Below are 112,525 nucleotides of genomic sequence, written 5' to 3'. Positions count from 1 at the left end.
CGTGCACGAAGGCCGCCTCGTCGCCGGCCAGCCAGACCGCGGCATGGGCGATGGCGTCCGGCGTGCCGACGCCGCCGGCCGGGGTGCCCTTCATCATGACCTCGCCCGGATGCGGCTCGCCGCCCTCCGGCGCCGGGGGCAGGATCACGCCCGGTGAGACGGCGTTCACTCGCACGCCCAGCGGGCCGAACTCCGCGGCCCACGCCCGCGTGAGCGTCTCCATGGCCCCCTTGGTGGAGCTGTAGAGCGCACCGCTCGGCACGCCCAGGCGGGCGATCCACGAGCCGAGGTTGACGATCACCCCGGCGCCGGCCTCCGCCATGCCCGGGACGACGGCCGCCGTGAGGAAGAACGGCGCCTTGACGTTCACCGCGTAGACCCGGTCGAAGGTCTCCTCGTCGGTGGCGGCGGTGCCGGGGGCCGGGTAGACGCCCGCGTTGTTGACCAGGACGTCGATCCGCCCGCCCAGGGTCTCGCGGGCGCGGGCGGCCAGGTCGCGGGAGGCCGCGGCGCTGCCGTCGAGGTCCGCCGCCAGGAAGTCGGCCCGGCCGCCGGACGCGCGGATCCCCGCGACGACCTGGGTGCCCCGTTCCCGGTTCCGCCCGGACACGATGACGTGGGCCCCCTCCGCGGCGAACGCCTCCGCGATCGCCTGTCCGATGTTGCTGGTCGATCCGGTGACCAGTGCCGTCTTGTCCCGCAGCCGTCCGCCCATGGCGCGCTCTTCTCCTCGTCTCGCGGTGTGCGGGCCACTGTGCGCCGCAAAAAATGGACCGGCAAGTCCAGTCCGTGACGGCGCGGCCGACGGTACGGGCGGGGCGGGGCGGGCGGATCAGACGGTCCACCCGCCCCGGAGGGTCAGCGGTCCGGCCGTCCGGGCCCCGGGCCGGCTTCCGCGAACAGCGGCCCGAACTCCTCCGGAAGGGCACCGCGCAGGTCGGCCTCCAGGCCGGTGTCCTCGGCCGTGAGCCGGGAGACCACCGTCCGCGCCAGGAACAGCGCCTGCTCGGGGGTGGCGTCCACGGGCCGGCCGACATCGGCCAGCAACGCGTCGAGCGGATCGGCCGGCCCGGCCGGTGCCTCGCCGCCGTGCCGCCGCGCGCCGATCTCCAGGGCGCCCCGCTCGTGGGGCGGCACGGCCTGCCGCAGATGCTCCCGGTGCGGTGGGTCGAGGCGGCTGCTCAGCGCCGCGAGGACGAGGTGAACGGCGGCGTCGGCGGCCTCCTCGTCACCGAGACGGGCCCGTGACGCCACCTCTTCCACCAGATGCCGATGGCTGATCATGCTTCCTCCCGCTGGTGCGGTCAGGGGGTTGTCCTAAGGGTGGAGTAGCTGACGGGTGCCCGTGCGGACAGATGCGTACACCGCCCTACATATCGCACTGAAGCGGACATGGATCGCCGGAAGCGTGGCAGTCCGGCTGACGAAGTTGTTCGGCCGGCGCGGTGGTTACGGCCGGCGCGGTGGTGGGCCACCCGCGTGGCCTGGTGACGGACCGCGACCTCACCGTGCGCATCCTGGCGGAGGGCGGTGACGTCAGCGGTGTGCGCGTCGAGGACGCGTGCAGCACCGACCTGACCACGGTCACCCCCGACGACCCCGTCGACCGCGCGGTCGGCCTCATGCGGGAGAAGGCCGTGCGCCGGCTGCCGGTGGTCGGTCCCGAACGGGACCGCGTGGTCGGCATCGCCTCCCTGGGCGACCTGGCCGTCGAGCGCGACACCGACTCCGCGCCGAGCGAGATCAGCGCGGCCTAGCCCACCACGTAGGCCGGCCGGCGTTCCCGTCCACCGACACGCGTACTCCGTCCACCGACGGGTGGACGGCAGTACGCGCATCGGTTGCCGCGAGAGGAAGTCTGTCACGTCGAGGACAGATCTCTTGGGCCACCGGAGTCAGAGTCGGGGCTCCTCGCCGCGTCCCGGGACGAGGGTCGGCTCCCGCCTTCCCGCGGGCCATCGGCGAGGCCGAGCGGATCACCCCGCTGCGTTCGGAGGGCGGCCACCGCCGGTACTCACGCCGTCAGCTGCGCATCGCCGCCCGCGCCCGGGAGCTGGTGGACCGGGGCACGCCCGCCGAGGCCGCGTGCCGCACCATCCCCCTGGAGGGCCGGCTCGACGACGCCCTCCGCGTGCACCCGGACATGCGCCGACGGCCCGGCGAACGCGGTGCGGATATCTAGAGCCGCCACTGCAGAAATTCCGGCCACGACGGCGTCAGAATACCTGGACGATCACGAAAACACGTGGGGCTTCCGGCCTGCCTGTGTTAGCGTGATACCAGTTGCAGTTTTGGTTGCCAGAGATTTTTTCTTTGCAGAGCTTTCCGGATTCTTCCGGAGGGGTGATCATCGCGGCGACTCGGCTCCGTAAAGTGCGGAGTCCGGCATGGCCCCCAAGGGAGATTCAATATGGCATCTGGCACCGTGAAGTGGTTCAACGCGGAAAAGGGCTTCGGCTTCATCGAGCAGGACGGCGGCGGCGCCGACGTGTTCGCCCACTACTCGAACATCGCCACCTCCGGCTTCCGCGAGCTTCAGGAAGGCCAGAAGGTTACCTTCGACGTCACGCAGGGCCAGAAGGGCCCGCAGGCCGAGAACATCGTTCCTGCCTGACGCTGACGCGCTGCATGGTGCTGGGGCCCGCGCTCTCGAGGTGCGGGCCCCAGCCCGTTGTTTTCCCGGCCCAGGCCGGATTTTCGCATTTCCGTCGGCTCATTCTTGTGAATCCACGCGCGGCTCGTTCACCGCTGGGCGGAATTCCTCGATACGCCGCATCGAGGAAGGTTCCCTCATGAACCGCACCCGTCGCACCGGCGGCGACCCAGGCCGCTTCCGCGCGGACCGGACCTCCACCCGGACGGCCGGCGGCACGCGCGGCGGCCGTTCCCGTGCACAGGAGCAGGGCCGGCAGGGCGCCCGTCCGGGCACCGGACGCAGGAGCGGCGCGGGCGCGCGCTCCGGCACCCGCCGGCAGGAGTTCGCCCTGCCGGTCACCCTCACCGAACCGCTGCCCGCGGTCGAGACGTTCGCCGAACTGGACATGCCCGCGCGCCTGCTGGCCGCGCTCGGCGCCGAGGGCGTCACCGCGCCCTTCCCGATCCAGGCGGCCACGCTGCCGAACGCGCTGGCCGGCCGGGACGTCCTGGGCCGCGGGCGCACGGGCTCGGGCAAGACGCTCGCCTTCGGCCTGCCGCTGCTGGCCCGTCTGGACGGGCAGCGGGCCCAGCCCCGGCAGCCGCTCGCGCTCGTCCTCGTGCCCACCCGGGAACTGGCCCAGCAGGTCACCGACGCCCTCACCCCCTACGCCCGCGCCCTGCGGCTGCGGCTCGCCACGGTGGTGGGCGGCATGTCGATCGGCCGTCAGGCGAGCGCGCTGCGCGGCGGCGCCGAGGTCGTCGTGGCCACACCCGGCCGTCTGAAGGACCTCATCGAGCGGGGCGACTGCCGGCTGGACCAGGTCGCCGTCACCGTTCTGGACGAGGCCGACCAGATGGCCGACATGGGCTTCATGCCGCAGGTGACGGCCCTGCTCGACCAGGTCGCCGACGGCGGCCAGCGGCTGCTGTTCTCGGCCACCCTGGACCGCAACATCGACCTGCTGGTACGGCGCTACCTCCACGATCCCGTCGTGCACTCGGTCGACCCGTCCGCGGGAGCCGTCAGCACCATGGAGCACCATCTGCTGCACGTGCACGACGACGACAAGCACACCGCAGCGACCGAGATCGCCGCCCGGGACGGGCGGGTGATCATGTTCCTGGACACCAAGCACGCGGTCGACCGGATGGCCAGGCACCTGCTGTCCGTCGGGGTGCGCGCCTCGGCCCTGCACGGCGGCAAGTCGCAGCCGCAGCGCAACCGCACGCTCGCCCAGTTCAAGGACGGCCACGTCACGGTCCTCGTGGCGACCAACGTCGCCGCCCGCGGCATCCACGTCGACGGCCTCGACCTCGTCGTCAACGTCGACCCGCCCGGGGACCACAAGGACTACCTGCACCGGGGCGGCCGTACCGCCCGGGCCGGCGAGTCCGGCACGGTCGTCACCCTCGTCCTGCCGCACCAGCGGCGTGCGATGGACCGTCTGATGGCCGACGCCGGCATCACCGCGAGCAGCGTCCGGGTCCGCCCCGGCGAGGCCGAACTGCACCGCATCACCGGCGCCCGCACCCCCTCCGGCGTGCCCGTCACGGTCACCGTGCCGGCCGCCGAACGCAGCGAGCGCACCGCGTCCGCCCCGCGCAGCCGCCGGGGACGCGCCGCCGGCCGGGGGGCGGCCGCCCGCACCCGTCGCTCCGCCCCGAGGAACAACTCGTAGTCCAGGCACCGGGATTCGCTCCCCGCGTCCGGGGCGAGCCTACGGTCGATCCCTCCGCTGTCCCTCCCCCAACCCTGTGGAGTCCGCCATGCGCTGTGTCATCGCCCGTTTCCCCTTCGACCTGACCAAGAGCGAGGTCGAGCAGTCGATGAACGGGATCTCGCCCGAACCGGTCACCGGCATCTCGGTGAGCATCGGCCGCCGCGTCTACCCCGTCATGCAGGTCGGCGAAGTGATCACCAAGCAGGACCGCCGCGACTTCACGTCGGGCGAGATGCGCCGGGCGCTGACCCGGCTCGGCTTCACCTGCCACGACGCGCCCCCGGCCGCGCCGGCCGCGCCCGCCGCGGCCCCGGCCCCGCGCGCCAACGAGGACGCCTGGCGCTGGTGACCTCCCGGTGACCACGGCGTCCTGGTTCACGGGTGTGAGCCGCGTGGGATGTGGCACCCGGAGACGGAGCGGGCCGGACCTGCGCACCGCGTCCCGTGCGGCAACCGGTTCGGCCACGAGCCGGGTGCCGTGCCGGGGCGCGACGGCCCGCGCCGCCCGGTTGTCGCCGCGAACCGCCGACGACAACCGGTGTGGCCCGCGCGGCGGACCCCGGACGCCGTGCGCCCGGGACGCGGGACCCCGGGCCGACCGCCGGGTTCAGGCAGGTGCGTTCGCCCGTGCCACCGCGTCCGTCCGCTCCCGCACCACGCGCCGCCGCGGGGCCGGGACGAACAGCGGGTTGGCGACGCCCCAGGCCGCGCCCTTGCAGACCAGTTCCTTGTAGACGGCGGCGATCCGGCCGGTCAGGGCCGCCCGCACCGCGCGGTCGTCGGCGGTGACGTACTGGATCAGGCCCTCCTTGCGGCCCAGCGAGACGCACTGGTTGAAGTAGCGCAGCGGCACCTTCGGGAGCTTGCCGCCGGTCAGGCGCGCCGCGATGGCGTCGGCGGCCTGCCAGGCGGTGGGGACGCCCGAGGCGCACGACATCCGCAGCGGCTTGTCGCCGGGGCCCATCGCCAGGGCCGCGTCGCCGACGGCGTACACGTCCGGGTGCGAGACCGAGCGCATGGACCGGTCGACGACGATCTGGCCGGTGCCGGTGACCTCGAGGCCGGTGGCCCGCGCGATCGGGTGGACGGTGAAGCCGGTGGTCCAGACGGTGACCGCGGCCGGGACCGCGGTCCCGTCGGCGGTGGTGACGCGGTCGGCCGCCACAGCCGTGACGTCGGTGTGCTCGTGCACCGTGACGCCGAGCCCGGCGAAGACCTTGCGCACGTGCGCGCGGCCCTTCGCGGAGAGCCAGTCGCCGAGGCCGCCGCGGGCGACGAGGGCGACGTCGAGGTCCGGGCGGGCCTCGGCGATCTCGGCCGCCGCCTCCAGACCGGTGAGGCCGCCGCCGACCACGACCACCGGCTGCCCGGCCGTCAGCCCGGCCAGCCGCTCGCGCAGCCGCAGCGCTCCGGCACGGCCCGCGATCTCGTGGGCGTGCTCCGCCACGCCGGGCACGCCCTGGTCGTTCCAGCCGCTGCCCAGGGCGTACACGAGGGTGTCGTACTCCAGTTCCCCGGGGCCGTCCGCGTCGGTGACGGCGACCGTCCTGCGGTCGACGTCGACGGCGGTGACCCGTGCGAGCCGCAGCCGCACACCGGTGCCCGCGAACATCTCGCTGAACGGCCGGGGCTTGAGGTCCTGGCCGGTGGCGAGCTGGTGCAGCCGGACGCGCTCGACGAAGTCGGGTTCGGCGTTGACGAGGGTGAGGGAGACGTCTTCGGGGCGCAGCCGCCTGGCGAGGCGCCCGGCGGTGATGGCTCCGGTGTATCCGGCTCCGAGGACGACGATGCGGTGCTGCATTTCCTGGCTCCTGTCTTGAGCGGATTCGCCCCTTGAACCGGGCGGCCCGCCGTTTCCTGACAGGAACGGGGTGTGAAGCACGTCACACCGGGGTCGGTGGGGGTGGAAACCGGGATCAGAAGGGGTGGAGCAGGGGTTCGCCGTGGTCGGTGGCCGCCCAGTGCCGGGTCGCGCGTTCGAGCTTGTCCGGGTTGGCCTGGCCGCGGAACGCGCGGATGCCGTCGGCGGTGACCTCCAGGCAGATGACGCCGACGACCCGCCCGTCGAGGACCGCCACGACGGCCGGCTCGCCGTTGGCGGTGGTGGCGTAGATCCCGGGCGAGCCGCCGACCAGGTTGCGCTTGGCCGTGCCGGGCTTGAACAGGCCCCGCATGAACGTGGCGACCGCGAGCGCGCCCTCGAACGCCTTGGTGCGGGCCGGGACCTTGCCGCCGCCGTCGCCGATCGAGACGGCGTCCTGGGTGAGCAGCCGCACCAGCGGCTCGGTCCGGCCGCTGGTGGCGGCGGCCAGGAACTCCTCGACGATCCGCCGGGCGGCGGCCTCGTCGATCTCGATGCGGGCCTTGCCGTCCGCGACGTGCTTCTTGGCTCGGTGGAGGATCTGCTGGCTCGCGGCCTCGCTGATGTCGAGGATCTCGGCGATCTCCCGGTGCGGGTAGTCGAAGGCCTCCCGCAGCACGTACACCGCCCGCTCGTTGGGGGCCAGCCGCTCCAGCAGGGTGAGGACGGCGTACGACACCGACTCGCGCTGTTCCGCGGTGTCGGCCGGGCCCAGCATCGGGTCCCCGGCGAGCAGCGGCTCGGGCAGCCACTGGCCCACGTAGGTCTCGCGCCGCGCGCGGGCCGAGGTGAGCTGGTTGAGGCAGAGGTTGGTGAGCACCTTCGTCAGCCAGGCCTCGGGGACCTCGACGTGGCCGGCGCCGGCGGCCTGCCAGCGCAGGAACGTCTCCTGCACGGCGTCCTCGGCCTCGCTCGCCGAGCCGAGCAGGCGGTAGGCGATGGCCTCCAGCCGGGGCCGGGCCGCCTCGAACCGCTCCACGTCGCTCACTGTCAGGGCCATGCCCGGGATCCTAGCCGCCTCGGCTCCCGCCGGGCGGGGCCGCGGGTTCTTCCCGCACGAGGTCCACGAGGCCCGCCGCGACGCGAGGGAGGGCCACGAAACCCCGGCTCGTTGGGCCGGACGGGTGTATCCGTCATCCGAATGGCCGCACGTCGCACGCTCAGGGCCCCCGGCGCGGCCCCGCGTGGCGAGGATGGCGGGTGACCGACGTCCTGTCGTGGGCGGACGGCGAGCATCGGGAGACGGACGACTGGTGAGCATCCTCAACGAACCACAGGGCGGTGGCGCCCCAGCCGAGGACTCGTACGAGAACGAGTTGCCGGTCCGGCGCAAGCAGCCCGGCAATGTAGTGGTGAGGTGGCTGACGACCACCGACCACAAGACGATCGGCACCCTCTATCTGTCGACGTCGTTCGGGTTCTTCCTGGCCGGCGGGGTGATGGCGCTGATCATCCGCGCCGAACTCGCCCGTCCCGGACTCCAGATCATCTCGAAGGAGCAGTACAACCAGCTGTTCACGATGCACGGCACCGTGATGCTGCTGATGTTCGCCACCCCGCTGTTCGCCGGCTTCACCAACTGGATCATGCCGCTGCAGATCGGCGCGCCCGACGTGGCCTTCCCCCGGCTGAACATGTTCGCCTACTGGCTGTACCTGTTCGGCTCGCTCATCGCGGTGGCCGGCTTCCTCACCCCGAACGGCGCGGCCGACTTCGGCTGGTTCGCCTACACGCCCCTGTCCGACGCGATCCGCACCCCCGGGGTCGGCGCGAACATGTGGATCCTGGGTCTGGCGTTCTCCGGCTTCGGCACCATCCTCGGTGCCGTCAACTTCATCACCACGATCACCGCGATGCGCGCGCCCGGCATGACCATGTTCCGCATGCCGATCTTCACCTGGAACGTGCTGCTGACCAGTGTCCTGGTCCTGTTCGCCTTCCCGGTGCTGGCCGCCGCCCTGTTCGCGCTGGCGGCCGACCGCATTCTCGGCGCCCACGTGTACGACGCGGCCAACGGCGGCCCCCTCCTGTGGCAGCACCTCTTCTGGTTCTTCGGCCATCCGGAGGTGTACATCATCGCGCTGCCGTTCTTCGGCATCGTCACCGAGGTCATCCCGGTGTTCTCGCGCAAGCCGATCTTCGGCTACATGGGCCTGGTCGCCGCGACCATCGCCATCGCCGGACTGTCGGTCACGGTGTGGGCGCACCACATGTTCCCCACCGGCGCCGTGCTGCTGCCGTTCTTCTCCTTCACGACCTTCCTGATCGCCGTGCCGACCGGGGTGAAGTTCTTCAACTGGATCGGCACGATGTGGAAGGGCTCGCTGTCCTTCGAGACACCGATGCTCTGGGTGACCGGCTTCCTCGTGACGTTCCTCTTCGGTGGTCTGACCGGTGTCATCCTGGCCTCCCCGCCCATGGACTTCCACGTGACGGACAGCTACTTCGTGGTGGCCCACTTCCACTACGTCGTCTTCGGCACGGTGGTCTTCGCGATGTTCGCCGGCTTCCACTTCTGGTGGCCCAAGTTCACCGGCAAGATGCTCGACGAGCGCCTGGGCAAGATCTGCTTCTGGACCCTGTTCACCGGCTTCCACGGCACCTTCCTGGTCCAGCACTGGCTGGGTGCCGAGGGCATGCCGCGCCGCTACGCCGACTACCTGGCCGCCGACGGCTTCACCGCGCTGAACACGGTGTCCTCCATCAGCTCCTTCCTGCTCGGCCTGTCGATCCTGCCGTTCCTCTACAACGTCTGGAAGACGGCCAAGTACGGCACGCCGGTCGGCACGGACGACCCGTGGGGCTACGGCCGCTCGCTGGAGTGGGCGACCTCCTGCCCGCCGCCCCGGCACAACTTCGTCACCCTGCCCCGCATCCGCAGCGAATCCCCGGCGTTCGACCTGCACCACCCGGACATCGCCATGCGGGAGCAGGAGGGCCACAGCACCGCGATCACGAGCGACCGGGGCCGGGAGTGAGCGGTCTGCCCCAGCAGGGGACCGGAGTGGGCGGCGACCTCGGCAACGAGGCCGAGGGCTATCTGCTGTGGCAGGCCAGGGTCGCGGAGGCGGAGCAGCGCGCCCGGGAGTTCGCCGGCTCCCTCGACTGGCTGACGACGGCGCAGCGTGAGGAGGTCGAGCGGCGGTACACCGCCGACAGCCTGCTGCGGGCCCGGGCCGACCTCGAACGCGTCGCGGCCCGGTGCGTGTCGCTGCGGGCCGAGTACGAGCAGCGGTACGCCGAACTGCGGCGGCGCTGCGTGGGCGTGGCGCTCGCGGTGTGCGCCGGCTTCACCGCCCTGGCCGCCCTGTTGCTGGCCCTCTGACCCGCGCCGGCCGGTTTGCCGCGGCACGCGTGGGTCACTCGGGACCGGTGGTGTCCAGGGGGGCACGAGGTGACCGGGAGGAAGCCGATGAGCGCGGTGACCGTGGCCCGGGCGCAGGGCCTGTTCAATCTCGTCGGCGGTGGGTGGCCCCTGCTGCACCTGCGCAGCTTCGAGTGGGTCTTCGGGCCGAAGACCGACGTCTGGCTCCAGCGGACGACGGCGGGGCTGCTCGCCACGACCGGCTGGAGCCTGCTGCGCACCGGTCCGGCCCCGGAATCGCTCGGCCAGGCGCGCCGGGCGGGCATCGGGTCCGCCGTGACCCTGCTGGCCGTCGACCTCGTCTACGTGCCCCTCGGCCGGATCCGCCCCACGTACCTGCTCGACGCGGCGATGCAGGCGGGCTGGCTGGCGGCCTGGTGGCGGTGCGGGAGGCCGCGGTGCGCGAAGCCCGGCGGGAAGCGGCGGGGCGGTGCCCGGTCCGTGCCGCGCTTGCGGTGACGCGGTGCCGCGGTGACGGGTGACGCGATGCCCGGCCGGCGGACGCGGACGCGTTTCGAGGGGTGGATCGTCGGGACCGGGACGGCGTCCGGCACCCGGGTGGTGCTGGGCCACTGGTGCCGGTCGCCGTTCGGGCGGTTCAGCGACGTCATGGTCGAGCGGGCGGACGGGCACCGGCTGCTGCTGGCGCCCTCCCGGCGGACCGCCGACTTCATCGCCGCGACCTACACCTTCGACGACGTGGAGGTCACGCCCGTCACCGTACGGGTCGCCGGCCGGCACTGGGAGATCACGGCCGGCCCGCTGGACCTGCGCCTCACCACCGGCCCGCGCGGCCTCATGGGCCGGCTGCTGCGCGCCGTGCCCGCGCCGCTCGCCGCCCGGCCGGCCTGGACGGTGCTGACGTACCCGCCCGCGCGGCTGCTGCTCGGCGTGCGCACCCGGGGCAGCGCGGGCGGCGGGCGGCGCGAGTGGTACGGCGCCCTGGACCTGCTGCCGGTCGTGTCGGCCACCACGGTGTACGACGGCCGGGACCAGGGTCCGCTCGCGCCGGTCGCGCCGCCCGTGCGGTTCGGGTTCGGCTCCACGCCCCGCGCGCCCAGCGCCGTACGGGTGGTCACGACCGTCGGGCTCCGCCTGTCTCCCGGCCCGCGCCGCGGGCCGGCCACTCGGACCAGCTGAGATTCCGGACCGGCTCGTCGCCGAGCAGGAGAACGACCCCGAGGCGCCGTCTGGCACCTGCCCGGCGCGGTGCCTCCCGGCTACTCCTCCTCGCTGGTCTTCACGTGTGTCGCCCTGCCCGGCTCCGGCAGCTGGGCCAGCTCGGAGCGCAGGAGCAGTACGTCGCCGATGAACAGGTCGTAGACCACGATCCCGATCACGCCGCCGACCAGCGGACCGACGATCGGGATCCACCAGTACGCGCTGAAGGAGCCGGACACGCTCCCCGGGAACGCCAGGCTGCCCCAGCCCGCCGCGTAGGTGAGCAGGCGCGGCCCGAAGTCCCGGGCCGGGTTGATGGCGTAGCCGGCGTTCGCGCCGTAGGACATGCCGACCGCGGCGACGACGAAGCCCACGACCAGCGGGCCGAGATTGGCCCTGACGGCCTGGTTGCGCAGGTCGAGCACGGCCGCGATCAGCATGAGCAGGAAGGCCGTGCCGACGATCTGGTCGATGAGCGGCCCCCAGATGCCGCCGTGGAAGTACGCGGCCGGGAACGTGGCGAAGATCGAGAACGTGGTGTTGGTGTGCCCGTTCACCTTCGGTCCCGGCACGGTGCTGTCGTAGGCGTCGATCGCGTTGTGGTAGACGAGGTAGACCAGCGCGGCACCGGTGAGGGCGCCGACGACCTGCGCGAACCAGTACGGCAGCACCTTGGCCCAGGGGAAGCCGCGGCGCACGGCCATGGCCAGGGTCACCGCCGGGTTGATGTGGGCGCCGCTGACGCCGCCGGCCACGTAGACGCCGAAGACGACGGCCATCGCCCAGCCCCAGGTGATCAGCAGCCAGTCACCGGCCGCGAGGAAGATCGTGGTGGGGGTGGCGGCCCGGCCCGAACCGGGCAGCGCCGCGACCGCCATCGCGACCACACCGCAGCCGAAGGCGATGAGGACGAAGGTCCCGAGGAACTCCGCCAGGCACTCGCCGAGCAGCCCGCCCCGGCTTCTGAGCCGTGACGTCTTGACGAGCGGAGGGATGTCGACAGCCATGGAGGCCCCCTTGAAGAGAGCGAAGCGGCCAATAGCCCCATATTGGCCCACAACGTCACTCCCCGCAGGGTGACCGCTTCCAGCCGGTCATCGGCCGGGTCAGCGGCCGCTCAGCCGTCGAGGTCGTCGGCGTAGTGCCGGAACCCGTGCCGCTCCCGGTGCAGGCTCCACAGCCGCTCCGCGAGCACACCCGGGTCCTTGCGCTCGTGACCTGCCGTGATGACCCCGGGAATGACCAGCTGGGCGACATGGATGCCCTCGCCCGCCAGCCGGTCGTGCAGCAGGTGCCCGTACGCGCTCTCCGCCGCGAAGGCGATCGAGGTGCCGGCCCGCTCGGGATGCGGTACGGCGGCGCTCCCGCCGTTGACGAACAGGATCGTCCCGCGCCCCAGCCGTCGCATGCCCGGCAGCACCTGCTGCACGGCGGCCACCGGCCCGTACACGGAGAACTCGATCGGCCCCACCAGGTCCCGGTGCCGGGTCTCCAGCACGGGCCGCATGAAGTCGCGGTGCGGCACCGGGCTGTACTGGAGCACCTCGACGGTCCCGAGGGCGTCGGCCAGCTCGTCCAGCGCCGCGGCCAGCCGCTCCGGCCGGCGCACGTCGGCGGCGAACCCGCGGGCGGTGACGCCCTCGGCCGCCAGTGCGCCGGCGATCGCGTCCAGCCGCCCCCGGTCCCGGGCGACGAGCCCGACGGCGAACCCCTCGCGCCCGAACCGCCGGGCGACGGCGGTCCCGAGTCCCGGCCCGGCTCCCACGATGGCGACACTGCTCATACCGGTCATGGGTACCTCGTGCCCGGCCCCCTCACACCGTCCGCGGCCGGACGCGGGGCCGGGCGGTGTGCGGCCGTACCGGTCAGGCCATCCAGAAGAACACCGCCGTCATCCGCTTCTCCTCCAGCGTCCGGCCGGAGTAGCCGGTCGCGCTGTGCACCAGGTTGGCGTGGTAGAGCAGCAGGCGGTTGTACCGGTGCGGGACGCGGACGTCCTCCTCGAAGTGGTCCGCCGGGACGAACCGCGTCCCCAGCGCCTCGACCAGGTTGGTGTGCGGGGCCTGCACGATGTTGCCGCCGAGCCGGCCGCCCGGCAGCGACTGGCGGTAGAAGGCGGTCCCGCAGTCCTTGGGCGCCCGGGGGTTGAGGTAGAGCACGGCCGCGTACCGGCACAGCGCGCGGGAGTCGGTGTGCGGACGGGGCTCGCTCTCGCCCTCGCCGACCACCTGGACGCAGTTGTGGTTGAGGGTGCCGCCGCCCGGCGCCCGCTGCACCCACAGCTCCCGCGCCCCGGTCGCCTTCCGCACCAGCCGCTCGATCCGGGCGAGTTCCCCGGGCTCCAGGGCGGGCATGGCGCGCAGGCCGGGCCAGGTCTCGGAGGTGTACGGGTACCCCTCGGCCCAGTCGTCCTTGGCCAGACACCGCTCCCGTACGGCGTCGGCGTCCGGCAGGACGTCGTCCAGCACCCAGTAGTCGCGGCCCCGGGTGGGCTTGCGGTAGGGCAGGACGGGCAGCGCGGCGGGGGGCCGGTGAGGCGACGGCGGGGGCATGCGGCGAATCTAGGGGCGGACCCGGTCTGCCTTCTCCCGGGGAGTGGTCAACCTTGTGCCGGGCAGCGGTCAACCTTGTGCCAACCGCCCCGGAAGATTCTTTACCCGCGCGCACTGAGCCGAACGGCCTCCGCGTCCGTACTGCTGTGCGTCCGAACGACGGGCGGGACCCGCAGGCAGGAGGAACGGTGCGCTTTTCGCGGAACGCGACGGGAACTCTCTTCGTGGGCGGTGCGATGGCCCTGACCCTCGCGGCCCTCGCCTACCCGGGCATGCTCGGGCTGAGCACCGTCTCCAGCTCACAGTCGCGGATCATCGCGCAGACGCAGTGGGGACCGCTCACCGAGGCGGACCGGGACTTCGTGGTCAAGGTGCGGGCGGCCGGCCTGTGGGAGTACCCGCTCGGCCAGATCGGGCTCCAGAAGGGCTCCAGCAAGGGGGTCCGGACGGCCAGCGAGCACCTGATCGACGGGCACGCCGCGCTGGACGCGTCCTGCCGCAAGATCGGCCCCATGCTGAACATCACGCTGCCCAACGTGGCGAGTCCGCAACAGGTCGGCTTCGTCAACCAGTTGAAGGGCGAGAGCGGCAAGCAGTTCGACACCGACTTCGCCAACATCCTGCGGATGACGCACGGCTCGATCTTCAACACGATCGCGAAGATCCGCTCCACCACCAAGAACTCGCTGGTGCGGGCCCTCGCCGACCAGGCCAACGACACCGTCCTGGACCACATGACGGTGATGGAGAAGACCGGTCTGGTCGACTTCGACCAGACCATCTTCAACCAGACCACCCCGCCGAAGCTGCCGTCGTCCGACCTGACGCCGCCCGCCCCGCCGGCGGGCCAGCCGGAGGTGGTGCTCACCCCGCCGCCGACCGCCACGTCCACCCCGCTGGACCTCGGCGCCCTCGGCGGCGGCACCAGCGGTACGGGCGGCGGCGGTGCGGGCGCCGGCCTCACCCCCAGCCCGGCGCCGCCGGCCGGCTAGGGTCTTCCGGCTGATCCGGCCTCGGCCGAACGAGAGGCCCTAGGCCAGCCAGACCGTGGTGTCCGGCGGCAGGACCCTCCCCTCCGGCAGCGGGCCGCTGCTCAGCAGGACCTCGCCCGGTGGCAGCGGCACCGGCTCGCCGCCGAGGTTCGTGACGTTCCGCCAGGTCTCGGTGCGGCCGAAGTCCAGGACGTCCCGGGGCGCGTCCGGCGTCCAGGTCAGCGTCTCGCCCTGGAGGAGCTTGCGGCGCAGCCGCAGGGCCGAGCGGTACAGCTCCAGCGTGGAGCCCTCGGCGCCGGCCTGCGCCTCCACGGCGTACCCGGCGAAGGCCGCCGGCTGCGGCAGCCAGCCGGGCCCGGGCCCGAAGCCGTACGACGGTCCGGTCGTCGTCCACGGCAGCGGCACCCGGCAGCCGTCGCGGCCCTTGCGGACATGGCCGGTCTGCTCCCAGATCGGGTCCTGGAGCACCTCGGTGGGCAGGTCGGCGACCTCGGGCAGGCCGAGTTCCTCCCCCTGGTACAGGTACGCGGAGCCGGGCAGCGCCAGCATCAGCAGGGTCGCCGCCCGGGCCCGGCGCAGTCCGGCCGCCGTGTCGATCGCGGGCGCGGCGCCGCCGGACAGCAGCCAGGCGGCCGGGTCGGTGCCGGCCGGCAGCACGAGCCGGGAGGCGTGCCGCACGACGTCGTGGTTGGACAGCACCCAGGTCGCGGAGGCGCCGGCGGCCCGGGCCGTGACCAGCGAGGCGGCGATGACGTCCCGCAGCTCCTCCGCGTCCCAGCGCGCCTCCAGGTACTCGAAGTTGAAGGCCTGGCCGAGTTCGTCCGGGCGGGCGTACAGGGCGCGGCGGGCCCCGGGGACCCAGGCCTCGGCGACGGCGGTGCGCGGCGGGCGGTAGGCGTCGAAGATCTTGCGCCAGTCGCGGTAGATCTCGTGGACCTCGTCCCGGTCCCAGTAGGGGTGGCTGCCCGGCGGCACCAGCGGCAATGCCTGCTCGCCGGTCGCGCCGATGCCGCCGATGTCCCGCAGCGGCTCGGTGAGGTCCTTGGCCAGGCCGTGGGCGACGTCCACGCGGAAGCCGTCCACGCCCCGGTCCGACCAGAACCGCAGGGTGCTGCGGAAGTCGGCGCGGACCTCCTCGTCGTCCCAGTTCAGGTCGGGCTGTTCGGGGGCGAACAGGTGCAGGTACCACTCCCCGTCGGGCACCCGCCGCCAGGCGCTGCCGCCGAACACCGACTGCCAGTCGCTGGGCGGCAGTTCACCGTGCGCGCCGCGCCCCGCCCGGAAGACGTACCGCTCCCGGGCGGCGGACCCGGGTCCGGCACGCAGCGCCTCCTGGAACCAGCGGTGCAGGTGGGAGGTGTGGTTGGGGACGATGTCCACGACCACCTTGAGCCCGAGCCGGTGCGCCTCGCCCACCAGGGCGTCGAAGTCGTCCAGGGTGCCGAGGCGCTCGTCGACCCCGCGCGGGTCGATGACGTCGTAGCCGCCGTCGGCGAGTTCGGAGGGGTAGAAGGGGCTCAGCCACAGGGCGTCCACGCCGAGGGAGGCGAGATGGCCCAGGCGTTCGGTGATGCCCCGCAGGTCGCCGAGGCCGTCACCGTCGGCGTCGGCGAAGCTGCGCGGATAGATCTGGTAGACGACGGCCTGCCGCCACCAGTCGGGGTTCCTGGACGAGAGGTCCGGCGAGAGGTCTGCCATACGGGCTCCCAGGGGACGGACGACGGTACGGAATCTGTATCCGTCCACATTGCCCGGAAAGGGAACCGTGCGCGGCCGTTCAGCCCACGCAGTGCTCCAACAGCCCCCGGACGTCCGCGTCCACCACCCTGTACCGCACCACGCGCCCCTCCTTCTCCCCCGCCACGACCCCGGCCGCCCGCAGCAGCCGCAGGGCCTGGGAGACGGCGGGGTCGTTCATCCCCGTGGCGATGGCGAGGTCCGACACGGCGAGCGGCCCGGTGCGGTGCAGCGCGACCAGCAGCGCCAGCCGGTTGGCGTCGGCGAGCAGGGAGAAACGGTCGGCCCAGGTGCGCAGGCGCCCCGCCTCACCGATGGCGGCGATCGCCTCGCAGACCCGGTGTCCGTCGATGGAACGACGGTCGGCTCGGTCGGCAGGCACGAGATGCATGGGGCCAGTCTGGCAGGCCCCCTCTCTGTGATCTTCGATACCTGCGCAAGTGCGCAGCTATGCAGGAAACCGCGTGCCCCTCTACGGTGGGCGGGCCGTGGTGTTCGGGAAGTCGATGGAAAGTCGACGCGGCCCTCGCCACTGTGATCGGGGAGTTCCCGTTCCGTCCGGCACCGCCGGGCCACTGGTCGCAGACCGGGAAGGCAGGAACGGCGGACGTACGACCCGTAAGCCAGGAGACCGGCCACGGCAGCTCACGAAGTGATCCACGAGGTGCTGGAGCGTGAACCCATGGCCGATGCCGTCTCTTTCCGCTGGCGACGCGAGGACACCGTCAAGACGGTGGGGCTGCTGGCGGTGATCGTCGCCCTGCACGTCGTCGCGTTCGGAATCCTCTACGTCCTCGTCGCGCCCGAGCACTACAAGGTCGGCTCCGACGTCTTCGGGGTCGGGCTGGGCATCACCGCCTACACCCTCGGCATGCGGCACGCCTTCGACGCCGACCACATCGCGGCGATCGACAACACCACCCGCAAGCTGATGGCCGACGGCAAGCGGCCGGTGTCGGTGGGGTTCTGGTTCGCGCTGGGCCACTCCAGCGTGGTGGTACTGCTGGCGCTGCTGATCGCGGGCGGCACCTCACTGGCCGGGAAGGTCATGAACGAGGGCTCCACCACCCACCAGGTGCTCGGCTTCCTCGGTACGACGGTCTCCGGCACGTTCCTCTACCTCATCGCCGCCCTGAACCTGGTCGCCCTGGTGGGCATCCTGAAGGTCTTCCGGGCGATGCGGGCGGGCGCGTACGACGAGAAGCAGCTCGAAGCGCACCTGGACTCGCGGGGGTTCATGAACCGCGTCCTCGGCCGGCTGACGAAGTCCGTCTCCCGGCCGGGGCAGATGTACCCGCTCGGCTTCCTGTTCGGCCTCGGCTTCGACACGGCCACCGAGGTCACGCTGATGGTGATGGCGGGCTCGGGCGCGGCGGCGGGACTGCCCTGGTACGCGATCCTCTGCCTGCCGCTGCTCTTCGCCGCCGGGATGAGCCTGTTCGACACCCTCGACGGCACGTTCATGAACTTCGCCTACCAGTGGGCGTTCTCCAACCCGGTCCGCAAGGTCTTCTACAACCTCGCCATCACCGGCCTGTCCATCGCGGTCGCCTTCTTCATCGGCACCATCGAGCTGGTCGGCGTCCTGCACGAGAAGTTCGGCCTGCACGACGACATCACCGGCTGGATCGCGGGCCTCGACCTGGACAACGTCGGCTACCTCATCGTCGGCCTGTTCGTCCTGGTGTGGGCGGCGGCGCTGGCGTACTGGAAGGTCGCCCGGGTCGAGGAGCGCTGGGCGGTCTCGCCGTCCGCCGCCGACTAGCGCCTACCGCGCGACGGTCTCCAGGTACAGCTTCACGTACCGGTCGGCGTCCACCTCCAACGCCACGTCCACCAGGGCGCGTTCGCGTCCGCCCTCGTGGATCTCGGACTCGCCGGGGCGGGGGCGGCGGTCGACGATCGTCTGGCCCCGGGCGGGGCCCGGGGCGAGGGAGACCTCGACCGGGAGCCGGCGGGTGGTGATGCCCTGCGGGTCGGCGACCGCGCACACCGCGCCCGCGTCGCCGAGGCCGCCCGCCTCCTCCGCCTGGGGCGGCTCGCCCTGGTGGGCCGGCCGGTGGGCGAGCAGCTCACCGGCCAGCCGGGTGCCGGGCTCACCGCTCGCGCGCAGCCGGTGGACCTCGGCGCTGTCCACCACGACCTGCTGGAAGACGTCCAGGCCGTACATCGTGATCGGCACCCCGGCGGTCAGCAGGACCGCCGCCGCCTCCGGGTCGTGCCAGACGTTGAACTCCGCGACCGGCGTGGCGTTCCCGGTGGCCACCGCCCCGCCCATGAACACGATCCGCTCGATGTTCCGGGTCACCTCGGGGTGGGTGCGCAGCAGCAGGGCGATGTTGGTGAGCGGCGCGGTCGGGATCAGCGTCACCGGGCGCGGGGAGGCCAGGATCTCCCGGCGCAGCAGGCTGACGGCGTCGATGTCCACCGGGGTCCGGGTGGGCGCGGGCAGGCCCAGGTCGCCCATGCCGTCGGCGCCGTGCACCGGGGCCGGGCGGGCCGGCTCCAGCAGCGGGCGCTCGGCACCCCGGGCCACCGGGACGGCGGGGGCGCCCGCCTGCTCCAGCACGGTGAGGGTGTTGCGGACCACCCCGTCCACGTCGGTGTTCCCGGCGACGCAGGTCACCGCCCGCAGGTCGAGTCCGGGGTGGCGCACGGCGAACAGCAGGGCCAGGGCGTCGTCGACGCCGGTGTCGCAGTCGATGATCACGGGAATGGGCTGACCGTCCACGGCGGACTCCTTCCGTCGTGCCGACCTTAGATCAGTCCCGTCCCGGGACGGTCCCTCGGCCCGGTCCCCCGCCCCGCCTCCCGGGCGCGGGTCACCGCCACCGGTCGGGCGGCAGCGCGCCGGGACGGTCCGCGGCGCCGTCGTGCCCGACGGGCACAGGGCGCGCACTGCGGACGGCACCGCACCGGCCCCGCGGGGGCCGTGCCACGGATTCCCCGGCGCCCCCTCACCCGTACGGCCCGGAGCGTTGGTGCGCAGGTCAGGGCGGTGGTGCCGTGAGACCAGGCACCCCGGCCGCCCGCAGCCCAGGAGGCACCGATGTCCCCCGAGATACCCCACCTCCCCCGTGCCGTGACCCTCTCCCTGACCGGCGCCGGCCTGCTGACCGCCGGCGCCTGCGCGGCCTTCGGCCTCAACCACCCGGCGAGCGCGCCACACCCCCTGCCCACGCTCGACCGGCCCGCCCCGACGCCCCGGCCGTCCGCGCGGGCCGGCGGTTCCTCGCTCAGCGACGAGCAGGCGCAGGCCGCGCTGATCGGCCCGAGCGACCTCGGCGATCCCTGGACCGCCACGCGCGGCGCGGCCACCTGGCACGACGGGCTGCTGAAGGCGCGGACCTCGGCCGGGGAGTGCCAGCGGCTGCTGGACGCCCTCTACAGCGACGAGCTGCTCGGCGGACCGGCCCGCGTCACCGCCGGCCTGGACGACGCCGACACCGACGCCCAGCTCCGCTACCAGATCGGCGCCCGCCGCCCGGCCGACGTCGACGCCGTGCTGGCGTGGCTGCGGACGCTCCCGGCGCGGTGCGCGCGGTTCACGGCCACCACCGAGCTGGGGCTCGAGGAGGACGTGCAGGTCGTGGACGCCCCGCTGCCCGAGGTGGGCGACGCCCGCCAGGGGCTGCGCGTCACCGTCGCCGGTACGACGCCCGACGAGCAGGAGTTCCGGCTCACCCTGGACGTGGCCGCCGTCCGGGTCGGCGAGGACGCGTTCGCGCTGACCAACGGCGGCCTGGGTGACGTACCGAACGACGCCACCCAGGCGGCCGTGCAGGTCGGCGCCCTGCGCCTGGCCGAGATCCGCAAGCAGGGCCGGGCGCAGGTGTGAGTTCTCAGAGCGGCGGCTGGGCGGGGGCCGGGCCGAGGGTGGTGGTGCCGGGTGCGGTGCGGTGGCCCAGGCCGGTGCGGTAGGCGTCCAGGGCGGCCTCCACGCGGCCCGTACGGCGGAAGAGGTCGCCGAGGAGGCGGCACAGGTCGGCGAGGTCGCCGGCGGCGCCCGCGCGTTCCAGGAGGCTGAGGGCGCGGACGTAGTGCTCCTCGGCCGCCTCGGTGTCCCGGGCGTCCTCGGCGATGATGCCGAGGAGGCGGTGCGCGCCGGCGGCGTGGACGGCGCCGCGCTCGGAGGAGAAGTCCCCGAGGACCCCCTCCAGCAGTCCGGCGGCCTCCTGGGACTTGCCCCGGCGGTGCAGGACGTCGGCGAGTTCCACGGCGGCCTGGCTGCGGTACAGGGCGGCCCGGGTCTCCGACAGCATGGTGTGCGCCTGGCGCAACTCGTCCTCGGCGCGATCCAGTTCGCCGTTCTGGGCGCAGACGTAGCCGCGCATCCAGTGACAGTTGGCCAGCTCGGTGCGCAGGCTCAGCCGCCGGTACAGCTCGGCGGCCTTGGCCAGGGAGGCGTCGGCCTCGTCGGCGCGGCCCTCGGCGAGCAGGGTGCGGGCCACCGAGCGGTGCATCCGGGCGATCAGCGCGGGGTCGCCGGCCTGCGGGGCGAGTGCCAGGGCGAACTCGGCGGCCTGGGCGGCGCGGGCGTGGGCGCCCATGTCCATGTACGGGCCGATGATGCTGGCGTAGAGCAGCAGGAGGGCGTCGGGGTCGTGCAGTCCGCCCCGGTTCAGCTCGTCGAGCGCGGTCTCCAGCAGGTAGACGGCGTACCGGAGTTCACCGGCGAGGTAGTGGGCGACGGCCCGGCCGCGCAGGGCGGGTACCCGGACCGGCAGGGTCTCGTCGGCGAGCCGTTCCTCGGCCTGCTCGAAGCACTCGCGCGCCGTGGTCAGCTGCCCCGTCTCCAGGGCGCACTCCCCGAGCCCGAGCAGGGCGGCGGCGTGCTCGTGCGCCAGCGCGTGGGCCTCGGCCTCCGCACGCAGCAGGGCGTACTGGGCGGCCGCCTCCTCGGCGCGTCCGTCGGCGAGGACCCGCTGGGCCTCGGTGAGCCGCAGCCGCAGGTCGGTGGCGAGGTGGGCGGGGCGGCCGACGGCCAGTTCCTCGAAGGCGACCCCCAGCCGGTCGGCGATGTGCCGCAACGCCTCGTCGGAGGCGCGCACCCGGCCGGCCTCCAGGGTGGAGATGTAGGCGGGGGTGTACGCGGGCTCCGCCAGCTGTCGCTGAGTGAGCCCCCGCTGATTGCGCAGCCGCTGTACCCGCCGCCCGATGACCTCCGGGTCGTCCCGCTCCCGCATGCCGCCTGCTCCCCCCAACTGCCCTGTCACCCCTTGCCGTTGCGCTCCGGCAGCCCCTAGGTTAAACGGCGAGTTAAACATGCTTAACACGCCGCTGTTGTGTTGTGAGGTCGCCGTGCCCGGACGTACATCCGCACCCTACGCACCGCCGCACTCCCGCACCCGCCCGATCGGCCGAACCTCCACCGCACGGGGGATCATCGCGGCCGTCATCGCCGCCGCGGCCCTCCTCCTCGCGGCGAACGCCGGCCCGGCCCGCGCGGCCGACACACCCCCGGCACCCACGACGGCCCACCAGACAACCCCCTGACGCCCCCGGACGCCGGAACACTCGCCCCTCTGCCGGGAACGCCGGCCCGAAGGCCGCACCACTTCTCGGGGCCCGGACCGCCGACGCCCGCCGCTGTCGCTGCCGGACCTTTCGACGGCCACGGCCGGCGGCCCGCCGCGTCCGGACTGCCCCCAGGCGTCCCAGATGTCCGCGCGCCCGCCTCCGGGGCCGGCGCGCTTTTGTCAGTGGCATGACCTAGTCTTTCCACACTCGCCGCACGAGGCACACACGGCTCATGCACAGGGGGCGGACGCATCGCCCTGCCCACGCGGCGCCCATGTCTTTCTTTTTCATTCGTTCCGGGGGGTTCGAATCAGCGTGCGCAAGCGCTCTCTCACAGCCGCCACCACCCTGGCGGTCCTGTTCAGCTCGGCGGCCCTCGCCGTCGGCCCGGCCTTCGCCGACTCCACCCAGATCCTGCCCGTCAGGACGACCGGTGACATCGTCGTCGACGCCGTCCACCAGCAGGTCTTCATCAGCGACCCGCTGAACGGCAAGATCGTCGTCACCGACTACGCCGGCAGGGTCTTCAAGCAGCTCACCACCAACCTGTCCGGCGTCACCGGCCTGGAGCTGTCCGCCGACTCCGGCACGCTCTACGCGGCCGTGCAGGACCTCGACGCCATCGCCGTCGTCGACACCGCCACCGACACCGAGACCACCCGGTACGAGGTCGGCGACAAGCCGCTCAGCGTCGCCCTCGCGGGCGGCAAGCTGTGGTTCGGCTACGGCGGCGCCACCGCGGGCAACATCGGCTCCGTCGACCTGACCGCCGAGGACCACACGGTCACGCTCGGCCAGGACAGCGACTGGTACGCGGCCCCGCTGCTGGACGCCGCGCCCGGCTCCAGCACCCTGGTCGCCGGTGCGATCGGGCAGAGCCCGGTCGAACTCGCCTCGTACGACGTCGCGTCCGGCACCGCCACCAAGCTGGCGAGCACCCGCGAGGCGGGCAGCAACCTCGGCGACCTCCAGGTCACCCCCGACGGCAAGGACGTCGTGGTGGCCAGCGGCGCGCCGTACTACCAGCAGGTGTTCCGGACGTCCGACCTCAACGAGGACGGCAAGTACGTCACGGACGCGTACCCCAACTCCGTCGCCATCGCGCCGAACGGCACGGTCGCGGCCGGTATCGACGGCTCCTACGAGCCGGACGTCTACATCTTCAAGCCCGGCACCAGCGAGGCGGTCCGCACCTACGACTTCCCCAACACAGGCAACACCAGCGGCTCCGACCTGCTGGCCCGGGGCGGCCTGGCCTGGACCCCGGACGGCTCCCGGCTGTTCGCGGTGACCAGCAACAGCGAGGGCGTGTTCTCCCTGCGCGTCCTGAACGCGCCCACCAAGGCGGTCTCCACCGTCACCGTGGACGCGCCGGCCACCGCCACCCGCGCCAAGAAGCTCACCGTCAAGGGCAAGGTCGCCTCCAAGGCGGCCGTCCCGGCCGGCACCAAGCTGACCGTGACCCGCACCGACCTGGAGTCGCCGAAGGGCAAGGCGCTCGCGGCGGCGGTCACCAAGGCCGACGGCACGTTCTCCTTCACCGACACCCCGCCGGCCGGCGGCAAGGTGAAGTACACGGTGGCCTACGCCGGCGACGCCGCCCACACGGCGGCCTCCGGCTCGGACTCCGTCGACGTCTCCCGCGCCAAGCCGACGCTGACGATCAACAACAACGGCAAGGTGTACGCGTACGGCAAGGACGTCAAGTTCACCGCCCACCTGGGCAAGACGTACAAGAACCGCACGGTGGAGATCTGGGCCGACCCGTTCGGCGCCGACAAGCCGAACAAGCGCGTGAAGTCCGGCAAGGTCAACTCCGACGGCAACCTGTCGGTCACGCTGGACCTCAAGCGGGACACCAAGGTCACCGCGAAGTTCGCGGGCGACTCCCGCTACAAGCCGGCGTCCGCCGCCAGTACCGTCGGCGCCAAGGTCAGCGTGTCCACCTCGGTCAGCAGCCACTACAAGGCGAAGTCGGCGTGGGGCCACACGTACTACTTCTTCCACAAGACCAAGGACCCGCTGATCACGACGAAGATGTCGTACTACCCGGGCCGCGCGCAGAAGTTCGAGTTCGAGGTGTACTACCAGGGCCGCTGGTACCCGGGCGACCCCGAGTACTTCAAGCTGGGCTCCGACGGCGTCTCCAAGGTCCGCATCACCGGCAACCACGCCGAGGACGTCGGCTGGCGGTTCCGGGTGCGCTCGTCGTACATCAACAGCTCGTCCGGTGACATCGTGAACTCCACGACGCACGGCGCCTGGAAGTACTTCACGTTCACCAAGTAAGGCTCACCGGGCGGCCTGGAGCCGGCCGAGCTCCCGCTGGACGCTCTCCAGCGCGCCGCGCCGGCGTCCCGGCACCCTGAGCCGCAACTCAGCGAGCGCGGGCCCGAGTTCACGGGCCCGCGCCGTGTCGTTGATCCGGGTCCACTGGTGGTGGGCGCGGTCCACGGCCGCCTCCACGGCGGGCGCGTCCACCGCCTGCCCGGCGGCTAGCCGCGTCTCGGCCACCGTCAGCCAGGCCCGGCAGCTGCGCACCGGGTCCCCCGCGAACATCGCCAGATCGGCCCGCACCTCGCTCCAGTGCAGCGCCTGCTCGGCAGCGGCGCCGTACCCCCGCACCGCCTCCGCCTCGTACCGGGCGGCCATCCCGTCCGCCTCGGCGTGCCGGCCGGCACGCACGGCGGCACTGATGGCGGCGTGCGGGTCCTCGGTGCGGGGGGCGGGGAGCGGAGCGGCGAACGTGGTGAACGCGGTCGGTGAGGCGGGAGGGGCCCCTGGGACGGGTACGGCGTGGCCCCCCGCGTCCGCCAGCAGCAGGTCGCCCGTCGTCTCCCGCGCGATCCGGCCCACCGCCTGCTGGTGCAACTCCTCCAGCGGGGGCCGGTGGCCGCTGCGCAGCAGCGTGGCCACCGTCTTCATGTACGCCGGCTCCGCCAGGCCCCGCCGTCCCGCCGCCGGGGCGACACGGCCGTACACGGCGGTGTTCCGGCCGGAGTCGAGGCCGCGTTCGGTGATGTGCCGCCAGGCCTCGGCGTCCGCGTGCAGGTCCACGACGAGCGCGGTGTCGGCGGCGGAGCGCAGGCGCAGTTCCTCGCGGATCCAGTGCCAGGGCAGCGCGGTGTAGCGGACCGTGGCCGGGGTGGTGCGGGCCAGCGCGAGGTGGGGCCGGCGCTGTCGGCGGTCGAGCTGCAACTGGCCGGTGACGTACACGGTGAGCGGGCCGGGGGAGGCCGCGGCGGCCCGCAGCCGGGTGAGGACGGCCTGCGGTTCCAGCGGATCGGCGAGTTCGACGACGTTCGCGGTGTCCGTGCCGGACAGGACGGCGGGGGCGACCGCGGCCAGCACCGGCAGGACACCGGCCGCGTCCACCAGGCGTCCCCGGCCCAGCGGCGCGGCCGCGAGCAGCAGCACGGTTCCGGGCATCGTGCCTCCCCCAAGTCACCCTGTGGACCCCGCGACCCCCGCGTACCGGGGGCCCCGTGGATCCGTTCTCCAGCCAGCACCGTAACCGCTGCGCCTGCAAACCGAGGCGTCCCCCTGGCAAACACCCTCCTTCGCGCACTGCCCGGCCCCCGTCCGGGGCTCCCCGTCACCCGCGCGCGCCGTCACCCGCCCCGCACCCGACCGGTGCCCGGGTCGCCGGTCGCCGGGGCCTCCGGATTCGCCACGCCGCCCGCACGGGCCGCACCCCCCGCGCCGGGCCGCCCGCCGTCGTCCGGCAGCCGCCGGACCGCGAAGATCGTCGTGTCGTCCTCCAGGCAGCCGCCGCTGTGGCGCAGGACGCCGTCGCGGACCCGGCGGACCAGCCGGCGAGGGTCCGAGCGGCGGGGGTCGGCGCGGACCGCGCGGGACACCTCGCGGGCCAGGTCGTAGAACTCGCCGGGCTCGTCGCGGGCCTCGGTCACCCCGTCGGTGACCAGCAGCAGCGTCTCGTCGGCGGCGAGCGGCACCCGGTGCACGGGCGGCTGGCCGCCCCCGAGGTCGCCGAGGCCGAGCGGCAGCCCGTCGCCGGCGGGCAGCTCGCGGACTCCGCGCGGGCCGACGGCGAGCGGGGGCTCGTGACCGAAGTTCGTGACGTCGATCGTGTCCGTGGTGCCGCGGGGGAAGGCGATGAGGACGGCGGTGGCGAAGCGGTCGCCGTCGTCCCGGCCCAGCGCGGCGGTGTGGGCGCGGTGCCGCCACATCCGGGTCTCCAGGCGGGCGGCGACGGTCCTGAGATCCCTCTCGTGGTACCCGGCCTCGCGGAACGTGCCGAGCAGCGCGGCCGCGGCCTCCACCGCGCCCAGCCCCTTGCCCTGCACGTCACCGACGAGCACCCGGGTGCCGTGCGGGCTGGGCTGGATGTCGTAGAAGTCGCCGCCCACCCGGGCGTCGACGTCGGCGGCCAGGTACACGCCCGCGTGCTCCAGCCCCGCCCAGCACGGCGGCAGCGGACGCAGTACGGTGCGCCGGGTGGTCTCGGCGATGTCCCGCATGTGCCCGACCTGCCGCTCCTCGCGCACACGCACGACCGCGGCCAGGGTGGCGAGGGCGCCGCCCAGGGCGACGAGGAGGAAGTCGCCGAACCCGGCCTGGTACTGGTCGGGCCAGGCGCTGTCGACGAGGACGTACGTCACCACGGACAGCACGCCGTAGGCGGCGGTCGTCCACACCCCGCAGATCGCGGCGGCGATGCCCGGGACCAGCACGATCCAGGTGATGATCCGGAACTTCTCGCCGGTGGCGAAGTCCAGCACGATGACACCGGCGAGCAGCAGCAGGGGCGGCAGCCACGCGACGCCCGCCCCGCGGATCCGCAGCAGCGGGCGGCGCCGCCGCCCGAACTCCATCTCCGTCACGGCGCCCGGCCCTCCATGTCCTTCAGCGAACCACGGGGGAGTACGGCACGCATCCGGGCACCCGTCACCCCCCTGGCCGACTTGCCGAGCCGTGCGCCCCGGTGTGCGCTGGACACGGGGGCGAGGAGAGGAAGGAGTGCTCTCATGGCTCAAGCGGCACCCACGTCCGGCGGGATGTCCCGGCCCGGCCGCACGCCCGTGGCGGAGCGGCGGTCGTCCGACGTGGTCCGGCGCCCGCCCGACGTCTTCGACGCGCGCACCCACGCGCTCGGCCGGCTGGCCGTCCCGGTCGTGCTGGGGCTGGTCTACGGCTACTGGGTGGCGGCCAACGAGCGCGTCGGCGGCCCGGTCACCGGCGGGAACCTGCTGCTCGGCTTCCTCAGCGCGCTGGTGTTCGCGGTGCTGTGCGCGGCCCTGCTGGTACTGGGCCCCCGGATGCGGCGGGAGGTGCACGCGCTGCTGTGGACGGCGTTCGTCGGCTGCGCGTTCGGCTTCCTCTACAACCAGCGCGGCAGCTTCATCCCCACCCAGAGCGCCAGCCAGAGCGGTGACCTGCCGCGGGCGGTGCTGATCTCGCTGCTGGTGGCGGCGGCCACCTTCGCCACGTTCTTCTACCGCTACTACACCCGGGAGGACGCCTTCGGCCGCCGGGTCCGCTGAGCCGGCGGGGGTCCGCCGGAACGCCGGAACCTCCGGGGACGCCCCGGACGGGTGCCGGTCGCGTCGGCCGGGGAGCGAGCGGGGTGCCGGTCCCCGCCGGGGATCGAGGCGGAGTGCCGGTTCGGCGGGGCCGCGGTCTGCCGAGCGGCGCGGGGGCCCCGGCCGGGCGGCCGGGGTCCACGCGCTCCCCTGTGCCCCCAGTGGCCCGCATCAGCCACTTCCTTCCCCCCAGCACCAGGAAACACCCGTTCGGGGGAACCCTCCACCCGGAGAGCACCCGAACGCACTCCGCCCGCTCGCGCCCCGGCCACGATGGCCCTTGCCTGGAACCGTGCCCTCACGTCTCAGGAGCGCCCTGTCGGCCGTACTGATCGCCCTCTCCTGCCTCCTCGTGCCGTTCGGCGCGCTGGCGGCCTGGGCGGCGTACGGGCTCGCCGACACGGGCCGGTACGTCACGACGATGGCACCGCTCGCCGCCGATCCGGCCGTGCGGGAGGCCGTCGTGGACACGGTCGGCGACGGCATCCTGCGCGCGGTGGACGAGCACCTGGACGTGCGCCCGGTACGCGGCTCGGTCCGGCCGTTCGTGCACGACGCGGTGCGCTCCTTCACCCAGACCCGCGCCTTCCGGCTGGCCTGGGACACCGGCAACCGGATCACCCACGACGCCGTGCTGCGCGCCCTGCGCGGGGAGGACGAGCGCGCCGTCACCGTCGACCTGGCCCCCGTCACCGCCCAGGTCAAACGCCAGCTCATCCATGATCACGTGCCGCTCGCGGCGCACATCCCGGTGGAGCACACCGAGGTCCCCGTACTCCCGGCCGACCGGCTGACCAAGCTCCGGAAGGGTTACCACGTGCTCGAAGTCGCCGGCTTCTGGCTGCCGGTGGCGGCCCTGGTCTTCGCCGTCGGCGGGATCGCGCTCGCCGTCCACCGGCGCCGGGCCGTCGTCGCGACCGGCCTGGGCACGGCCCTGGGCGGCGCCCTGCTCGCCGCCGCCGTGGCCGTCGGCCGCGGCCTGACCCTGGCCGACCTGCCCGCCGACGTGCCCCACCCGGCGGCGGGCGCCGTCTACGACGCCCTGACCGGCACCCTGCGCATGACCGCCTGGCTGCTGCTGGGCCTCGGCCTGGCGGTCGCCCTCGCCGCCTGGCTCACCCGCCGCCTCCGCCCACCCCGCCGCCGGCGCGCGTCCCCGGCCGGCCCCAAGACACCGACCCGAGCCGAAGTCTGACCCCGCCCGGTCCGCCTCCCCCGACCACCCCGCCGCCCCGAGCCCGAGCCCGACCGCACCCGGCGCCCGCGTCGGGCCCACACCCAACCCCCAGACCACCCCCAGCCCCGGTCCCGGCGTACCTACCCCCCAGCCGCCCCGCCCCGCGCGATCCCGGCCAGTGTCTCCAGCGCCCGCCCCAGGTACGCCTCCGGCACCGACCCCAGTCCGAGTCTGACCGCGTCCGGTGTGCGGCTCGGGTCGACGCAGAAGGCCGTGCCCGGGGTGACGGCGATGCCGTGTGCCCGTGCCGCGGCCGTGAAGGTGTCCGCCCGCCAGGGCGCGGGCAGCTCCCACCAGGCGAAGTAGGCGGCCGGGTCGGACCGCACGGTGAACCCGGCGAGTCGCTCGGCGACCAGCCGCTGCCGGCGCCGCGCGTCCTGCCGTTTGGCGGCCACCAGCCGGTCCACGGTGCCGTCGCCGAGCCAGCGCACGGCCGCCTCCAGCGCGAAGGAGCCCGCGCTCCACCCGCCGGAGCGGACGGCCCGCGCCACCGCCTCCACCCGGTCCTCCGGCACGACGGCGAAGCCGACGGTGAGTCCGGGAGCGACCCGCTTGGACAGGCTGTCGACGAGGTGCACCAGGCCGGGAGCGAGCGCGGCCAGCGCAGGCGTGCCGCCGGTGTCCAGGAAGGCCCAGATCCGGTCCTCCACCACCGGTGTCCCCAGCCTGTGGACACAGTCGGCCAGCTCCCGCAGCCGCCCGGCACCGATCGTGCGGGAGGTCGGGTTGTGCAGGGCCGGCTGGAGGTAGAGCGCGGACAGCGGCGCGGCGCGGTGGGCGGCGGCCACCGCCTCCGGCAGCGGCCCCTCCGCGTCCGCGGCGAGCGGGACCAGCACCAGCCCGAGGCGCACCGCGATCTCCTTGACCAGCGGGTACGTCAGGGGTTCGACCCCGACCCGGCCGCCGGGCCGGACCAGCGCGGCGAGGGTGGCGGCGATGGCCTGGCGGGCGTTGCCGGTGAACAGGATCCGCTCCGGCCCGGCCCGCAGCCCGCTCCGGGCGAGCAGGGCGGCGACCGCCTCCCGGGCCGCCGGGGTGCCCGCCGCCGGGGCCGGCCGCAGCGCCTGCCCGAGCGCGTCCGGCCGCAGCAGCGGCGCCAGGGCCGGGGCCAGCAGTTCGGCCTGGCCGGGCACGGAGGGGTAGTTCAGCTCGAGGTTGACCAGCGGGGCGCCGGCCGCCTCGGTCAGGGCGATCCCCGGCTGGCCGTCCGGCGCGGTCGCCCGCACGAACGTGCCGCGTCCGACCTCGCCCACCACCAGTCCCCGGCGCACGAGTTCGGCGTAGACCCGGCCGGCCGTCGACGGCGCGATGCCCCGCCGGCGCGCGAACACCCGCTGCGGCGGCAGCCGTTGGCCGGGCCGCAGCCGCCCGCCGGTGATGTCGGCGGCGATCCTGTCGGCGATGCGCCGGTAGTCGTCCACAACTCCCCCTGTTCCCGGACCGGTTGGATTGCACCGAGGGCAAAGATTTTATTGCACCGAGCAGCGGCCGTCTCCTAGGGTCGTCGCCATGCCCTCCTTCCTCGCATTCCAGGACGAAGGCCCCGAAATCCCCTCCCGGGTCCCCCTCGTCCTCGTCCACGGCCACCCCTTCGACCGCACGATGTGGCAGCCGCAGCTCACCGAGTTCGCCGCGACCCGCCGGGTGATCGCCCCCGACCTGCGCGGCTACGGCGCCTCCCCCGTGACCCCCGGCACGGTCCCGCTCGCCCGCCACGCCCAGGACATCGCGGACCTCCTGGACCACCTGGGCGTGGACGCCTTCGTCCTCGCCGGCCTGTCCATGGGCGGCCAGATCGCCATGGAGTGCGCCGCCCGCTACGGCGACCGGATCCGGGGCCTGGTCCTCGCCGACACCTCCCCCGAGGCCGAGACCCCCGAGGGCCGGCGGGACCGCCAGGCCATGGCCGCCCGGCTGCTCGGCGAGGGCATGCGCGGCTACGCCGACGAGGTGCTGGAGAAGATGGTGGCCCCCTCCGCCGGCCCCGAGGTCAAGGCGCACGTGCACCGCATGATGACGGCCACCTCCCCGCAGGGCGCCGCCGCCGCGCTGCGCGGCCGGGCCGAACGCCCCGACTACCGCGCCCTGCTGGCGGCGCTGCCGGTGCCCGCCCTGGTCCTGGTCGGCGCCGACGACACCTACACCCCGGTCGCCGGCGCCGAGGCGATGCACGCGTCCCTCCCGGACTCCGTCCTGCACGTCGTCGAGGGCGCCGCCCACCTGCCCAACCTGGAGCGCCCCGAGGAGTTCAACCGCGCGCTGGCGCGGTTCCTGGCGCGGCTGGACGGCGGAAACGCAGGCTCGCCCGTGTGACCCGGCGCTCCGGACGCGGGTCCGGCGCCTGGTGCGCGGGCCTGCTGCTCGCCGGGGTGAGCGTGGTCGTCGGCTGCCGGGCCGCCGATACCGACGGCATCACCCCCGTACCCCAGCTGCTCGCCTTCCTGCCCTGGCTGCTCGCACCGGCCGGCTTCGCGCTGCTGTGCGCGCTGCTCGCCCGCTGGTGGCCGGGCCTGGTCTGGCGAGTCACCGTCCTCGGCCTGCTCGCCTGGTACGTGGAGCCGTACGGCAGGACCGCCGAGCCCGACGGGCCGCCGCTCGCCCGGCTCCGCGTGCTCACCGCGAACGCCGGGTCCGGCCGCGGCATCCCCGCCCTGGTCCCGGTCCTGCGCGACCGGCGGCCGGACGTCGTCTTCGTCCAGGAGTGCGCCTCCGGCTGCCGGGCCGCCCGGGAAGGGGACTTCGCGAGCGTCTACCCGCACCGCCGGGCCGCCGGGGAGGACGGCTCCGGCTCCAAGGGCTCCCTCGTCCTGAGCCGCTTCCCGCTCCGGCCCGCCGAGGGCGTCCGCGGCAGGCCGGGCATGCCCGGCGCCGTGGCCGACGTGCGCGGCCACGCCGTACGCCTCCAGCTCGTCCACACCGTGCCCCCGCTGCCGGACCGGGTGGGCCCGTGGCGCCGCGGCCTCGCGGGGCTCCGCGCCTTCGCCGCCGCCCACGACGACGGTCCCGTGATCCTCGCCGGCGACTTCAACGCCTCCCAGGACCACGCGGCCTTCCGGCACCTCCTCGGCACCGGCCTCACCGACGCGGCCCGCCTCGCCGGCCACGACCGCACCCCCAGCCGGCCGTCCCGCACCGCCTCCGTCCTCGGCGCCCAGCTCGACCACGTGCTGGTCTCCCGGGACTTCACCGCCACCGGCGCCCGCTTCCCGCGCGTGTCCGGCACCGGCCACCGCGCCCTCGTCGTGGACCTCACCCCGCACCGACGGGACCGGACGGTGCGCTGACAGGACCGGACCCCGCACGGACGGGCCCAACCCGGATGGATCAACGCGGCGATAATGGGCGCATGTCACGAGAGTTCCCCATCGGCCTCACCCCTCCCGACTGGCTGGTCCGGAACCTCATACCCCAGCAGGCCCCGGTCAACGGGGCGGCCGTGGCCCGCGCCGCCCTCGCCATGGCCCTGCCGCTGGCGCTCGGTCTCGCCGCCGGCCGCCCGGCCTACGGCGCCCTCGCCTCCATGGGCGCCCTGTCCGGCGTCATCGGCGACACCGCCGACGCCTACCGCATGCGCGTCCTCAACATCGCCGTACCGCAACTCTTCGGCGCGGTCGGCGTGGCCCTGGGCACCCTGGTGTACGGGCACGGCTGGTACGCGGTGGCCGCGGTCACCGGCGTCGCCCTGGTCTCCGGCATGATCTCCACGATCGGCGCGGTCGCCTCGGTCTCCGGCCTGCTCCTGCTGCTCAACTGCGTGGTGGGCGCGGGGCTCCCGCTGCCCTCCCCCTGGTGGCTCGCCCCGGCCCTGCTGACCGGCGGCGGCCTCCTCGTCCTCCTCCTCGGGCTGCTGGCCTGGCCGCTGCGCGCGGGCGTGCCCGAACGGGCCGCGGTCGCCGCCACCTACCGCACGGTCGCCACCCTCCTCGCCACCGCCGGCACCGACCGCACCGAGGAGTACGAGGAGGCCCGCCGCACCGTCACCCACTCGCTGAACCAGTCGTACGACCTGATCCTGGCCCGGCGCGCCCGCCACCACGGCCGCAGCCCGGACCTGACCCGGCTCCTCGCCCAGCTGAACGCGATCACTCCCGTGATAGAGGCGGCCCCCGCGGCCCACCTGGCGGCCCGCCCGCTCCCCCCGCAGGTCCCGGAGGCCTTCCACCACCTGGCCGACGCCGTCGCCACCGGCTCGAACACCCTCCCGCCCCTGCACCTGCCCGTCCCCACCACGGAGACGGCCCGCGCGGTGGACCACGCCCTGCGCCACACCGCCGAGGTCGTCGCCGCCCCCGACGTCGACCCCCGGGGCATCGACGACCGCCTGGGCCGGCCGGCCGCCCTCGGCATCCGCACCGCCCGCACGGCCCGCAACGTCGTCCTGTCCGCCAACTCCTGGCGCTACGGCGTACGGCTCGCCGTCTGCATCGGCATCGCGCAGGCCCTGGTCTCCCTGATCCCCGTCCCGCGCTCCTACTGGGTCGCCCTGACCATCACCTTCGTCCTCAAGCCCGACTTCGGCTCGGTCTTCTCCCGCGCGCTGCTGCGCGCGCTCGGCACGGTGGCCGGTCTGCTGATCGCGGCGGTGGTACTGGCCGAGGTCCCGCTCGGCTGGTGGGACGTCCCCGTCCTCTTCCTCCTCGCCCCCCTCATCCCGGCCCTCACCCCCCGGGGCTACGGCTACCAGACGGCCGCCATCACCCCGGTGATCCTCATCCTGTCCGACGTCCTCAACCACCAGGGCACGGCCCTCCTGCTGCCCCGGCTGGCCGACTCCCTCCTGGGCTGCGCCGTCGCCCTGACCGCCGGTTACCTCCTGTGGCCCGAGAGCTGGCACACCCGGGTCGGCGACCGCCTCGCCGACGCGGTGGCCGACACGGCGGCGTACGTCGAGGCCGCCTTCGGCCCGCACGCCGACCCGCCCGCCCGGGCCCGCATGCGCCGCCGCCTCTACCGCGACCTGTCCGTCATCCGCACCGAGTTCCAGCGGGCCCTGACCGAACCACCGCCCACCGGCAGGCGAGCCGCCGCGTGGTGGCCGCTCGTCGTCGCCGTGGAACGGATCGTGGACGCCACGACGGCCGCCCGCGTCCGTGTCCGCCACGGGGCGGCGGCGCCCTCCACGGCCGAGATCACCCAGGTCACCCTGCAACTGCGGGAACTGTCGGAGGGCGTACGGAACGCGGAGACCCTCATCGCCGTCCGCACCGACCTGACCGGCCCGGCGGGCAGCGTCCTGGAACCCCTGCGCCAGGAGGTCGCCGCGGCCCGCTCGATCGCCTCCCCGCGCTGACCGCTCCCGCAATCCGGGGCCGCTAACCTTACGTGTCCGTCCTGGCCAGGGATTGACGGCTCCACCTCACGAAGGGTTGCGCACATGGGCATTCTCACTCTCCTGCGGAACGCATTCGGCCGCTCACGCAAAGCACGAGCCACCGAGCCGGAGGGTGCGCCCGAGACCACCGCGCACTCCCCCTCGGTCCCGGAACCCCGCCGAGCCCCCACCGGGGAACAGGAACTGGTGACGGCGGCCGAAGAACACGAGCTGGTGGCAGCGGCCTTCGACAAGGTGAAAACCACCCCGCCCCAGCCGACGCCGACCCCCTCCGGCACCGAGGACACGGCCCCACCGAAGGCCGAGGAGGAGAAGACCGAAGCACCCCCCACCCCCCGCCCCGAGCCCGCGCCCGCGCCCGAGGAGAGGACCGAGGAGAAGGCCGAGGAGAAGCCTCCGGCCGCAGCCACGGCCGAGGCAGAGGACGGGAAGGCCGAGGACGAGGTCGAGGTCGACGCCGAGGCCGAGGCCGAGAAGAAGGCCGAGGAGAAGCCTCTGGCCGCAGCCAAGGCCGAGACCCACGACGAGGTCGAGGCCGAGGACCAGAAGACCGAGGACGAAGCCGAGCAGAAGGCCGAGCAGGAGCCTCCGGCCGCAGCCACGGCCGAGACCCACGACGAGGTCGAGAAGCAGGCCGAGGAAGAGCCGCCGGCGGCGGCCACTGCCGAGGCGCAGGACGAGACCGAGGCCGCACCCGAGCAGGAGCCCCCGGCCGAGACCACCGCCGAGGTCACGGACGAGGCGGAGGAGAAGCCCGCGCCGACGGCTCCGGCGGAGACCGCGCCGGAGGCCGAGTCCGGGTCGGCGGCCGGCGCGGAGGCAACCGAGCCAGAGGCGGAAGCGGAACCGGCAACCGAGCCGGAGGCGGAAGCGGAGGTGGCGGCTCAGGCAGAGGCGGACGTGGAAGCGGAGGCCGACGAAGCGGCCGTAACCGCCGAGGCGACCACCGCCCCGCAGGCCGCCGACGGCGAGGACGCCCCACAGGGGCCACCCGCGGCCGACGACGAAAGCCGCACGGGTGGTGCCGGTGGGAACACGGACGCCGAAGGCGAAGCCGAGGCGGACACGGACCCCGCGCCGCAGGCAACCAGCGAAGCCGAAGCGGACCCGGCACCGGCACCGGCACCGGCCCCGCAGGCAACCCGCGAACCCGAGACGGACGCGACCCCGCAGGCAACCCGCGAACCCGAGACGGGTGACCAGGCCGAGCCCGCCAACACCCTCGCCGAGATCACGTCCCGCACGCCCTCCCTCGCCACCGCCTACAAGGCCGCCACGACCACCCTCGACAAGACCGGCCTCACCGGCGCCCGCGCCAAGGTCTACCTCGTCCTCGACCGCTCCGCGAGCATGCGGCCGTACTACAAGGACGGCTCCGCCCAGGCCCTCGCCGACCAGACCCTCGCCCTCGCCGCCCACCTGGACCCCGAGGCCACGGTCCACGTCGTCTTCTTCTCCACGGAGGTCGACGGCACCACCGACCTCACCCTCGCCCCGGAGCACGAGACGAAGATCGACGACGTGCACGCCGGCCTCGGACGCATGGGCCGCACCAGCTACCACGCCGCCGTAGAAGCGGTCGTGGCGCACTACGAGAAGAACGCCACCCCCGGCACCCCCGCCCTGGTCGTGTTCCAGACCGACGGCGCCCCGGACGCGAAGACCCCCGCCACCCAGTCCCTCACCGAGACCGCCACCCGCCACCCCGCCCTCTTCTTCTCCTTCGTCGCCTTCGGTGACCACGACAACAAGGCCTTCGACTACCTCCGCAAGCTGAAGACCGGCAACACGTCCTTCTTCCACGCGGGCCCGACCCCGCGCGAGCTCACCGACACGGAGCTGTACGAGGGCGTACTGGCCACCTGGCGCCCGTGACCCCCTGCCGCCCGCTTCTCAGCCCGCAAAACGGGAAGCGGGCGGCTTACACACGTCGGCTACGATTTCAAGGTTCGTACACGTAGCGACCTGGGAGCAGCCCGCGATGGCTCGACACCTCATCACCAGCGCCCTTCCGTACATCAACGGGATCAAGCACCTGGGCAACATGGTGGGGTCCATGCTCCCGGCGGACGTGTACTCCCGGTACCTCCGTCAGCGCGGCCACGACGTCCTGTACATCTGCGCGACGGACGAGCACGGCACCCCCGCCGAACTGGCCGCCAAGGAGCAGGGCCTGCCGGTGGCCGAGTTCTGCGCGCAGGCGCACGACGCCCAGAAGGCGGTCTACGACGGCTTCGCGCTCGCGTTCGACTACTTCGGCCGCAGCTCCAGCGCGGAGAACCGCGAGATCACCCAGCACTTCGCCCGCAAGCTGAACGAGAACGGCTTCATCGAAGAGCGCGCGATCCGCCAGGTCTACTCGCCCGCCGACGGCCGCTTCCTGCCGGACCGCTACGTGGAGGGCACCTGCCCGCACTGCGGCTACGACAAGGCCCGCGGCGACCAGTGCGAGAACTGCACCCGCGTGCTGGACCCGACCGACCTGATCAACCCGCGCTCGGCGATCTCCGGCTCCACGGACCTGGAGGTCCGCGAGACCAAGCACCTCTTCCTGCTCCAGTCCAAGCTGCAGCACGAGGTCGAGCAGTGGGTCGCCCGGCACGAGGCGGACTGGCCGCAGCTCGCCTCCTCCATCGCCCGCAAGTGGCTGAACGAGGGCCTGCACGACCGGGCGATCACCCGTGACCTGGACTGGGGCGTCCCCGTCCCGGCGGACACCTGGCCGGAGCTGGCGGCCGAGGGCAAGGTCTTCTACGTCTGGTTCGACGCTCCGATCGAGTACATCGGTGCGACGAAGGAGTGGGCCGACCAGGACCCGGAGAACCGCGACTGGAAGTCCTGGTGGTACGAGGCGGACGACACCGTCCGCTACACCGAGTTCATGGCGAAGGACAACGTCCCCTTCCACACGGTGATGTTCCCGGCCACCGAGCTGGGCGTGCGCGAGCCGTGGAAGAAGGTCGACTACGTCAAGGCGTTCAACTGGCTGACGTACTACGGCGGCAAGTTCTCCACCTCGCAGAAGCGGGGCGTCTTCACCGACCAGGCGCTGGACATCCTGCCCGCCGACTACTGGCGCTACTTCCTGATCGCCAACGCCCCCGAGTCGGACGACTCGTCATTCACCTGGGAGCACTTCACCGCCACGGTGAACAAGGACCTGGCCGACACCCTCGGCAACTTCGTCAACCGCGTGCTGTCCTTCTCCAGGAAGCGCTTCGGCGAGGAGGTCCCCGCGGGCGGGGAGCCCGGCGAGGCGGAGCGGAAGCTGGGCGAGGAGATCGCCCGCCTCCTCGCCGAGTACGAAGAGCACATGGAGGCCCTCCAGTTCCGCAAGGCCGCGGCGGCGCTGCGCGCCCTGTGGTCGGCCGGCAACTCCTACCTGGAGGAGAAGGCCCCCTGGCTGGAGATCAAGACCGACAAGGAGGGCGCGGCCCTCACCCTGCGCACGGCGATGAACTTGATCCACCTGTACGCGGTGGTCTCCGAGCCGTTCATCCCGGCGACGGCGAAGACCATGCGGGAGGCGTTCTCCCTGCCGGACGACACCGCCGTCTGGGTGACCCAGGACGAGGCGAAGGCTCTGACCGCGGTCCCGGCCGGCACCCCGTTCACGGTCCCGCCGGTCCTCTTCGCCAAGCTCACGGACGAGGACCTGGCGACCTACAAGGACCGCTTCGGCGGCGAGTCCGCCTGACCGCCCCCGCGGGCGCCGCAGTCGGCTTCGGCAGCCCTCACCTCGGTCTGCTCGTCCTGACCAGGTGAGGGCAGGTCGGTCGAGGGGTCAGCTCCCGGACGCGTACGCGACGAAGTCCGCCCATGACTCCGGGCCGAGGGCGAGGCGGGGGCCGGCGTCCCGGTACTTGGAGTCACGGACGTGGATGGTGCGGGGGGTGGCGGCGACCTCGACGCAGGAGTCACCCTCGGGGCCATCGCTGTAGCTGCTCTTGAACCACGCCAGTTCGGAGGCGTCCCCGGCGAGGGCCTTGCGGATCATGTTTCTCCCAGCAGTTGCTCGACGAAGGCCAGCGACTCCCGTGGGGTAAGAGCCTGTGCCCGGATGGTGCCGTACCTCAGCTCAAGGATGCGGAGCTGTTTCGGATCAGAGACCGGGCGGCCGTTGAAGGCGCCGTCGGAGCGCCCCATGGCCGTACCGTCCTCGAACTTCAGCACCTCGATCTTGCCACTCAGCCCAGGGTGAGCCCCGGAGTCCGTCGGCATCACCTGAAGAGTGACGTTGCGCAACTGCGCGACTTCGAGCAGATGCGCGAGCTGCTGACGCCACACCATTGTGCCTCCCACCCGTCGACGGAGCGTCACCTCTTCCTGGACAAAGCTGAGAGCCGGGCGCGGGGACCGGTCGAAGATGGTCTTGCGTCCCATGCGGGCGGCTACCAAACGATCCAACTCCGCTTCCGTATAAGCGGACTGGGACACCTCGAACAGGGCCCGCGCGTGCTCGGGCGTCTGCAACAGGCCATGGACGCTGAGTCCGACGTAGACCCCCATCTCCACCGCCTTGGCCTCCATCTCCGCCAAGGCGCGCACCTTCTTCGGATACCGGACCTTGTTGACGTCCTCCTTCATCGCCGACAGCAGCCCACCCGCCCCCAACACCTCGTCCGCCCGGTCCAGATACTCCGGCCGGGGAATCCGCTTGCCGCTCTCGATCTTGTAGACGAGATCCTCGCCGTAGCCCACGGACTTCCCGAAGTCGCCGGCCCGCATCCCCACGGCCTCGCGCCGCAGCTTCAGCTGCCGCCCCACGGTGGCGACCACCGCCACGCCCCACTCGTCGTCCGGGTCCACCTCCCACCCCGGCTCGTCAGCCTCGGTCCTCAGCCGCCGAACCTCGCCGTCCACCGACATGCGCGCCCCTCCGTCGTACCGCCTCGTACCAGCCACGCCCTACCCGTACGCGACGCCCAGACAAGCCCGGACACCGCCGGACAACGAGCGGACAGTAATCCTGGGCGAGCACAGCGTCACCAACCACGGTAGGCGCATGCGGCCACGGCGAGTGACGTGTGCCGGAGAGACTCCTCCGCGCCGGAACATGACCGCCCAATCGCCGGTCCGACCTGCGCTCCCTAAGCACTACCCACTGGGGAGAAAGGACCCCGCCAAGCCCCACCCCTCCCTCCCGCCGGGCAAACTCACTCCCGCGAGTGAATATGCCCAAGTGGGCTGGATTCGGGACCGGTTGCCTGCCCTAGGCTCAGCACCAGCAGCACACAGACACCCCCAGACATGCGACGGCCCTCGCCGGGACTGCCATCCCAATGCGAGGGCCTGACCACCGAGGAACGGACCTTCCCCGATGGACAACGAAAACCCTAGCGCGACCACGCCCGCCCAGTCCCGTATCCCGGGCAAAAACCACTCCGAAGGGCACCGGCCCGCCGGCGTCGCCCACGACCACGTCCGCCACACCGAGAACTTCACGGTGATCGGCAACGACCTGGCCCAGCACCCGGAGCTGTCCCTGCTCGCCATCGGACTGGCCTGCTACATCCAGTCGGTGCGGCCGGGCACCGCCGTCGACATCAAGTCCCTCGCCGCCCGCTTCCCCGAGGGCCCGACCCGTATCGCCGCCGCCCTGCGGGAACTGGAAACCCACGGCTACCTGCGCCGCACCCGCGAGCGCACCCCCACCGGCCGGATCGTCACCCGCACGGTGTCCTGCAACAGGCCCGGACACCGCGCCGCCCGGGAGACGGCCTCCCGCGGGTCCGCCCGCCGCACGGCCCCCGACGAGCCCGCGCCACGCAAGCGCCTCCCGGCCGTCCCCCAGCCGTCGTACGGCGCGCCCGCCCTCCTGCGGACCGCCGTCGACGTGCTCGCCGGCCTGCGCCGCCACGACCCCCGCCTGTTCCTGTCCGCCGCCGACGCCGAGCACCTCGCCCCCGGCGTCGCGGCCTGGCTGGAACGCGACCTGACCCCCACCGCCGTGCGCCACGCCCTGACCGCGAACCTGCCGAACGAGCCCCTGATCCGCCCGGCCGCCCTCCTCGCCCACCGCCTGGCCGCCCAGCTGCCACCCCCGCCGCCGTTCAGGCCACCGGCCGCACCGGCCCCGGAGCCCCGGCATCCCCTCCAGACCTGCGACGGCTGTGACCGCGCCTTCCGGGCGCCTGAACCGGGCCGGTGCCGCGACTGCCGGTCCGATCCATCCCCCGCAGGCCGCCTAGCATGAGAGCGACGATCCTTGCCCCTGGGCACAGACGACGAGGAGCGAGCGCCATGACCATCGCCCCGGACAACGCGCGGCAGGGCGCCTCCCACCTGTACCGGGCCATGCGCGACTTCGTGGAGTCCACCGACGGGACCCTCCCCGGCAAGTTCGAGATCACCAAAGAAGGAATCGTCCTCGACATGATGTCGCCCGTGCGGCCGCACGAGCTCACCGCGCTCCGTCTCCGGAAACGCCTGGAGAAGGTCATGCCCGAGGAGATCGTGGCCCACACGGGCGAGCCCGACGTCGAGATGGAGCCGGAAGGCATCATGCGCCGCCCCGACATCATGGTGATCGCCGAGGCGGACATGGAGGGAGAGGGGGCCTTCGACCCTCGTACCGTCATCGCCGCCGTCGAGATCGTCTCCCGGTCCAACCCGGACAACGACTGGGTCACCAAGTTGCGCGATTACCCCCTGATCGGCATCCCGGTCTACGCGGTCTTCGACCCCCGCACCGGAACCGGCGCCGTCCTCACCGACATCCACGCCACCCCCGAGGGCCCCCGCTACGCCACCCGCAAGGACTTCGTCTACGGCGAGGACGTCACCATCGGCGACTGGACCATCTCCACCGAGGGCCTGCCCCGCTACGCGGCAGGAGGCGACGAGCAGCGGTAGGACCCGCCCGGAGGCGGCCCGCCGCCCCGATCTGTCCGGGAAAAGTTGCCGCTCGTCGCGCATGAGCGGCCGGAAGCCGGAAAGATCTTCGTGTGGACATCCCCGAACCCCATCGCCGGCTCCTCGCGGACGTCGTCGCCGTGGACGGCCCGTACGGCCTGGTCCTGGCCGGCGGCTACGCCCTCCAGGCGCACGGACTGCTCCGCCGCCCGCACGCCGACCTGGACTTCGCCACCGAGAGCGCCGAGGCGATGGAGCACATCGCCGGTGCTGTCGGCGCGGCCCTGGAGGCGCGGGGGCGGCGGGTGCGGGCCGGCGCGGTCACCGCGCGCACCGCACAGCTGACGGTCACGGACCCGCCGACCGGCGAGCCGTGCGCGCTCGCGCTGCACAAGGAGGCGTTCTGGCAGCCGCCGGAACTGACCGGGTACGGTCCGGCGCTCTCCCTGGCGGACGCCGTCGGCACGAAGATCCGCGCCCTGTACGACCGGGGCGCCGCCGTCGACCTCATCGACGCGCAGGCCGCGGCGGCCCGGTTCTCCCTGCCCGCCCTGGAGGAACTGGGCCGCCGGCACGCCCATGACCCGTTCGACCTGCCGACCCTCCAGTCCCGGCTGACGGGCACGGACTTCTACTCCGACCGGGACTTCCTCCGCCACGGCCTGGACGAGTCCGCCGTCGCCGCCCTGCGCGCCTGGGCCCAGCACTGGTCCGACGACATCGCCGAGCGGCTGCTGGAGGAGGGCGCGTCCCCGGACACCGAGACGGACGGGCAGGGCGAGTGAGCCGGATCAGCCGCCGTCGTGCGTCTGGTCCGGGGCCACGCCCAGGGTGAGCCGGGCCCGGACACCGCGGGCGATGTGCCTGCGGTCGTACGACAGGTACAGCAGACCGCCCGCGTGCCCGTTGCCCGGGTAGAGGGTGTCCTCGTCGAGCGTGGTGCGGGTGGTGGTGTTGGCGGAGTACGGCTCCACCTCCTGCGTCAGCAGCACCGCCTGTTCGGCGAAGAACAGCTGCCCGGTGTGGCAGGTGCGGCCGCCCTCGTACCCGGCGTCCGTCCAGGCGCCGTCGACGTGCACCTTGACGTGGATGTGCACACAGCGGCCCTGGTACCAGCCGGGGAAGACCGTCCGGAAGGTGGCGTGCCCGTGTCTGTCGGTGCGCCAGGTGCCGCGCAGGTAGCGGGTGTCGTCGGTGGGCTCCTGGTGCCCACCGCCGCCGGGGCCGCCGGGGCCCCCTGACGGAGGGGCGCCGGTGGGCGTACCGGTCGGGGTGCCGGTCGGGGCGGGGCCGCCGCCACCGCCTGTGCCGCTGCCCGACGCCTCGTACCCGGAGTAGACGCCCAGCGCGTTGCAGTGCCAGATGTCGACGGCCGCGTTCCGCAGCGGTTCGCAGGTCTGCGCGTCGATCACCTTGAGGGTGAGCGTCAGCGGGATGCCGTCCTGGTCCTCGGTGACGTCCTGCCGGATCTTGTCGGCGTCGATGTAATAGGGGCCCTCCACGGTCTCGGAGGTCAGCGTGTAGCAGAGGTCCGCGGTGGTGTCGTCGTCCGCGGACGCGTCGACGGCCAGGGCGCCGCCCAGGCCCACGGCCACGGCGGTGGCACCGCCCGCCATGATCACCGTACGACGGGACGGGCGGGACGGCTCGCGGCCGCCGGGGCCGGTCTCAGGGGTGTTGGTCATGGGCCGGGACCGTAGGGACGGAAGCTGTCACCGGGCCCGGAGACGGCTGTGCGCGCCGATCGTCAAGAGCGAGTCAGGACAGATCGGCGCGCACGGCCGGACGCTTGCCGGTTGGCTACTTGGGCTGCGGCTTCCGGATGGTCAGGTGCAGCTCGCGCAGGCGGGACTCGTCCAGCTCGGTCGGGGCGCCCATCATCAGGTCCTGGGCGTTGCCGTTGAGCGGGAAGGCGATCGTCTCGCGGATGTTGGGCTCGTCCGCGAGGAGCATGACGATCCGGTCCACGCCCGGGGCGATGCCACCGTGCGGCGGGGCGCCGAAGCGGAACGCGCGCAGCATGCCCGCGAACTTCTCCTCGACGGTCTCCCGGTCGTAGCCCGCGATCTCGAAGGCCTTGAGCATGATCTCCGGGTCGTGGTTCCGGATCGCGCCCGAGGACAGCTCGACGCCGTTGCAGACGATGTCGTACTGCCAGCCCAGGACGTCCAGCGGGTCCTGGGTCCGGAGGGCCTCCAGGCCGCCCTGCGGCATCGAGAAGGGGTTGTGGGAGAAGTCGATCCCGCCGGTCTCCTCGTCCTTCTCGTACATCGGGAAGTCGACGATCCAGCAGAAGCGGAACACGCCCTCCTCGAAGTGGCCCGCGCGCTTGGCCGCCTCCACGCGGACCGCGCCCATGATCTTCGAGACCTCGTCGTACTCACCGGCGCCGAAGAAGACGGCGTGGCCGGGGGCCAGGGAGAGGCGCTTGGTCAGCTCGGCGACGTTCGCCTCGGTGAGGAACTTCGCGATCGGGCCGGAGAGCGAGCCGTCCTCGGCCACGCGCACCCAGGCCAGGCCCTTGGCGCCCTGCTCGACGGCGTACTCACCGAGCTGGTCGAAGAACTTGCGGGGCTGCGCGGACACGTCCGGAACCGGCAGCGCACGCACGTGCTTGCCGGCGAAGGCCTTGAACTCCGAGCCCTCGAAGACGTCGGTGATGTCGACCAGCTCCAGCTTGGCGCGCAGGTCCGGCTTGTCGGAGCCGTACTTCAGCATCGCCTCGCGGAACGGGATGCGCGGGAACGGGGAGGTGACGTGGCGGCCGCCGCCGAACTCCTCGAACAGCTCCGTCATGAGCTTCTCGATCGGCTGGAAGACGTCCTCCTGCTCGACGAAGCTCATCTCGACGTCGAGCTGGTAGAACTCGCCGGGCGAGCGGTCGGCGCGGGCGTCCTCGTCGCGGAAGCAGGGCGCGATCTGGAAGTAGCGGTCGAAGCCGGAGATCATCAGCAGCTGCTTGAACTGCTGCGGGGCCTGCGGCAGCGCGTAGAACTTGCCCGGGTGCACCCGGGAGGGGACCACGTAGTCGCGGGCGCCCTCGGGAGAGGTGGCGGACAGGATCGGCGTCGCCATCTCGTTGAAGCCCATCGCCGACATCTTCTGGCGGATCGCGGAGATCACGGCCGTACGCAGCATGATGTTGCGGTGCATGCGCTCGCGGCGCAGGTCCAGGAAGCGGTACTCCAGGCGCCGCTCCTCGTTGACCCCGTCCTCGGTGTTGATGGTGAAGGGCAGGGGCTGCGCCGCGCCGAGCAGCTCGACCTCGGCGACCTCGACCTCGATCTCGCCGGTGGGCAGGTCGGGGTTCACGTTCTCGGTTCCACGTGAAACAACGCGGCCGTCGACACGGACCGAGGACTCCTTGGAGATCTTGTCCAGGGCCTCGTACGCCGGGGTGCCCGGGCGCGCGACCAGCTGCGTGATGCCGTAGTGGTCACGGAGATCGATGAAGAGGATGCCGCCCAGGTCGCGCCGATTGTGCAGCCAGCCACTCAGCCGGACGTCGGTGCCGACGTCAGAGGCGCGGAGCTGGCCGCAGGTGTGGGACCTGTACCGATGCATCGTCGTTCATCCAGTCTTTGCGGATCGGGTGTCGCCAGGCGGGTACGGCCTAGGCCATCCCAAGGGTACCGGCCACCCCAAGATCGGCTCCCACCATTACCGTCCGTACCGCGCGCCCGTCTACGGTGGCAGGCTCCGCGCACCTCTCCATAAAGTGGGGCAATGCGTACAGGTGAGCCGCTGCCGTCCGTGGAGGAGGTCCTCGCCTCCCTCGCGACCGGGCTCTGGCACTGGGACACCCACACCGGGCTGGTCACCGTGGACGCGGAGGCGGCGCGGCTGCTCGGCCTGCCGGCGGAGCCCGCCACCCTGACGGAGGCGCAGACCCGGGCCCGCCTCCATCCGGTCGACTGGAACGAGATCACCGGCGTGGTGCGGCTGGCCGTCGCCGAGGGCACCCTCGCCGAGGTGCGCATCCGGATCATGGACGGGGACGGCAACATCGTGCGGATCGTCCGCAGCCGGTCCAAGCCGTCCTTCGACCCCGAGCGGCACGCGTACGAGCTGATCGGCACCCTCCAGGAGGTGACCGATCCGGCCCCGGGCACGGCGGCCGGCCGCAGTGCCGTCACCGGGGACTGGCGGCGCTCCCGCGAGGCGTTCCTGCTGGACGCGGGCCGGGCGCTGGCGGAGGCCCGGTCCACGGCGGAGGTGCTGCGGGTCGCGGGCGCCCTGTCGATGCCGGGGTTCTCGCCGGACGGACTCGTGGTGTTCGGCGTCGAGGGCGACCGGCTGACGATCACCGGCCAGCACGGGCACACCCCCGCCGACATGGGCCCCTTCTCGGACATGCCGCTGGCCACCGACTATCCGGCGGCCGAGGTCGTGCGCACGGGCCGCGCGGTGTACCTCTCCTCGCCCGAGGCCTACCGGGAGCGCTACCCGGCGACCTGGCCGCTCGCCCGGCACTTCGGGCGCCGCTCCTGGGCGTTCCTGCCGCTCACGGCCGGCGGGCGCACGAGGGGCGCCTGGATGGCCGCCTTCACCTATCCCGTGGCGTTCACCCCGGACGAGCGCGCGGTCCTGACGACGGTCGCCCGGATGCTCGCCCAGGCGCTGTTCCGGGCCGGCGCCGCCGAGTCCGCGCGGGAGCTGACGGAGGGCCTCCAGCGCTCCATGCTGCCGTCGCTCGGCCCCGAGATCCCCGGGATGCGGGTGGCCGCCCGCTACATCCCGACCGGCGGCGGACTCCAGGTCGGCGGCGACTGGTACGACATGATCCCGCTGCCCTCCGGCCGCTTCGCCCTGGTCATCGGGGACGTCCAGGGCCATGACGTGCGCGCGGCCGGCCTGATGGGCCAGCTGCGGATCGCGCTGCGCGCCTACGCCTCCGAGGGGCACCGCCCGGACGCCGTCCTCTCCCGCGCCTCCCGCTTCCTGCACGGCCTCACCGACGACGCCGGGGAGGACGCGCTGGCCGACCTCCGCTTCGCGACCTGCCTGTACGTGGAGGCCGACCCGCCGACCGGGCGGCTGGAGATGGCCCGCGCCGGCCACCCGGACCCGGTGATCCGGATGACGGACGGCACGGTGATGGCCCGCCCGACGACGGGCGGGCTGCCGCTGGGCCTCGACCCGGACGCCGACTACCCGACGACCCGGTTCACGCTCGAACCCGGCGAGACGCTGATGCTGTGCACCGACGGCCTGATCGAGACCGGCGGGCACGACATGGAGAGCGGCTGGCGCCGGCTGCGCGCGATCCTGGAGGACCACGAGGGCGACCTGGAGTCCCTGGCCGACGCGCTGGTGCAGGGCGTGCACGGGCCGTCCTCGCACCACACGACCGGCCCGCTGGCCGACCGCCGCGAGGACGACATCGCGCTGCTGCTGCTGGGCCGGCCGGGGGAGGGCCGCGGGCGCGGCGACACCCTAACGGTACGGCCGGTGGTGCGGCGCACGCTGCTGTCGGTGGCGCAGGACGAGCCGGAGCGGATCGCCGAGGCCCGCCAGCACCTGCGCGGGCTGCTGCACGACTGGACGTCGGCCGAGCAGGTGGACGCGGCGGTGCTGCTGGTCTCGGAGATGGTCACCAACGTGCTGGTGCACACCGACGCCGACGCGGTGCTGCTCGCGGAGGTCATGGGCGAGGGTCCCGGGCGGCGGCTGCGGGTGGAGGTCTTCGACACCGGCGACGACCTCCCGCACAAGCGCCGCCCCGGTGAACTGGCCTCCTCCGGGCGGGGCCTGATGCTGATCGAGCTCCTCGCGGACGGCTGGGGGGTGGACCCTCGGGGCGAGGGCAAGAGCATCTGGTTCGAGCTCTACGAACCGGGTGGCTCGGGGGCGGGCGCGTCGCGGGACGTGGCCTGACGCCCGCGCAGTTCCCGGACGGCGCCGAAGGCCGCCGCGGTCAGCGGGACCGCGAGGAGCATGCCGAGGATGCCCGCGACCGAGGCTCCCGCGGTGATCGTGAGCAGCACGGCGGCCGGGTGCATCTGCACGGTCCGGCTCTGGATCACCGGTTGCAGCACGTGCCCCTCCAGCACCTGCACCGCGAGCACCACCCCGAGCGCCCACAGCGCGATGACGAAGCCCCGGTCGGCCAGGGTGACCAGCACGGCCACCGCGCCGGAGAGGAAGGCGCCGAGGTAGGGGATGTACGCGCCAACGAAGACGAGTGCGCCGAGCCCGATCGCGCCCGGCACCCGGAGGACCAGCAGGCCGACGGTGATGCACAGGGCGTCGATGAGCGCGATGACGGTCGTGCCGCGCATGAAGCCCTCGACCGCGGCGAAGGACCGCCGGGCGATGGCCTCCAGGAGCTCGGCGCTGCCGCCGGGCGCGAGCGAGCGCAGGCCGGCCAGGGCGCGGTCGGAGTCGCGCAGGAAGAAGAAGACGAGCAGCAGGGCGAGCACGGCCATGGCGATGGACTCGGCGACGACGCTGACGCCGCTGATGACGTTGGACGCGGCGGTGCTGCCGAACCTGCCCAGCAGTTGCCGGGCGTTGGCGGCGAGGTCGTCCAGGCTGGTCCCGGCGGCGCCGAAGTGCCGTGCGACCCCCTTGGCCGCGTTCCGCAGCGAGGCGAGAATCTCCGCGCCGGTGTCGACGAGCGCGGCGACGACGATGTACACGGCACCGCCGACGACGGCCACGACGGCGACGCAGGTGAGCCCGGCCGCCACCGACGCCTGCACCCCGGCCCGCACCAGCCGCCGGTGCAACGGCCCGAGCAGCGCCGTCCCGAGCAGGGCGAGCAGCACCGGCGTGACGGCCGTACGGAACTCCGCGCACAGCCGCACCCCGACCCAGCCGACCCCGGCGGCGAGCAGCAGCACGGCGCACCAGGCGGCGAACCGGCGGGCGGCGACAGGGAGGAACTGCACGCGTCCAGCGGATCACGCGGCGCGCCGGCTGTCCTGTGCCGCGGGTCCGGGCGGGTGAGGACACGCCGGCCCCGGCCGACGTACGGCCGGGGTCATGCGGGGGAGCCGGCGGGCGCCCGGCGGGTCGTCCGCGGGGGCGTCCCGCCGGGGAGCGGTCAGATGCCGCCTTCGGTCATCCCGTGGACCGCCGGGATGCTGCCGAGCCGGCCCTTCTGGAAGTCCTCGAAGGCCTGCATCAGTTCTTCCTTGGAGTTCATGACGAACGGGCCGTAGTGGGCCATCGGCTCCCGGATGGGCTGTCCGCCGAGGAGGACGACCTCCAGGTCCGGGGTGTGCGAGTCCTGCTTCTCGTCCGCGCGGACGGTGAGCGAGGAGCCGGCGCCGAAGACGGCCGTCTGGCCCAGGTGGATCGGGCGGCGCTCCGCGCCGACGCTGCCGCGGCCCGCGAGGACGTACGCCAGACCGTTGAAGTCCTCCCGCCACGGCAGGGTGAGTTCCGCTCCCGGGGCGAGGGTCGCGTGGATCATCGTGATCGGGGTGTGGGTGATGCCCGGGCCCTGATGGCCGTCCAGCTCGCCGGCGATGACCCGCAGCAGCGCGCCGCCGTCGGGGGTGGTGAGGAGCTGGACGTTGCCGCCGCGGATGTCCTGGTAGCGCGGGGCCATCATCTTGTCCTTGGCGGGGAGGTTCACCCACAGCTGGAGCCCGTGGAAGAGGCCGCCGGACACGACGAGGGACTCCGGCGGGGCCTCGATGTGCAGCAGGCCCGAGCCCGCGGTCATCCACTGCGTGTCGCCGTTGGTGATGGTGCCGCCGCCGCCGTTGCTGTCCTGGTGGTCGAAGACGCCGTCGATGATGTACGTGACGGTCTCGAAGCCGCGGTGCGGGTGCCAGGGGGTGCCCTTGGGCTCGCCCGGCGCGTACTCCACCTCGCCCATCTGGTCCATCATGATGAACGGGTCGAGGTGGCGGTAGTTGATCCCCGCGAACGCCCGGCGCACCGGGAAGCCCTCGCCCTCGTAACCGCTCGGGGCGGTCGTGACGGTGAGCACGCGGCGTGCCACGGCGTCGGCGGGAGCGGTCACACGGGGCAGCGTCAGCGGGTTCTCGACGGTCACTGCAGGCATGGTGGGTACCTCCTTGGTACGCCCACTTTAGTTGAGCGTTGAACTTCTTGCCACCCAGAACAGAGAAAGCCCGGAGGGCATTCCCCTCCGGGCTCCCCGCGCGCGACGCCTAGCCGTACATGCGGCGCATCGCGAAGTCGACCATCTGCTCGACCGCCTTCGCGTCGAAGACCATCCGGTGCTCGCCCTCCATGTCCAGGACGAAGCCGTAGCCGGTCGGCAGCAGGTCGATCACCTCGGCGCCGGTGATGACGAAGTACTTGGACTCCTTGCCGGCGTACCGGCGCAGCTCCTTCAGCGAGGTGAACATCGGGATCACCGGCTGCTGGGTGTTGTGCAGCGCCAGGAAGCCGGGGGTGTCGCCGCGCGGGCAGTACACCTTCGACGTGGCGAAGATCTGCTGGAAGTCCTCGGCGGACATCTGCCCGGTCGTGAAGGCGCGCACCGCGTCCGCGAGCGAGGGCGGCGACGGCTCGGGGTACAGCGGCGGCTGCTGCCCGTATCCGCCGACACCACCCGGCATCTGCTGCTGCGACGAGGCGTACTGCTGCTGGGCAGCGCCCCCGTCCATGGGCTGGCCGTATCCGTACATGCGCGTAAGGGTACTGAGAACCGGGCGAGGGGTGGGTCACAGATACCGGGATCGGGGTTGCTTGTTATTACCGACGGGTAGCATCATCGTAGCTACTTGTTGGTACGTGAACTAGGTGCGAGGAGCAAGTGCCTCGCCGATCCCTCTACGGAGCCGTCGCCATGGGGCACTACAAGCCGAATCTCCGCGACATCGAGTTCAACCTCTTCGAAGTACTGGGGCGCGACAAGGTGTACGGCACCGGCCCGTTCGAGGAGATGGACGTCGAGACCGCCAAGAGCGTCCTGGAGGAGCTGACCCGCCTCTCCGAGAACGAGCTGGCCGAGTCCTTCGCCGACGCCGACCGCAACCCGCCGGTCTTCGACCCGGAGACCAACACCGCGCCCGTCCCGGCGTCCTTCAAGAAGAGCTACCAGGCCTTCATGGACTCCGAGTACTGGCGGCTCGGCCTGCCCGAGGAGATCGGCGGCACCACCGCTCCGCGCTCCCTGATCTGGGCCTACGCCGAGCTGATCCTGGGCGCCAACCCGGCCGTGTGGATGTACTCCTCCGGCCCCGCGTTCGCCGGCATCCTCTTCGAGGAGGGCAACGAGGTCCAGAAGCACATCGCCGAGATCGCCGTCGAGAAGCAGTGGGGCTCCACCATGGTCCTCACCGAGCCCGACGCGGGCTCGGACGTCGGCGCCGGCCGCACCAAGGCCGTGCAGCAGGAGGACGGCTCCTGGCACATCGAGGGCGTGAAGCGCTTCATCACCTCCGGTGAGCACGACATGTCGGAGAACATCCTCCACTACGTGCTCGCGCGTCCCGAGGGCGCCGGCCCCGGCACCAAGGGCCTGTCCCTCTTCCTCGTCCCGAAGTACCTCTTCGACTTCGAGACCGGCGAGCTGGGCGAGCGCAACGGCGTCTACGCCACCAACGTCGAGCACAAGATGGGCCTGAAGGCCTCCAACACGTGCGAGATGACCTTCGGCGACAAGCACCCCGCCAAGGGCTGGCTGATCGGCGACAAGCACGACGGCATCCGCCAGATGTTCCGCATCATCGAGTTCGCCCGCATGATGGTCGGCACGAAGGCGATCTCCACGCTCTCCACCGGCTACCTCAACGCGCTGGAGTACGCCAAGGAGCGCGTCCAGGGCCCGGACCTGGCCAACTTCATGGACAAGACCGCGCCCAAGGTCACCATCACCCACCACCCCGACGTGCGCCGCTCGCTGATCACGCAGAAGGCGTACGCGGAGGGCATGCGCGCCCTCGTCCTCTACACCGCCTCGATCCAGGACGCCATCCAGGTCAAGGAGGCGAACGGCGAGGACGCCTCCGCCGAGCACGCGCTGAACGACCTGCTGCTGCCCATCGTCAAGGGCTACGGCTCCGAGAAGGGCTACGAGCAGCTCGCCCAGTCGCTGCAGACCTTCGGCGGCTCCGGCTTCCTCCAGGAGTACCCGATCGAGCAGTACATCCGGGACTCCAAGATCGACACCCTCTACGAGGGCACCACGGCGATCCAGGGCCAGGACTTCTTCTTCCGCAAGATCGTCCGCAACCAGGGCGCCGCGCTGAACTCCCTCGCCGAGGACATCAAGAAGTTCCTGGCGCTCGGCACCGGCGGCGAGGAGCTGTCCGGCGCCCGCGAGCACCTGGCCAAGGCGGCCGTGGAGCTGGAGGCGATCGTCGGCCTGATGCTGACCGACCTCGCCGCCACCGAGCAGGACACCAAGAACATCTACAAGGTCGGCCTGAACACCACCCGCCTGCTCATGGCCTCCGGTGACGTCGTCGTCGGCTACCTGCTCCTGAAGGGCGCCGCGATCGCCGCCGAGAAGCTGGCCACGGCCTCGGCGAAGGACAAGGCGTTCTACACGGGCAAGATCGCCGCGGCGAAGTTCTTCGCGGCGAACGTCCTGCCGGGCGTCACCCTCGCCCGCAAGGTCGCCGCGGGCGTCGAGCTGGACCTGATGGAGCTGGACGAGGCGGCGTTCTGACCGGTCGTCCGGACCTTCCGGACGACCCCGTCGATTCCACGCACGGGCCCGCTCCTTACCGGGAGCGGGCCCGTGCACGTCGTTAAGGTGAATCCCATGAGCGCACCATCCCGCCCGTCACCCGCCGCCGCCCCTCCGGGGAGCGCCTCGCGCGCTCCCCTCACCTTCGACCGCGGCCACACCGACGACCTGATGTCCTTCCTGGCGGCGAGCCCGACGCCGTACCACGCCGTGGCGAACACCGCCGAACGGCTGGAGAAGGCGGGCTTCCGGCAGGTGGCGGAGACGGACGCCTGGGACGGGACGCACGGCGGCAGGTACGTGCTGCGCGGCGGCGCGATCGTGGCCTGGTACGTGCCCGAGGGCGCCGAGCCGCACACCCCCTTCCACATCATCGGGGCGCACACCGACTCCCCGAACCTGCGGGTCAAGCCGCGACCGGACAGCGGGGCGCACGGCTGGCGCCAGGTCGCCGTCGAGATCTACGGCGGCCCGCTGCTGAACTCCTGGCTGGACCGGGACCTCGGCCTGGCCGGCCGGCTGACCCTGCGCGACGGCTCCTCCGTCCTGGTCGACGTGGACCGGCCGCTGCTGCGGGTGCCGCAGCTCGCCATCCACCTGGACCGTTCGGTCGGCTCGGAGGGGCTCAAGCTGGACAAGCAGCGGCACCTCCAGCCGGTGTGGGGCCTCGGCAACGACGTGCTGGACGGCGAACTCATCGCCTTCCTGGAGCAGGAGGCCGCCCTGGAGGCGGGCTCGGTGACCGGCTGGGACCTGATGACGTACCCGGTGGAGCCGCCCGCCTACCTCGGCCGGGACCGCGAGCTGGTCGCCGGTCCGCGGATGGACAACCTGCTGTCCGTGCACGCCGGTGCCGCCGCCCTCGCCGCCGCGGCGGCCTCCGGCGCGGCGCTCACCCGCATCCCGGTGCTGGCCGCCTTCGACCACGAGGAGAACGGCTCACAGTCGGACACCGGCGCGGACGGCCCGCTGCTCGGCACCGTCCTGGAGCGCTCGGTCCTCGCGCGCGGCGGGTCGTTCGAGGACCGGGCCCGCGCCTTCGCCGGCACGGTCTGCCTGTCCTCCGACACGGGCCACGCCGTGCACCCCAACTACGCCGAGCGGCACGACCCGACGCACCACCCGCGCGTCAACGGCGGCCCGATCCTCAAGGTCAACGTCAACAACCGCTACGCCACGGACGGTTCGGGCCGCGCGGTGTTCGCCGCGGCCTGCGAGAAGGCGAACGTCCCCTTCCAGACCTTCGTCTCCAACAACTCCATGCCGTGCGGCACCACGATCGGCCCGATCACCGCGGCCCGGCACGGCATCCGCACGGTCGACATCGGCGTGGCGATCCTTTCCATGCACAGCGTCCGTGAACTCTGCGGCGCCGACGACCCGTTCCTGCTCGCGAACGCCCTGACCGCCTTCCTGGAGGGCTAGTCGGGGCCTGAGGGGGTACCCGGACGGCACCGGAGATTCCGGAACCGGAAGGGGAGGCGAGGTCTCATGGGTCTCGGCGGATGCATCATCCTCATCGCCGTGGGGGCCATTCTGACGTTCGCGACCGACTGGCACATGCACGGCGTCAACCTGACCGTGGTCGGCCTGATCCTGATGGCCGTGGGCCTGATCGGCGTCGCCACGTTCAGCGGAATAGCCCGCCGCCGCCGCGTGGTGGTCCCGCCGACGACCCCGGTGGTGGAGGAGGAACCCCGCCACCACCGCGTCGACGGCTACTCCGACGGCTACGGCGTCTGACGGCTGAACCCACCTGCGCCTGAGGGTGGGTTCAGTCGTTTTCCGGCGACGTGCCCGCCGGCCGCGCCGCTCGGTCCTGCCCGGGGGCCGTCTCGTCCATCCCCGCCAGTACCAGCGGCAACCGGTCCGCGCCGCCCTCGGTGAGGCGGACCGGGACGCCCCAGTCCTGCTGGTGGACGTGGCAGGCCGGGTACGCGTTGGCGGGGTCGTCGTCGCAGGAGGCCGCCATCGCGGAGACGTGCAGCACGCCCTCGGTGACGGCCGGGTTCAGTGCCAGGTCACGCGACAGCTCGGTGTCCGCTCCCTCGCCCTTGAGCAGCAGCTCGGGCGGGGTGGCGGAGACGAGCAGCCGGGTCGAGGGGCCGTACCGGGTGTCGAGCTTCTGGCCGGCCGGGGCCTGGAAGATCACGTCCAGGCGCAGCGCGCCGGGGGCGACCTCGGTCGCGGCGCGCTGGGTGCGGTGGGCGACCGACTCCACGCGCACCGCCTCCTCCGGCAGCCGCAGCCGGGTCAGCCGGTGCCGGGCCGACTCCACGACCACGATGTCCTCGCCGGCCAGGACCGCGTCGCTGGGCTCGCGCAGGTCGGTGGCGAGCGTGGTGACCTCGCCGGTCGCCGGGTCGTAGCGGCGCAGGGCGTGGTTGTAGGTGTCGGCGACGGCGACCGAGCCGTCCGGCAGGGCCGTGACGCCCAGCGGGTGCTGGAGCAGGGCCTGGCCGGCGGCGCCGTCCCGGTGGCCGAAGTCGAACAGGCCGGTGCCGACGGCGGTGTGCACCTGCCCGTCGGGGTCGACCCAGCGCAGGGCGCTCGTCTCGGAGTCGGCGAGCCACAGCCGGTCGGCGGTGGCCGCGAGGCCGGAGGGCTGGGCGAACCAGGCCTCGGCCGCGGGCCCGTCCACCAGGCCCTCGTTGGTGGTGCCCGCCGCCACGGCGACCGTACGGCCGGCCGGGTCGTAGGTCCACAGCTGGTGCACGCCGGCCATCGCGATCCACACCTTGCCGCCGAAGACCGCCACGTCCCACGGCGAGGAGAGGTCCACCTCGCGGGCCGGGCCGGAGGTCGCCGAGCCCTGCCACCACTGCTTCCCGGTGCCCGCCAGGGTGGTCACCTCGCCCGTGGCCGGGTCCAGGCGCCGCAGGGCGTGGTTGACGGTGTCGGCGACCACCACCGAGCCGTCGTCGAGCAGGGCGAGACCCTGGGGCTCGTTGAAGGACGCCGCCCCGGGGCCGCCGTCGGTGAATCCGCGCGTGCCGGAGCCGATGCGCCGTACGACGGTCTCGGCGTCCCCGGCCAGCTCCACCAGCTGGTGCCGGGTGGTGTCGCTGACCAGGAAGGTGCCGGACGGCAGCAGCAGGGCCTTGCCCGGGAAACGCAGCGTCGTCGGTTCGGGCTCCGGCGGCACATAGGGGCCGTCGCCGCGGCGCAGGGTGCCCTTGGCCTCGTGCTCGGCCTCCAGCTCGGTCACCAGCCGCTCGATGGCGTGCACGTGGCCCTCGCCCGCGTGCTGTGCGACGACGTACCCCTCGGGGTCGATCACCACGAGCGTCGGCCAGGCGCGCACCGCGTACTGCTTCCAGGTGGCCAGCTCGGGGTCGTCCAGGACCGGGTGCGCCACGCCGTAGCGCTCCACGGCGTCCACGACCGCCTGGTGCTCGGCCTCGTGCACGAACTTCGGCGAGTGCACCCCGATCACCACGAGCGTGTCCCGGTGCTTCTCCTCCAGCTCGCGCAGCTCGTCCAGGACGTGCAGGCAGTTGATGCAGCAGAAGGTCCAGAAGTCCAGGACGACGATGCGTCCGCGCAGGTCGGCGAGGGTGTACTGCGTCTCTCCCGTGTTCAGCCAGCCGCCCTTGCCGATCAGGTCGGGGGCGCGGACTCGGGCGCGTCGGGGTGCGGAGTCGGTCATGACCCCAAGGGTGCCACCTGACGCCGACAGCCGTTCCCGCGCCTGTGGACAACCCGGGCGCGGTACGACTCCGCCCGTGACCGGCGCGGCGGTCAGTCCTGGTGCAGCACGTTCCGTCCGGGGCCGCCGGAGAGCGTGTCCCGGCCCGGACCGCCGTAGAGCCTGTCGTTGCCGCTGTTGCCGTACAGCTTGTCGTTGCCGCTGTTGCCGTACAGGACGTCGTCGCCCTTGCCGCCGTACAGGGTGTCGTCGCCGGTGCCGCCGGTGAGCGTGTCCTTGCCGTCGTCACCGGCCAGGTACTGCGCTCCGCTGCCGCCGTGCAGCACGTCGTCGCCCTTGCCGCCCTGCACGATGTTGTCGCCGCCGCTCGCGTCGATGGTGTCGTTCCCGTCGCCGCCCCAGGCCAGGCCCTCCTTGCCGACCGTGATCCTGTCGTTGCCCGCGTCGCCCGAGACGTAGGCGCCGTCGAGGCGGCCGGAGTCGGTCGCCTTGTCGTTGCCGGAGCCCAGGGAGATCTGGGCGTAGTAGTAGATCTGGTCGGTGGCGTTCTTGTAGGCGAGGGTGTCGTCGCGGTCACCGAGGTTCACGACGAGGGCGGCGTACGGGTCCTGGCTGTCGAGGCTGGTGACCGTGCAGGAGACCTTCGTGGGGTCCGCGCCGTCCGGGTGGGCGCAGCCGTGACCGGCCTTGATCGTGACGGTGTCATCGATCAGGTAGGTGATGCCCGAGCGGTCGGCGGTGAGGGACGCCGTGACGGTGGCCTTGTTGGCCTGGCCGGGGGCGGCCTGGTACGTGAGCTGCCAGTCGTACTGGTTGACCGCGGCGGTGGCGGGCGAGGTGGCCGCCGACGCGGTGCCGGCCAGGGCGGACGGCACGGCCAGCGCGGCGGCCGTGCCGACGGCCAGGACGAGCGCGCGGGCGGGCCGGCGGTGGTGGGTACGAGCGGACACGGTGACCTCCGGGGGGAACGGGCGGACTCTTCGGCCGGCCGGCGCCGGCTTCCGCACCGTTCGACTCGGGGGTGGTGCCGTTGGTTGGCCAACACCCCGGGAGCACCGGAAGTTCATTCGCGGAACACCTGGTGTCCCGGTGGATTCCGGCCTCCCGTCAGGGGCGCGCCGCGAGACGCTCGCCGTGGAGCGCGCGCGGTCCCCGGGCCGGCCCGGCGAACCGGCACGGCCTGTGACGATCGGCTCGCGCCGGGGAAGCATGACCCGTATGAGATTCCTCGTGCGCGACCGGATCCTCGGCATCGGTGACGACTGGTGGATCGAGGACGAACAGGGCCGGAAGGTGTTCCTCGTCGACGGCAAGGCGATGCGCCTGCGGGACACCTTCGAGCTGAAGGACACCCAGGGGCGGGTCCTGATCGACATCCACCAGAAGATGTTCGCCCTGCGCGACACCATGCTGATCGAACGCGACGGCGAGCCCCTGGCCAGGATCCGGCGCAAGCGGCTGTCCCTGCTGCGCAACCACTACCGGGTCTCCCTGGTGGACGGCACCGAACTTGACGTCAGCGGGAAGATCCTGGACCGCGAGTTCGCCGTCGAGTACGACGGCGAACTCCTCGCGGTGATCTCCCGCCGCTGGCTGAGCATCCGCGACACCTACGGCGTGGACGTCGTACGGGAGGACGCCGACCCGGCGCTGCTGATCGCGGTGGCGGTGTGCGTGATCCACCTCGCCGAGAAGGAGGGGGAGGAGGACTGACGCCGCCTAGGGCTGGCGCCGGGGCGGTTCGAGACCCAGTACCCGGTCCTTGAGCGCCGGGAACTGTTCGCGGGTCGCGCCGGCCCTCGCCGGGTCCAGGTCGACCGTGAGGACCTCTTCCCCGGGGCCGGCCTCGGCGAGCACCTCGCCCCACGGATCCACCACGATCGAGTGACCCGCCTGCGGAACTCCGGCGTGGGTCCCGGCCGTTCCACAGGCGAGCACGAACGCCTGGTTCTCCACCGCCCGCGCCCGGGCCAGCAGCGTCCAGTGCGCGCGCCGCCGCTCGGGCCAGCCCGCCGGGATCACCAGCGTCTCGGCGCCGGCGTCGACCAGACCGCGGAAGAGCTCGGGGAAACGCAGGTCGTAGCAGGTGGCCAGGCCGAGCGTGGTCTGCGGCAGCCGGACTGTCACCAGGTCCCGGCCCGCGCCCATCAGCACCGCCTCGCCCTTGTCGAAGCCGAAGCGGTGGATCTTGCGGTAGGCCGCGGCCCGCTCACCGGAGGGGGAGAAGAGGAGGGACGTGTTGTAGAGGGTGCCGTCCGGGTCCCTCTCGGGCAGGGAGCCCGCGTGCAGCCACACGCCCGCGTCGCTCGCCGCCTTGGCCATCGCCTCGTGCGTCGGCCCTTCGAGCGGCTCGGCCGCGCGGCCGAACTCCTCGAAGGCGAAGGCGCCGGTGGTCCACAGTTCGGGCAGGACGACGAGGTCGGCCCCGCTCTGCTCCCGCACCAGCGCGGCCGCGCGCAGGCGCCGGGAGTCGACCGGTTCGTCCTCGTCCACAGCGATCTGGATCAGCGAGGCGCGCACACTACCACCGTCCTGGCATTCGAGTCGTCCACACGGGCCTACGATCGTCACACGAAAGCACTGCCGGGGTGCCTTTCAGCAGCGTAACTTGGGGGTGCCCCCAGTTCGAGCGAAGCCGAGAACCTGGGAGCCTTCCGAAGACACCCGCCGAAGTGCAGCCGCCCACTGGCCATGCCGCCACAACCTGCCCGTGTACCGACCGCCGAGGGGTCCCGTTCCGTGAGTCTGCATCCCACCCTCCAGCCCTACGCCGACGCCTGGACCCACTCCGTCGAAGCGATATCCGAGATGGTGCAGCCGCTCGTCGAGGGCGAGTGGAACCGGCGGACACCCTGCCCCGGCTGGTCGGTGCGGGACATCGTGTCCCATGTCATCGGCCTGGACTGCGAGATGCTCGGCGACCCGCGCCCCATCCACTCCCTGCCGCGCGACCTCTTCCACGTCACCACCGAGCACCAGCGCTACATGGAGATGCAGGTCGACGTCCGCCGCCACCACACGGCGCCGGAGATGACGGCCGAGCTGGAGTACACGGTCATCCGCCGCAACCGCCAGCTGCGCAACGAGGCCCGGGACCCCGGCACGAAGGTGCGCGGCCCGCTGGGCAAGGACATCACCCTGGAACAGGCCTACCGCGCCCGCGCGTTCGACGTGTGGGTGCACGAGCAGGACCTGCGCACGGCCCTCGGCCGCCCCGGCAACCTGGACTCGCCGGGCGCCTACGTCACCCGGGACGTCCTGCTGGAGGCGCTGCCCAAGGTCGTGGCGCACGACGCGGACGCCCCGCGCAGCTCGGCGATCGTGTTCGACGTGCACGGCCCGGTCGAGTTCCTGCGCACGGTCCGCGTCGACATCCAGGGCCGGGGCACGGTGGAGACCGCCCCCGCCCTCGGCCCGGCGGCCACCCTCAGCCTCGACTGGGAGACCTACGTCCGTCTGGCCTGCGGCCGGGTGAGCCCCGAGGCGGTGGCGGACCGGGTGAAGACGGAGGGCGACCAGGACCTCGCGGCGGCCATCCTGCGGCACTTCGCGGTGACGCCGTGACGGCACCCGGCCGCCCCCTGGGGCCGAGGACGGGCGGGCGCGCGGGGGCACCCGTGGCTCACGCCGCGGGCACGTGCACCGTCTCCACCCGGCTGGCGACCAGCCGCTCCCGCTCCCGCCGCGCCGCCCGCCCGCGCAGCCGCAGGATCTGACCGACCCCGAGCGCCTGGAGCACGAACACCGCGCTGAACGCCACGGTGTAGTCGTCCCCCGTCGCGTCCAGCAGCACGCCGATCGCGAAGAGCGTCGTCATGGAGGCGACGAAGCCACCCATGTTGGTGATGCCGGACGCCGTGCCCTGTCGCTCGGGCGGGTTGGCCGGCCGGGCGAAGTCGAAGCCGAGCATCGACGCCGGTCCGCACGCGCCGAGCACCGCGCACAGCACCAGCAGCAGCCACATCGGGGCGTGCTCCCCGGGGTAGGCCAGGGTCGCCGCCCACAGCAGCGCGGTGGCGGCCACCGTGCCCAGTGCCAGCGGCAGCCGCGCCGCGTGGTGCCGGGCGACGATCTGGCCGTAGACCAGGCCGATCACCATGTTGGACAGCACGACGAGGGTGAGCAGTTCGCCGGCCGTGGCGCGGCTGAGGCCCTGCGCCTCGACCAGGAACGGCAGGCCCCACAGCAGCAGGAACACCATCGCCGGGAACTGGGTGGTGAAGTGCACCCACAGGCCCAGGCGGGTGCCCGGCTCCCGCCAGGACGCGGCGATCTGCCCGCGGACGTAGGCCCCGCCGCGGTGCGGGGACGGCGCCGGCTCCTGCCCTTCCGCGTGGTCCTTCAGGAACAGCAGGGTGAGCACGAGGACGACCGCGCCCGCCAGCGCGCTGCCCGCGAACGCCGGGGTCCAGCCGATGCCGTGCAGCAGCCGGGACAGGACCAGCGTGGAGACCAGGTTGCCCGCCATCCCGACCAGGCCCGCGAGCTGCGCGACCAGCGGCCCGCGCCGGACCGGGAACCAGCGGGTGCCGAGCCGCAGCACGCTGATGAAGGTCATCGCGTCGCCGCAGCCCAGCAGCGCCCGGGAGGCGAGCGCGGTGCCGTACGAGGGCGAGAAGGCGAAGCCCAGCTGCCCGGCGGTGAAGAGCACCGCGCCGATGCTCAGCACCTTCTTGGTGCCGAGGTGGTCCACGAGCAGGCCGACGGGTATCTGCATGCCCGCGTAGACCAGCAGCTGGAGGATGGAGAACGTGGAGAGGGCGGAGGCGCCCACGTGGAAGCGGTCGGCCGCGTCGAGGCCGGCCACCCCCAGCGACGTACGGAAGATGACGGCGACGAAGTAGACGGCCACGCCTATGGACCACACGGCGACGGCCCGGCGCCCGCCCGGCGGATCGCCCGGAAGGGTGGCGCCGCGTTCCGGCAGGCTCATCGGACCTCACCCCGGGCCAGGTGCGAGAACCAGCCCACGTGCCGGTGCACGATCCCGACGGCCGCCTCCGCGTCGCCGGCGCGCAGCGCGTCCAGGATCTCCTCGTGCTCGGCGAGCGTCTTGGCGATCCGGTCGGGGTGGGAGTGCATGACGGCGACTCCCATCCGCAGCTGTCGGTCGCGCAGCTGGTCGTAGAGCCGGGAGAGGATCTCGTTGCCGCCGCTGCGCACGATCTCGGCGTGGAAGCAGCGGTCGGTGACCGCGGCGGCGGCCAGGTCGCCGGCCGCGGCCTGCGCCTTCTGCTGCTCCAGCAGCTCCGCCAGCCGCTCCAGCAGGCCCGGCGGAGCGGGTACGGCCTTGCGGGCCGCGTGCTCCTCGACCAGCAGCCGGGTCTCCACCACGTCGGCGATCTCCTGTGCGGAGACCGGCAGGACCAGGGCGCCCTTCTTCGGGTAGAGCCGGATGAGGCCCTCGGCCTCCAGCCGCAGCAGGGCCTCCCGGACGGGGGTGCGCGAGACGCCGACGGCCTCGGCCAGCTCACCCTCGGTGAGGAGGGTGCCGCCCTCGTAGCGGCGGCCGAGCACACCCTGCTTGACGTGGGTGTACACGCGGTCGGCGGCGGGTGGCGGCTTGAGGGACTGCGGGGCGGACTGCTCGACGGCCGTGTTCATGCCGACAGCATAGATACAACACGTACGCAAGAGCGGGACCGTCCACCATGCGGACGTGACGCACGTCTCTCGCAGCGACCGCACAACCTTCTGTGCTACTTACGTGTCACACCTATGCGGCCCCCTTTCGCTTGCCACCTCAACTCGGCCGCATTCCAAGGGCATTCAAGACATTCGAGGTCATCACTTTGAATACCGGCATCAAGGGCATCCGCCTCCGCAGAGCAACCGCCGTCGCCATCACGTCCGGCGCGCTGCTCGCGACCGGTGCCCTCACCGCAGCGCCCGCGCAGGCCGTCACCACGCCGTCGATCGTGGCCAAGGGCGGGTTCGTGATGAACAACGCCAACGCCAAGACGCTGTACACGAAGGCGGCGGACACCAAGCGCTCCACCGGCTCCACCACCAAGATCATGACCGCCAAGGTCGTGCTCGCCCAGCCGAACCTGAACCTCGACGCCAAGGTCACGATCCAGAAGGCGTACAGCGACTACGTCGTCAAGAACAACGCCTCCCAGGCCCACCTGATCGTCGGCGACAAGGTGACCGTGCGTCAGCTGCTGTACGGCCTGATGCTGCCGTCCGGCTGCGACGCCGCCTACGCCCTCGCCGACAAGTTCGGCTCCGGCTCCACGCGGGCCGCGCGGGTGAAGTCCTTCATCGGCAAGATGAACACCGCCGCCAAGAACCTGGGCCTGAAGAACACCCACTTCGACTCGTTCGACGGCATCGGCAACGGCTCCAACTACTCGACGCCGCGCGACCTGACGCAGATCGCCAGCAGCGCGATGAAGAGCTCCACGTTCCGCACGATCGTCAAGACCAAGTCGTACACCGCGAAGACGGTCACCAAGACCGGCAGCACCCGCACGATGAACCCGTGGAAGAACACCAACGGGCTCCTCAGCAGCTACAGCGGCACCATCGGCGTGAAGACCGGCTCCGGCCCGGAGGCCAAGTACTGCCTGGTCTTCGCCGCGACCCGGAACGGCAAGACCGTCATCGGCACCGTCCTCGCCTCCTCCTCCATCACCCAGCGCGAGACGGACGCCAAGAAGCTGCTCAACTACGGCTTCGCCAAGGTCGGCTGACACTCCTTCCGGCCGCAGGGCCCGACGCGCACGGCGTCGGGCCCTTTCTGCTGCGCGCAGTGCCAGGATGACATGCATGGTGCTAGCCTCATTAGCACCATGTTGCTGCGTCTGGACACGACCGACACCCGTCCCCTGCACGAGCAGGTCGCCGCGGCGATCCGGCGGGCCATCGCCGAGGGCGAGTGCGGAGCCGGTGACCGGCTGCCCTCGGCCCGCGATCTGTCCACGGCCCTCGACATCAACGTCAACACCGTCCTGCGCGGCCTGCGCGAGCTGCGGGACGAGGGCCTGCTGGAATTCCGCCGGGGCCGGGGCATCACGGTCGCCGAGGGCGCGGACCGGCGCTCCGGGCTCCAGATCCGGGTGCGGGAACTGTGGGCGGAGGCGTCCCGGCTGGGCTACAGCCGGAGCGATCTCATCGACATGATCCGGGGGCTGACGTGACGGGTGCGACCGGCATGGCGGGAAAGGGCAAGGGGCGCGCGTCCCGGGGCCGTACGGCGCGCTGGTGGCCCATCGGCTCGGCAGCGGCCGTCACGGCCGTGCTCGCCGGCCTGCCCTGGGCCGTGCGTGGCCGGCTCCCCGGCCGCCTGGCGACCCACTGGGGCGGCGGCGCCCCCGACGGCTCGATGCCCCTGTGGGAGGCGTCCCTCTTCCCGGCGGGCGTCTGGCTCGTGATCACGCTCGCGGTGAGCGTGCGATGGCGCCGCTCCTGGCCGGCTGTACGGCCCTGGCGGGCGCTGACACTGGCGCCCACGGCGACGCTGCTCGTCGGCGCGCAGGTCTGCGTGGTCCGCGCCAACCTGGACCGCGCGGACTGGCACGAGGCCCGTCTGCCGGCCCTCTCCGTGGTGGTGTGCCTGGCCACGGCAGCGGTCGTCGGCGCGCTGACCTGGCGGTTCACCACCCGGCCGACCGCACCGCCGGCCACCGCGGCCCCCGGCCTGAAGCTGTCCGAGAGCGAGCGGCTGGTGTGGTTCTCCCGCGTGGCCAACCCCTGGCTGCAACTGCTGGCGGCGGTGGCGGGCCTGATCGCCGCCGGCTCGCTGGTGGCGCTGGCCGTCGGCCCGGCGGACCCCGCCGGACTGTGGCCGGCGTGCGCGGGCTGCGCCGTGGTCTCCCTCGCCGGCGCGGCGTTCTCCTCGGTCCAGGCGAAGGTGTCGGAAGCGGGCCTGGAGGTGTCGTTCGGCCCGCTCGGCTGGCCCGCCCGCCGGTGGGCCCCGGCGGCCATCGAGTCCGCCCGCGCCGAGCGACGGCTCCCGTCCCAGGTCGGTGGCTGGGGCTACCGCCTCAGCGGCCTCGGTACGACGGTCATGCTCCGCGCCGGCGACTGCCTGGTCGTACGCCCCCGGGGCCGCCGTACGGACTTCGCGGTGAGCGTGGACGACGCCGAACGGGGCGCGGCCTTGCTCAACGCCCTGCGGCCCGCGTCCGGGCCGGGTACCCCGTGAGGGAAGGGCGGTCGCAAGCGGATGCTGCGGCCGCCCCCTCCAGGTCTCCGGCGTCACCGTCCCAAAGGGCGCTCAGGCCCAGGTGATCAGCCGCTTCGGCTGCTCCAGGATCGCCGCGACGTCCGCGAGCACCTTGGATCCCAGCTCGCCGTCCACCAGGCGGTGGTCGAAGCTCAGGGCCAGGGTGGTGACCTGACGCGGCTTCACCTTGCCCTTGTGGACCCACGGCTGGAGCTTGATCGCACCGACCGCGAGGATCGCCGACTCGCCCGGGTTGAGGATCGGGGTGCCCGTGTCGACGCCGAAGACGCCGACGTTGGTGATGGTCACCGTGCCGCCCTGCATCGCCGCGGGGGAGGTCTTGCCCTCGCGGGCCGTGGAGACCAGCTCGCCCAGCGCCTGCGCCAGCTGCGGGAGCGTCTTGTCCTGCGCGTCCTTGATGTTCGGGACGATCAGGCCGCGCGGGGTGGCCGCCGCGATGCCCAGGTTGACGTAGTGCTTGCGCACGATCTCCTGGTTCGCCTCGTCCCAGGACGCGTTGATGTCCGGGTTGCGCTTGATGGCCACCAGCAGGGCCTTGGCGATCAGCAGGAGCGGGTTGACCCGCAGGCCCTGCATCTCCTTGTCCTGCTTCAGCTCCTCGACCAGCTTCATCGTGCGGGTCACGTCCACCGTCACGAACTCGGTGACGTGCGGCGCGGTGAACGCCGAGCCGACCATCGCCTGCGCGGTGGCCTTGCGGACGCCCTTGACCGGGATGCGGGTCTCGCGCGCGGTGTCGTACGACGCCACGGGCGCCGGGGCCGCGGGAGCGGCGGGCGCCGCCGTGACCGGGGCGGCCGGCTCGGCCGTCCGGGGCGCGGCCGCCGCGTGGACGTCGTCACGCGTGATGATGCCGTCCGGGCCGGACGGGGTGATCGCGGCCAGGTCGACGCCCAGGTCCTTGGCCAGCTTGCGCACCGGCGGCTTGGCCAGCGGGCGGGACTTCTCGGAGAGCGCGCCGCCGTGGCCGTTCAGCTCCGCCTGGACCGCCTGGGCCGGCGCCGGAACGGTGACCTCGGGGCCCTTGCGCGGGCGGCGCCTGGTGGAGGAGGTCGCCACGCCGTACCCGACGAGGACCGGCTGGCGGCCCTCCGGCTTCGGCTCGTCCTCGGCCGGGGCCGGGGCCGGGGCCGGGGCCGGTGCCGCCGCGGGCTGCTCGGCGGGGGACTGCGGCGCGGCACCGCCGGCCCCGGCCACCGCCACCGCGATGATGGGCGTGCCCACGTCCACCGTGGTGCCCTCGGGGAAGTGCAGTTCGCGCACCACGCCGTCGTAGGGGATGGGCAGTTCGACGGCCGCCTTCGCCGTCTCCACCTCGCAGACCACCTGGCCGTCCGTCACCGTGTCGCCCGGCTTGACGTACCACTTGAGGATCTCGGCCTCGGTGAGTCCCTCGCCCACGTCGGGCATCTTGAACTCGCGTACGGACGCTTCCGTCATCGTCGTCACGACCCTCTCCTCAGTACGCCAGCGAGCGGTCGACGGCGTCGAGCACACGGTCCAGGTCCGGCAGGTACTCCTCCTCCAGGCGCGCCGGCGGGTACGGGGCGTGGTAGCCGCCGACCCGCAGGACCGGTGCCTCCAGGTGGTAGAAGCAGCGCTCGGTGATCCGGGCGGCGATCTCCGCGCCGGAGCCGAAGAACACCGGCGCCTCGTGCACCACGACCAGGCGGCGGGTCTTCTCCACCGAGGCCTGGACGGAGTCGAAGTCGAGGGGGCTGACCGAGCGCAGGTCCAGGACCTCCAGGGACTTGCCCTCCTCGGCCGCCGCGGCCGCCGCCTCCTGGCACAGCTTCACCATGGGGCCGTAGGCCGCCAGGGTCAGGTCGGTGCCCTCGCGGACCACGCGCGCCTTGTGCAGCGGGGCGGGGATCGCCTCGGGGTCGACCTCGGCCTTGTCCCAGTAGCGCCGCTTGGGCTCGAAGTAGATCACCGGGTCGTCGCTCTGGATGGCCTGCTGCATCATCCAGTACGCGTCCGACGCGTGGGACGGGGAGACGACCTTCAGGCCCGCCACGTGCGCGAACAGCGCTTCCGGGGACTCCGAGTGGTGCTCGACCGCGCCGATGCCGCCGCCGTAGGGGATGCGGACGACGACCGGCAGCTTGACCTTGCCCAGCGAGCGGGCGTGCATCTTGGCGAGCTGGGTCACGATCTGGTCGTAGGCCGGGAAGACGAAGCCGTCGAACTGGATCTCCACCACCGGGCGGTAGCCGCGCAGGGCCAGGCCGATCGCGGTGCCGACGATGCCGGACTCGGCGAGCGGGGTGTCGATGACCCGGCTCTCGCCGAAGTCCTTCTGCAGTCCGTCCGTCACCCGGAAGACGCCGCCGAGCTTGCCGACGTCCTCGCCCATGATCAGGACCTTGGGGTCGGTCTCCAGGGCACGGCGCAGCGACTCGTTGATGGCCTTGGCCATCGCCATCTTCTCGGCCATCTCAGTGACCCCCTTCATCGGCGAACGACGCCTGGTAGGCGGCGAACTGGGCGCGCTCCTCGTCGACGAGCGCGTGCCCGTCCGCGTACGCGTTCTCGAAGATGGCGAAGCGGTCCGGGTCGGGCATGGCGCGGACCGCTTCGCGCACTCGTTTGCCCAACGCCTCGGACTCGCTCTCGAGTTCCGCGAAGAATCCCTCGTCCGCGTGGTGTGAGGTCTCCAGGTACCGGCGCAGGCGCAGGATCGGGTCCTTCGCCTCCCAGGCCAGCCGCTCCTCGTCGCCCCGGTAGCGGGTGGGGTCGTCGGAGGTGGTGTGGGCGCCCATGCGGTAGGTGAACGCCTCCACCAGGGTGGGGCCCTCGCCGTTGCGGGCGCGCTCCAGCGCCCACTTGGTGACCGCGAGACAGGCCAGCACGTCGTTGCCGTCGACCCGGACGCCCGGGAAGCCGTAGCCCTGGGCGCGCTGGTAGAGCGGGACGCGGGTCTGCTTCTCGGTGGGTTCGGAGATCGCCCACTGGTTGTTCTGGCAGAAGAACACCACGGGGGCGTTGTAGACGGCGGAGAAGGTGAACGATTCGGCGACGTCGCCCTGGCTGGAGGCGCCGTCGCCGAAGTAGGCGATGACCGCCGAGTCCGCGCCGTCCTTGGCGACGCCCATCGCGTAGCCGGTGGCGTGCAGCGTCTGCGAGCCGATGACGATCGTGTACAGGTGGAAGTTGTTGCTGTTCGGGTCCCAGCCGCCGTTGTTCACACCGCGGAACATGCCGAGCAGGTTGGTCGGGTCGACGCCGCGGCACCAGGCGACACCGTGCTCCCGGTAGGTCGGGAAGACGTAGTCGTCCTCGCGGGTGGCCCGGCCGGAGCCGATCTGGGCGGCCTCCTGGCCCAGCAGGGAGGCCCACAGGCCCAGTTCGCCCTGGCGCTGCAGGGCGGTGGCCTCCGCGTCGAAGCGGCGGGTGAGCACCATGTCGCGGTACAGGCCGCGCAGCTCTTCGGGGGTGATGCCGGCGACGTAGGGGTCGTACTCGGCGTTCTTGACCCGCTTGCCCTCCGGCGTCAGCAGCTGGACGAGCTCCGGCTCGGTGCCCTTCCCGGCGGTGCTGCGGGTGGCGCGCTTGGTGCCGGTGGTCCCGGTCGCGGCCCGGGTGGTACCGGTCTTGCCGCCGGCGGTGCCGGCCTTGCCTGCGGCGGTGCGTCGCGGCTTGCGCGCGGCACTGCTCTCCACGGTCACGTGTGCTCCTCCGTCGTTCCGGCCCCCGGGGTTGCCGGTAGGCCAGTGCGGCTCACCTGTTTCGACCACCGGGACACGGGGTGGGTGCCACTCGGCCGGGAACAGGCGTGACAGGTGCCCCGGCGAGCGCCCTGCAACCATCACGTTACCCAGTGCCCCACATTTCTGTGAAACCCCGTTTGACCTGCGATTTTGCTTGGACTTCCAAGTAAATCGAGGTGGTGCGGAAGCGCGCTGGTCACAGCCTTGCGGCAGTCCGGAGCACCCGCACGTTATCCCGCGCACCCAGGTCACGGGAAGAGTTTCATGTGAGACCGGCCTCGCACACGAAGACGGAAAAGTCGCGCTTTATCTACTGCATACGGATGACGTCGGGGGCCGCGGACGGGTGAGTCGGGGGTGAGGGGCCTCGCCGCGGCCCACACGGAAACGGAAAAGCCCGACTCGTGACCGAAAGCGACCATCAGCGACTGCCTGTGACAAGCCCCAGCTCACAGGGTCCGCGCGTGCCCTAGCATCTGGCGCGTGCCGCGCTCATGTGTACCACCCCCCGTACCCCACGCACTCCCCCTGGGCGCCCTGCTCCGCCTGTACGCCGCGGGTACCGCCCTCACCTGTGAGCCGGTCGACCAGGGCCTGCTCAACCGCGGCTACCGGCTGTGCACCACGCGCGGCCGATACTTCCTCAAGCACCACTTCGACCCGGACACCGCCGACCCGGCCGCCATCGAACGCCGGCACCGGGCCACCCGGCGCCTCGCCGACCTCGGCGTCCCGGTCGCCGTACCGCTCGCGCACCGCGAGGGCCGCACGGTCGCCGTCGTCGGCGGCCACGCCTACGCCCTGCACCCCTGGATCGACGGCAGGCACCGGCACGGCGGCCAGCTCACCCGCGGCGAGAGCGCGCGTCTGGGGGCGCTCCTGGGCGCCGTGCACGCCTGTCTGGAGCGCGTGATGCCCCCCAAGGGGCGCACGCGCCCGGCGACGAGCCCGCACCCGGTCAGGAGCGCGGACCCGGCCGCCACCTTCGCCCTCATCGACCACCTGCTCGCCCACGTCCGCCGGCACCGCCCCGCCGACGCCTTCGACGAACTCGCCCGGCACCGGCTGCTGGAACGCCGCGCGCTGCTGGAGCAGCACGCGGACCGGCGCCCCCCGCGCGGCGGTTCGGTGGGCTGGGTGCACGGCGACTTCCACCCGTTCAACCTGCTCTACAAGGACGACGCCCCGGCCGCCATCGTGGACTGGGACCGGCTCGGTGTACAGCCGCGCGCGGAGGAGGCCGTACGCGCCGCCGCGATCTTCTTCGTGGCGCCCGGCGGGACCCTGGACCTGCCGAAGGTACGGGGCTACGCGCGCGCGTACCGGCGCGCGGCCGGCGCCACGCCCTCGGAACTGGCCGCGGCCGTGCACCGGGTGTGGTGGGAGCGGCTGAACGACTTCTGGATGCTGCGCTGGCACTACGAGCGCGGCGACACGCGCGCGGACACGCAGTTCCCGGCCGCGTCCGCCCTCGCGGTGTGGTGGACCCGCGAGTACGACGCGGTGTGCGACGCGTTCGTGCAATAGCCGCCCGGCCGCGTGTCCCGGACGGACGTCAAGGCCTGTGCGGGCGGCGTCACCTCAGGGGGACGCCGTCCCGGCCTCCGTGGGTGTGCTTCAACCGGTGGTGGCTCCGGTGCTGCCGTCCGTCGTCGTGCCGCCCGTGTCCGTGCCGCCGGCGTCACCGGTGCCCGCGTCCGTGCCACCGGCGTCACCGGTGCCCGCGGCCGTACCGCCGGTGTCGCCGGTGCCCGCGTCCGTGCCGCCGTTCGTCGGGTTCGTGGGCTGGGACTGCGAGGTCTGCGGCTGCGACGGCTCGGTGCTCGGGGTGGAACTGGCCGTCCTCGACGGGGTGTACGACGGCGTGGTCGCCGGCGGCCAGCCGGAGCCGGTGCCCGTGCCGGAGCCGTTGTTCGTCTCGGTCTGCGAGGGCTGGTCGGTCTTGTCGTCGGACGGGGTCGGGGTGGGCGACTCGTGCTTCGTGCTCCTGGAGTGCGTCTTGGTCGGCTGGACGTCGGTGTCGTTGCCGCCGCTGCCGCCGCCCGCGCCCTTCACCGCCAGCGCCACGCCCGCCGCGATCGCGATGACCGCGAACACGGCGAGGAGCCACAGCTTGCCGCGTCCGCCGCCCTTGTTGCCGTGCCCCTCGAAGCCGCCGTCGTCGCCGCTGCCGTAGCCCGCGGGCAGGATCGGCTGCGGGATCTGCGTGGTGCCCGAGGCGTCCGCCGGGTGCGGCATGACGGTCGTCCCTGCGAAGCCGCCCGCCGGGGTCTGCCGGCCGTCGTGCGTCTCCACCGGGCCGGTGTTCCAGGTGCCCGTGTGGCCGCCCTGGTCGTAGAGCATCTGCAGGCCGTACTGGACGAGCCCGCGCATCTCCTCGGCCGTCTGGAACCGGTCGTCGGGCTCCTTGGCGAGCGAGCGCATGACCAGGCCGTCCAGCTCCGGCGGGCAGGTCCCCTCGGAGACCTGCGACGGCGGCACCGGCATGTCCTGGACGTGCTGGTAGACCACCGACAGCGGGGTCTCGCCGGTGAACGGGGGCCGCAGCGCGAGCAGTTCGTACAGCAGGCAGCCGGTGGCGTACAGGTCGGAGCGGTGGTCGACGGCCTTGCCGAGCGCCTGCTCCGGGGACAGGTACTGCGGGGTGCCCATGACCATGCCGGTCTGCGTCATCGTCGTCGACGCGCCGTGCAGGGCGCGGGCGATGCCGAAGTCCATCACCTTGACGGCACCGCTGTGGGTGATGATGACGTTCGCCGGCTTGATGTCACGGTGGACGATGCCGTGCTGGTGCGAGTAGGCGAGCGCCTCCAGCACCCCGGAGACGATGATCAGGGCCTGCTCGGGGCCCGGCGCCTCCGCGTTCATCAGCAGGTCGCGGATGGTGCGGCCCTCGACCAGCTCCATGACGATGTACGGCACGGACTGACCGCCCACCGTGTCCTCGCCGGAGTCGTACACGGCGACGATCGCGTGGTGGTTGAGGCCGGCGACGGACTGTGCCTCGCGGGTGAAACGGGCCTTGGAGACCGGGTCCTCGGCCAGGTCCGCGCGGAGCAGTTTCACCGCGACCGTCCGGCCCAGGCGGACGTCCTCGGCCGCGAACACCTCGGCCATGCCGCCCCGGCCCAGCCGGTGCGTGAGCCGGTAGCGGCCGTCGCCGACGAGCCCGCCGTTGCCCCACATCTCCGGCGCGTCCGACATGCCGCCGCCAGTCGCCTCGGGGTCGGACGGGCCCTGAGAGCGCTGCGTCTGTGCCATCAGTCCTCGCCGTCGTTTCTGCCCGCGGTGCGCGCGGTGTTGTTACGGTCTCCGTCCGCCACGCTACAGCCTCCGCGGGGACCACCGGTTCGGAACGGCAACCGAGACCGGCCCGGGACGGACCGGTCATGAAACCTCTAGCACGCGCTGTCGTGCAAATTCTGTGAGCCGGCCGTCCACCCCCTGTAACGCTTGCGCGACGCTTCTTGCGCGTACGGTCACGGAACGGGCACCGCGCTTGACGTGTCCGGGCCCTCGGGCAGACTTGGCCGGGAATGACACATTCGATCAAGGCCTGTCCGCCGGCTGACGGCGCCGCACGGCCGGTGGGGGACGCGGAGAGATGAGCCAGGACGGCGCACACGGCCGGTACACGGGGCAGGCGCTGGCCGGGGGCCGTTACCAGCTGCGCGACGTGCTGGGCGAGGGCGGCATGGCCTCCGTGCACCTCGCGTACGACGCCGTGCTGGACCGCCAGGTCGCCATCAAGACGCTGCACACCGAACTCGGCCGGGAACAGGCCTTCCGGGAGCGCTTCCGCCGCGAGGCCCAGGCAGTGGCCAAGCTCACGCACACCAACATCGTCTCGGTCTTCGACACGGGCGAGGACGAGTTGAACGGCATGGCGACGCCGTACATCGTCATGGAGTACGTCGAGGGCCGGCCGCTGGGCTCCGTGCTGGAGGAGGACATCCGGCAGTACGGCGCGATGCCCGCGGACAAGGCCCTGAAGATCACCGCCGATGTGCTCGCGGCCCTGGAGATCAGCCACGAGAAGGGGCTGGTCCACCGCGACATCAAGCCCGGCAACGTGATGGTGACCCGGCGGGGCGTGGTCAAGGTCATGGACTTCGGCATCGCCCGCGCCATGCAGTCCGGTGTCACCTCGATGACCCAGACCGGCATGGTCGTCGGCACCCCGCAGTACCTCTCGCCCGAGCAGGCCCTCGGCCGCGGCGTGGACGCCCGCTCCGACCTGTACTCGGTCGGCATCATGCTGTTCCAGCTGGTCACCGGGCGGCTGCCGTTCGACGCGGACTCGCCGCTGGCCATCGCGTACGCGCATGTGCAGGAGGAGCCGGTGGCGCCCTCCTCGGTCAACCGCGCGCTGCCGCCCGCCGTGGACGCCCTGGTCGCCCGCGCGCTGAAGAAGAACCCGAACGAGCGCTTCCCGACCGCCGAGTCCATGCGCGACGAGTGCCTGCGGATCGCGGCCTCCTTCCAGGCGGCCCCGCCGAGCATCGTGCCGGGCGCCGGTCCCGCGCAGAGCGGCTCGGGCGTCGCCTCCGCGGTGTTCCCGCCGGTCGACCGGACGGCCCCGGCACCGCACGGGCAGGTACAGACGCCGTACCAGCCGGCCCCGGCACCGAACCCGTACGGCCACCCGACGCCCACCCCGGGCTACGGCTATCCGCAGCAGGGCGGCTACCCGGCGTCCCCCGCGGGCTACGGCCCGCAGGGCGCCGCCCCGACCCCGCCGGCGTACACGATGGCGCCGCACCAGGCCGGCCGGCCCGGCGGCGGCCGGAACCGGCGGCCGGTGGTCATCGGTTCGGTCGCCGTGGCGGCCGTCGTGGCCGTCGGCCTGGTCGTCGCCCTCACGCTGAAGCACACCGGCGACGACACGGGGGCCGGCAGCGGCGGCTCGAGCGCCTCCGCGTCCGCGTCCCACCGGGCGGGCTACCGCGGCCCGGACACCACCCGGCGGATCGACCCGGCCAAGTGCACCGATCCGCAGGAGTCCTACAGCGACCCGGACAAGATCCAGCTGCCCGACTTCCGGTACAAGGACATCGGCTCCGTGAAGAAGTGCCTCCAGGCCGCGGGCTGGAAGTGGGACATCAAGCACGAGGACGACAACACCTGGGGTGAGGGCACCGTCCTCGACCAGTTCCCCGCGCAGGGCACCGACGTCGACCAGAACGACGTGGGCAGCATCGAGCTGAGGGTGTCGACGGGCAACCCGCCGCAGTGAGCCGGCCCCCGGCGGGGTCCGGGGAACGGGTCGGGCCCGGCGGTCGTCCGCCGGGCCCTCGGTGTCTCCGGCCGAGTCGGGGGTTTACAGGTACGGTCCGCCCGAGCGGCCGCCGGTGTGCTGGTCGTCGCCGCCCTCGGAGCCGGTCACGCCCGGCGGGAGCGCGCGGCGCATCTGCTCCAACTGGGCCCTCGCGGCCATCTGCTGGGCGAACAGCGTCGTCTGGATCCCGTGGAAGAGACCCTCCAGCCAGCCCACCAACTGTGCCTGCGCGATCCGCAGTTCCGCGTCGCTCGGGGTGACGTCGTCGGTGAACGGCAAGGACAGCCGTTCCAGTTCCTCGACCAGCTCGGGGGCCAGCCCGTCCTCCAGCTCCTTCACCGAGCTGGCGTGGATCTCCCTGAGCCGTACCCGGCTGGCCTCGTCGAGGGGAGCCGCCCGCACCTCCTCCAGGAGCTGCTTGATCATGCTGCCGATCCGCATGACCTTGGCCGGCTGTTCCACCTGCTCCGTCACCGGGGTCTCACGCGAGTCCTCGTGCCCGTCACCCCCGCCGAGCGCCATCCCGTCCTGACCCACGACAAGGATCTGGGGGTTTCCCGGCGACCGTTCGTTCCTCGGCATCTCCATGCCGCCATTCTCTCGCACGCCACCACCTCATCACCGTGGTGCCCCCCTGAGGGGCTGATCCACCGTTTAGACCCGACGGCCCAATCCGGAATGCCTTCTTCGTCGCATGATGTGAGGCTTGTTCCCGTCGGTTTTCCATCGGTCACGGCACCTGGGCCCCGGGAGGTCACCGACGTGACTGCACACCCACGACTCACGCTGCGCTGTCTGCGGCTGCTGATCGTCCTCACGGCGACGGCGCTGCCGGCGCACGGCACCGCCGTCGCCCACGGCGGCGCGCCCCTCCTCGCCGCCAGGCCGGACACCGCCCGCCCGTCCGCCACCGGACACCGGGAGCAGGCCGGCACAGGCGGCACACGGCAGGGAACCAGCAAGGGCGCGGCCCCCGAGCACGCGCATGCCCTGACGGACGTCCCGGAGCACGCCAGCGCCGGGCACACGGCTCCGGGGCACGCCGCCCGGGACCGCGGGCGCCCGGACCAGGGCCCCCCGCCGGAGGCGTCCCCGCGGGAAACGTCCTCGGAGGAGTCGGAGGAATCGGAGGAGGAGTCGTCCGACGAGGCGTCGTCCGACGAGGCGTCCCCGGACAGGACGGCGTCGGCGAACGCGTCCACCGCCGTGCCGATGCCGTCCGACTCCGCCTCGGCGTCGGTGCACCCCTATCGCCCCCTCGCCTCCGTGGAGCCGTCCAGGGCGGGCAGCCGGGCCGGTGAGGGGCGGATGCGGCCGGGGCGGCCGGACGGGCCCGAGATCGAGGACGAGGACGACGACCCCCCTCCCGCGACCCCTGCCGCCCAGCCGCAGGAGCCGGAGACCGCGGAGGTGCCGAGCGGCCCTCCGTCGCCCCTGGAGACCGGCCCGGACCCCACCGGTTCCCCGCGGGGGTCCGCCGCCGAGCAGGCGGCCCCCTCGGGCGAGGCCCCGACGGAGCCGGTCCTGCGCATCCTCCCGCTCGGCAGCGGCCTGGTCCTCATCGGCCTGGGCCTGGGGCTGGCGCTCCTCGGCCTGAGACTCCGCAAGAGCTGACGGCCAGGGGCGGCCGGGGACGGCCCGGGATCTCCCGGAACCGCCCCGGGCCCCTCCGCGCCGCCCCGCACCGCCTCCGCTACGGCGCGACCAGCAGCACCTTGCCGACGTGGCCGCTCGCCTCCACCAGCCGGTGCGCCTCGGCCGCCTCCGGCATCGGCAGCTCGCAGTCCACGACCGGGCCGACGTGCCCGCCGGCGAGCAACGGCCACACGTGCTCGCGTACGGCCGCGACGATGGCGGCCTTCTCCTCCAGCGGGCGGGCACGCAGCGAGGTCGCGCTGATCGCGGCCCGCTTGCTGAGCAGCGTGCCGATGTTCAGCTCGCCCTTCGCACCGCCCTGCATGCCGATGATCGCGAGGCGTCCGTTGACGGCGAGCGCCTGGACATTGCGGTCCAGGTACTTCGCGCCCATGTTGTCGAGGATGACGTCGGCGCCCGCGCCCTCGGTGGCCTGCTTGATCTCGGCGACGAAGTCCTGCTCGCGGTAGTTGATCAGCACGTCCGCGCCGAGTTCGGCGCACCGTTCGAGCTTCTCCTTCGTCCCGGCGGTCACCGCGACCTTGGCGCCGACGGCCTTGGCGAGCTGGATCGCCATGGTGCCGATGCCGCTGGAGCCGCCGTGCACCAGCAGCGTCTCGCCCGGACGCAGATGGGCGACCATGAACACGTTGGACCAGACCGTGCAGACGACCTCGGGCAGTGCGGCGGCGCGCTTGAGGTCCACGCCCTCGGGCGCGGGCAGCAGCTGCCCGGCCGGTACGGCGACCTTCTCGGCGTAGCCGCCGCCCGCGAGCAGCGCGCACACCTGGTCGCCGACGGCCCAGCCGGAGACGCCGGGACCGAGCGCGGCGATCGTGCCGGAGCACTCCAGGCCGGGGTAGGGGGAGGCGCCGGGCGGCGGGTTGTAGAAGCCCTGGCGCTGGAGGATGTCGGCACGGTTGACGGCGCTGGCCACCACCTCGACCAGCGCCTCGCCCTCGCCGGGCACCGGATCGGGGACCTCGTCCCACACCAGCGCCTCGGGACCACCAGGTTCGGGAATCGTGATCGCATGCATGCCGGTGACGCTACTCCCCCGGCGTCCGGTCATCCCGGTGGCAGGGGGCGGATGCCCGGGGTGACCCGGGTCTCCGGCGTGGCGCGGACGATGGTGATGAGCCGGTCCGTCAGCTGGAGCGTGCCGACGGACGGGTCGTCGTAGCCGAGCACCCGGTGTCCGCGGAGGACGCTCACCACCAGGTCGTCCGTCTCCCGCGGTGTCTTGCCGACCTCGCCGCGGACCACCGGCCGTTCGACGAGGTCGAGCCCGCTGCCCTGCTGGATCAGGTCCTCCATCACCATGCCGGCCGCGGGGCTGAGCACGGACAGTCCGAGCAGACGGCCGGCCGCGCCGGAGCTGGTGATGACGGCGTCGGCGCCGGACTGCTTGAGCAGCGGGGCGTTCTCCTCCTCGCGGACCGCGGCCACGATCTTCGCGGTGCGGTTGAGCTGGCGGGCGGTCAGCGTGACGAGGACGGAGGTGTCGTCGCGCTGCGGGGCGACGATGATCTGCCGGGCCTTGTGCACCTCGGCCCGTCGGAGCACGTCACTGCGGGTGGCGTCGCCTATGACACCCGCGTAGCCCTCGGCGGTGGCCGCGTCGATCGCCTTGGAGCTGGGGTCGACCACGACCACCTGTTCCTTCTTCAGCCCGGTCACGCAGACGGTCTGGATGGCCGACCGTCCCTTCGTGCCGAAACCGACGACGACGGTGTGGTCGCGCAAGGTGGACCTCCAGCGGTTCAGGCGCCATTCCTCACGGGTGCGTTCGGTGAGGACCTCCAGCGTGGTGCCGACCAGGATGATCAGGAACAGCACGCGCAGGGGCGTGATGACGAGGATGTTGGTCAGCCGGGCGCCGTCGCTGACCGGGGTGATGTCGCCGTAGCCGGTGGTGGAGAGGGTGACGGTCGCGTAGTAGAACGCGTCGAGCAGGTCGACGGGGCCGTCGGAGCTGTCGCGGTAGCCCTCGCGGTCGGCGTAGACGACCAGCGCGGTGGCGACCAGCACCACCAGGGCCATGACGAGCCGCTTGACGACCTGGCGGATGGGACGCTCCACCACTTTTCGCGGGAGCTTCACCCGATGGGTCACCAGATGTTCGCCCGCCTGGCGGGCGATGGCGTCATGGCCCGGAAGTTTCACGTGAAACACACCCCGATTCCGGCGGTCGCCCATGGCAGGTCCAGCAGCTCGGCCTCCTCGCCCTGCCGGGCCCCGCCCGGCGGTACGACGGCCAGCGCGTCGGCGGCGGCGACGCCCCGGAGCATGGCCGGACCGTTGTAGTGCAGCGGCATGGCATGGTCGCCGCGCAGCACCACGGGGATGAGCCGGGTGTCGTGCGGGTGCCCGTGCACCGCCTCCCTCAGCGGCAGCGTGTACGCCTCGGGGGCGGGGTGGGCGGCGAGGGTCCGCAGCAGCGGTTCGGCGAGGGTGAGCAGGCCGGAGACGGCCGCGAGGGGATTGCCGGGCAGGCCGACGAGGTGCTGGTGGTCCTTGGTGCGGGCCAGCAGCATGGGGTGGCCGGGGCGCACCTTGACGCCGTCGACGAGGAGTTCCGCGCCGAGGCGTTCCAGGACCGGGTGGACGTGGTCGACGGGTCCGGCCGCCGTGCCGCCCGTGGTGACGATCAGGTCGGCGGCGGAACGGGTGATCGCCTTCTGCAGTGCCTTGGCGTCGTCGCCGATCCGGCGTACGGCGATGACGTCCGCACCGAACGCGCGCAGCCAGGACGGCAGCATGGGGCCGAGGGCGTCCCGGATCAGCCCGTCGTGCGGCAGGCCCTCGGTGAGCAACTCGTCTCCCAGCACGAGGACTTCGGCCCGGGGACGGGGGACGACGGTGACCGTGTCGTAGCCGGCGGCCGCGGCGAGACCCAGGACGGCGGGGGTGACCAGAGTGCCGACGGGCAGCAACTGGTCGCCGTAGCGGCACTCCTGGCCGCGCGGGCGGATGTCCTGGCCGTGAAGCATCTCGCGCGTGGTGTGCAGGCGGCCCTGGGTGTCGATCCGGCCGTGCTCGGTGCGCAGGACGGCGGTGGTGTCCGCGGGGATGCGGGCTCCGGTGGCGATGCGGACCGCCTCGCCGTCGGTGAGGGGTTCGGGCTGCGCGTGCCCGGCGAGCACGCCCTCCTCGCGCACCTGCCAGGGTCCGGGGCCGGCGACCGCCCAGCCGTCCATTGCCGAGGTGTCGAAGGAGGGCAGATCGGTGAGCGCGTCCAGGGGCGCGGCCAGGGCCAGTCCCAGGGCGTCGCCGAGCGGCAGGGAGACGGGGACCCGGCGGGCTCGGGAACGCGCGGCACGCGCGGCGGCCTCCCGGGCCTGGGGCCAGGGCGTGGCCCGGTGCGGTTCCGCGGGCCGCGCGCCGGACGACCGGGCGGCCGGGGCGGACGCCTGGCCGGCGCCGTCGTCCGTGCTGTCGTCCCGGTGCTCCCTGTGGGCATCCCTCACGAGTGCCAGGGCCTCCTCGACGTCGAGGTCGTCGGTGTCTTCGGCGGACGCCTCGGCGCGGGTGCCGGGGGCGGTCATCCGGCGTCCGGGGCGCTCGGGCCCCCGCTCCTCGCGTCCGGGGTGCCCCCGCCGTTCTCTTCCTCCCAGCGCAGCGCCAGCGCGGCGGCCTTGCGCGCGGCCTCGGCGACGGCCTCGGGGCCGCCCTTGCCCTGGGCGGCGGCGTAACCGACGAGGAAGGTGGTCAGCGGGGCGGCGGGCCGGGCCACGCCGTGCGCGGCGTCCCGGGCCAGATCGAGCAGGACGCCGGTGTCGACGTCCAGCTCGATGCCCAACTCGTCCTTGACTGCGGAGATCCATTCATCCAACACAGACCCATGCTCCCTGATGCGTGCCCTGGCCGTCGCGATGTCGTCCCAGGTGTCGCAGTCGAAGGAGGCGCGCGGGTCCGTGACGCGGGTGAGGCGCAGGGCACCGGTCAGCCGGCGCAGGGGCAGTCCGCCGAGGCCGCCGTGCGCGGCGGCGAGAGCGGTCAGCTCACGGCGCAGGGCGGCGGTGCGGTAGGCGGCCACCAGCGGCTGGTCGCGTCCGTCGGCGTCGGTGAGCAGCGCGCCGTCGGCCCCGGTCTCCTGAAGGGAGCTCACCAGGCGCCGCAGCACCGGCTTTTCCAGAAAGGGCAGGTCGGCGGAGAGGACGACGGTGTGCCCGGCGGTGGTGAGCCGCAGGCCGGCCTCCAGCGCGGCGACCGGTCCGCCGCCGGGCGGCTCCTCGCGCGCCCAGCGCACCGGGCGTGCGGTGGGCCGGGGCGCGGCCACGACGACGGTCGTCCCGGCGTCCGCGCAGGCCGCGAGCACGCGGTCGAGCAGCGCGCGGCCACCGACCCGGAGCCCCGGCTTGTCGGCCCCGCCGAGCCGCCTGGCGGCACCGCCGGCCAGCACGACGGCGTCGTACGGCAGGGGGGTCCCGGGAGCGGGTGTCCCGGGAGCGGCGGGGGCGGTGTCGGTCACCCTCCGAGTATGTCCTGCCGGTTCCTCCTTCCGATCCCCTGTCTCACGGGAGGCCGTGGCTCACAGGGTGCGCAGCAGCACCGCCGGCTGTTCCACGCAGTCCGCCACGTACCGCAGGAAGCCGCCCGCCGTGCCGCCGTCGCACACCCGGTGGTCGAAGGTGAGCGAGAGCTGGACGACCTGGCGGACGGCCAGTTCACCCTCGTGCACCCACGGCTTGGGGACGATGCGGCCGACGCCGAGCATGGCCGCCTCAGGGTGGTTGATGATCGGGGTGGAGCCGTCGACGCCGAAGACGCCGTAGTTGTTCAGCGTGAAGGTCCCGCCGGTGAGTTCCCCGGGGGTCAGCGTCCCGGTGCGGGCCGCCTCGGTGAGCCGGGCGAACTCGGCGGTCAGCGACTCGGCGTCGCGCGCGTGGGCGTCCCGGACGACCGGCACGACCAGGCCGCGCTCCGTCTGCGCGGCGAACCCGAGGTGGACCTGGTCGAGCCGGACGACCTCGCGGGCCTCGGTGTCGACGAAGGAGTTCAGCTCGGGGAACCGGGCGAGGCCTACCGTGCAGATGCGGGCGAGCAGCGCGAGCAGGGAGATCTTCGGGCCTCCGGCCGCGTTCATCGCGGCGCGGGCGCGCATGAGTTCCGTCGCGTCGGCGTCGACCCAGCAGGTCGCGTCCGGGATCTCCCGGCGGCTGCGGGAGAGCTTGTCGGCGACGGCGCCGCGCACGCCCTTGAGCGGGATCCGGGTCCCGCCGCCCTGCGCGACGGGCGCCGCGGGGGCGCGTACGACCGGCTCCTCGGCCGTGCGGACCGGTGCCGCCGCGGCGCGCAGCGCGTTCTCGACGTCCGCGCGCAGGATGAGCCCCTCCGGCCCCGAGCCGGTCAGCCGCCGCAGGTCGACGCCGTTGTCGCGGGCGAGCTTGCGCACGAGGGGGGAGATCACGGGGACCGGGCCCTCGCTGGGAGCGGCGGTGGGGGTGGCCGGGGAGGCGGGAGTGGTGGTTGCGGAGACGGGTGCCTGCGCCACGGCCGGCGCGGCCTCGCGCGCGGGGGCGTGGGCGTCGGCCCGAACGGTCGCGCGCCGGGTGGCCCGCCCGTCGGCCGGGGCGCCGCTCGGCGCCGCCTGTCCGTTGCCGTCGGCCGCGCGCCGGACGCCCTGTCCGTCGACCGCGCCCGTGGTGGCCCGCACCCGGCGCCGGCGGGCCGCCGGGGCCTGGGTGCCGTAGCCGACCAGGACGTTGCCGGAGCCCTCCGGCTCCGGTTCCCGCTCGCCCACGGCCACCGTCAGCAGCGGGGCGCCGACGGGCAGTTCGGTGCCTTCCTCGCCGAAGCGGGCGGTGACCACGCCGCCGTACGGGCAGGGCACCTCGACCATCGCCTTGGCCGTCTCGACCTCGACCACCGGCTGGTCCACGGCGACCACGTCACCGACCTGGACCAGCCAGCGGACGATCTCCGCCTCGGTGAGCCCTTCGCCGAGGTCGGGCAGCTTGAACTCCAGCACCTGAGCCATCAGCCCTCGGCCTCCCACTGCAGCCGGGCCACGGCGTCCAGGATGCGGTCGACGCCGGGCAGGTGGTGCCGCTCCAGCATGGGCGGCGGGTACGGGATGTCGAACCCGGCCACGCGCAGCACCGGCGCCTCCAGGTGGTGGAAGCAGCGCTCGGTGACACGGGCCGCGATCTCGCCGCCCGGCCCGCCGAACCCGGTGGACTCGTGGACGACGACGGCGCGGCCGGTGCGCCGGACGGACGCGCAGACCGTCTCGTCGTCGAACGGCACCAGGGAGCGCAGGTCGACGACCTCCAGGTCCCAGCCCTCGGCCTGGGCGGCCTCGGCGGCCTCCAGGCAGACCGGCAGCGAGGGGCCGTAGGTGATGAGCGTGGCGCTGCGGCCGGTCCGGCGGACCACAGCGCGGCCGATGGGCTCGACCTGCGTCGGCTGCTCGGGGTTCCAGCTGTCCTTCGACCAGTACAGCCGCTTGGGCTCCAGGAAGACGACCGGGTCGTCGGAGGCGATGGCCTGGCGCAGCAGCCCGTAGGCGTCGGCGACGGTGGCGGGGGTGACCACGTGCAGCCCCGGCGTCGCCATGTAGTAGGCCTCGGAGGAGTCGCTGTGGTGCTCGACACCGCCGATGCCGCCGCCGTAGGGGATGCGGACGGTGAGGGGCAGGGGCATCCTGCCGCGCGTGCGGTTGCGCATCCGGGAGACGTGACTGACCAGCTGCTCGAACGCCGGGTAGGCGAAGGCGTCGAACTGCATCTCCACCACGGGCCGCAGGCCGTACATGGCCATGCCGACGGCGGTGCCGAGGATGCCGGCCTCGGCGAGGGGGGTGTCGGTGCAGCGGTCCTCGCCGAACTCCTTGGCGAGCCCGTCGGTGACGCGGAAGACCCCGCCGAGGGTGCCGACGTCCTCGCCCATGACGTGCACGGTGGGGTCGGCGGCCATCGCGTCGCGCATCGCGCGCGTGAGGGCCTGCGCCATGGTGGCGGGCTTGACGGCGACGGTGGTCATCGGGCGCCGCCTTCCGGGGCGCCGGGCTCGCCGTGCTGCTCCTGTTCGGCCTCCAGCTCGGCCCGCAGCAGGGCGCGCTGCTCGCGCAGCTGGGAGGTGGTCTCGGCGTAGACGTGGTCGAAGAGGTCCATGGGGTTCAGCTCGGGGTCCCGGTTCATGCGTTCCCGCAGGGAGGCGGCCATGGTCTCGGCGTCCTGCCGGGCCGCCTCGGCACTGGCGTCGTCCAGCAGCCCGCGCGCGGTCAGTTCGCGTTCCAGCAGCTCGATGGGGTCGTGGGCGCGCCAGGCGGCGATCTCGTCCTCGCCGCGGTAGCGGGTGGCGTCGTCGGCGTTGGTGTGGGCGTCGACGCGGTACGTCACCGCTTCCACCAGGGTCGGTCCGCCGCCCGCGCGCGCGTGCCGCACGGCGTCGCCGAGGACCTCGTGCACGGCCGCGGCGTCGTTGCCGTCGACCAGCCGGCCCGGCATGCCGTACCCGACGGCCTTGTGGGCCAGGGACGGCGCGGCGGTCTGCTTGGCGAGCGGCACCGAGATGGCGAAGCCGTTGTTCTGCACCAGGAAGACGACCGGTGCCTGCCAGACGGCGGCGAAGTTCAGCGCCTCGTGGAAGTCGCCCTCGCTGGTGCCGCCGTCGCCGACCATGGCCAGCGCGACCACGTCGTCGCCCTTGAGGCGGGCGGCGTGGGCGAGGCCGACGGCGTGCGGCAGCTGGGTGGCGAGCGGGGTGCTCAGCGGGGCCACCCGGTGGGCGTAGGGGTCGTAGCCGGTGTGCCAGTCGCCGCGCAGCAGGGTGAGCGCCTCGACGGGGTCCACGCCCCGGGCGACGACGGCGAGCGTGTCGCGGTAGCTGGGGAAGAGCCAGTCGCGCTCCTCCAGGGCCAGGGCGGCGGCGATCTCGCAGGCCTCCTGGCCGGTGCTGGACGGGTAGACGGCGAGCCGGCCCTGCTTGGTGAGGGCGGTGGCCTGCGTGTTGTACCGGCGCCCGCGCACCAGCTCGGCGTACAGCCGCCGCAGCAGGTCGGGGTCCGCCTTGCCGGCCGCCTCGGTGCCGAGGACGCGGTACGGCTCGGCGTCGGGCAGCAGCGGCGCGGCGTCCATACGGGGCTGCCAGGCGGGCGGCGGCGATGGCCGGTACGCGCCCCGCTGCTCCAGAACCGTCATGACGGCACCTCCTCGTGGGAGTGGCTACGGGAGGCGCGTCGTCTGTGACCCGCCTCACCAACCGATTGTTCGGTCGCCGACACATTTTGGCTACAGGTGCCCCCAGGCTGTGGACAAACGGTTCTCCACAGCCTGGAATGGCCGCAGGACGTCCACGGCGAGGAAGCGGGGGGACATGCGGGCTGAACAAATGGCCGCCGGACCGCAGGACGGCGCCGCGCCGCCGCCGCGCCCGCTGGACGCCATCGACCAGGACATCCTGAAGATCCTCCAGGCGGACGGCCGGGCCTCGATACGGTCGGTCGCCGAGCGCGTCCACGTCTCGCGCGCCAACGCCTACGCGCGCATCAACCGGCTCGTCGAGGACGGCGTGATCCGGGGCTTCAGCGCCCGCGTGGACCACGAACGCGCGGGGCACGGCACGTCGGCGTACATCACGCTGAAGATCGTCCAGAACAGCTGGCGCACGGTCCGCGAGCAGCTCAGACAGCTGCCCGGCGCCTCCCACATCGCTCTGGTGGGCGGCGACTTCGATGTGCTGCTGCTGGTGCACACGCCCGACAACCGGGCGCTGCGCGAGCTGGTGCTGACCCGGCTCCAGGCGATCCCCGAGGTGCTCAGCACCCGTACGCTGCTGGTGTTCGAGGAGGAGGACCTGGAGCCGGAGGACTGAGGTCAGTCCTGGCGCAGTCCCGAGAAGACCAGCCTGACGACGGCGTCGGCCACCTCCTGGCCGCTCGCGCCCCGCGCGTCCGGCCGGTACCACTCCACGATCGAGTTGATCATCCCGAAGACCAGCCGGGTGGCCAGGCGGACCTCGACGTCGCCGCGCACGTCCCCGTCGGCCGCCGCCGCCTTCAGCAGCTCGGCGACCCGGTGGTCGAAGTCGCGGCGCCGCTCCAGCGCCCAGCGCTCGGTCTCGGTGTTGCCGCGCACGCGCAGCAGCAGCGTCACATAGGGCAGCTCGGCTATGAGCACCTCGACCATGCGGCGCACGACGTGCTCCAGCCGTCCGGCCGGGGGCCCCACGCGCGCGTGCTCCTCGTCCAGGATGGCGAACAGGCCGTCCAGGGCGCGGCTGACGGCCCGGCGCAGCAGCTCTTCCTTGCCGCTGACGTGGTGGTATATCGACGACTTGGAGATGCCCGCCGCCTTGGACAGGTGCTCCATGGAGGTGCCGTCGTAGCCGCGCTCGTTGAAGACGCGGACGGCGACGGTGAGCAGCGTCTCGGGGGTGTAGGTGTCGCGCCTGGCCGTGGTCATGAGGTGCCCTCCCGCTTGTCCTGGACGTACGAGTGGCGGTAGAGCGCCAGGGAAGGCGCGTAGCGGCCGGAGGGTTCGCGCTCGTGCAGCTCGTCCAGCAGTTCGTGGGCCCAGGCGCGGGGCAGGCCGCGGCTCCACTCGAAGGGGCCCAGCGGGTAGTTGACGCCGAGGCGCATCGCGGTGTCGATGTCCTCCTCGGTGGCGACGCCCTTGGCGACGGCGTCGTGCGCGAGGTCGATGATGCGGGCGACCGTGCGGGCGACGATCATGCCGGGGACGTCGCCGATGACGCTGACCTTCTTGCCGAGCGCCTGGAAGAGGCCGGTGGCCTCGGCGAGGGTCTGCGGCAGGGTGTCCTGGGAGGTGGACAGGGCGATGCGGGTGGCCTCGCGGTAGTCCAGGGCGAGGTCGAAGTAGACGACGTCGCGGAACTCCACGGAGGTCTGGCCGTCGGCGAGGGCCAGCTGGCCGCCGCTGGGCAGCACCAGGCGGGTGCCGTTGTCCTCGTCCTCCCGGCGGACCGTGATGCCGGCCTCGCGGATCATCGCCAGCAGGTCGGCGGCCGGGCCCAGGTCGCCCTCGGCGACGACGTAGGCGGGCGGCTGTTCCTTGTCGGCCGTGTGCGGCTCGGGCCGCTCGGCGCCGTCCGCGTAGTCGTACCAGCCGCGCCCGCTCTTGCGGCCGAGCCGCCCGGACTCCACCAGCCGGCGCTGCGCGAGCGAGGGCGTGAAGCGGGCGTCCTGGAAGAAGGACTGCCACACCGAGTGGGTGACGGACTCGTTGACGTCCTGGCCGATCAGGTCGGTCAGCTCGAAGGCGCCCATCCGGAAGCCGCCGCACTCCCGCAGCACCGCGTCGATGGTGGCGGGGTCGGCGGCCTGGGCCTCGTGGACGGCGAACGCCTCCGCGTAGAACGGCCGGGCGATGCGGTTGACGATGAAGCCGGGGGTGTCCGCGCAGGCCACCGGGGTCTTGCCCCAGGAGCGGGCGGTCTCGTACGCGCGCGTGGCCGACGTGACGTCGGTGGCGAACCCGGAGACCACCTCGACCAGCGGCAGCAGCGGCGCCGGATTGAAGAAGTGCAGGCCCACGAAGCGGCCGGGGTGGCGCAGGGCGCCGCCGACGGCCGTCACCGACAGCGAGGAGGTGTTGGTGGCCAGCAGGCAGTCCTCGGCGACGATCTCCTCCAGCTCGCCGAAGAGCCGCTGCTTGACGTCCAGCCGCTCTAGGACGGCCTCCACCACCAGCCCGCAGCCGGCCAGTTCCGCGAGGCTGTCCACGGGCTCCAGGCGGGCGAGGGCGGCGTCGCGGCCGGCTTCCGTGAGCCGGTCCTTGGCGACGAGCCGGTCGAGCCGGGCGCCGATCGCTCCGGCCGCGTCCCGGGCCCGCCCGGGTGCGGCGTCGTAGAGCCGCACGGGGTGCCCGGCGACCAGCGCGACCTGGGCGATTCCCTGGCCCATGGTGCCGGTGCCGACGACGGCCACGGGGCTGCTGAGGTCGAGTCCTGTCATGTGCGCGATCCTCCCGCACGGGGTTTTCCACAGATGCGGCGGACCCCCTTGTACCGACCGATCGTTCGGTTACTCTAGCTCTGACCGTCCCATCCCGCTGCTCTTTCTGCCAGGTCCGAACTCGACGACGAGTTCTCCAGACGAGGAGTTGGTCCCGCATGGCCGCCGAACTGACCGCGCCCGAGCTGATCGAGAAACACCGGCCGACGCTCGACCAGGCCCTGGAGGCCATCCGCACCCGCGCCTACTGGTCCCCGCACCCCGAGCACCCCAAGGCCTACGGCGAGGGGGGAAGCCTGGACGCCGCTGCGGGCAAGGCCGCCTTCGACGCCGTGCTGGGCACCCGCCTCGACCTCGGCCAGCCCGGCACGGACGACTGGGTGGGCGGCGAGGTCTCGCCGTACGGCGTCGAGCTGGGCGTGACGTACCCGCACGCGGACCTCGACGTGCTGCTCCCGGCCATGCGGGCCGGGCAGCGGGCCTGGCGGGACGCGGGCCCGGAGGTCCGGGCGGTGGTCTGTCTGGAGATCCTCAAGCGGATCAGCGACCGGACGCACGAGTTCGCGCACGCCGTCATGCACACCAGCGGGCAGGCGTTCATGATGGCGTTCCAGGCGGGCGGCCCGCACGCCCAGGACCGCGGCCTGGAGGCGGTGGCGTACGCGTACGCGGAACAGGTCCGCACCCCGGAGACGGCGGAGTGGACCAAGCCGCAGGGCAAGCGCGACCCGCTGGCCCTCACCAAGCGGTTCACCGCGGTCCCGCGCGGCATCGGCCTGGTCATCGGCTGCAACACCTTCCCGACCTGGAACGGCTACCCGGGCCTGTTCGCCTCGCTGGCCACCGGCAACGCGGTCCTGGTCAAGCCGCACCCGCGCGCGGTGCTGCCGCTGGCGCTGACCGTCCAGGCCGCCCGGGAGGTGCTGGCCGGGGCGGGCTTCGACCCGAACCTGGTGGCGCTGGCCGCCGAGCGCCCCGGCGAGGGCATCGCGAAGACCCTCGCCACCCGTCCCGAGATCAAGATCATCGACTACACCGGGTCGACGTCCTTCGGCGACTGGCTGGAGGCCAACGCCCGCCAGGCGCAGGTCTACACGGAGAAGGCCGGCGTCAACACGGTGCTCGTGCACTCGACGGACGACTACAAGGGCATGCTGTCCAACCTGGCGTTCTCGCTGTCCCTGTACAGCGGCCAGATGTGCACCACCCCGCAGAACCTGCTCATCCCCCGCGACGGCATCACCACCGACCAGGGTCCCAAGTCGTTCGACGAGGTCACCGCCGACCTCGCCCGCGCGGTCGACGGTCTGCTCGGTGACGACGCGCGGGCGAACGCGCTGCTGGGCGCGATCGTCAACCCGGACGTCAAGGCCCGCCTGGAAGCCGCGGCCGGCCTCGGCGAGGTCGCCCTCGCGTCCCGCGAGATCACCAACCCTGAGTTCCCGGGCGCGGTGGTCCGCACCCCGGTCATCGTCAAGCTGGACGGCGCCAAGCCGGACGACGAGGCCGCGTACATGAGCGAGTGCTTCGGCCCCGTCTCCTTCGCCGTCGCCGTCGACTCGGTGACGGACGCGGTCGAGCTGCTGCGCCGCACGGTCCGCGAGAAGGGCGCGATGACGGTCGGCGCGTACACCACGGACGCCGGGACCGAGCGCGCCGTCGAGGAGGTCTGCATGGAGGAGGCGGCCCAGCTCTCCCTCAACCTGACGGGCGGGGTCTACGTCAACCAGACGGCCGCGTTCTCCGACTTCCACGGCTCGGGCGGCAACCCGGCGGCCAACGCGGCCCTCACCGACGGCGCGTTCGTCGCCAGCCGCTTCCGGGTGGTGGAGGTGCGCCGGGAGGCCTAGAGCCTTCCGTTCGGATCACGCCGGGGCGCGGCGCCGGTCGCGCTCCAGTGGTACAGCGTCATCGCCACGCTGGTGGCCAGGTTGTAGCTGGAGACCTGGGGGCGCATCGGGAGGCGCAGCAGATGGTCGGCCCGGGCGCGCAGTTCCGGCGACAGGCCGGAGCGTTCGGAGCCGAAGGCCAGCACGGCGTCGTCGGGCAGCCCGGTGCCGCGGATGTCCTCGCCCTCCGGGTCGAGGGCGAACAGCGGCCCGGCGGGCAGCTCGCCGGCGCCGAGGCGCTCGACGGCGGTGGCGAAGTGCAGGCCCGCGCCGCCGCGCACCACGGTGGGGTGCCAGGGGTCGAGCGTGCCCGTGGTGACCACACCGGTCGCCCCGAAACCGGCGGCCAGCCGGATCACGGCACCGGCGTTGCCCAGGTTGCGGGGGTTGTCCAGGACGACGACGGGCGCGGTGCGGGGCGTGCGGGCGAGCGCGCGCAGGTTGGCCTCGCGGGAGGGCCGTACCGCGAGGGCGGCCACACCGGTCGGATGGGGGCGCGGGACGAGCGAGGCGTACGCCTGGCCGGGCACCTCCGCGAGGAGGGCGTCCAGGGCGTCGCGCACGTCCCCGGCCAGCTCCTCGGCGAGGGCCAGTGCGGCCCGCCGGTCCGTGGTGACGGCGACCGGCACCTCGGCCCCGAAGCGCAGCGCGTGCTTCAGGGCGTGGAAGCCGTCGAGCAGCACGGCGGTGTCCGCGTGCGCGCGCCAGCGGCTCAGCGGGTCGCTCATGCGGTGAACCCTACGTGGTCCGCCGCGCTGTCCTCCGGGGAGCGCGGCGCGGGGACCGTACGGCCGTCGCGCCGGGCGAACCGCCCCCGCGCGCGGGCCGCCAGGCCGCCCAGCCGGCGCAGGAAGGACGTCGGCAGGAAGACCGCGTCGGCGGTGATCATCGCCAGCGAGAAGAACGGCAGCCCGAGGACGACCGCGATCACGGCGTGCTCGGTCATCATCAGCACCAGCAGGACGTTCTTGACCCGCCGGTTGAACAGGGTGAACGGGAAGGCGACCTGCACCATGACGGTTCCGTAGGCCACGATCATCATGATCGTGCCGCTGGACGACATCAGGTCGGCGAGACCGTGCCAGGGCGAGAAGTAGTCCAGGTGGAGCGGGTAGTACACGGCGGTGCCGTCCTGCCAGCGCGAGCCCTGGATCTTGTACCAGCCGGCCGTGGCGTAGATCAGACAGGCCTCGGCCATGATCACGACCAGGGCGCCGTTGTGCAGGACGTTCGCGATGACGTCCAGCAGCATCCGCGGCTGCCGCCATGCCTCCCGGCGCCCGGTGACCCACCACAGGCCGAGCACCGCCCAGGCCGTCCACAGCAGCGCCTGGATCAGCCAGCCGTTGTCGAAGAACCGGCCGGTCGCCGTCGCCGTGCCCAGCGCCAGGCCGAGCACCGCCCACAGCACGGGCCCCACCCGGTCGGCGGGCGCCCGCTCGCCCCCCGCGGGCGCCGCCGCGCCGTGGGCAGCGCGCCGCGCGTCGAGGGACCAGACCTGGCCGCAGCGCGTGAACACCAGGTAGATAGCCATCAGGTGCAGGACGTTGTCGCCGCCGTCGCCGACGAACACGCTGCGGTTCTGCAGCGACAGCACACCCACCATGAACAGCACGGACGCCGTCCGGGTGCGCCAGCCGAGCATCAGGGCCGCGCCGGCGAGGACGGCCAGCGCGTAGCAGCACTCGAACCAGAGCTGTCCGTCGGACCACAACAGCGCCGTGAAGGCGTGGTTGTCGGCGGTCAGCTGCCTGGCGAGGTTGAAGCCCCACGGTCCGGAGGGGCCGTACAGCTCCTGGCGGTGGGGGAACTCACGCAGCAGGAACAGCAGCCAGGTCCCGGCGAAACCGATCCGGATCACGGCGCTCTGGTAGGGCCCGAGGGCCGCCCCGGTGACCCGGGCGATGCCGCGCGACAGCGTCAGGGACAGACGGTTCACCGCACACCTCCGGCGGCCTCGTCGGCGGTCACAGACCACCAGGGCAGCAGGCGGAGGGCGGGCTTGTCGGAGACCCGCTCACGGCTCCACGGCGGCGGCTGCACATTGGTGGTGCTGGAACGGATCTGCACGCGCTGTATCACGCCTTCCCGGCTCGTCGGATCGTCCCGGTACAGGCGCATCACCGCGATTCGTCGCAGGTACTGCTCGGACAGGGAGCCGCGCAGGCCGACGGGACGGTTGTCGGAGGCGTGGGTGGCGGTGAAGAAGTCCCAGGCCCGGCGCAGTTCGTTCTGCTGGGTGTGGCTGGGCGCAAGGTTGCCGTCGATGGCGGCGCCGTCCTGGGCGGACAGGTCGGTCCACCCGGTGGTGCGCAGGTCCCCGTCCCGCATCCGCACCTCGGCGCGGACCTGGACGGCGATGTTCTGCTGCAGCGGGTTCGGGGCGAACAGCTTCCAGTTCTGCTCGAACTCCGGATAGACCCACTCCTCTATCACCTTGCCGTGCTGCTTCGTCACGGTGTTCGCGGGCGCGAGGCTGAGGAAGACCATCAGCAGGTGCACGCCAGCGGCCACGGCGACGACGGCGAGCGCCAGCGCGGCAGCGACCCGGTAGCCGGGGGAGAGCGCGGCGACGCCGGTGCGCGGTTCGGGCGCGCCGGCGGGCGGCGCGGGCGGCGGCTGCGCGGGTTCTTCCGGGAGACGCGTCCCGGGCGGCCCGTCCGGGCCCTGCGGGCCCCGCGAGTCCTCGTCGTACGCGTCCATCGCGTCCCGTCCCCCGTTTCGGCTCGTGTGGCTGGTCGGTCGTGCGGCCCGGTGGCCCGGCCCGGTCGGTCGGCCGAGCGGGGCACGCGGGAGCGCGACGCGGTCACCTGCGTCGCATGGTGCACGAGCGCCACGTCTCGGCGCTCGCACGGAACGGTACTCAGCCCCGGGCCCCGGGCGCAGCCCCGGGTACGGGCCGACCGTGGTGGTCCTCGCCACGGGCGGGGCCCCGGCCTGGCGCCGCGGCCACGGCCTGCCGCGCCTCGTCCGCCTTGTCCACAGGCTGTGGGCGGGGTTTTCCACAGCGGTTGACACCCACAGCGGCCCGGCACACCATGGACTACGCATGAACCGAACGATCGGTCGGGACGCCGGCCGGGACGTACGGACCGGACAGAGTTCACCGCAGAGCCCGAGGTCAGGGGGACCGCATGGCCACAGCAGCCGCGCAGCGCACGGCCCGCACCGAGGCGGACGGCACGCCGGACACCGCAGGCACGACGGCCCACCAGCGCGCCTTCGACGCGGCCGTGGCCGCCGACGAACGCATCGAACCACGCGACTGGATGCCCGATGCCTACCGCGCCACCCTGGTCCGGCAGATCGCCCAGCACGCGCACTCCGAGATCATCGGCATGCAGCCGGAGGCCAACTGGATCACCCGCGCGCCCTCCCTGCGCCGCAAGGCGATCCTGATGGCCAAGGTCCAGGACGAGGCCGGCCACGGCCTGTACCTGTACAGCGCGGCCGAGACCCTCGGCACCGGGCGCGACGAGCTGCTCGACAAACTGCACAGCGGCCGCCAGAAGTACTCCTCGATCTTCAACTACCCCACCCTGACCTGGGCCGACGTCGGTGCGATCGGCTGGCTGGTGGACGGCGCCGCGATCACCAACCAGGTCCCCCTGTGCCGCTGCTCCTACGGCCCGTACGCCCGCGCGATGGTGCGGATCTGCAAGGAGGAGTCCTTCCACCAGCGCCAGGGCTACGAGCTGCTGCTGGCGCTCAGCAAGGGCACCCCCGAGCAGCACGCCATGGCGCAGGACGCCGTGGACCGCTGGTGGTGGCCGTCGCTGATGATGTTCGGCCCGCCCGACGACGAGTCCCAGCACTCCGCGCAGTCGATGGAGTGGAAGATCAAGCGCCACTCCAACGACGAGCTGCGCCAGCGCTTCGTGGACATCTGCGTCCCGCAGGCCGAGTCCCTGGGCCTCACCCTCCCGGACCCGGAGCTGCGGTGGAACGAGGAGCGGGGGCACTACGACTTCGGCCCGATCGACTGGACGGAGTTCTGGGAGGTCCTCAAGGGCAACGGGCCCTGCAACGAACAGCGGATCACCCAGCGCAGGCGCGCCCACGACGAGGGCGCGTGGGTACGGGAAGCGGCCGCGGCCCACGCGGCCAAGCACACCGGCGGTGCCGGTGGGACAGGAGCGACGCGAGCATGAGCACCACCGACTGGCCCCTGTGGGAGGTCTTCGTGCGCTCCCGGCGCGGCCTCTCCCACACCCACGCCGGCAGCCTGCACGCGCCCGACGCCGAGATGGCCCTGCGCAACGCCCGCGACCTGTACACCCGGCGCGGCGAAGGCGTCTCCATCTGGGTCGTCCCGGCCGCCTCGGTCACCGCGTCCTCGCCGGACGAGAAGGACCCGTTCTTCGAGCCGGCCGCCGACAAGCCCTACCGGCACCCGACCTTCTACGAGATCCCGGAAGGGGTGAAGCACCTGTGACCGCCACCGGCCCCGCGGCCCGCCCCGCCACCGTCCCGGTGACCGCCGCGCTCGCCCTCGGCGACGACGCCCTGGTGCTCTCCCACCGCCTGGGGGAGTGGGCCGGGCACGCCCCCGTCTTGGAGGAGGAGGTCGCCCTCGCCAACATCGCGCTGGACCTGCTCGGCCAGGCCCGGGTGCTGCTGTCCCTGGCCGGCGACGAGGACGAGCTGGCCTACCTGCGCGAGGAACGCGCCTTCCGCAACCTTCAGTTGGTCGAGCAGCCGAACGGCGACTTCGCGCACACCATCGCCCGCCAGCTGTACTTCTCCACCTACCAGCAGCTGCTCTACACCGAACTTGCCGCAGGGGAGAGCCCGTTCGCGCCACTGGCCGCCAAAGCGGTGAAGGAGGTCGCCTACCACCGCGACCACGCCGAGCAGTGGACGCTGCGGCTCGGCGACGGCACCGACACCAGCCATGAGCGGATGCGCCGGGCCTGTGACGCGCTGTGGCGGTTCACCGGCGAGATGTTCCAGCCGGTGGAGGGCCTGACCGCCGACTGGGCCCGCCTGGAGGAGAGCTGGCTGGAGTCCGTCACCGGCGTGCTCGGCCGGGCCACCCTCCCGCTCCCGCAGGGGCCGCGCATCGGAGCCTGGTCGGCGGGCGCCGGCCGGCAGGGCCTGCACACCGAGCCGTTCGGCCGGATGCTCGCCGAGATGCAGCACCTGCACCGCAGCCATCCGGGGGCGTCATGGTGACCGCCACCGCCCTGGAGGAACGGCTGCTGGAGCTGGCCGGCGCGGTGCCCGACCCGGAGCTGCCCGTCCTCACCCTGCGCGAACTGGGCGTGCTCCGCGCGGTGCGGGTCCACGGCGGCGACGGCGGCGACACGTGCGACACGGTGGAGGTCGACCTGACCCCCACCTACACCGGCTGCCCGGCCATCGAGGCGATGAGCCTCGACATCGAGCGGGTGCTGCGCGCCCACGGCATGCGCGAGGTCACCGTCCGCACGGTGCTCAGCCCCGCCTGGTCCACCGACGACATCACTGCCGAAGGGCGCGAGAAGCTGCGGGAGTTCGGCATCGCGCCACCGCGGGTAGGCCACGCTGACGGCCCGGTGCCGCTGACCCTCGGCCCGACCCGCACGCGCGCCCCGCACACCGCGCACGCCATACCGGCCGCCCAGGACGCCCACGCCACGGACACCGCGGCCGAACCCCTCCGCTGCCCGCACTGCGGATCGGCCGACACCGAACTGCTGAGCCGGTTCTCCTCCACCGCGTGCAAGGCGCTGCGCCGCTGCCTGGCCTGCCGGGAACCGTTCGACCACTTCAAGGAGCTGTGATGGCCCGCTTCCACCCGCTCCCGGTGGCCGCGGTCGACCGGATCACCGACGACTCCGTCGCCCTGACCTTCTCCGTCCCGCCCGCACTGCGCGAGGAGTACCGGCACGCGCCCGGACAGCATCTCGCGCTGCGCCGCCGGGTCGACGGCACGGACATCCGGCGCACCTACTCGATCTGCTCCCCCGCTCCCGACCCGGACGGCGAGGGCCCGGACAGCCTGCGGGTGGGGGTGCGGCTGGTCGAGGGCGGGGCCTTCTCCGCGTACGCGCTGAAGGAGATCAACGTCGGGGACGAGCTGGAGGTGATGACCCCGGCGGGCCGCTTCACGCTGGAGCCGGCGCCGGGCCTGTACGCGGCGGTCGTCGGCGGCAGCGGCATCACCCCGGTGCTGTCCATCGTCGCCACCCTGCTGGCGCGCGAGCCGGCGGCCCGGTTCTGCCTGATACGCAGCGACCGTACGGCCGCCTCGACGATGTTCCTGGAAGAGGCCGCCGACCTGAAGGACCGCTACCCGGAGCGGTTCCAGCTGGTGACCGTGCTCTCCCGGGAGGAACAGCAGGCGGGCCTGCCGTCCGGCCGGCTCGACCGGGAGCGGCTCACCGGGCTGCTGCCCGCGCTGCTGCCGGTGGACGAGGTGGCGGGCTGGTTCCTGTGCGGGCCGTACGGGCTGGTGCGGGGCGCGGAGCAGGCGCTGCGCGAGCTGGGCGTGGCCCGGGACCGGATCCACCAGGAGATCTTCCACGTGGACGCGGGCTCGGCCCCGGCGGCCACGGCTCCGGCACCCGCGCACAGCACCGTCACCGCGCGGCTCGACGGCCGCGGCGGCACCTGGCCGGTGCGCGAGGGCGAGTCGCTGCTGGAGACGGTGCTGCGCAACCGGCCCGACGCGCCCTACGCCTGCAAGGGCGGGGTGTGCGGGACCTGCCGGGCCTTCCTGGTCGCGGGCGAGGTGCGCATGGACCGCAACTTCGCGCTGGAGACGGAGGAGACGGAGGCCGGATACGTGCTGGCCTGCCAGTCGCATCCGCTGACGGAGAGGGTGGAGCTGGACTTCGACCGTTGAGGTCCGCGGGCCCGTTCCCTCCGCCTGGAACGGGCTGAGCCGCGCCCGGGGGCCCACCGGCCCCGGGGCTACAGGACGAAGCCCGGCTTGCCGTCGTCGGTGACGACCGGGCGGCCTGCGGCCTCCCAGTGCTGCATGCCGCCGTCGACGTTCACCGCGTCGACGCCCTGCTGGACCAGGTACATGGTGACCTGGGCGGAGCGACCGCCCGAGCGGCAGATGACGTGCACGCGGCCGTCCTGCGGGGCGGCCTCGGTCAGCTCGCCGTAGCGGGCCACGAACTCGCTGAGGGGGATGTGCAGCGCTCCCCCGGCGTGGCCCGCCTGCCACTCGTCGTCCTCGCGGACGTCCAGCAGGAAGTCGCCGTCCTTGAGGTCCGTCACCTGGACCGTGGGCACACCAGCTCCGAAGTTCATGGCTCCGACGCTACCCGAAGCGCAGGGCGGGTCAGTCCTGGGCCAGCAGGGCGGCCAGATCCGCCTCCCGCCGGGCGATGTCGGCGCGCAGCCGGTCGGCGATCTCTTCGAGCAGCCCGTCGGGGTCGTCCGGCGCGAGGCGGAGCATGCCGGCGATCGCGCCCTCCTCCAGTTCCCGGGCGACCAGGGTGAGCAGCTCCTTGCGCTGGGCGAGCCATTCGAGACGGGCGTACAGCTCCTCGGCGGGGCTCGGGCGGCGCTCGGGCGGTACCGGACCGGCGGCCCACTCCTCGGCCAGCTCCCTGAGCAGGCCCTCGTCACCGCGGGCGTAGGCGGCGTTGACCCGGCTGAGGAACTCCTCGCGCCGCTTCTGCTCCGCCTCTTCCTGGGCCAGGTCGGGATGGGCCTTGCGGGCCAGCTCGCGGTAGAGCCTGCGGGCCTCCTCGCTGGGCCGCACCCGCTGCGGGGGCCGTACCGGCTGGTCGGTGAGCATGGCGACGGCCTCGGAGAACAGGCCGTCACCGTCCATCCAGCCGTGCAGCAGCTCCTCCACGCCCGGGATCGGCATCACCTGGGCGCGGGCCTCGGCGGCGCGGCGGATGTCCTCGGGGTCGCCGGTGCGGGCGGCCTTCGCCTCGGCGATCTCCGCGTCCAGCTCCTCGATGCGGCTGTAGAGCGGGCCGAGCCGCTGTTCGTGCAGGCGGGCGAAGTTCTCGACCTCGACGCGGAAGGTCTCCACGGCGATCTCGTACTCGATCAACGCCTGCTCGGCGGCCCGTACGGCCTGTTCCAGCCGTTCCTCGGGGCGGGGGGCCTGGGACTGGCCGGCTTCCGGGGTTGTCACCCGCCCAGCGTAGCCGCTGCCCTCGCCCGGCCGGGGTGCGGTTCCCGCGCTCCCGGCACAGTGCCCCCTCGCCCGTCGGGGGCCTCTCTCGCAGCCGCCCCCCGGATGCCCGGGGACCGCCCTCAGACCCCCAGCTCCGCCTCGATCCGGCCCGCCTTGATCCCCGCGACCAGCTCGGCGTGGTCCGCCTCCGTACGGTCGGCGTAGGCGACGGCGAACGCGGCGATCGCCTCGTCCAGCTCCTCGTTCTTGCCGCAGTAGCCGGCGATCAGCCGGGGGTCGGCGCTGTGGGAGTGGGCGCGGGCCAGCAGGGCGCCGGTCATGCGGCCGTAGTCGTCGATCTGGTCGGCGGCGAGGGCGGCCGGGTCGACGCTGCCCTTGCGGTTGCGGAACTGCCGCACCTGGTACGGGCGTCCCTCGACGGTGGTCCAGCCCAGCAGGATGTCGCTGACGATCTGTATCCGCTTCTGCCCGAGGACCACGCGGCGCCCCTCGTGCGGCACCGCGGGCGCTTCGAAACCGGCCGTGACCAGGTGCGGGACGAGGGCGGAGGGGCGGGCCTCCTTCACCTGGAGGACCAGGGGCTCGCCGCGGTGGTCGAGGAGCAGGACGACGTAGGACCGGGTGCCGACACTGCCGGTGCCGACCACCCGGAAGGCGACGTCGTGCACGGCGTGCCGGGCGAGCAGCGGGTGGCGGTCCTCGCCGAGGGTGTCGAGGTACGACTCCAGGGACACGGCGACCGCGGCGGCCTCCGCGTCCGGTACGCGGCGCAGCACGGGCGGCGCGGGCACGAACCGGCGTCCGCCGTCCGGCACCGGCTCGGTGGACTTCGCGGCGAACCGGCCGCTGGTGTTGGCCCGGGCCTTCTCCGAGACCCGCTGGAGGGTGCCGAGCAGGTCGTGGGCGTCGGTGTGGGAGACGAGTTCCTCGTCCGCGATGGCGTTCCAGGCGTCGAGCACGGGCAGCCTGGCGAGCAGCCGCATGGTGCGGCGGTAGGCGCCGGCCGCGTCCCGGGCCGCGGCGCGGCAGGTGTCCTCGTCGGCGCCCGCCTCACGTCCGGCGAGCACCAGCGAGGCCGCGAGCCGCTTGAGGTCCCACTCCCAGGGGCCGTGCGCGGTCTCGTCGAAGTCGTTGAGGTCGATCACGAGGCCGCCGCGGGCGTCGCCGTACAGCCCGAAGTTCGCCGCGTGGGCGTCACCGCAGATCTGGGTGCCGATCCCGGTGGCGGGGGTGCGGGCGAGGTCGTACGCCATGAGTCCGGCGGAGCCGCGCAGGAAGGCGAAGGGGGTGGCCGCCATCCGGCCCACGCGCAGCGGGGTCAGTTCGGCGATGCGGCCGGCGTTGGACCCGGCCACCGCGCTCACCGCGTCGGGGCGGGCGGCGTCCACCTCCAGCGTGCGGTGGGCCGAGCGCGGCACGCCCTCCCGGAGCGCCTTGCCCTCCTGCTTCGGCGAGCCCTGCGGCGGCCAGGCGGCGAACCCGCGCACCCTCGGCACGCGGCGCGCGCCCCCGTCCACCACGTCGGTCACTCCCCCGCCGGTTCCGGTCACCGCGACCGCCTCCCCCCACGCCCCGGCCGCCTTCGGACAGGCGGCGGTACGAACATCGACTCGGGAGACCGTACCGCCGGTGGCCGGAACACGTCAGACCCTGGGGCCGCGTCGAGGCGGAGGCCGCCGTGTGGCCGGGGCCGGTGGTCAGGGCGCCGTGCCCGGCCGGCGGTCCAAGGCCGTGCGACCAGGGCCGTGCGACCAGGGCCGTGCGCGGCGCGGCGCCGGCGGGGGTCGTCAGCCGCCCAGGCGATGTGCGCGTACGGGCACACCAGCAGGGAGGCGCGCGACGAACCGGCGGGGGCGGCCCCCCGCCGACCTCGCCGTGCGCGGCCGGCGCGTCGGCGGTACCGGAACGCGCCCGCCGCTCAGGCGCGGACGTCCAGCACGTACTTGCCGGTGGAGGCCCGCGTCTCCAGCAACTCGTGGGCGTGGGCGACGTCCTTGAGCGGCAGCACGTGGACGTCCACGCGGACCGTTCCCGCGGCGACCTCCGCGAGCGCCCGCTCCAGGTGGGCGCGGAGCAGCCGCGGGGCGCGGCCGGCGACGCCGCCGAGGTTGTAGCCGACGAGCGAACTGTTGGTGTACCAGGGGTGGTTGCCCTCGAAGGTGACGTCCTCGGCCGCCGCGTTGCCGAAGATGACGTGCCGTCCGAACGCCGCGAGCAGGCCGGTCACGGACGACCGGAAGGCGCCGCCGACCGAGTCCAGGACCAGGTCGGCGCCCGCGCCGCCGGTCCGCTCGGCCACCTCGCGTTCGAGGTCCTCGTAGGAGACCACGCTGTCGTAGCCGAAGCCGCGCGCGTACGCCGCCTTGGCCGGGCTGCTGGTCACGCCGATGACCGTGCCCGCGCCCAGGGTCCGGGCCAGCTGGGCCGCAGCCGTGCCGACGCCGCCCGCCGCGGCGAGGACGACCACGCTCTCGCCCTCGGCGAGGTGGCCGGCGGAGGTGAGCAGTCCGAGGGCGGTCGTGACGTTGCACAGGGCGCCCGCCGCCCGGGCGCCGTCCAGGCCGGCGAGCGGGCCGGCCAGCCGTACGGCGTGCTCCGCGCCGACGGCGACCACCTCCGCGTTGCCGCCGCCGCCCAGGGTCAGGGCGGCCACGCGCTCGCCGGCCCGGAAGCCGGTGACGCCCTCGCCGACGGCACGGACCGTGCCGACCGCCTCCAGGCCCGGGTGGTGCGGCAGGCCGACCGGGAACTGGCCGCGCCGGAACATGACCTCGGCGAAGTTGACGCCCGCGTGCGTGACGTCGACGGTGATCTGCCCGGGCTCCGGCTCGGGCACCGGGACGTCGGCGACGGTCAGGACGGACGGGCCGCCGAAGGACTCGAAGCGTACGGCGCGCATGAGGCTCCCTGGGGTCTGCTGGGTGTTCGTCATCGGATTCCTGTCTGGCCGAGCGTGCCGGCGGGGCCGTGTCCGGTGAGCAGGCGCGTGCCGCCCGGACAGGTGGCGGCGACCGTGCGCAGGGACGCGTCCAGGCTCGCCGGGCTGGCGCCGGGGGCGTCCGCGCGGCCCCTGCCGCCGGCCAGCAGGGTGTCGCCGGTGGCCAGGACCGGGGCGTCGGCGTCGGCGTCGTCGAAGCGGAACATGACGGACCCACCGGTGTGGCCGGGCGTGTGCAGCACGGTGACCGGCATGGCCGCGAAGTCCAGTTCGCCGCCGTCGGCCGGGATCTCGGCGACCTGCTCCGGCTCCTGGTCGGGGTGGCCGACGAGCAGGTCGCGCGGGAAGGTGTCCGGCAGGCCCTTGGCGGGGGCGCCGAACTGGTAGCGGTCGGCGGGATGGATCCACGCCGGGATGCCGTAGCGCCGGGCGAGCGGCACGGCGTCCCAGGTGTGGTCCATGTGGCCGTGGGTGATCAGGATCGCCTCCGGTTCGAGCCGGTGGGCCCGTACGGCCTCGGCGACCGCGTCGGCGGCGTCGTGCCCCGGATCGACGATGAGGCACGGGGCGCCGCGCCCCGGGGCGACGATGTGGACGTTGGTGCCGAACTTGCCGGTGGCGGCGGACAGAACGAGCATGCCGCGACTCTGTCTTAGCCTTCGGCCATATGTCAATTGGCGTTTGTGAAGCAGAACCCTGGCTCATCGCTGACCTATAGTGCGTGTCGGCACCGGTGCGCCCAGGCCCGGTGCGCGGTCGCGTCGTCAGGGGGTTCGTGGGATGAAGGCCATCGCCGTCCAGCGTTACGGAGGACCGGAGGTCCTTGAGCTGATGGACCTGCCGGAGCCGCGGCTCGGGCCGGACGTGGTGCTGGTCCGGGTGCGCTACGCCGGGGTCAACCCGGCCGACTGGAAGATCCGCGAGGGGTACATCCACGACTGGTTCGAGGCCCACTTCCCCATGGTCATGGGCTGCGACCTGTCCGGTGTGGTCGAGCGCGTCGGCCTGGGCGTCACCGAGTTCGCGCCCGGGGACGAGGTCGTGGGCTACGTACGCGCCGACCACATGCAGCGCGGCACCTACGGCGAGCTCGTGGCCGCGCCGGTGCGCACCCTGGCGCGCCGTCCGCGCGCCCTGGACTGGCGGCAGTCCGCCGGTCTGCCGGCCGCCGGCCTCACCGCCTACCAGGCGCTGCGCCGCCATCTCCAGGTCGGCCCCGGTGACGTGCTGCTCGTCCACGCGGCGGCCGGCGGGGTCGGCTCCCTCGCGGTGCAGATCGGGCGGTCCCTCGGTGCCCGCGTCATCGGCACGGCGAGCGAGCGCAACCACGACTTCCTGCGCTCGCTCGGCGCCGAGCCGGTGACCTACGGCCCCGGTCTGGCCGACCGGGTGCGGGCGCTGGCCCCGCGGGGCGTCGACGCGGTGTTCGACCTGATGGGCGGTGAGACCCTCCTCGGCTCCCCCGCGCTGCTGCGGCCCGGGGGCCGGCTCGCCTCGATCTCCGGCGACGTCACGGGACTCGGCGGCCGCTACGTCTTCGTCCGCCCCGACCCGGCCGACCTCGCCGCCCTGGTGGACCTCGCGGACCGCGGTGAGCTGACGGTGCACGTCAGCGCGGAGTTCCCACTGGCGGACGCGGCCCGGGCACACGAGCTGGTGGCGGGCGGCCACGTACGCGGAAAGGTCGTACTGGCGGTGACGCCGTAGGGCCGGGGGCCGGGGCCGTGGCCCGGGGGGCCCGAGGGCTGTGGGTCCAAGGGCCGTGGGTCCAAGGGCCGTGGGTCCAAGGGCCGTGGGTCCAAGGGCCGTGGGTCCAAGGGCCGTGGAGCTGCGGGGCCGAAAGCCGTGGGTCCGAGGGCCGTGGAGCTGTGGGCCATAGGGCTGTGGGCCATAGGGCTGTGGGCCATAGGGCTGTGGGCCGTGGGCCGTGGGCCCGAGAGGCCGTAGGCCCGTGAGCCGGGGGCCATGAGCCCGTGGCCCGTGAGTCGTGGCCCGTAGGCCATGGGCTATGAGCCCCGGACCGAAGGGCTGAGGGGACGTAGGGCCATGAGCCCGTGGTCCGTGGCCCGTGGGCCGTGGGCCGTGGGCCGTGGGCCGTGGGCCGTGGGCCGTGGGCTATAAGCCCCGTAGGGCCGTGGGGCCAAGGGCCGCAGACCATGGGCTCGTGGGCCGAGGGCCGTAGCCCGTCACGCCGTAGGCCCGTCAGCCCGAGGGCCGCAGACCATGGGCCCGTGGGCCGAGGACCCGTAGGGCCAAGGAGCCGTAGGGCCAAAGCCCCGTAGGGCCAAGGACCCGTAGGGCCGTAGGAAGGTGGCGCAAAGCCGGCGGAACGTGCCGTAAGACCGGCCGAAGGGACCGGCAGCCGGCGGCGTCGGTGTGTGGCCGAAAGGGCCGTCCCCTGGGGGCGGCCCTTTTCGCGTGCCCGGGACCGCCCGCCACCCGTTCTCCAGTGAACCTCCAGCGGCCGTCGAGCCGTCCCCCACGGAGCCGTCGGCCGGGCTACCCGGCGCTCTCGGGCGGGCCCACTGGCGCTCTCGGGCGGGCCCCCCGGCGCTCTCAGGCAGGCCCCCCGGCGCTCTCGGCCGAGCCCCCAGAGGTGGCTGCCAGGCTCTTTCCGTGCCCCTCACGGTGGGCCGCCGAAACAAGACCACGGACGAATGGACTGGGCATGACCCTTGCTGAGCAGGAGCGGACGGCAGCCGTCCCGGCCGCCCCCGAACTCGCCTACCAGCGTTCGATGGACCGTGTGCTGGTGCACCGCCGCGCCGTCATGGAGGTCTTCGTCACGGACGCGGCACGGCTCGGTGAGGACCGCTTCGCCGTGGCCGTCCAGGCGCCCCGCGCGCACGGCTATTACAACGACCACACGCAGCGGCCCGCACTGCTCGACCCGTTGTTCCTCCTGGAGGCCGCCCGGCAGGCGGTCACCGTCGTCGCGCACCAGTGGCTGGACGTCTCGTACGACACCTCCTTCCTGATCAGCGACTGGACCACCGAGTTCACCGATCTGCCGGCGCTGCGCACCCGCGGAGACGCGCCGGACGAGCTGGTGATCGAGATCGGGACCCGGGACCTGCGGCGACGCGGGACCCGGCTGCTGGCCGCCACGCTGGACTGCGCGTTCGTGGCCGGCGGCCGGCGGGCCGGTACGAGCGTCATCGTGGCCGGGTACCTCAGCCGCGACGGCTACCGGGCCCATCGCGCCAAGAGCCGGGGGACCGTACCGCCGCTCTCCTCCGAACGGCCGGACAGGCGGGCCGGCGTCCCCGTGGCACCGGCGCTCGTCGGCCGGGAGCGGCCCGGCAACGTGGTGCTGGCCGACGTCGAGCGCCCGGGCGGACCGCTCGCCCTGCGCGCCGTCCTGGACGTCCCGGTGCGGCACCCGGCGATGTACGACCACCCGCTGGACCACGTGCCCGCGATGGCGCTGATGGAGGCCGCCCGGCAGGCGGCCGTACTCGCCGCCGGGGCACCGGCCGACGAGCGGTACGCGCACGCCTTCCGCGCCACCTTCGGGCGGTTCGTGGAGCTGGACAGTCCGGTGACCGTCACCGTGACGCCCGGCGACGGCGGGCGCCACGCGGTCGACTTCCGGCAGGACGGCGTGTCCGTGTGCACCGCCGAGGTCGGTGTCACCCGGCTCCCGGCGGCGCCGGCCGCGCACCCGGACGGACGGTGACCCGGCGTGCGGCTCACCTCACCCCTCGGGCTGGTCGCCGCGGCCTGGTACCCGCGGCGGCGGCAGACCGTCGAACAGGCCCTGGCCGCCGGTGACATCGACGCCCGCACGGCTCGTGAACTCGGCTACACCTCCCTGCCGGTGAGCGAGGACACCGCGCCGCCGGACATGGCCGTCGAGGCCGCCGGCCAGGTGCTGGCGCTGTCCGGCGTCCAGGCCGACGACCTGTCGATGGTGCTCCACGCGAGCGTCCACCACCAGGGCCACGACGCCTGGTCCGCCCCGCACTACGTCGCCCACCGGCTGGGCGCCCGGCACGCCATGCCGATCGGGCTGCTCCAGCAGTGCAACGGCGGTGCCGCCGGCATCGAGCTGGCCGCCGGGCGGCTGCAGGGCGACCCGGCGGCCGGGCCGGCGCTGGTGACCACCGCCGACCGCTTCCTGATGCCGAGCTGGCACCGCTGGCTCAGCGACTACGGCATGGCGGCCGGCGACGCCGCCACCGCCGTGCTCGTCCACCGCCTCACCGGGACGGCACCGGCGCCGGACCTGCTGCTGCGTGCCCTGGTGTCGAAGGCCGCCCCGGAACTCGAGGTGATGCACCGCGGCGACGACGAGCTCAACGCGACCCCCATGGGCCACAGCCCGATGATCGACGTACGGCGCACCAAGCGCGCCTTCATCAAGACCTACGGCGTGGACTTCTTCCTGAAGACCGCCGCGGACCGCATCCGCGCCGTCGTCGAGGAGTGCCTGGCCGACGCCGGGCTCGCCGCCGACGATCCACGGCTGCGCTACGCGGTGATACCGCGCCTGGGCAGCAAGGCGATGGCGGAGGCGTATCTGCCGCCGCTGACGGAGGTCACCGCCGCCGAGGTGCTCGACCTCGGCCGGGCGACCGGGCACGTGGGGGCCGGCGACCTCAACGCCTCCCTCGCCGACCTGGCCCGCACGGACCTGCTGGCGCCCGGGCAGTACGCGCTGGTGCTCAACGGCGGCGGCGGGTTCACGTTCACCGCGATGGCGGTCGCCCGGCCCTGAGCCCACCGGTCCGCACCCGTCCCCACCGGTCCCCACCGGTCCCCACCGATCCGAACCCATTCACACCACTCAAGGAGACACCCATGTCCGCACAGCAGGACCGCCTCTTCACCCTCGTCGTCGACAAGCTGGGCGTCGACCCCGAGCAGCTGTCCCCCACCGCCACCCTCGACGCCCTGGAACTCGACTCGCTGCTGCTGATCGAGCTGAGCGTCCTCGTGGAGAAGGAGTTCGGCGTCCAGCTCGACGAGACGGCGCTGACCCCCGAATCCACCCTCGGCGACGTCCTCGCCGCCATCGACGCCAAGGTCTCGGTGGCCTGATGGCGGGCGCGGGAGCGGAAGGGCGGCGCACGGAGCGCTTCGACGTCGCCGTCACCGGGGTGGGTCTGGTCACCCCGGCCGGAGTGGGCGTGCGGGCCAATGTCGAACGGGTCTGGTCGGGCGTGTCGACCGCGGCCGCCGACCCGGACCTCGCCGGGCTGCCCGTCGACTTCGCCTGCCGGGTACCGGACTTCGACGCCGGTGCCCTGCTCGGCCGGCGCACGGCGGTCCGCATGGACCCCGTCAGCCACTTCGGCGTGGTGGCGGCCCGGCAGGCGGTCGAGGACGCCGGGCTGGACCCGGCGTCCTGGGACGGCGCGCGGGTCGGCGTGGTCGTCGGCACCTCGCTGGGCGGCTGGTCCACGGTCGAACGGGAGCACGGCAAGCACCTGGCCGACGGGGCGAGGTTCGTCTCGCCGCTGCTGATGGTGATGGGCCCGGTCAACATGACGGCCGGCTACATCGCCATGGACCTGAAGGCACTCGGCCCCAACCAGGTCGTCTCCACGGCCTGCGCCTCCGGCAACACGGCGATCGGGTACGCCCGCGCCCTGCTGGAGTCCGGGGCCTGCGACGTCGTCCTGGCCGGCGGCGCGGAGGCGGCGATGTCCCCGACCGCGATGGCGAGCCTCGCCACGGCCGGGGCGCTCTCCACGCGCACCGACGACCCCGCGTCCGCCTCCCGCCCGTTCGACGCCGACCGGGACGGGTTCGTCGCGGGGGAGGGCGCGGCCATGCTGGTGCTGGAGCGGGTCGAGGACGCGCGGGCACGCGGCGCCCGGGTCCGGGCCCGGGTCTCCGGGTTCGGCGCGTCCGCCGACGGCCACCACGCCTCGGCGCCCGACCCGACGGGCGGCGGTGCCGAGCGGGCCGTCCGGGCCGCGCTCGCCGACGCGGTGCTGGAGCCGGGCGACGTCGACCACGTCAACGCGCACGGCACCTCCACCCCCCTCAACGACATCACCGAGGCCACGGTGATCCGCCGGGTGTTCGGCGAGAGGCCCGCCGTCACCTCCACCAAGGGCGTGGTCGGCCATCTGCTGGGCGCGGCCGGCGCGGCCGAGGCCGTCTACACGGTGCTCGCCGTCGAGCAGCGGCTCGTCCCGCCGACCGCCAACCTGACCAGCCTCGACCCGGGCATCGGGGTCGACGTCGTCGCCAAGGACGCCCGGCCGATGGAGATCGGCGCCGCGGTGAACAACTCCTTCGGCTTCGGCGGCCAGAACGCGGTGATCGTGGTGACTCCCGCATGACGGACGCCACCGTGGCCACGGCCACCAGTGACACCGGCACCGCCGCGCCGGCGGGCCGTTCCGTGCTCGTCACCGGCGGGAACCGCGGTATCGGACTGGCCGTCGCCCGTTCGCTCGCCGCGCGGGGCGACCGGGTGGCGGTCACGTACCGCACCGGCGAACCCCCGGCGGGGTTCCTCGCGGTGCGCTGCGACGTCACCGACGAGGAGCAGGTGGCGCGCGCCTTCAAGGAGGTCGCGGCCGCCCAGGGCCCGGTCGAGGTGCTGGTCGCCAACGCCGGGATCGCCCGGGACGGACTGCTGCCGGCCCTCGCCGACGACGCCGTCGACGCGGTGCTCGACACCAATCTGCGGGCGGTCATGCGGGTCGCCCGGCACGCCTCCCGGGCCATGATCGGGGGCCGCTGGGGCCGGATGGTGCTGATCTCCTCCGCCGTCGCGTTCACCGGCTCGCCGGGCCAGACCGCCTACACCGCCGCCAAGGCGGGCCTGGTCGGCCTGGCCCGCTCCCTGGCCTGGGAACTCGGCGGCCGCGGCATCACCGTCAACGTCGTCGCCCCCGGCCTCGTCGAGACGGACATGCTGCGCGAGGTGCGCCCGGCCCGGCTGGAGCAGTACCTGTCGATGACCCCGCTCGGCCGCGCCGCGACCCCCGACGAGGTGGCCGCGGCCGTGCGGTTCCTCACCAGCGAGCAGGCCACGTACATCACCGGCGCCGTGCTGCCGGTCAGCGGTGGGCTGGGCATGGGCCACTGACGTCCCGTGCCACCGGAACCCACCACCACGCGCGAGCACAGGAAAGGGAAACCATGCCAGTCGGTGTCCTGTCGATCGGTTCCCACACCCCGGACAGGGTGGTCGACAACAAGCAGATCAGTTCCTGGACGGGAATGCCGGAGTCCTGGGTGACCGAACGCACCGGGGTGCTCCAGCGGCGCTACGCCGGGCCGGGCACGACCACGTCCGACCTCGCCGTGCCGGCCGCGGACGAGGCGCTCGGGGCGCTCGGGCCCGACGCGCGCAGGCGGCTCGGGGCCCTGATCGTGGCGACGAGCACGCCGGACGTGCCGCAGCCGTCCACGGCCGCGATCCTCCAGCACAAGCTGGGCCTGTCCTCCCTGCCCGCCTTCGACATCAACGCCGTCTGCAGTGGTTTCCTGTACGGCCTCGCGGTCGCCGAGGGGCTCGTCGCCGCCGGCCGGCACGGCGACCACGTCCTGCTCGTCGGCGCCGACATGTTCTCCACGATCATGGACCGGACGGACCGGCGCACGGTGAGCCTGTTCGGTGACGGCGCGGGGGCCGTCGTCCTCGGCGAGGTGCCCGAGGGGTACGGCCTGCGGTCGGTGCACCTGGTCACGGACGGGGAGTTCCACCACTACGTCGGCGTGGAGGCCGGCGGGACGCGGACCCCGTTGGACGCCGAGGCCCGCGCGGCCGGGAAGCATTACTTCCGCATGGACGGCCGCGCGGTGCGCGACTACGCGCTGTCGGTCCTGGCCAAGCTGACCGCCCAGACGCTCGACGACACGGGGCTCGCCCTGGAGGACGTCGACCGGTTCGTCTTCCACCAGGCGAACACCAGGCTGCTGGAGACCTTCGTGGCCGACGCCGGCATCGACCCCGCACGCGTCGCCTACACGGCACCGCACCTGGGCAACACGGTCGCCGCCTCCGTACCGCTCACGCTGCACGCCACGCACCGCGACCGGCCGCTGCGGCGCGGCGAGCGGGTGCTGCTGGCCTCGGTGGGCGGCGGCATGACGGCGGGCGCGGCCCTGCTCACCTGGTACTGACGCCCCCCACCGCACGACAACGACACCCACGCAGCGAAGGAGAAGCCATGAGGCTGGAGGGACGGACCGCCGTCATCACCGGCGGCACGCGGGGCCTGGGCCGGGCGATCGCCGAGGCGTTCCTCGCGGAGGGCGCCTCGGTGGTGGCCGCCGCGCGCAACCCCTACGACATCAAGGAACTCGCGGACGACCACGAGGGCCGCCTGCTGTACCAGTACACCGACGTCACCGACGAGCGGTCGGTGGACGAGCTGATGACCGCCGCCTGCGAGGCGTACGGGGGCGTCGACATCCTGGTCAACAACGCCGGCGTCAGCCGGGACGGCAAGATCGCCCGGCTGTCGGTGGCCGACTGGAACACCACGCTGGCCACCAACCTCACCGGTGTGTTCCTGTGCACCCGGGCGGTGATCGGCCCGATGACCACCCCGGACAAGCCGGCGGGACCGGGCGGGCGCATCATCAACGTGTCGTCCTGCGTGGCCGGGCGGGCCGCGGCCGGCGCCGGCGCGTACAGCGCGAGCAAGGCGGCCGTGGAGATGTTCACCCGCACCTCGGCGGTCGAGCTGGCTTCCAGGAACATCCGCGTCAACTGCCTCTCGCCCGGCTACATCGACGAGGGCATGGGCAAGGAGCTGGCCGCCAACGAGCGCGCCTGGGAGAGCTACCGCGGCCGGCTGCTGTCGGACCGGCTGGGCCGTCCGGAGGAGGTGGGCGCCGCGGCCGTCTTCCTGGCCTGCGGCGAGAGCTCGTACGTCAACGGCACGGTGGTCGAGGTCAACGGGGGCCTGCTGTGGGCGGCGTGACGGACCGCCGGGCCGGGGAGCCGGTACTCGTCGTCGGCGCGGGCCCGGTCGGCCTGGTCCTGGCGTGCGAGCTGCTCCAGCAGGGCGTGGCCGTACGGGTCGTGGACGCCGGCCGGCGCGGCGACCCGCGGCACTCCCGGGCCAATGTCGTCTGGCCCCGCAACCTCGAACTGCTGGACCGCGTCGGGGTGACCGGCGACCTGCTGGACATCGGCCACCGGCTGGCGGGGACGGCGTTCTACTCGCGCGGCCGGCGGCTGGCGACGGCCTGGATGAGCAGACTGCCCGACTCTCCGTACCCGTTCGCGCTCACCCTCTCGCAGAACGACACCGAGTCCGTGCTGCGCGCCAGGGTGGCCGCGCTGGGCGGCTCCGTCGAGGACGGGGTGCGGCTGACCGCCCTCGACCAGGCGGACGGGGTGCCGTCGGTGAAGCTGGAGCACGACAGCGGCCGGGTCGAGGAGCTCCGGCCGGGCTGGCTCGTCGGCGCGGACGGGGCGCACAGCACCGTCCGCAAGGAACTGGGCATCGCCTACGACGGACCGCCCGTCGACGTGTCGTTCGCCATCACCGACGCCCGGCTGACCACCAGCCTGTCCGAGGACCTGTCCCACTACTGCTACGCCCCGAGCGGCGCGATCGTGCTGGGCCCGATGGGCGGCGGGGTGCACCGCATCGCGCTGAACGTGCCGCACGACGCCTACGACGAGGACGCTCCGCCGCCGCGCGCGCTGTTCCAGGAGGCCGTCGACGACCGGGCGGCCGGCCGGAGCCGGGTCGAGGAACTGCTGTGGAGCGGCTCGTTCCGGGTGCGGGTGCGGATCGCGTCCACGTTCCGCAGCCGCCGCTGCTTCCTGGCCGGCGACGCCGCCCACGTGATCAGCCCGGCCGGCGGCCAGGGCATGAACACCGGCATGCAGGACGCGTTCAACCTGGCGTGGAAGCTGTCCGGGGTGCTCCGCGGCGAGTTCGGGGAGGGCATCCTCGACTCCTACGACAGCGAGCGGCGTGCCGTCTCCCACCAGGTGGCCCGGTCCACCCAGTGGCTGACCAAGGCCGGCCTGGTCGGCACGCCCGCGAAGGTGGCGCTGCGTGACGCGGCGTTCCGCGCGGCGGACCGCACGGGCGTGTTCCAGCGCCGGATCGCCCCCCAGCTCGGCCAGACGGCCGTCAGCTACGGCGACGACCGGCATCCGCGGCTGCCGGTGAAGGTCGCGGGCCCGGCCGGCGCGAACGCCCCGGCGCTGTCGGCCGAGGGCTGGCCGGTGATCGACCGGGACCGGCACACCGTCCTGCTGTGGCCCGGCACGCGGACCCCGCCGGCCGGCTGGCCGGGCGCCCGCGACCGGGTGCGCGGCGCGCTGCCCGAGGGCACGCCCGTGCTGGACCTCACGCGCGCGGTCCCGGCGGGTCTCGCCCGGGCGCTGGGGCCGCGGCCGGCCGTGGCCGTGGTCCGCCCCGACGGCCACCTCCTGGCCCGGCTGGATCCCACGAGGCCGCAGGAGACCACGCGGCTGCTCGCCCGAGCGGCCCACGCAAGGAGTCAGCCATGACGAACCGTCCCGACCCCCACCCGCTCGCCGCGGACCACGACCGCCCCGTCGTGGCGTTCTTCGACGCCGACGAGACGCTCATCGCGATGAAGACGCCGTTCTCCCTGCTGCGCTGGCGGTTGCGCCGCCAGGGGGACATCACGGGCGCCGCCTACGAGCGGGCCGTGGAGCCGCTGCGCCGGCTGGCGTCGATGGGCGTCACACCGGTCGAGGTGGTGGCCAGGTTCTACGAGCTGCACGCGGGCATCCCCTGGGACGACGTGGTCGCCGAGGCCCGGGACTGGTACGCCGACCTGCGCGAGCACGGCGCGCCGTTCATCGAGCCGACGGTCGCCCGGCTGCGCCGCCACCAGCAGGCGGGCCACCGCACGGTGGTGGTCTCCGGTTCCTGGCCGGCGACGCTGCACCCCATCACCGACGACCTGGGCATCGACCTGGTCCTGTGCACCGAGCCCGACCTGGACGCGGAAGGCCGGATGACCGGCGCGATCAGGCACGCGATGTTCGGCCCGGCCAAGGCCGACGCGGTCCGCGAGGCGCTGGCGAAGTTCGGCGCGGACCCGGCGGACTGCTACGCGTACGGCGACGACCCGGGCGACCTGACCATGCTCGGCATGGTCGGCCACCCCACGGTGGTCGGCGCGAACCCCCGCATGACCGAACACGCCGCCCAGCACGGCTGGCCCACCCTGCCGGCCACCCTGGCCGCGGGGACCCGCCGCCAGCACGTGTAGCGCGGCTCGCCGCAGCCACCCGGGTGGGCGGCGGCCCCGCGAGGGGGGGCCGCCCACGGGGGTGTTCAGCGAGGGCCGGCCGGTTCCGGGAGAGCGTCCAGCTCCGCCAGGGCGTCCGGCGGCAGGGTCAGGGAGCCGGCCGCGACGTTGTCCTCCAGGTAGCGCCGGGTCTTCGTGCCCGGGATGACCCCGACGTGCTCGCCCTGGGCCAGCACCCACGCGATGGCCACCTGCGCCACGGTCGCGCCCAGCCGGTCGGCGACGGCCCGCACCCGGTCCACGATGGCCTGGTTAGCGGCGATGGCCTCGGGCTGGAACCGCGGCAGGCGGTGCCGTCCGTCCGCCTTCGGCAGGTCGCCCGGGCCGGCGATCAGACCGGACAGGAAACCCCGGCCCAGCGGCGCGAACGCGATGAAGGCGATGCCCTCGCGCGCGCAGTGGTCGACCACCCCGTCGGTCAGGGCGTCACGGCTCCACAGGGACAGTTCGCTCTGCACCGAGGCGACCGGGTGCACCGCGTGGGCGCGGGCGATCTCGTCCGGCGACGCCTCGGACAGCCCGAGCGCGCCGGCCTTGCCCTCCTTCACCAGCTCCGCCAGCGCGCCCCAGCTCTCCTCGACCGGCACCCGCGGGTCGATGCGGTGCAGCTGGTAGAGGTCCACGTGGTCCACGCCCAGCCGCCGCAGGCTCGCCTCGAACGCGCCGCGCAGGTACTCCGGCCGGCCGTCCCGGTGGCTGCGGTAGGTCACCGGGTCGTCGACCACCAGTCCGCCCTTGGTGGCGAGCAGCACCTCGTCACGGTGGCCCCGCAGGGCCTTCCCCACCAGGACCTCGTTGGTGAAGGGGCCGTACTGGTCGGCCGTGTCGATCAGATCGACGCCGAGTTCGACGGCGCGGCGGATCACCGCGATGGACTCGTTCTCGTCCCGCCCCTCCTCGTCGTACCCCCAGGACATCCCCATGCAGCCGAGTCCCACGGCCGCGAACGACCGTTCCGTGCCGCCCAGTCGGATCCTGCGCATCGCCGTACGCACCACCTTTCCCCGCGTCGCTGTGAAGCGTCGGTCACCGTCACCCGCCGTCGAGTGGCAGGCCAACGTCTTTATACAGAACTCTGGCATACGTCGTTGACAGCGGGTCTGCTGAGTACCCTACTCTGTGCCAGAGTTCTGCTACATCGCTGACAACTACCTGACAACAGACAACAGACAGAGGTGATCCACCATGTCCACCGGCAACCCGCGGGCCACCCTCGCCGCGGCGTGCGTGGTCGGCCCGCTCATGACCCTGGTGGTGACCGGCCCCTCCGTGGCCGTCCCCGACATCGGCGCCGACCTGCACAGTTCCCTTGCCGCCGCCCAGTGGGTGGTCGACGGTTACATGCTGACCGCGTCCAGCAGCCTCGCGGCGATGGGCTCGCTGGCCGACCGCGTCGGCCATCGCCGCATGTTCACCTGGGGCATGGCGTTCTTCGCCTTCTGGATGACCGTGTCCGGACTGGCGAACAGCATCCTGCTGCTCGACCTGGCCCGTGCGATCGCCGGCTTCGGCAGCGGCGCCGCGCTCGCCTCCATCACCGCGATCCTCGCCCAGGCCTTCGACGGCACGGCCCGCGCCAAGGCCTTCGGCCTCTTCGGCACGTTCCTCGGAGCAGGTCTCGCCTTCGGCCCGGCCTTCGGCGGCGCCCTGGTCAACCTGTGGGGCTGGCGCTCGGTCTTCCTGGTCCTGGCCGCCGTCTCCGCGCTCGTCCTGCTGAGCACCCCGCTGCTGCCGCGCTCCGCCCCCAACAAGGGCCCGCGCTTCGACTGGGCCGGCAGCCTGCTCTTCGGCGCCGGCGTCGCCCTGTTCGTGCTCGCGCTGGTCGAGGGCCCCGGCCGGGGCTGGAGCGACCCGATGGTGCTCGTCGCCGCCGTCGGCTGCCTGGTGCTGATCACGGCGTTCGTGACGGTGGAGCGCCGCACACAGAACCCGATGTTCGACCTCGGCCTGTTCGCCCGGCCGCAGTTCCTCGCCGTCTGCCTGGTGCCGCTGGTGCTGGCCTTCAGCTTCGTCGCCCTCGTCATCGTGCTCCCGCCGTACCTCACCTCCACGAGCGGGATGTCGGCGCTGCGCATCGGCGTGGTCCTGCTGCTGCTCACCGGCCCGTCGCTCGTGATGCCCGCGCTCACCGGCCTGGTGGCGCAGAAGTTCTCCCAGCGCACCCTGTTCGTCGTGCTGCTGGCCTGCTCCGCGGCGGGTGCCGCCTGGCTGACGCTGGTCGACCCGGGCGCCTCCGCCCCGGCCCTGGCCGGGCCGCTGCTGCTGCTCGGCATCGGCTACGGCATCTCGCTCGGCATCCTCGACGGCGCGGCGGTCTCGGCGGTCGAGCCGGAGCGGATGGGCATGGCGGCGGGCATGTTCAACACCGTCAGGCTCGCCTCCGACGCGGTCTCCATGGCCGGTCTGGGCACCCTCGTCACCGCGCTGACCAAGGCCGCCCTCGACGGCGACAAGGTCTCCGCCTACCCGGGCGGCGCCGGCGAGCTGACGTCCCGGGCGCTCCAGGGCGGTCTGACCGAGGCCGTCGGGACCCTGCCGGCCGGTGCCGTGCGGGACGGGGTCGCGACCGCGATGTCCGACGCGTACGCCAGCGGTCTGCACACCACGATGTGGTTCGTCGCGGCGGCGTGCGCGGTCAGCGCGGTCGTGGTCGGCGGCCTGCTCTCGGGCAAGCGGCAGGCACGGGAGGCGGCCGGTGACACCGCCGAGGCGGCCGCCCCGGCACCCGAGCCCGCCTCCACCCACTGACAGGGGACCGTCACATGACCCAGACCGCCCTCGGACCCGTCGAGGTCCTGCCCCCCTACGTCGGACAGCAGCTGGTGGAGCGGCTCGGTATCGAGATCACCGTCTGCGAGCCGGACCTGGTGGTCGGCACCATGCCGGTGGACGGCAACCGCCAGCCCGTCGGCCTCCTGCACGGCGGCGCCAACGCCGTCCTCGCCGAAACACTCGGGTCGCTCGCGGCCTGGGTGCACGCGGGCGCCGACCGGATCATCGTGGGCCAGGAGCTGTCCTGCACCCACCACGCCGGCGCCCGCACGGGCAAGGTCACCGGTGTCTGCCGTCCGCTGCACGTGGGCACGCACACCGCCACGTACGAGATCGTCGTCTCCGACGAGCAGGGCCGGCGCACCTGCACGGCCAGACTCACCTGCGCGATCCCGCCGGCCCGGCGGCGGAGGCCCCGGTGAGGGCCTCCTCCCCGGCACGGCGGTCCGCCCGTGGTCAGCCTGCGGTCACTCCTTCGCCCTCTGTCGTATGCGAGACTGTTGACATGGCGAACACGACGGAGACGGTCGCCGCAGGCCGGCTCGGGCACACGATCAAGAGGGCCGAGCAGGCCCTCATCGCACGCAAGTCGCACGTGCTGCGGGAATACGACCTGACGGTGCCGCAGTATTCGGTCCTGCTGCTGCTGTCGGTCTCCGACGGCATGTCCGCGGCACAGCTGGCGCGGGAGTGCATGGTCACCCCGCAGACGATGGCCACGGTGCTGACCAACCTGGAGAAGGCCGGACTGGTCGTCCGCGAGCCCTCCGAGCTGCACCAGAAGGTGGTGGTCAACCGGGCGACCCGGGCGGGCCGCGCCGTGGCGAAGAAGGCGGACAAGGCGGCCTTGCGGGTCGAGGGTTCGCTCAGTGCGGAGTTCACGCCGGAGGAACGGGCCCGCCTCGAGGAATACCTGGAGCGGGCAATTGCCGTACTGAATTCACTGGACTGAATTCCCGGCGCCGCGTCCCGAAGGCCGCGTAAAGGCGGCGGTGGTTGTGCTTGTACAAGCACAAGCCGGGGACCCGGCGGCCCACGGACAGGTTCAGGCCAATCACCCGGCGTGAGGAACCCTGGCCCGTGCCCGGACACCC

At 73.2% G+C, this 112,525-nt stretch carries 103 protein-coding genes, 1 pseudogene and 1 riboswitch (1 of these 105 cut by a window edge); of the genes and pseudogenes, 55 read left to right on the top strand and 49 right to left on the bottom strand.

Features of this window, described 5'->3' with window-relative positions; translation table 11 throughout:
• Together AB0947_RS11190 and AB0947_RS11185 are read right to left on the bottom strand one after the other, a co-directional pair.
• Window positions 1–715, bottom strand: partial view of an SDR family oxidoreductase gene (locus AB0947_RS11190; protein ID WP_366750067.1) — the 5' portion only. The gene continues 56 nt to the left of window position 1, outside the view; the window shows 715 of its 771 coding nt (coding positions 1–715); the start codon lies at window positions 713–715; its stop codon lies off the left edge, out of view.
• Window positions 716–858: 143 nt separating this feature from the next.
• Complete coding sequence (locus AB0947_RS11185; RefSeq protein ID WP_366750065.1) at window positions 859–1,284, bottom strand: DUF2267 domain-containing protein; 426 nt, start codon at window positions 1,282–1,284, stop codon at window positions 859–861.
• A gap of 155 nt (window positions 1,285–1,439) precedes the next feature.
• Here AB0947_RS11185 and AB0947_RS11180 point away from each other — a divergent pair.
• The 5 genes and pseudogenes from AB0947_RS11180 to AB0947_RS11160 all read left to right on the top strand — a co-directional run.
• Window positions 1,440–1,757: pseudogene (locus AB0947_RS11180) on the top strand (CBS domain-containing protein); the annotation flags it as partial.
• A 119-nt stretch (window positions 1,758–1,876) separates the two neighbouring features.
• Window positions 1,877–2,182: a MerR family transcriptional regulator gene (locus tag AB0947_RS11175; RefSeq protein ID WP_366750303.1), complete on the top strand. Its 306-nt coding sequence runs from the start codon at window positions 1,877–1,879 to the stop codon at window positions 2,180–2,182.
• A gap of 228 nt (window positions 2,183–2,410) precedes the next feature.
• Window positions 2,411–2,614: a cold-shock protein gene (locus tag AB0947_RS11170; RefSeq protein WP_007383480.1), complete on the top strand. Its 204-nt coding sequence runs from the start codon at window positions 2,411–2,413 to the stop codon at window positions 2,612–2,614.
• Between the two features lie 178 nt (window positions 2,615–2,792).
• Window positions 2,793–4,316, top strand: coding sequence for a DEAD/DEAH box helicase (locus AB0947_RS11165; protein WP_366750063.1), 1,524 nt, complete (start codon window positions 2,793–2,795; stop codon window positions 4,314–4,316).
• Window positions 4,317–4,404: 88 nt separating this feature from the next.
• Window positions 4,405–4,707: an SCO5918 family protein gene (locus AB0947_RS11160; RefSeq protein ID WP_366750062.1), complete on the top strand. Its 303-nt coding sequence runs from the start codon at window positions 4,405–4,407 to the stop codon at window positions 4,705–4,707.
• 258 nt (window positions 4,708–4,965) lie between these two features.
• Here AB0947_RS11160 and AB0947_RS11155 read toward each other — a convergent pair whose 3' ends face one another.
• Together AB0947_RS11155 and sigJ are read right to left on the bottom strand one after the other, a co-directional pair.
• Complete coding sequence (locus AB0947_RS11155; protein WP_366750061.1) at window positions 4,966–6,159, bottom strand: FAD-dependent oxidoreductase; 1,194 nt, start codon at window positions 6,157–6,159, stop codon at window positions 4,966–4,968.
• 115 nt (window positions 6,160–6,274) lie between these two features.
• Window positions 6,275–7,219 (bottom strand): RNA polymerase sigma factor SigJ, encoded by a 945-nt coding sequence (sigJ, locus tag AB0947_RS11150; protein ID WP_366750060.1) that lies wholly within the window; start codon window positions 7,217–7,219, stop codon window positions 6,275–6,277.
• A 253-nt stretch (window positions 7,220–7,472) separates the two neighbouring features.
• On the opposite strand from sigJ, the gene ctaD reads away from it, so the two are divergent.
• The 4 genes from ctaD to AB0947_RS11130 all read left to right on the top strand — a co-directional run bounded on the left by ctaD (window position 7,473) and on the right by AB0947_RS11130 (window position 10,723).
• On the top strand, window positions 7,473–9,197 hold the full coding sequence (gene ctaD, locus AB0947_RS11145) for a cytochrome c oxidase subunit I (protein ID WP_366750059.1): 1,725 nt from the start codon (window positions 7,473–7,475) through the stop codon (window positions 9,195–9,197).
• Between the two features lie 26 nt (window positions 9,198–9,223).
• Window positions 9,224–9,544, top strand: a complete 321-nt coding sequence (locus AB0947_RS11140) for a cytochrome C oxidase subunit I (RefSeq protein WP_366750302.1) — start codon at window positions 9,224–9,226, stop codon at window positions 9,542–9,544.
• A gap of 87 nt (window positions 9,545–9,631) precedes the next feature.
• Window positions 9,632–10,042, top strand: coding sequence for a hypothetical protein (locus AB0947_RS11135; RefSeq protein WP_366750058.1), 411 nt, complete (start codon window positions 9,632–9,634; stop codon window positions 10,040–10,042).
• A 27-nt stretch (window positions 10,043–10,069) separates the two neighbouring features.
• Complete coding sequence (locus AB0947_RS11130; protein ID WP_366750301.1) at window positions 10,070–10,723, top strand: hypothetical protein; 654 nt, start codon at window positions 10,070–10,072, stop codon at window positions 10,721–10,723.
• Between the two features lie 80 nt (window positions 10,724–10,803).
• On the opposite strand, the gene AB0947_RS11125 is transcribed toward AB0947_RS11130, so the two are convergent.
• The 3 genes from AB0947_RS11125 to AB0947_RS11115 all read right to left on the bottom strand — a co-directional run bounded on the left by AB0947_RS11125 (window position 10,804) and on the right by AB0947_RS11115 (window position 13,296).
• A complete protein-coding gene (locus tag AB0947_RS11125) occupies window positions 10,804–11,751 on the bottom strand; it encodes an MIP family channel protein (RefSeq protein WP_366750057.1) in 948 nt (315 codons plus the stop codon).
• Window positions 11,752–11,861: 110 nt separating this feature from the next.
• The gene (locus AB0947_RS11120; protein ID WP_366750056.1) at window positions 11,862–12,527 is read right to left on the bottom strand and encodes an SDR family NAD(P)-dependent oxidoreductase; all 666 of its coding nucleotides are present in this window, start codon (window positions 12,525–12,527) and stop codon (window positions 11,862–11,864) included.
• 82 nt (window positions 12,528–12,609) lie between these two features.
• Entirely contained in the window at window positions 12,610–13,296 is a 687-nt protein-coding gene (locus AB0947_RS11115) for a DUF6445 family protein (RefSeq protein ID WP_366750055.1), read from the bottom strand.
• A gap of 224 nt (window positions 13,297–13,520) precedes the next feature.
• Between AB0947_RS11115 and AB0947_RS11110 the strand changes: the two genes are divergently transcribed.
• Window positions 13,521–14,288: a DUF4142 domain-containing protein gene (locus tag AB0947_RS11110; protein WP_366750300.1), complete on the top strand. Its 768-nt coding sequence runs from the start codon at window positions 13,521–13,523 to the stop codon at window positions 14,286–14,288.
• 39 nt (window positions 14,289–14,327) lie between these two features.
• On the opposite strand, the gene AB0947_RS11105 is transcribed toward AB0947_RS11110, so the two are convergent.
• Entirely contained in the window at window positions 14,328–15,986 is a 1,659-nt protein-coding gene (locus tag AB0947_RS11105) for a glycoside hydrolase family 13 protein (RefSeq protein WP_366750054.1), read from the bottom strand.
• 79 nt (window positions 15,987–16,065) lie between these two features.
• Window positions 16,066–16,416 (bottom strand): metalloregulator ArsR/SmtB family transcription factor, encoded by a 351-nt coding sequence (locus AB0947_RS11100; RefSeq protein ID WP_030640383.1) that lies wholly within the window; start codon window positions 16,414–16,416, stop codon window positions 16,066–16,068.
• A gap of 81 nt (window positions 16,417–16,497) precedes the next feature.
• A riboswitch (cobalamin riboswitch) is annotated at window positions 16,498–16,680 on the top strand.
• Window positions 16,681–16,707: 27 nt separating this feature from the next.
• On the opposite strand from AB0947_RS11100, the gene AB0947_RS11095 reads away from it, so the two are divergent.
• Window positions 16,708–17,790, top strand: a complete 1,083-nt coding sequence (locus AB0947_RS11095) for a HoxN/HupN/NixA family nickel/cobalt transporter (RefSeq protein WP_366750053.1) — start codon at window positions 16,708–16,710, stop codon at window positions 17,788–17,790.
• Window positions 17,791–17,793: 3 nt separating this feature from the next.
• On the opposite strand, the gene AB0947_RS11090 is transcribed toward AB0947_RS11095, so the two are convergent.
• Window positions 17,794–18,756, bottom strand: a complete 963-nt coding sequence (locus AB0947_RS11090; protein ID WP_366750052.1) for a nucleoside hydrolase — start codon at window positions 18,754–18,756, stop codon at window positions 17,794–17,796.
• A 318-nt stretch (window positions 18,757–19,074) separates the two neighbouring features.
• On the opposite strand from AB0947_RS11090, the gene AB0947_RS11085 reads away from it, so the two are divergent.
• Window positions 19,075–19,863 (top strand): hypothetical protein, encoded by a 789-nt coding sequence (locus AB0947_RS11085; protein ID WP_366750051.1) that lies wholly within the window; start codon window positions 19,075–19,077, stop codon window positions 19,861–19,863.
• Window positions 19,864–19,867: 4 nt separating this feature from the next.
• Here AB0947_RS11085 and AB0947_RS11080 read toward each other — a convergent pair whose 3' ends face one another.
• Complete coding sequence (locus AB0947_RS11080) at window positions 19,868–21,211, bottom strand: helix-turn-helix transcriptional regulator (protein ID WP_366750050.1); 1,344 nt, start codon at window positions 21,209–21,211, stop codon at window positions 19,868–19,870.
• Window positions 21,212–21,860: 649 nt separating this feature from the next.
• Here AB0947_RS11080 and AB0947_RS11075 point away from each other — a divergent pair.
• Window positions 21,861–23,834 carry an Ig-like domain repeat protein gene (locus AB0947_RS11075; RefSeq protein WP_366750049.1) on the top strand — a complete coding sequence of 658 codons (1,974 nt, stop codon included), beginning with the start codon at window positions 21,861–21,863 and terminating at the stop codon, window positions 23,832–23,834.
• Window positions 23,835–23,837: 3 nt separating this feature from the next.
• On the opposite strand, the gene AB0947_RS11070 is transcribed toward AB0947_RS11075, so the two are convergent.
• Both AB0947_RS11070 and AB0947_RS11065 read right to left on the bottom strand, forming a co-directional pair.
• The gene (locus AB0947_RS11070; RefSeq protein ID WP_366750048.1) at window positions 23,838–24,974 is read right to left on the bottom strand and encodes a hypothetical protein; all 1,137 of its coding nucleotides are present in this window, start codon (window positions 24,972–24,974) and stop codon (window positions 23,838–23,840) included.
• A gap of 182 nt (window positions 24,975–25,156) precedes the next feature.
• Window positions 25,157–26,380, bottom strand: coding sequence for a PP2C family protein-serine/threonine phosphatase (locus AB0947_RS11065; protein WP_366750299.1), 1,224 nt, complete (start codon window positions 26,378–26,380; stop codon window positions 25,157–25,159).
• A gap of 153 nt (window positions 26,381–26,533) precedes the next feature.
• On the opposite strand from AB0947_RS11065, the gene AB0947_RS11060 reads away from it, so the two are divergent.
• The gene (locus tag AB0947_RS11060) at window positions 26,534–27,049 is read left to right on the top strand and encodes a hypothetical protein (RefSeq protein WP_366750047.1); all 516 of its coding nucleotides are present in this window, start codon (window positions 26,534–26,536) and stop codon (window positions 27,047–27,049) included.
• Between the two features lie 331 nt (window positions 27,050–27,380).
• Window positions 27,381–28,283, top strand: a complete 903-nt coding sequence (locus AB0947_RS11055; protein ID WP_366750045.1) for a hypothetical protein — start codon at window positions 27,381–27,383, stop codon at window positions 28,281–28,283.
• 122 nt (window positions 28,284–28,405) lie between these two features.
• On the opposite strand, the gene AB0947_RS11050 is transcribed toward AB0947_RS11055, so the two are convergent.
• Window positions 28,406–29,746, bottom strand: coding sequence for a PLP-dependent aminotransferase family protein (locus AB0947_RS11050; RefSeq protein WP_366750044.1), 1,341 nt, complete (start codon window positions 29,744–29,746; stop codon window positions 28,406–28,408).
• Window positions 29,747–29,834: 88 nt separating this feature from the next.
• On the opposite strand from AB0947_RS11050, the gene AB0947_RS11045 reads away from it, so the two are divergent.
• From AB0947_RS11045 to metG, 5 genes are all read left to right on the top strand, one after another.
• The gene (locus tag AB0947_RS11045) at window positions 29,835–30,638 is read left to right on the top strand and encodes an alpha/beta fold hydrolase (protein WP_366750042.1); all 804 of its coding nucleotides are present in this window, start codon (window positions 29,835–29,837) and stop codon (window positions 30,636–30,638) included.
• Window positions 30,635–31,609: an endonuclease/exonuclease/phosphatase family protein gene (locus AB0947_RS11040; RefSeq protein WP_366750041.1), complete on the top strand. Its 975-nt coding sequence runs from the start codon at window positions 30,635–30,637 to the stop codon at window positions 31,607–31,609. Before AB0947_RS11045 ends, AB0947_RS11040 begins: the two co-directional genes overlap by 4 nt.
• Window positions 31,610–31,671: 62 nt before the next feature.
• Window positions 31,672–33,615, top strand: a complete 1,944-nt coding sequence (locus AB0947_RS11035) for an FUSC family protein (protein WP_366750039.1) — start codon at window positions 31,672–31,674, stop codon at window positions 33,613–33,615.
• Window positions 33,616–33,699: 84 nt separating this feature from the next.
• Window positions 33,700–35,532 (top strand): VWA domain-containing protein, encoded by a 1,833-nt coding sequence (locus AB0947_RS11030; RefSeq protein ID WP_366750038.1) that lies wholly within the window; start codon window positions 33,700–33,702, stop codon window positions 35,530–35,532.
• Between the two features lie 106 nt (window positions 35,533–35,638).
• Window positions 35,639–37,354, top strand: a complete 1,716-nt coding sequence (gene metG, locus AB0947_RS11025) for a methionine--tRNA ligase (protein ID WP_366750037.1) — start codon at window positions 35,639–35,641, stop codon at window positions 37,352–37,354.
• A gap of 87 nt (window positions 37,355–37,441) precedes the next feature.
• On the opposite strand, the gene AB0947_RS11020 is transcribed toward metG, so the two are convergent.
• Together AB0947_RS11020 and AB0947_RS11015 are read right to left on the bottom strand one after the other, a co-directional pair.
• Complete coding sequence (locus AB0947_RS11020) at window positions 37,442–37,654, bottom strand: DUF397 domain-containing protein (RefSeq protein WP_366750036.1); 213 nt, start codon at window positions 37,652–37,654, stop codon at window positions 37,442–37,444.
• Window positions 37,651–38,526 (bottom strand): helix-turn-helix transcriptional regulator, encoded by an 876-nt coding sequence (locus AB0947_RS11015; RefSeq protein WP_366750035.1) that lies wholly within the window; start codon window positions 38,524–38,526, stop codon window positions 37,651–37,653. The genes AB0947_RS11020 and AB0947_RS11015 overlap by 4 nt, the downstream gene beginning before the upstream one ends.
• Window positions 38,527–38,977: 451 nt before the next feature.
• Between AB0947_RS11015 and AB0947_RS11010 the strand changes: the two genes are divergently transcribed.
• From AB0947_RS11010 to AB0947_RS11000, 3 genes are all read left to right on the top strand, one after another.
• Window positions 38,978–39,853: a helix-turn-helix domain-containing protein gene (locus tag AB0947_RS11010; protein ID WP_366750034.1), complete on the top strand. Its 876-nt coding sequence runs from the start codon at window positions 38,978–38,980 to the stop codon at window positions 39,851–39,853.
• A gap of 47 nt (window positions 39,854–39,900) precedes the next feature.
• Window positions 39,901–40,512 (top strand): Uma2 family endonuclease, encoded by a 612-nt coding sequence (locus AB0947_RS11005; RefSeq protein ID WP_366750033.1) that lies wholly within the window; start codon window positions 39,901–39,903, stop codon window positions 40,510–40,512.
• Between the two features lie 92 nt (window positions 40,513–40,604).
• Window positions 40,605–41,297, top strand: coding sequence for a nucleotidyl transferase AbiEii/AbiGii toxin family protein (locus AB0947_RS11000; protein ID WP_366750032.1), 693 nt, complete (start codon window positions 40,605–40,607; stop codon window positions 41,295–41,297).
• A 6-nt stretch (window positions 41,298–41,303) separates the two neighbouring features.
• Here AB0947_RS11000 and AB0947_RS10995 read toward each other — a convergent pair whose 3' ends face one another.
• Together AB0947_RS10995 and aspS are read right to left on the bottom strand one after the other, a co-directional pair.
• Window positions 41,304–42,128, bottom strand: a complete 825-nt coding sequence (locus AB0947_RS10995; RefSeq protein WP_366750298.1) for an intradiol ring-cleavage dioxygenase — start codon at window positions 42,126–42,128, stop codon at window positions 41,304–41,306.
• A gap of 184 nt (window positions 42,129–42,312) precedes the next feature.
• Window positions 42,313–44,076 (bottom strand): aspartate--tRNA ligase, encoded by a 1,764-nt coding sequence (aspS, locus tag AB0947_RS10990; RefSeq protein ID WP_366750031.1) that lies wholly within the window; start codon window positions 44,074–44,076, stop codon window positions 42,313–42,315.
• A 162-nt stretch (window positions 44,077–44,238) separates the two neighbouring features.
• On the opposite strand from aspS, the gene AB0947_RS10985 reads away from it, so the two are divergent.
• Window positions 44,239–46,389 carry a SpoIIE family protein phosphatase gene (locus AB0947_RS10985; protein ID WP_366750030.1) on the top strand — a complete coding sequence of 717 codons (2,151 nt, stop codon included), beginning with the start codon at window positions 44,239–44,241 and terminating at the stop codon, window positions 46,387–46,389.
• Here AB0947_RS10985 and AB0947_RS10980 read toward each other — a convergent pair.
• From AB0947_RS10980 to AB0947_RS10970, 3 genes are all read right to left on the bottom strand, one after another.
• The gene (locus AB0947_RS10980; RefSeq protein WP_366750029.1) at window positions 46,341–47,405 is read right to left on the bottom strand and encodes an AI-2E family transporter; all 1,065 of its coding nucleotides are present in this window, start codon (window positions 47,403–47,405) and stop codon (window positions 46,341–46,343) included. The two genes, AB0947_RS10985 and AB0947_RS10980, sit on opposite strands and share 49 nt — an antisense overlap.
• 155 nt (window positions 47,406–47,560) lie before the next feature.
• Window positions 47,561–48,532 carry a pirin family protein gene (locus AB0947_RS10975; RefSeq protein WP_366750027.1) on the bottom strand — a complete coding sequence of 324 codons (972 nt, stop codon included), beginning with the start codon at window positions 48,530–48,532 and terminating at the stop codon, window positions 47,561–47,563.
• 109 nt (window positions 48,533–48,641) lie between these two features.
• Window positions 48,642–49,124, bottom strand: a complete 483-nt coding sequence (locus AB0947_RS10970; protein ID WP_103813517.1) for an SseB family protein — start codon at window positions 49,122–49,124, stop codon at window positions 48,642–48,644.
• A gap of 161 nt (window positions 49,125–49,285) precedes the next feature.
• Between AB0947_RS10970 and AB0947_RS10965 the strand changes: the two genes are divergently transcribed.
• The 3 genes from AB0947_RS10965 to AB0947_RS10955 all read left to right on the top strand — a co-directional run bounded on the left by AB0947_RS10965 (window position 49,286) and on the right by AB0947_RS10955 (window position 52,876).
• On the top strand, window positions 49,286–51,112 hold the full coding sequence (locus AB0947_RS10965) for an acyl-CoA dehydrogenase (RefSeq protein WP_366750297.1): 1,827 nt from the start codon (window positions 49,286–49,288) through the stop codon (window positions 51,110–51,112).
• 96 nt (window positions 51,113–51,208) lie between these two features.
• On the top strand, window positions 51,209–52,558 hold the full coding sequence (locus AB0947_RS10960) for a M18 family aminopeptidase (RefSeq protein WP_366750026.1): 1,350 nt from the start codon (window positions 51,209–51,211) through the stop codon (window positions 52,556–52,558).
• A 66-nt stretch (window positions 52,559–52,624) separates the two neighbouring features.
• A complete protein-coding gene (locus AB0947_RS10955; RefSeq protein WP_366750025.1) occupies window positions 52,625–52,876 on the top strand; it encodes a DUF6458 family protein in 252 nt (83 codons plus the stop codon).
• 31 nt (window positions 52,877–52,907) lie between these two features.
• Here AB0947_RS10955 and AB0947_RS10950 read toward each other — a convergent pair whose 3' ends face one another.
• Both AB0947_RS10950 and AB0947_RS10945 read right to left on the bottom strand, forming a co-directional pair.
• On the bottom strand, window positions 52,908–54,782 hold the full coding sequence (locus tag AB0947_RS10950; RefSeq protein ID WP_366750024.1) for a thioredoxin-like domain-containing protein: 1,875 nt from the start codon (window positions 54,780–54,782) through the stop codon (window positions 52,908–52,910).
• Window positions 54,783–54,874: 92 nt separating this feature from the next.
• Complete coding sequence (locus tag AB0947_RS10945) at window positions 54,875–55,732, bottom strand: calcium-binding protein (protein ID WP_366750023.1); 858 nt, start codon at window positions 55,730–55,732, stop codon at window positions 54,875–54,877.
• A gap of 268 nt (window positions 55,733–56,000) precedes the next feature.
• Here AB0947_RS10945 and AB0947_RS10940 point away from each other — a divergent pair, with 268 nt between their 5' ends.
• A complete protein-coding gene (locus AB0947_RS10940; RefSeq protein ID WP_366750022.1) occupies window positions 56,001–56,495 on the top strand; it encodes an LURP-one-related family protein in 495 nt (164 codons plus the stop codon).
• Between the two features lie 6 nt (window positions 56,496–56,501).
• Here AB0947_RS10940 and AB0947_RS10935 read toward each other — a convergent pair whose 3' ends face one another.
• Entirely contained in the window at window positions 56,502–57,302 is an 801-nt protein-coding gene (locus tag AB0947_RS10935) for a carbon-nitrogen family hydrolase (protein ID WP_366750021.1), read from the bottom strand.
• Between the two features lie 219 nt (window positions 57,303–57,521).
• Between AB0947_RS10935 and AB0947_RS10930 the strand changes: the two genes are divergently transcribed.
• On the top strand, window positions 57,522–58,346 hold the full coding sequence (locus tag AB0947_RS10930) for a maleylpyruvate isomerase family mycothiol-dependent enzyme (protein ID WP_366750020.1): 825 nt from the start codon (window positions 57,522–57,524) through the stop codon (window positions 58,344–58,346).
• Between the two features lie 58 nt (window positions 58,347–58,404).
• On the opposite strand, the gene AB0947_RS10925 is transcribed toward AB0947_RS10930, so the two are convergent.
• Complete coding sequence (locus AB0947_RS10925) at window positions 58,405–59,715, bottom strand: MFS transporter (protein WP_366750019.1); 1,311 nt, start codon at window positions 59,713–59,715, stop codon at window positions 58,405–58,407.
• The gene (locus AB0947_RS10920; protein ID WP_366750018.1) at window positions 59,712–60,386 is read right to left on the bottom strand and encodes a GntR family transcriptional regulator; all 675 of its coding nucleotides are present in this window, start codon (window positions 60,384–60,386) and stop codon (window positions 59,712–59,714) included. Before AB0947_RS10920 ends, AB0947_RS10925 begins: the two co-directional genes overlap by 4 nt.
• Before the next feature lie 188 nt (window positions 60,387–60,574).
• On the opposite strand from AB0947_RS10920, the gene AB0947_RS10915 reads away from it, so the two are divergent.
• The 3 genes from AB0947_RS10915 (at window position 60,575) to AB0947_RS10905 (ending at window position 62,931) form a co-directional block, all read left to right on the top strand.
• A complete protein-coding gene (locus tag AB0947_RS10915; RefSeq protein ID WP_366750017.1) occupies window positions 60,575–61,477 on the top strand; it encodes a D-alanyl-D-alanine carboxypeptidase in 903 nt (300 codons plus the stop codon).
• 99 nt (window positions 61,478–61,576) lie between these two features.
• Entirely contained in the window at window positions 61,577–61,924 is a 348-nt protein-coding gene (locus AB0947_RS10910; RefSeq protein WP_366750016.1) for a GntR family transcriptional regulator, read from the top strand.
• Window positions 61,921–62,931, top strand: coding sequence for a DUF1648 domain-containing protein (locus AB0947_RS10905; protein ID WP_366750015.1), 1,011 nt, complete (start codon window positions 61,921–61,923; stop codon window positions 62,929–62,931). Before AB0947_RS10910 ends, AB0947_RS10905 begins: the two co-directional genes overlap by 4 nt.
• 72 nt (window positions 62,932–63,003) lie before the next feature.
• On the opposite strand, the gene AB0947_RS10900 is transcribed toward AB0947_RS10905, so the two are convergent.
• From AB0947_RS10900 to pdhA (AB0947_RS10890), 3 genes are read right to left on the bottom strand one after another with little or no spacing between them, the layout of a single operon-like run.
• The gene (locus AB0947_RS10900; RefSeq protein WP_366750014.1) at window positions 63,004–64,422 is read right to left on the bottom strand and encodes a dihydrolipoamide acetyltransferase family protein; all 1,419 of its coding nucleotides are present in this window, start codon (window positions 64,420–64,422) and stop codon (window positions 63,004–63,006) included.
• 10 nt (window positions 64,423–64,432) lie between these two features.
• Complete coding sequence (locus AB0947_RS10895; protein ID WP_366750013.1) at window positions 64,433–65,410, bottom strand: alpha-ketoacid dehydrogenase subunit beta; 978 nt, start codon at window positions 65,408–65,410, stop codon at window positions 64,433–64,435.
• Window position 65,411: 1 nt separating this feature from the next.
• Window positions 65,412–66,641: a pyruvate dehydrogenase (acetyl-transferring) E1 component subunit alpha gene (pdhA, locus tag AB0947_RS10890; RefSeq protein WP_366750012.1), complete on the bottom strand. Its 1,230-nt coding sequence runs from the start codon at window positions 66,639–66,641 to the stop codon at window positions 65,412–65,414.
• A 525-nt stretch (window positions 66,642–67,166) separates the two neighbouring features.
• On the opposite strand from pdhA (AB0947_RS10890), the gene AB0947_RS10885 reads away from it, so the two are divergent.
• Window positions 67,167–68,210, top strand: a complete 1,044-nt coding sequence (locus AB0947_RS10885; RefSeq protein ID WP_366750010.1) for a phosphotransferase — start codon at window positions 67,167–67,169, stop codon at window positions 68,208–68,210.
• Between the two features lie 90 nt (window positions 68,211–68,300).
• Here the strand turns inward: AB0947_RS10885 and AB0947_RS10880 are convergent, their stop codons facing one another.
• A complete protein-coding gene (locus AB0947_RS10880) occupies window positions 68,301–69,944 on the bottom strand; it encodes a protein kinase (RefSeq protein WP_366750009.1) in 1,644 nt (547 codons plus the stop codon).
• A gap of 343 nt (window positions 69,945–70,287) precedes the next feature.
• On the opposite strand from AB0947_RS10880, the gene AB0947_RS10875 reads away from it, so the two are divergent.
• Complete coding sequence (locus tag AB0947_RS10875) at window positions 70,288–71,919, top strand: protein kinase (protein WP_366750008.1); 1,632 nt, start codon at window positions 70,288–70,290, stop codon at window positions 71,917–71,919.
• 84 nt (window positions 71,920–72,003) lie between these two features.
• Here the strand turns inward: AB0947_RS10875 and AB0947_RS10870 are convergent, their stop codons facing one another.
• A complete protein-coding gene (locus AB0947_RS10870) occupies window positions 72,004–72,549 on the bottom strand; it encodes a bacterial proteasome activator family protein (RefSeq protein WP_366750007.1) in 546 nt (181 codons plus the stop codon).
• Between the two features lie 174 nt (window positions 72,550–72,723).
• Here AB0947_RS10870 and AB0947_RS10865 point away from each other — a divergent pair, with 174 nt between their 5' ends.
• Window positions 72,724–73,575, top strand: a complete 852-nt coding sequence (locus AB0947_RS10865) for a hypothetical protein (protein WP_366750006.1) — start codon at window positions 72,724–72,726, stop codon at window positions 73,573–73,575.
• Window positions 73,576–73,654: 79 nt separating this feature from the next.
• Here AB0947_RS10865 and AB0947_RS10860 read toward each other — a convergent pair whose 3' ends face one another.
• From AB0947_RS10860 to pdhA (AB0947_RS10830), 7 genes are read right to left on the bottom strand one after another with little or no spacing between them, the layout of a single operon-like run.
• Complete coding sequence (locus AB0947_RS10860) at window positions 73,655–74,635, bottom strand: NAD(P)H-quinone oxidoreductase (protein WP_366750005.1); 981 nt, start codon at window positions 74,633–74,635, stop codon at window positions 73,655–73,657.
• A gap of 29 nt (window positions 74,636–74,664) precedes the next feature.
• On the bottom strand, window positions 74,665–75,762 hold the full coding sequence (locus AB0947_RS10855; protein ID WP_366750004.1) for a potassium channel family protein: 1,098 nt from the start codon (window positions 75,760–75,762) through the stop codon (window positions 74,665–74,667).
• On the bottom strand, window positions 75,759–77,144 hold the full coding sequence (locus AB0947_RS10850) for a molybdopterin molybdotransferase MoeA (RefSeq protein WP_366750003.1): 1,386 nt from the start codon (window positions 77,142–77,144) through the stop codon (window positions 75,759–75,761). Before AB0947_RS10850 ends, AB0947_RS10855 begins: the two co-directional genes overlap by 4 nt.
• On the bottom strand, window positions 77,141–78,070 hold the full coding sequence (locus tag AB0947_RS10845) for an NTP transferase domain-containing protein (RefSeq protein WP_366750002.1): 930 nt from the start codon (window positions 78,068–78,070) through the stop codon (window positions 77,141–77,143). The genes AB0947_RS10850 and AB0947_RS10845 overlap by 4 nt, the downstream gene beginning before the upstream one ends.
• 60 nt (window positions 78,071–78,130) lie before the next feature.
• Complete coding sequence (locus AB0947_RS10840) at window positions 78,131–79,579, bottom strand: dihydrolipoamide acetyltransferase family protein (RefSeq protein WP_366750001.1); 1,449 nt, start codon at window positions 79,577–79,579, stop codon at window positions 78,131–78,133.
• On the bottom strand, window positions 79,579–80,583 hold the full coding sequence (locus AB0947_RS10835) for an alpha-ketoacid dehydrogenase subunit beta (RefSeq protein ID WP_366750000.1): 1,005 nt from the start codon (window positions 80,581–80,583) through the stop codon (window positions 79,579–79,581). The genes AB0947_RS10840 and AB0947_RS10835 overlap by 1 nt, the downstream gene beginning before the upstream one ends.
• Window positions 80,580–81,743 carry a pyruvate dehydrogenase (acetyl-transferring) E1 component subunit alpha gene (gene pdhA / locus AB0947_RS10830; RefSeq protein WP_366749999.1) on the bottom strand — a complete coding sequence of 388 codons (1,164 nt, stop codon included), beginning with the start codon at window positions 81,741–81,743 and terminating at the stop codon, window positions 80,580–80,582. The genes AB0947_RS10835 and pdhA (AB0947_RS10830) overlap by 4 nt, the downstream gene beginning before the upstream one ends.
• A 190-nt stretch (window positions 81,744–81,933) precedes the next feature.
• Here pdhA (AB0947_RS10830) and AB0947_RS10825 point away from each other — a divergent pair, with 190 nt between their 5' ends.
• The gene (locus AB0947_RS10825) at window positions 81,934–82,416 is read left to right on the top strand and encodes an Lrp/AsnC family transcriptional regulator (protein ID WP_171159880.1); all 483 of its coding nucleotides are present in this window, start codon (window positions 81,934–81,936) and stop codon (window positions 82,414–82,416) included.
• Window positions 82,417–82,418: 2 nt separating this feature from the next.
• Here AB0947_RS10825 and AB0947_RS10820 read toward each other — a convergent pair whose 3' ends face one another.
• A complete protein-coding gene (locus AB0947_RS10820) occupies window positions 82,419–83,006 on the bottom strand; it encodes a TetR/AcrR family transcriptional regulator (protein ID WP_366749998.1) in 588 nt (195 codons plus the stop codon).
• A complete protein-coding gene (locus tag AB0947_RS10815) occupies window positions 83,003–84,517 on the bottom strand; it encodes a 3-hydroxyacyl-CoA dehydrogenase (protein WP_366749997.1) in 1,515 nt (504 codons plus the stop codon). The genes AB0947_RS10820 and AB0947_RS10815 overlap by 4 nt, the downstream gene beginning before the upstream one ends.
• A 158-nt stretch (window positions 84,518–84,675) precedes the next feature.
• On the opposite strand from AB0947_RS10815, the gene paaN reads away from it, so the two are divergent.
• Window positions 84,676–86,367 carry a phenylacetic acid degradation protein PaaN gene (gene paaN, locus AB0947_RS10810; protein ID WP_366749996.1) on the top strand — a complete coding sequence of 564 codons (1,692 nt, stop codon included), beginning with the start codon at window positions 84,676–84,678 and terminating at the stop codon, window positions 86,365–86,367.
• On the opposite strand, the gene AB0947_RS10805 is transcribed toward paaN, so the two are convergent.
• Genes AB0947_RS10805 through AB0947_RS10795 form a run of 3 tightly spaced genes read right to left on the bottom strand, consistent with a single transcriptional unit; the run spans window position 86,364 to window position 89,109 of the window.
• Window positions 86,364–87,134, bottom strand: coding sequence for a TrmH family RNA methyltransferase (locus AB0947_RS10805; protein WP_366749995.1), 771 nt, complete (start codon window positions 87,132–87,134; stop codon window positions 86,364–86,366). The two genes, paaN and AB0947_RS10805, sit on opposite strands and share 4 nt — an antisense overlap.
• Entirely contained in the window at window positions 87,131–88,345 is a 1,215-nt protein-coding gene (locus AB0947_RS10800) for an HTTM domain-containing protein (RefSeq protein WP_366749994.1), read from the bottom strand. The genes AB0947_RS10805 and AB0947_RS10800 overlap by 4 nt, the downstream gene beginning before the upstream one ends.
• A complete protein-coding gene (locus AB0947_RS10795; protein WP_366749993.1) occupies window positions 88,342–89,109 on the bottom strand; it encodes a DUF5819 family protein in 768 nt (255 codons plus the stop codon). The genes AB0947_RS10800 and AB0947_RS10795 overlap by 4 nt, the downstream gene beginning before the upstream one ends.
• Before the next feature lie 431 nt (window positions 89,110–89,540).
• Here AB0947_RS10795 and paaA point away from each other — a divergent pair, with 431 nt between their 5' ends.
• The 5 genes from paaA to AB0947_RS10770 are packed head-to-tail and all read left to right on the top strand — an operon-like array spanning window position 89,541 to window position 93,235.
• Complete coding sequence (gene paaA, locus AB0947_RS10790) at window positions 89,541–90,557, top strand: 1,2-phenylacetyl-CoA epoxidase subunit PaaA (RefSeq protein WP_366749991.1); 1,017 nt, start codon at window positions 89,541–89,543, stop codon at window positions 90,555–90,557.
• Entirely contained in the window at window positions 90,554–90,841 is a 288-nt protein-coding gene (gene paaB / locus AB0947_RS10785; protein WP_366749989.1) for a 1,2-phenylacetyl-CoA epoxidase subunit PaaB, read from the top strand. The genes paaA and paaB overlap by 4 nt, the downstream gene beginning before the upstream one ends.
• Window positions 90,838–91,581 (top strand): 1,2-phenylacetyl-CoA epoxidase subunit PaaC, encoded by a 744-nt coding sequence (gene paaC, locus AB0947_RS10780; RefSeq protein ID WP_366749988.1) that lies wholly within the window; start codon window positions 90,838–90,840, stop codon window positions 91,579–91,581. Before paaB ends, paaC begins: the two co-directional genes overlap by 4 nt.
• Complete coding sequence (gene paaD / locus AB0947_RS10775) at window positions 91,575–92,171, top strand: 1,2-phenylacetyl-CoA epoxidase subunit PaaD (protein WP_366749987.1); 597 nt, start codon at window positions 91,575–91,577, stop codon at window positions 92,169–92,171. The genes paaC and paaD overlap by 7 nt, the downstream gene beginning before the upstream one ends.
• Window positions 92,171–93,235, top strand: a complete 1,065-nt coding sequence (locus AB0947_RS10770; RefSeq protein ID WP_366749986.1) for a 2Fe-2S iron-sulfur cluster-binding protein — start codon at window positions 92,171–92,173, stop codon at window positions 93,233–93,235. The genes paaD and AB0947_RS10770 overlap by 1 nt, the downstream gene beginning before the upstream one ends.
• Window positions 93,236–93,303: 68 nt before the next feature.
• On the opposite strand, the gene AB0947_RS10765 is transcribed toward AB0947_RS10770, so the two are convergent.
• From AB0947_RS10765 to AB0947_RS10745, 5 genes are all read right to left on the bottom strand, one after another.
• Entirely contained in the window at window positions 93,304–93,633 is a 330-nt protein-coding gene (locus tag AB0947_RS10765) for a rhodanese-like domain-containing protein (RefSeq protein WP_366750296.1), read from the bottom strand.
• 49 nt (window positions 93,634–93,682) lie between these two features.
• Window positions 93,683–94,495, bottom strand: a complete 813-nt coding sequence (locus tag AB0947_RS10760) for a hypothetical protein (protein WP_366749985.1) — start codon at window positions 94,493–94,495, stop codon at window positions 93,683–93,685.
• 122 nt (window positions 94,496–94,617) lie between these two features.
• Window positions 94,618–96,048: a DUF2252 domain-containing protein gene (locus AB0947_RS10755; protein ID WP_366749984.1), complete on the bottom strand. Its 1,431-nt coding sequence runs from the start codon at window positions 96,046–96,048 to the stop codon at window positions 94,618–94,620.
• 368 nt (window positions 96,049–96,416) lie between these two features.
• Window positions 96,417–97,430, bottom strand: coding sequence for a zinc-binding dehydrogenase (locus AB0947_RS10750; RefSeq protein ID WP_366749982.1), 1,014 nt, complete (start codon window positions 97,428–97,430; stop codon window positions 96,417–96,419).
• Window positions 97,427–98,074 (bottom strand): MBL fold metallo-hydrolase, encoded by a 648-nt coding sequence (locus tag AB0947_RS10745; RefSeq protein ID WP_366749980.1) that lies wholly within the window; start codon window positions 98,072–98,074, stop codon window positions 97,427–97,429. The genes AB0947_RS10750 and AB0947_RS10745 overlap by 4 nt, the downstream gene beginning before the upstream one ends.
• A 142-nt stretch (window positions 98,075–98,216) precedes the next feature.
• On the opposite strand from AB0947_RS10745, the gene AB0947_RS10740 reads away from it, so the two are divergent.
• The 10 genes from AB0947_RS10740 (at window position 98,217) to AB0947_RS10695 (ending at window position 108,620) form a co-directional block, all read left to right on the top strand.
• On the top strand, window positions 98,217–99,143 hold the full coding sequence (locus tag AB0947_RS10740) for an NADP-dependent oxidoreductase (RefSeq protein ID WP_366749979.1): 927 nt from the start codon (window positions 98,217–98,219) through the stop codon (window positions 99,141–99,143).
• Window positions 99,144–100,104: 961 nt separating this feature from the next.
• The gene (locus AB0947_RS10735; RefSeq protein ID WP_366749978.1) at window positions 100,105–101,115 is read left to right on the top strand and encodes a ScbA/BarX family gamma-butyrolactone biosynthesis protein; all 1,011 of its coding nucleotides are present in this window, start codon (window positions 100,105–100,107) and stop codon (window positions 101,113–101,115) included.
• Between the two features lie 6 nt (window positions 101,116–101,121).
• Entirely contained in the window at window positions 101,122–102,156 is a 1,035-nt protein-coding gene (locus AB0947_RS10730) for a ketoacyl-ACP synthase III family protein (protein ID WP_366749977.1), read from the top strand.
• Between the two features lie 83 nt (window positions 102,157–102,239).
• Entirely contained in the window at window positions 102,240–102,479 is a 240-nt protein-coding gene (locus tag AB0947_RS10725) for an acyl carrier protein (protein ID WP_366749976.1), read from the top strand.
• On the top strand, window positions 102,479–103,732 hold the full coding sequence (locus AB0947_RS10720) for a beta-ketoacyl-[acyl-carrier-protein] synthase family protein (RefSeq protein ID WP_366749975.1): 1,254 nt from the start codon (window positions 102,479–102,481) through the stop codon (window positions 103,730–103,732). Before AB0947_RS10725 ends, AB0947_RS10720 begins: the two co-directional genes overlap by 1 nt.
• On the top strand, window positions 103,729–104,487 hold the full coding sequence (gene fabG / locus AB0947_RS10715) for a 3-oxoacyl-ACP reductase FabG (RefSeq protein ID WP_366749974.1): 759 nt from the start codon (window positions 103,729–103,731) through the stop codon (window positions 104,485–104,487). The genes AB0947_RS10720 and fabG overlap by 4 nt, the downstream gene beginning before the upstream one ends.
• 53 nt (window positions 104,488–104,540) lie before the next feature.
• The gene (locus AB0947_RS10710) at window positions 104,541–105,527 is read left to right on the top strand and encodes a ketoacyl-ACP synthase III (protein ID WP_366749973.1); all 987 of its coding nucleotides are present in this window, start codon (window positions 104,541–104,543) and stop codon (window positions 105,525–105,527) included.
• A 47-nt stretch (window positions 105,528–105,574) separates the two neighbouring features.
• On the top strand, window positions 105,575–106,333 hold the full coding sequence (locus AB0947_RS10705) for an SDR family NAD(P)-dependent oxidoreductase (protein ID WP_366749972.1): 759 nt from the start codon (window positions 105,575–105,577) through the stop codon (window positions 106,331–106,333).
• Window positions 106,330–107,886, top strand: a complete 1,557-nt coding sequence (locus tag AB0947_RS10700; RefSeq protein WP_366749971.1) for an FAD-dependent monooxygenase — start codon at window positions 106,330–106,332, stop codon at window positions 107,884–107,886. The genes AB0947_RS10705 and AB0947_RS10700 overlap by 4 nt, the downstream gene beginning before the upstream one ends.
• The gene (locus AB0947_RS10695; protein WP_366749970.1) at window positions 107,883–108,620 is read left to right on the top strand and encodes an HAD-IB family hydrolase; all 738 of its coding nucleotides are present in this window, start codon (window positions 107,883–107,885) and stop codon (window positions 108,618–108,620) included. Before AB0947_RS10700 ends, AB0947_RS10695 begins: the two co-directional genes overlap by 4 nt.
• 65 nt (window positions 108,621–108,685) lie before the next feature.
• On the opposite strand, the gene AB0947_RS10690 is transcribed toward AB0947_RS10695, so the two are convergent.
• Window positions 108,686–109,642, bottom strand: coding sequence for an aldo/keto reductase (locus AB0947_RS10690; RefSeq protein ID WP_366749969.1), 957 nt, complete (start codon window positions 109,640–109,642; stop codon window positions 108,686–108,688).
• Between the two features lie 202 nt (window positions 109,643–109,844).
• On the opposite strand from AB0947_RS10690, the gene AB0947_RS10685 reads away from it, so the two are divergent.
• The 3 genes from AB0947_RS10685 to AB0947_RS10675 all read left to right on the top strand — a co-directional run bounded on the left by AB0947_RS10685 (window position 109,845) and on the right by AB0947_RS10675 (window position 112,383).
• Window positions 109,845–111,407 (top strand): MFS transporter, encoded by a 1,563-nt coding sequence (locus AB0947_RS10685; RefSeq protein ID WP_366749967.1) that lies wholly within the window; start codon window positions 109,845–109,847, stop codon window positions 111,405–111,407.
• Between the two features lie 14 nt (window positions 111,408–111,421).
• Complete coding sequence (locus tag AB0947_RS10680; protein WP_366749966.1) at window positions 111,422–111,853, top strand: hotdog fold thioesterase; 432 nt, start codon at window positions 111,422–111,424, stop codon at window positions 111,851–111,853.
• A gap of 83 nt (window positions 111,854–111,936) precedes the next feature.
• Window positions 111,937–112,383 (top strand): MarR family transcriptional regulator, encoded by a 447-nt coding sequence (locus tag AB0947_RS10675; protein ID WP_366749965.1) that lies wholly within the window; start codon window positions 111,937–111,939, stop codon window positions 112,381–112,383.
• The last annotated feature ends 142 nt before the right edge of the window (window positions 112,384–112,525 follow it).

This window comes from Streptomyces sp. NPDC047841 (assembly GCF_040704085.1).
GTDB classification, from domain to species: Bacteria; Actinomycetota; Actinomycetes; order Streptomycetales; family Streptomycetaceae; genus Streptomyces; species Streptomyces argyrophylli.
Note: the sequence above shows the minus strand (reverse complement) of the source record. Positions and strands in the feature narration are given on the sequence as shown.

Coding starts and splice junctions, on each gene's coding strand:
- AB0947_RS11185 (WP_366750065.1), bottom strand. CDS start 1,284: ATGATCAGCCATCGGCATCTGGTGGAAGAGGTGGCGTCACGGGCCCGT.
- AB0947_RS10960 (WP_366750026.1), top strand. CDS start 51,209: ATGAGCGCACCATCCCGCCCGTCACCCGCCGCCGCCCCTCCGGGGAGC.
- AB0947_RS10815 (WP_366749997.1), bottom strand. CDS start 84,517: ATGACAGGACTCGACCTCAGCAGCCCCGTGGCCGTCGTCGGCACCGGC.
- paaN (WP_366749996.1), top strand. CDS start 84,676: ATGGCCGCCGAACTGACCGCGCCCGAGCTGATCGAGAAACACCGGCCG.
- metG (WP_366750037.1), top strand. CDS start 35,639: ATGGCTCGACACCTCATCACCAGCGCCCTTCCGTACATCAACGGGATC.
- AB0947_RS11130 (WP_366750301.1), top strand. CDS start 10,070: ATGCCCGGCCGGCGGACGCGGACGCGTTTCGAGGGGTGGATCGTCGGG.
- sigJ (WP_366750060.1), bottom strand. CDS start 7,219: ATGGCCCTGACAGTGAGCGACGTGGAGCGGTTCGAGGCGGCCCGGCCC.
- AB0947_RS10995 (WP_366750298.1), bottom strand. CDS start 42,128: ATGGCGGGCGGTGCCACCGCCGTGGCCGTGGGCCTGGGCGGCGCCCTG.
- AB0947_RS10825 (WP_171159880.1), top strand. CDS start 81,934: ATGGCCGCCGGACCGCAGGACGGCGCCGCGCCGCCGCCGCGCCCGCTG.
- AB0947_RS11165 (WP_366750063.1), top strand. CDS start 2,793: ATGAACCGCACCCGTCGCACCGGCGGCGACCCAGGCCGCTTCCGCGCG.
- AB0947_RS11160 (WP_366750062.1), top strand. CDS start 4,405: ATGCGCTGTGTCATCGCCCGTTTCCCCTTCGACCTGACCAAGAGCGAG.
- AB0947_RS10725 (WP_366749976.1), top strand. CDS start 102,240: ATGTCCGCACAGCAGGACCGCCTCTTCACCCTCGTCGTCGACAAGCTG.
- AB0947_RS10860 (WP_366750005.1), bottom strand. CDS start 74,635: ATGCATGCGATCACGATTCCCGAACCTGGTGGTCCCGAGGCGCTGGTG.
- AB0947_RS11120 (WP_366750056.1), bottom strand. CDS start 12,527: ATGAGCAGTGTCGCCATCGTGGGAGCCGGGCCGGGACTCGGGACCGCC.
- AB0947_RS10895 (WP_366750013.1), bottom strand. CDS start 65,410: ATGGCCGAGAAGATGGCGATGGCCAAGGCCATCAACGAGTCGCTGCGC.
- AB0947_RS10850 (WP_366750003.1), bottom strand. CDS start 77,144: ATGACCGCCCCCGGCACCCGCGCCGAGGCGTCCGCCGAAGACACCGAC.
- AB0947_RS10920 (WP_366750018.1), bottom strand. CDS start 60,386: ATGAACACGGCCGTCGAGCAGTCCGCCCCGCAGTCCCTCAAGCCGCCA.
- AB0947_RS11125 (WP_366750057.1), bottom strand. CDS start 11,751: ATGGCTGTCGACATCCCTCCGCTCGTCAAGACGTCACGGCTCAGAAGC.
- AB0947_RS11085 (WP_366750051.1), top strand. CDS start 19,075: ATGTCCCCCGAGATACCCCACCTCCCCCGTGCCGTGACCCTCTCCCTG.
- AB0947_RS10720 (WP_366749975.1), top strand. CDS start 102,479: ATGGCGGGCGCGGGAGCGGAAGGGCGGCGCACGGAGCGCTTCGACGTC.
- AB0947_RS10950 (WP_366750024.1), bottom strand. CDS start 54,782: ATGACCGACTCCGCACCCCGACGCGCCCGAGTCCGCGCCCCCGACCTG.
- AB0947_RS10680 (WP_366749966.1), top strand. CDS start 111,422: ATGACCCAGACCGCCCTCGGACCCGTCGAGGTCCTGCCCCCCTACGTC.
- AB0947_RS10940 (WP_366750022.1), top strand. CDS start 56,001: ATGAGATTCCTCGTGCGCGACCGGATCCTCGGCATCGGTGACGACTGG.
- AB0947_RS10875 (WP_366750008.1), top strand. CDS start 70,288: ATGAGCCAGGACGGCGCACACGGCCGGTACACGGGGCAGGCGCTGGCC.
- AB0947_RS11035 (WP_366750039.1), top strand. CDS start 31,672: ATGTCACGAGAGTTCCCCATCGGCCTCACCCCTCCCGACTGGCTGGTC.
- AB0947_RS10840 (WP_366750001.1), bottom strand. CDS start 79,579: ATGGCTCAGGTGCTGGAGTTCAAGCTGCCCGACCTCGGCGAAGGGCTC.
- AB0947_RS10745 (WP_366749980.1), bottom strand. CDS start 98,074: ATGCTCGTTCTGTCCGCCGCCACCGGCAAGTTCGGCACCAACGTCCAC.
- AB0947_RS10710 (WP_366749973.1), top strand. CDS start 104,541: ATGCCAGTCGGTGTCCTGTCGATCGGTTCCCACACCCCGGACAGGGTG.
- AB0947_RS10820 (WP_366749998.1), bottom strand. CDS start 83,006: ATGACCACGGCCAGGCGCGACACCTACACCCCCGAGACGCTGCTCACC.
- aspS (WP_366750031.1), bottom strand. CDS start 44,076: ATGCATCGGTACAGGTCCCACACCTGCGGCCAGCTCCGCGCCTCTGAC.
- AB0947_RS10925 (WP_366750019.1), bottom strand. CDS start 59,715: ATGAGCCTGCCGGAACGCGGCGCCACCCTTCCGGGCGATCCGCCGGGC.
- AB0947_RS10750 (WP_366749982.1), bottom strand. CDS start 97,430: ATGACGAACACCCAGCAGACCCCAGGGAGCCTCATGCGCGCCGTACGC.
- AB0947_RS11065 (WP_366750299.1), bottom strand. CDS start 26,380: ATGGAGTTCGGGCGGCGGCGCCGCCCGCTGCTGCGGATCCGCGGGGCG.
- paaB (WP_366749989.1), top strand. CDS start 90,554: ATGAGCACCACCGACTGGCCCCTGTGGGAGGTCTTCGTGCGCTCCCGG.
- fabG (WP_366749974.1), top strand. CDS start 103,729: ATGACGGACGCCACCGTGGCCACGGCCACCAGTGACACCGGCACCGCC.
- AB0947_RS10685 (WP_366749967.1), top strand. CDS start 109,845: ATGTCCACCGGCAACCCGCGGGCCACCCTCGCCGCGGCGTGCGTGGTC.
- AB0947_RS11030 (WP_366750038.1), top strand. CDS start 33,700: ATGGGCATTCTCACTCTCCTGCGGAACGCATTCGGCCGCTCACGCAAA.
- AB0947_RS11015 (WP_366750035.1), bottom strand. CDS start 38,526: ATGTCGGTGGACGGCGAGGTTCGGCGGCTGAGGACCGAGGCTGACGAG.
- AB0947_RS10880 (WP_366750009.1), bottom strand. CDS start 69,944: ATGGCACAGACGCAGCGCTCTCAGGGCCCGTCCGACCCCGAGGCGACT.
- AB0947_RS11010 (WP_366750034.1), top strand. CDS start 38,978: ATGGACAACGAAAACCCTAGCGCGACCACGCCCGCCCAGTCCCGTATC.
- AB0947_RS11045 (WP_366750042.1), top strand. CDS start 29,835: ATGCCCTCCTTCCTCGCATTCCAGGACGAAGGCCCCGAAATCCCCTCC.
- AB0947_RS10795 (WP_366749993.1), bottom strand. CDS start 89,109: ATGGACGCGTACGACGAGGACTCGCGGGGCCCGCAGGGCCCGGACGGG.
- AB0947_RS10705 (WP_366749972.1), top strand. CDS start 105,575: ATGAGGCTGGAGGGACGGACCGCCGTCATCACCGGCGGCACGCGGGGC.
- AB0947_RS10735 (WP_366749978.1), top strand. CDS start 100,105: ATGACCCTTGCTGAGCAGGAGCGGACGGCAGCCGTCCCGGCCGCCCCC.
- AB0947_RS10695 (WP_366749970.1), top strand. CDS start 107,883: ATGACGAACCGTCCCGACCCCCACCCGCTCGCCGCGGACCACGACCGC.
- AB0947_RS10870 (WP_366750007.1), bottom strand. CDS start 72,549: ATGGAGATGCCGAGGAACGAACGGTCGCCGGGAAACCCCCAGATCCTT.
- AB0947_RS11060 (WP_366750047.1), top strand. CDS start 26,534: ATGGCTCAAGCGGCACCCACGTCCGGCGGGATGTCCCGGCCCGGCCGC.
- pdhA (WP_366749999.1), bottom strand. CDS start 81,743: ATGACGGTTCTGGAGCAGCGGGGCGCGTACCGGCCATCGCCGCCGCCC.
- AB0947_RS10975 (WP_366750027.1), bottom strand. CDS start 48,532: ATGCCTGCAGTGACCGTCGAGAACCCGCTGACGCTGCCCCGTGTGACC.
- AB0947_RS11020 (WP_366750036.1), bottom strand. CDS start 37,654: ATGATCCGCAAGGCCCTCGCCGGGGACGCCTCCGAACTGGCGTGGTTC.
- AB0947_RS11070 (WP_366750048.1), bottom strand. CDS start 24,974: ATGCCCGGAACCGTGCTGCTGCTCGCGGCCGCGCCGCTGGGCCGGGGA.
- AB0947_RS10690 (WP_366749969.1), bottom strand. CDS start 109,642: ATGCGCAGGATCCGACTGGGCGGCACGGAACGGTCGTTCGCGGCCGTG.
- AB0947_RS10965 (WP_366750297.1), top strand. CDS start 49,286: ATGGGGCACTACAAGCCGAATCTCCGCGACATCGAGTTCAACCTCTTC.
- AB0947_RS10675 (WP_366749965.1), top strand. CDS start 111,937: ATGGCGAACACGACGGAGACGGTCGCCGCAGGCCGGCTCGGGCACACG.
- AB0947_RS10740 (WP_366749979.1), top strand. CDS start 98,217: ATGAAGGCCATCGCCGTCCAGCGTTACGGAGGACCGGAGGTCCTTGAG.
- AB0947_RS11100 (WP_030640383.1), bottom strand. CDS start 16,416: ATGCATCTCGTGCCTGCCGACCGAGCCGACCGTCGTTCCATCGACGGA.
- AB0947_RS10805 (WP_366749995.1), bottom strand. CDS start 87,134: ATGAGCGACCCGCTGAGCCGCTGGCGCGCGCACGCGGACACCGCCGTG.
- AB0947_RS10955 (WP_366750025.1), top strand. CDS start 52,625: ATGGGTCTCGGCGGATGCATCATCCTCATCGCCGTGGGGGCCATTCTG.
- AB0947_RS10970 (WP_103813517.1), bottom strand. CDS start 49,124: ATGTACGGATACGGCCAGCCCATGGACGGGGGCGCTGCCCAGCAGCAG.
- AB0947_RS10835 (WP_366750000.1), bottom strand. CDS start 80,583: ATGACCACCGTCGCCGTCAAGCCCGCCACCATGGCGCAGGCCCTCACG.
- AB0947_RS11155 (WP_366750061.1), bottom strand. CDS start 6,159: ATGCAGCACCGCATCGTCGTCCTCGGAGCCGGATACACCGGAGCCATC.
- AB0947_RS10985 (WP_366750030.1), top strand. CDS start 44,239: ATGCGTACAGGTGAGCCGCTGCCGTCCGTGGAGGAGGTCCTCGCCTCC.
- AB0947_RS11080 (WP_366750050.1), bottom strand. CDS start 21,211: ATGCGGGAGCGGGACGACCCGGAGGTCATCGGGCGGCGGGTACAGCGG.
- AB0947_RS11170 (WP_007383480.1), top strand. CDS start 2,411: ATGGCATCTGGCACCGTGAAGTGGTTCAACGCGGAAAAGGGCTTCGGC.
- paaA (WP_366749991.1), top strand. CDS start 89,541: ATGGCCACAGCAGCCGCGCAGCGCACGGCCCGCACCGAGGCGGACGGC.
- AB0947_RS10910 (WP_366750016.1), top strand. CDS start 61,577: ATGTTGCTGCGTCTGGACACGACCGACACCCGTCCCCTGCACGAGCAG.
- AB0947_RS10770 (WP_366749986.1), top strand. CDS start 92,171: ATGGCCCGCTTCCACCCGCTCCCGGTGGCCGCGGTCGACCGGATCACC.
- AB0947_RS11105 (WP_366750054.1), bottom strand. CDS start 15,986: ATGGCAGACCTCTCGCCGGACCTCTCGTCCAGGAACCCCGACTGGTGG.
- AB0947_RS11135 (WP_366750058.1), top strand. CDS start 9,632: ATGAGCGCGGTGACCGTGGCCCGGGCGCAGGGCCTGTTCAATCTCGTC.
- AB0947_RS11095 (WP_366750053.1), top strand. CDS start 16,708: ATGGCCGATGCCGTCTCTTTCCGCTGGCGACGCGAGGACACCGTCAAG.
- AB0947_RS11115 (WP_366750055.1), bottom strand. CDS start 13,296: ATGCCCCCGCCGTCGCCTCACCGGCCCCCCGCCGCGCTGCCCGTCCTG.
- AB0947_RS11005 (WP_366750033.1), top strand. CDS start 39,901: ATGACCATCGCCCCGGACAACGCGCGGCAGGGCGCCTCCCACCTGTAC.
- paaD (WP_366749987.1), top strand. CDS start 91,575: ATGGTGACCGCCACCGCCCTGGAGGAACGGCTGCTGGAGCTGGCCGGC.